We start from the raw sequence: 112,093 nt of genomic DNA, 5'->3' as shown, positions 1-112,093 counted from the left end.
TTGGGCTGTTGGCTTGTCTCACCACCGGCCGGATCTGGGGCCGGCTGGTAAAGATATCGTCCAGTGATTCGGCCAGCCCGCTGGCCAGGCCGGTATCCGCCTGCGCCAGGCTGTCGGCCAGCCGCTGGTCCCAGTCATCCCCATCTTTGCGCAGGGCGGCCACGCTGGGCAATGGGAAGGCCTCGCTGCGGTAGAGATCGAGCAACGTGTAATGGGAGGGATCGCGTGCCAACATCCACTCGCCCTCGCCGTTGAGCTGGATGGCCCGGGCCCGGCGCAGGGGCCGAAGCACCTGCAGCACCCCCATCTCCCCGGCCGCCGGCTCCAACCGCGAGAGCGCCCGCGTGCTCAAACCCCGCCCCTCGCGCTGCGCCCGCCACAGGTGGCCCAGCACCCGCACCGCCAACCGGAAGGCGTCGCGCCCGGTGCCGGCCGCCCGGTGACGGGCCACCGAGTAGCTGGCCAGGGCCTGGGTGAACTCAGCACCCACCAGCACCACGACCCAACTGAGATAGAGCCAGATCAGAAAGATCGGCAGCGCCGCCAGGGCGCCGTAGATGGCCTCGTAGGTGGGGATATTGGCGACATACCAGCCAAACCCGCCCTTGGCCGCCTCAAACAGGGCGGCGGCGAGCAGGCCACCGAGCAGGGCATGGCGCAGGGGGACCCGGAAATTGGGCACCGCGGCGTAGAGAAAGGTGAAGGCCACCGTCTCAGCGACGAAGGGCATGCCCGCCAGTAGCAAACCCTGCAAGCCGCTGAGCGCCTCCAGCTCGCCGAAACGGGTCACGGAGATGACGTAGGAGCTGATGCCGAGGCTGGCCCCCATGAGAATCGGCGCCAGGGTGAGCACCGTCCAGTAGACCATAAAGCCGTGCAGCGGCCGGCGTCGCTGTTGCACCCGCCAGATATCATTCATTGCCCGGTCGATGGCGGCCATCATCAGCAGGGCCGAGACCATCAACGCCAGCAGCCCCACCACCGTGAGCCCGGCCGCCCGTCCGACGAAATCCTCCAGGTGCTGCTGCACCACCGCGGTGGAGGCGGGCACCAGGTTCTCGAACAACAGATCGAGCATCTGCTCGGTGAGCCCGGAGAAGACCGGAAAGGCGGCGAAGATGGACAGGCCGATGGTGAGCAGCGGCACCAGGGCCAGCAGCGTGGTGTAGGAGAGGGTGGCCGCGTTCTGCAGGCAGGCATCCCGGCGGAAGCGTTCGGCCACATAAAGCGGGAAGTCCACCGCCACGCGCAACCAGTCGACACCCTGAAGCTGTTCGCCAATGGCAGCACAGCGCTGCCTGATTGCCCCGACCGGGTTTGCCAAGATGCACTCCTCGGCGGTTGCGGGCCTGTAAGCCGCCCCGGCATACGCTACAATCGGCCGGGTTTGACACCCCGCTTGCCGGTGCAGCCCCCAGGGTGGCCGGCAGCCCTACGCGGATGATCGCGATGCTGGATATTCTAGTTCTTTACTATAGCCGAAACGGGGCCACCGCCGATATGGCCGAACAGGTGGCCCTGGGCATCGAGGAGAGCGGTGCACAGACCCGCGCCCGGGTGCGCACGGTGCCGCCGGTCTCCACCGTCTGCGAGGCAACGGCCGATGAGGTGCCGGCGAGCGGCCCGCCCTACGCCACCCTGGACGACCTCAGCGAGTGCGCCGGGCTGGTGCTGGGCAGCCCCACCCGCTTCGGCAACATGGCCGCACCGCTCAAGTACTTCCTGGACGGCACCAGCGGCCTGTGGCTGAGCGGTGCGCTCAGCGACAAGCCGGCCGCGGTGTTCACCTCCACCGGGAGCCTGCACGGCGGCCAGGAGAGCACCCTGCTAAGCATGATGCTGCCACTGCTGCACCACGGCATGTACCTGGTGGGCCTGCCCTACTCCGAGCCGGCCCTGGTCCACACCCGCAGCGGCGGGACCCCGTACGGCGCCAGCCATGTGGCCGGAGAGGCCGGCCGGGCCCCGCTGACCGAAGAGGAGCGGGTGCTCTGCCAGGCGCTGGGCCGACGGGTGGCGAGGGCGGCGGCCCGGCTGGGAGGGCTGGCATGCTGAGCCACCCGCGCACCCTGCACCGGCTGGCGGTGGCCAGTTACCTGGGCCTGATGGCCCTGCTGCTGGCCTGGTTGACCTGGCTGTCACCGCCCCCGCGGGAGCTCATCTCACTGGCCCTGGTGGTGCTCATCGGGCCGCTGCTATTGCCCCTGCGCGGCCTGCTCCACGCCCGCCGCTACACCATGGCCTGGAGCACCATGCTGATCCTGGTCTATTTCGTCCACGGTGCGGCCAGTGCCGCCACACCCGGGCTCAACCGCTGGCTGGGTCTGCTGGAGGTAGTCCTGGTGACGGTCTATTTCGTCACGGCGATCGTGTACATCCGTGCCACCGGCAGCAAGGCCCACGGGCGCCGCAAGCGCGGGGCCGGGGAAACGCCCGCCCCAACCAAGGACCGGGACAACTGATCAGCCCTCGTCGCCGCCCAGCACCTGCCGCACGAAGGGGATGGTGAGCCGCCGCTGGGCCGCCAGTGAGGCGCCGTCGAGCCGGTCGAGCAGCTGAAACAGGCCGCCCAGGTCCCGGGCGTAGCGACTGAGCAGGAAACGGCCGGTGTCATCGGGCAATTCCAGCCCCCGGGCCGCGGCCCGGGCCTGGAGCCCCTGCAACTTGCCGACATCGTCCAGGGGCTCCAGGCGCAGGGTCAGTCCCCACTGCAGCCGCGAGGCCAAATCCGGCAGCACCAGGGAGAGATCGACGGGGCGGCGGTCCGCGCTGAGGATCATATGCCCGCCGCTGGCCCGGGTGCGGTTGAACAGGTAGAAGAAGTGCTCCTCCCAGTCCGCCTCGCCGGCCAGCACCTGCAAGTCATCCAGTGCCAACAGGTCCATGCTCTCCATACCGGCGAGCACGGAGCCGGGCGGCATCCCCTGGAACTCGTTTAACGGCAGGTAGGCGGCCTTGAACCCCCGCTCACCGGCCTCGCGGCAGGCCGCCTGCAGCAGGTGGCTCTTGCCCACCGGCCCCTGACCGTAGAGGAACAGCAGCCGATCGCCGAACCCCATGGCGGCACGCCGGACCGCGTCCAGGGCCTGCTGGTTGGCGCCGGCGACGAAGGAGTCCAGGCTGGCGATATCCGTCCAGCGGATATCCAGGGCCAACTGCTGCACCGGCGGGGCGGATGTGTTGTCGGAGTCTGCTACCATGTCGCGCCTGCTGGGGAGAGGCCCGCATTGCACCCCCTGGCCGCTGGGGTGTCAAGGGCCGCCCCACGCCCGTGCGCGGCAGCGTGGGGGCCGGGACTCGGCGGGGCGGAGCGCCACCGCGGCGTCACTGGACCCAGCGGTACCGCGGCGGCGTGCCATTCTCGCCATCACCCGCCCGCTGCTCCAGGCTCAACCGCCGGGACTGCTCCAACGCGCCCAACGCCCGTTCGGCGGGCACGGCCAGGTCGAGCTCCAGGGCCAGATCGCCGCCGCGGGCCCCCTGCAGGCGCGCCTCGCGCACCTCGGGCAGCCCCTCCAGGTACTCCAGCACCGCGGCATAGGCCCCCAGGCTGTCGATGGCCACCTGTATGCCGAGGGTCGCCTCGGCGTCGCCGCCCAGGGAAACGCCGCGCTGGCGGGCCAGGGTGCGCACGGCATCCTGCATCGCCTGCGCCACCAGGGCCTCCCGGCTCTCCGCCCGCGCCCGATCCTCCGCCAGGGTGCGGCCATCGAGCAGCACCCAACGCCCCTCCCAGTCGTCATCGCCGCGCTGGCGCAGCCCCAGGGCCAGGGCGGGATGGCGCCCATAGCGCTCACTGGCCTCGGCAATGCGGTCGGTGAATCCGGCCCAGACATGGCTGTAGCTGAGCCCGCGGCGATCCTCCAGGTCCAGCAGCGGCAACAGCGGCGTCAGGCCTGCCCCCGTCGCCTCTGCGCGGACGACCTCCGCCAGCGCCCCGTCACTGCCCTCGCCGACCAGCTCACGCGATGCGCCCACCTCCTCGCCGGCCCAGACGATCAGCCGTGCGCCCTCCCCCAGCCAGACCGCACCGGTGTAATCGGACAGGGCACCGCGCAGGGCCTCCGGGTCGAAGCGCGCCTGCAACCGCAGGTCGTCACCGGCCTCGCCACGGTAGGCGTAACCGGCCAGCAGCCGCTCGGGGGCGTCCAGCAACTCCGCCAGACCGCGGGCCTGGGCCGGCTCGTCGGCGCCGGTTATCCGCTGCAGGAGCCGGTCCAGCGCTACCGCCAGGGCCGTGGCCCGGTCGTCCTCATCGCGGGTCTCCACCGCCACTTCCACGGTGTAAAAGGGATTGGCACCGGCCGGCATGGCCCACGCCAACACCGCCAGGAGCATCATCAGGGGCAGAACTCGCATCGCTCACACTCTCCAGACCACCGGCCAAAGGGACATCGCCGGTAACATCAGCCGGCCGGGCTATATTTCGGACCACCGGATCGCTACCATATCGGGTTCATTTGACTATCGAGCCCCGGGGGAGTTGCAAGTGGGTCCGGATCAGGAAGGCCTCACCTACAAGGCGGCCGGCGTCGACATCGACGCTGGCAACGAACTGGTCGATCGCATCCGCGACGACGTCAAGCGTACCATGCGGCCCGGGGTGCTGGGCGGCCTGGGCGGTTTCGGCGGGCTGTTCGAGGTGCCGGTGGACCGCTACCGCCGCCCGGTGCTGGTCTCCGGCACCGACGGCGTGGGCACCAAACTGAAGCTGGCCATCGAGACCGGCCGGCACGACGGCATCGGCATCGACCTGGTGGCCATGTGCGCCAACGATGTGCTGGTCACCGGCGCCGAACCGCTCTACTTCCTCGATTACTACGCCACCGGCCGGCTGGACGTGGAGGTGGCCGCGGCGGTGATCCGCGGCATCGCCGAGGGCTGCCACCAGGCCGGCGCGGCGCTGATCGGCGGCGAGACGGCGGAGATGCCCGGCATGTATGCCGAGGGCCACTACGACCTGGCCGGCTTCTGCGTCGGGGTGGTGGAAAAGGACGAGATCATCGACGGCAGCCGCGTCGGCGCCGGTGACGCGCTGATCGCCCTGGCCGCCTCCGGGCCCCACTCCAACGGCTACTCGCTGATCCGCAAGGTGCTGGAGCGCGCCCCGGAAGGCGCCGCCACCGAGGTGGACGGCCAGCCGGTGGCGGACCTGCTGATGGCCCCGACCCGGATCTACGCCAAGCCGGTGCTGGACCTGATCCGCAATCTGCCGGTGCATGCCATGGCCCACATCACCGGGGGTGGCCTGCCGGAGAACCTGCCCCGGGTGCTGCCCGAGGGCCTGGGCGCCAAGCTGCAACCCTGGAGCTGGCCGCCCGTCTTCCGCTGGCTGCAGCAGACCGGTCAGATCGCCGAGGCGGAGATGCTGCGCACCTTCAACTGCGGCGTGGGCATGGTGCTGGTGGTGCCGGCCGAGCAGGCGGACGCCGCACTGCAACGCCTCCGCCAGACCGGCGAGACGGCCTGGCGGCTCGGCGAGATCGGCACGCACGAGGCCGGGGCGCCGCGGGTCCAGGTGGTGGCGGCATGAGCGAGGCACCGCGACAGCCGCTGCCGGTGGTGGTGCTGATCTCCGGCAGCGGCAGCAACCTGCAGGCCTTCATCGATGGCCAGGCCCGTGGTGAGCTGCCCATCGACATCCGGGCGGTGATCAGCAACAGGGCCGACGCCTACGGCCTGGAACGGGCCCGCGCGGCGGGCATCCCCGGCGAGGTGCTCTCCCACCGCGGATTCGACGACCGGGCCAGTTACGATCGGGCACTGGCCGAGGTGATCGACCGCCATGAACCGGGGCTGGTGATCCTGGCCGGGTTCATGCGCATCCTGTCCGACGCCTTCGTCACCCACTACCTGGGGCGGCTGATCAACATCCACCCTTCCCTGCTCCCCGACTTCCGCGGCCTGCACACCCATGAACGCGCGCTGGAATCCGCGGTCCAAGTGCATGGCTGCAGCGTCCACTTCGTCATACCGGAGTTGGATGCCGGGCCGCTGATCGTGCAGGCGGAGGTCCCGGTGTGGCCCGACGACACCCCGGAGACACTGGCCCGCCGGGTCCAGATCCAGGAGCATCGCATCTACCCGCTGGCGGTGCGCTGGCTGGCCGAGGGCCGGGTCTGCATGCGGGAGGGCCGCACCTGGATGGACGGCCGGCCGCTGGAGCAAACCCCGCGAATCACCGCGGACACCCGGGTGGAAACCCTGTAGGGCGGGGGCATCCCCGACCCAAGGAGGCTTAGACGACATGCGCCGAGTGTTGCTGGCAATCGGGTTGGGACTGGCCCTGTCACCCTGGCACGCCGGGCTGGCGGGCGAACAGGCCGCCACCGGCGAGCTGCCGCCCTTCGCGGCGCAGTACCGGGTGCATATGGGCGCCTTCACGGTGGGCGAGGGCTGGTTCCGCTTTGAGCGCCCCGAGGCCGACCGCTACCGTTTCGAGGTCGCCACGCGTCCGCGCGGCATCATCCGCATGGCCTACCGCGACGAGACCAAGGAGGTCAGCGAAGGCACCATCAATGGTGATCAGTTTCGCCCGGAGCGCTACCACTACCAGCGCAGCGGCCGGCGCAACGAGCAGGAGACCCTGCTGTTCGACTGGGCCGCCGGCAAGGCCCGGGACAAGGCCGGTGACTGGGAGGTGGACCTGTCCGATGGCGTGAAGGACCGGGTGGTGACCACCATGGCGCTGATGCAGGACCTGGCGCGCGGCCGGACCGGCGATAGGACCTACCGGGTGGCCGACGACGGCGATATCGATGAATACCAGTTCCGCCTCACCGGCGAGGAGACCGTCGAGACCCCCGTAGGGACCTACGAGACCATCCGTTACGTGCGCGTTCGTGAGGGCAGCAGCCGGGAGACCCGGGTCTGGTCGGCACCGGAGCTGCACTACCTGCCGGTGCGGGTGGAGCATGTGGAGTCCGACGGCACCACCTTCCGGATGACGCTGGACCGCCTGGAAGGGATGGAGCCGATGTAACGGGGCCCCGCCGCCGGGCCATTGCCGGCGGCGGGGCCGACCGGCATCAGGCGGCCGGATCAATCCCCGGGGCCAGACCCGCGGCCTCGATACCCGCGATGGCGGCCTTCTCATCCTCCGGCGAGGCATCACCGCTCACCCCCACCGCACCGATGATCTGCGCCTGGTCGTCCAGCACCAGCACACCCCCCGGGACCGGCACCGCCTGGCCCCCGGAGGCGGTGGCCACCGCCGCCAGAAAGGCGTCCCGCCCCTGGTTGCGCGCCCCCACCGTGCCGCTGCCGATGCCAATGCCCAGCGCCGCGCCGGCCTTGCCCCGCGCCACCTCAAAGCGCACGTTGCCGGAGCCATCCTCTCGCTCCGCCGCCACCACGTGCCCACCGGCATCCAGCACCACCACCGTCAGCGGCTGCAGGGCCAGTTCCCGGCCCTTGGCCAGTGCCCCGGCGATGATCTTACGGGCCTGCTCCAGCGGCAGGCTGACCTTCAAGCGATAAACGTCTGCAGGCATGTTGTCCTCCTCCACCTTGTCTTGGGATCGGTCCTGACCGGGCTACCGGGTCAGGTGGCAATCTGGTCATATGGTCAAACCAGCTGCAAGGATAACAGGCTACGGTGTCTGCGATCATCAACCGGCCCGGTGATCATTCCGTGGACCGCTGCAGCAGCCATTCGGCCAGCACCCGGTAAGGCCCGGGCCGCCCCCGGTCACCCGATTCCACCAGCACGAAACGGTCCACCGACCACTCCGGCAGGCTGACCGATCGGGGACGCGGCGGGCGGGCGTCACGGCGCAGGGTGACGTGCGGGCGAAAGCCCCGGCGCTCCGCCGGCACGCCGCAAGCGACCAGTGCCCGATTCAGCTGCCCGGCCAGTTCCGGCAGCGCAGGGGGCAGGTCCTGCTCATCCGGCGCCACATGGGCCACCCGGGCCCGGGCAAAGCCGCCGAGGGTCTGCAGCCGCAACGTAAAGGCCGGTGCACGCACCCCAGCGGCGGCCCGCTGCAGGCAAGCCACCTGCTCCGCGGTCACCAGGCCGGCAAAGGCCAGGGTGAGGTGCAGGTGGCCGCGGGGCACCGGGCGCCCGCCGCGCAGGCTGCGGGCCAGGCGGGCCAGGCCATCGCGCAAGGCCTCGTCCGGCCACAGCGCAAAAAAGACCCGGTGCCGGGTCGTGGCGGGTGTCTCTTCATCCATGACGCCTCCCTGTCCGCGGCAGCGGGAACCCCGAGCGGCCGCGGGCACTCTGGTACAGTATCGACGGCGGCCACCGGTGCCACCTGCAACCCCTCAACCGGATTCTAGCGTGATGATGTCAGTCAATCTGGGGCCACTGGCCCTGCCCCTGGACCGCCTTCCGCTGCTCGTCGCCCTGCTGGCGGCCCTGCTGCTGAGCTGGCTCATCGGCCGGCGCCAGGGCGGTAACGCCGATGGTCCGCTGCTGGTCACCGGCCTGATCGCGCTCATCGCCGGGCGCCTGGGCTTCGTGCTCCAGTACCGGAACGACTACCTGGCCGCCCCGCTCAGCTTCATCAACATCGCTGACGGTGGTTTTTCGCCGGTGGCGGCCGTCGTCGCCATCGCCGGCGTCGGCGGGTTCTACGCCCTGCGCCGCCCCCTCCAGCGCCCGGCGCTGATCGGAGCGCTGGTCGGTGGCCTGCTCACCTGGGGCGCGGGGATGGCCGCGGTGCAGCAGCTCAGTCCCGAGCCGCCCGCCCTGCCGGAGGCCCATCTGCAGACCCTGGACGGCCAGCCGCAGCCGCTCGCCGACTATCGGGACGGCCCCCTGGTCATCAACCTATGGGCCAGTTGGTGCCCGCCCTGCCGGCGCGAGATGCCCGTGCTCAGCGCGGTGCAGCAGGCACGGGACGATGTCACCATCCTGCTGGTCAACCAAGGGGAGACAGCCGACACCATCCGCACCTTTCTCGATGAACTGGACAGCCCCCTGGACCACGTCCTGCTGGACCCCCGCTCGGGGCTCTCAGCCCATTACGGCTCGGGAGCCCTGCCCACCACCCTGTTCATCGACGCCGAGGGCCGGGTGATCGACAGCCACCTGGGCGAGCTGAGCCGGGCACGGCTGTCCCGGGGCATCGACGCCATCACCGGCGACTGACCCAGCCTGACAGCGCGGGCCCGACCCACTACCCTTAGACGGAAACCTTTTCAGGTTGAACCTGCGGTGGATCCCGGTACTGTTGAGCGACCACCGGCAATCAACCGCACACATTTAGGAGACAGACCATGATGCGTTTCGCTCTGCCCGCCGCGATCCTGATCGCCCTGCCCGCCCTGGCCTGGGCTGACCGCCCCAACGTGGAACCGGGGCTTTGGGAACACACCAGCACCACCACCATGGAGGGTGAGTACGCCATGCCCGACCACATCGAGACCACGCAGGAGTGCATCACAGAGGAGGACCTGGACGAGGGCATCCAACTGCACGATGCGGAGGGCTGTGAGGTCATCGACCAGTCCATCAGCAGCGACGAGGTCACCTACCGGCTGCAGTGCGCCGACCCGCAAGGCGGCACCATGGAGATGGACATGCACATGCGCATGATGGGCGACCGCATGGAGGGCGAGATGACCGGGGACTTCGAGACCCCCATGGGCGAGATGAAGATGCGCATGGAGATCGTGGGGGAGCGGATCGGCGACTGCTGAGCGCGATCATGCCGTCGCCGCCCTGGCGCCCACCACCCACACAGATCGCGAAGGGAGCGCCTTTGGCGTCACCATTCGGCCCCTTTGCTAACACATAACGCATGAAGTGATAATAGCGGGTGCGGCTATTATCACGAGCGAGCATAGCAATGCAGCGTGGTCCGGCTGGAACCTTCGTGGAACGGCACATTGGTGGCGAACGGGTTCGCACCTTCGCGCCCTACCCCCTGCCCCCGGATCCCGGCCCACAGATAACCGGGGACCGGGCGAGACTCCATGAACAGGCGTTGTTGGCCTGCGGTCGGCTGGATGCGATCACCATGCTGCTGCCGGAACCCGACCTTTTCCTGTACGCCTATGTCCGCCGAGAGGCATTGGTTTCCAGCCAAATCGAGGGCACACAGTCCTCGTTCTCGGACCTGCTGCTGTTCGAGTTGGAGGAGGCTGCGGGGGTGCCCTTCCACGATGTCGTAGAGGTTTCCAACTACGTTGCCGCTCTGGACCACGGCTTGGCCCGAATCGGGGAGGGATTTCCGCTCTCCAATCGACTCCTTCGCGAGATGCACGCACACCTCCTCTCACGCGGGCGGGGTGCCGAAAGGCAGCCTGGGGCGTTTCGACGCAGTCAGAACTGGATCGGAGGCACTCGCCCGGGGAACGCCCACTTCGTGCCTCCTGCCTGGGAAGAGGTCGAGGACCACATGGCGGGGTTGGAACGCTTCATTCACGACCGTGAGTTGCCCTTCTCCGCCCTGGTAAAGGCGGCACTGGCGCATGTGCAGTTTGAAACCATCCACCCCTTTCTGGATGGCAACGGCCGCATCGGCCGCTTGCTCATTGCGCTCATCCTGCACCAGGAGGGGGTGCTGCATCAGCCGTTGCTGTACTTGAGCCTCTACTTCAAACAGCATCGGGCCGAATACTACCGTCTGCTTGACCAGACCCGAAACGTGGGCGACTGGGAGGCCTGGCTGGATTTCTTTCTGGATGGGGTGCTGGTGACGGCAACCGGTGCGGTCGATACCGCCCACCGGCTGCTGGCCCTGTTTGCGGAAGATCAGCAGCGCATCGAAGCACTTGGGCGGGCGGCCGCTAACACGCTCCGCATTTATCAGGCCCTGCGCACCCGTCCCCTGGCCAATATCAATGACCTGGCCAGTCGCGCCGGAGTCAGCTTCCCAACCGCGTCCCGAGCCGTGGCTGCACTCGAAAGGCTTGGGATACTGCGCGAAATCACGGGGCGGAGCAGGGATCGCATCTACGCCTATGACCGGTACATCACCATACTCAATGAGGGCGCCGAACCCCTTTAACCATGGGACCCGGCTACGCGTGCCGAAGCCACTCTGTTCAATCGTGGGGGAGCGGCTCGGCGACGGCTGAGCGCGAGTTCAGCGGGAACGGATTCGCCGCAGGAACGCCTCCGGCCCCAGGTGGAGGCGGTTGTCCTCGTTGTCGAGCATCCCCTCGTCCAGCAGGGCCTGCAGCGGGGCCTGAAGCCGCTGGCGGGCATGGATCGTGAGCCGGGTGAAGCCGATCCGGTGCAGCCCGTTGTTCAGCGCGTCGTCCACCGCGATGCCCTCCGCCGCCAGCACGGCGTGCAAAAGGCAGAGCATCAACTCGCCATCATGAACGTGGTCGAGCTGACGGGTCTTCCCGGGGGCCGTGCGCCAGTCCCGGTATGGCGGCAACACGAACTGCCCGGGGCGGGCGATGAACGCGTGGCAGAGCGCCAGCTCGCCCGCCGTCTCCAGACGGGCCAGGCGGCCCTCAATGCGACCACGGATACGCGAGCCCAGCCGCGCCACACCGGCCCCGGTGAGCAGCCGATCCGCCAACACCAGAACGTGCACCGGCCCCTCGACCCACACAACCTGGCGTATGGCCCGATCCAACGCCTCATCCCCAATATCGTGGAAACTGTCGGTCCCGCCCAAACCCAGACCGGCCGGATCCACCGCCTGATAGGGGATCAGCCGGAATGTCGGTGTCCAGCGCTGCGGGGTGGCAGGCCGCTCGGGGCACAGCGCGGTCCCGGTGGCGTCGTCATCCGCTGCCAGGATCAGCGCCTTGTGGAGCGCCACCGCAGCGGCGAAGCCCTCCGACAGATCATCACTCATCGCTCACCCTCCAGCACCAGGTCCACCCCCAGCGCCTCGGCCAGCAGGTCGATCATCTCCTCCTGCAGGATCGTGCGGGGCCCCGCGGCCAGGCAGGCATCATCCAGCGCGAGCAGGGCCTCCGCCCTGGCGGACTGCGGCGCCCTCGCCCGGAAGGCCAGCGCCAGTTGATGAAGCAGGCCGAGAATCCGCCTGGGGCTGCGATCCGCCTCACGCTCGCCCAACCAGCGGACGAGCTGTTGCCCCGCCACGGCGGCATCGGTGGCCAGGGCCCGTCCGGCACCGCGGTCGGCCCCTTGCAACCCGACGGCATCCGCGTCAAAGACCGTCCGCCCGCGCCCCAGCGTCGTCACCACGAAGAGCAGCCCCGCGAACAGATCCCGCTGCGGCTCCTGATCCAACGCCACCCCCTGGGCACGTACAATCTGCTCCCCGACCCCGGCGACCTCGCCGGCGGACAGCCCCAACCGCTCGCGCTCACCGCGCACCCGTTCGCGCCAGGCCACGAGGGCCTGAACCCCGCCCAGGATGCCACCGAGCAAGGCGGCGACGGCCTTGAAAAGACCGCCGACCAGGGCCACCAACCCGGCGAACAGCAGATACACGCCCTGCAGGTGCGCGGCCTTGTGCCCACGGACATGCACCCCCCCGAGCTTGAACGAGGAGCGCCCGGGCCGCACCCAGTTAAAGGCCCCCACCGGGGTCTTGGTGGAGACGGATACGCCGCTCTTGGAGAGATTGATCCTGGCCGCGTCCGACCCGTAACGGCCGCGCAGGATAAAGCGGCCGTTCTGCAGGGCCACCTGGGTGTTCTTGGCCAGTCGGGTGGAGACCCGCACGCCCCGCCGGGTATTGCCGGTGAGATTGACCCCGGCGACCCGGGTGTGGGCCCGAAGCGATATCCCCCCGGTCCGGCTGGCGCGCAGGTACCTGCCGGTGTGCTCGATCCGCTTCTGGCGGCCGGTGCGGTCCTTTTCACCGATTTTCAGGAAGCCCATCGGTACCCCGGGAAGCCCGTAGCCGCGAACCGTCGGAAGCATCCAGAAGCGGATTGCGGCACGTTTTAGATCGCTCTTGGCACACGATCTGCCTCGGCCACTTCATTTCAGACCTCGCTCAGGCTCTTGATGATCTGGCTACCGAGCTGCCGTGTGTTCAGCGGATTGCCGTTGCTGTTCAGCAGGCTAAGGTGCAGCCTCCTGGCCAACCCCCGAAGGGTTGGTTTTGCCGGCACCAAAAGCGCCCCCGCCTGCTCGACCTCAATGCTCCCATTCTCCAACTCCCGGACTGTGTAGCTGTAGGGTCCCGGATGATTCCATCGCGCCAAGGAGTCATCATTACTGGCTGGCGCGAGAGGTGCTGGGTACGATCATCCGGGACCCTACAGTTACTCTTTGCGCAACGCGCATCACACCCCCTCCACCTCGATCCCATGCACCGCCAACCACTGCTTTCGCTGCTCGTAGTCCGGCATGGCCCGTTCCAGCCTGCGCCAGAAGGCGGGGGTGTGGTGGGGCTCGTGCAGGTGGATGAGCTCGTGGACGGCCACGTACTCGGCGATGGGCCGGGGCAGCAGGATGGTCTTCCAGTGGAAGTAGACCCACTCCCCCTTGCCGCATGAGCCCCAGCGGTAGCCCAGGTCCTGCACTTTGACACCAGCGGGCGACACCTCAAGTCGCCTCGCGTGGGCATTGACCTGGCGGGTGAGCCAGTCGGTGGCCCGCCGGGTGTACCAGCGGATGAAGTGCTGGCGGGCGTCCGGCAGGGCGTCTTCGCGCAGGCGGAAGCGGCCGGCGTCCAGCTTGAGGGGCGCGGTCTGTTCCGATGCCGGCACTTTCTTCAGCCGGTAGCTCCGGCCCAGGTACAGGAAGCCCTCGCCGTCCACGTATTCCTTTTTCGGCAGCGGGCGGTGGCGTTCCGCCTTCTCCGCCAGCTTTTTGTAGATCCAGTAGCGCTTCTCAGTCACGAACTCGCGCATGAGCTGCGGGTCGGTGCCGGTCGGGGCGGCAATGACCAGCTCGCCCTGGCGGTCCACGGTGATCTCCAGGGTCTTCCGTCGGCGGCTCTCCCGCACCCGGAAGGTCAGCTCATCCACCTGGAGCTGGCTCATGCGTCCACCAGCCGGTCGTGGTTGGCCCGGGCCAGGTCGAAGAGCCGCTCCACCAGGGCCTCCACCTCCTCGACCGACACCAGATCCATCTCCATCAGGCGCTGGAAGAGGTGGCCCCGCAACCGCTCCTGGTCGGGGATGTGGGAGGGTTTCCAGAAATCGGGCACGACGATCTCGTCCTGGATGATGCCCACCAGTTCCTCGGTGGCCTTCAATAGCCGCGCCTGCTCGTCCGCCTCGGCCGGGCCGGATGCCGCGCCGGTGGTCTCCACCAACTCCCGCCAGAAGGGGACGGCGTGGGTGGGGAGGTCGGCCAGGTCCTCGCCCGCTACGGCGGCGCCTTCCTGCAGTTGGTCGATCAGCCCCTCCAGGGCCTCCACCTGGTCCTTCCACTGGCCGTCCAGTTGCTGCAGCAGTTCCTCCAGCCGCTCGCTGAGCCGACCGTACTTCACCGGGTCTTCGTCCATGTGTTTGCGGACGTGGGAGCGGATGGCGTGCTCCATTTCGGAGGCCTTGGCCCGGTCCCCCACCTGGCGGCCCAGGTGCTTTTCGAAGTCGGCGTCGGTGAGCTGCACCGGGGGGATGCGCGGGTCGATGCCCAGGGAGATGACGTACTCGTCGATGAGTTTGCGCACCTTGTTGCCCACGTCGCGCCCCAGGGAGGGGGTGTCCTTGTAGCGGTTGCGGGCCAGGGCGTGGATGTAGGCCAGTTGCTTGGCGTCGTTGACGAACTCCAGCGCCTCCGGCCGGGGCAGCACGTCATCCAGGCTGCGGCTGAACTCCTTGAGTTTGACGGTGAACTCGGCCCGCACCCGCTCGTCCGCCAGCGCCTGCACCGCCTCCTCCACGTCCTCCAGGCTGTCCACGCCCCGCTGGCGCAGCACGTCCACCGTGCGCAGGTGGCGGTCGCGCAGCAGGGGGATTTCGTCGGAGAGGCTTTGCAGGGCGCCGTCGATGTCCTCCTCGCTGTAGGCCGCCAGGGCGTCCTTGAGGTGGTTGGCCACCCCGAAGTAGTCCACCACCCGGCCGTGGGTCTTGCCGTGGCCGGTGCGGTTGACCCGGGCGACGGCCTGGAGCAGTTCCGCCTCGCGGATGGAGCGATCCAGGTACATCACCCCCTCGATGGGGGCGTCGAAGCCGGTGAGCAGCATGGATTTGACGATCAGGAAGGCAAGAGGATCGGCCTTGTCCGGGTCGTCGTGGGTCAGCGGCTTTTTGAACCGCTGGATGTGGCTCTCCACCGCCGCCCGGTCGCTCCACCGGGCCCAGGCGGAGTCGTCGTTGTTGCCGCCGCTGATGACCACGGCGAATTCCAGCCGGCGGAGGGTGTCCCGGTAGCGCCAGGCCTGGATGGCCGCCTGCACCCGCGCGGGCCGTTGCAACAGCCCGGAGTCGTCCAATTGCTTGTCCTCCACGGGGAGCGCCACGGCCTCCTGGAGCAGCGCCTCCCGGGCCTCGTTCAGGGCCTCCTGGTAGCGCACGGCGGCCCGGCGGCTGTAGGCCACCAACTGCGCCTTGTAGCCGTTGGGAAGGATGTGGGTGACGTAGTGGCGCAGGATGTCGGCGGCCTTCTCGCGGATGAGCTGCGGGGCCTCGAAGATCTGCCCCTTGGTGGCGTACTTCTTCTTGATGGCCTCCAGCTCGTCCTTGGTGTGGTCCCGGAAGAGGTCCTCGAACAGGCCGTCCAGGCTGGCGCCGTCCTTGATGGCCCCCTTGGCGGTGCGCCCTTCGTAGAGGATGGGCACGGTGGCGCCGTCCTGCTCCGCCTCCTTGATGGTGTAGCGGTCGATGTAGTCGCCGAAGATATCGTGGGTGCGCTTCTTGTCGCCCATGATGATGGGCGTGCCGGTGAAGCCGATGCGGGCAGCGTTGGGCAGGGCCCGCATCAGGTTGGCGTGCAGGTCCCCCGCCTGGGTCCGGTGGGCCTCGTCCACCAGGACCAGGATGTCCTCGCTGGTGTTCAGCACCTCGAAGGGCTCGCTGCGTTTGGGACGGGCGGGGACGGTGTAGCGGCCGGGGGTGTCGGCGGCCTGCCGGCCATCGGCCGCCCTGCCCTCCTCCCGAGTGGCGTCGGGGTCCTCGTCGGCGGTGTCCGGGTCGCGGTACTTCTGGATGGTGCCGAAGACCAGCCCCGGCCCCTCCCGCGCCAGCAGCCGTTTCAGGCGGGTGGTGTCAGGGGCGGTCTCCACCGTCTCGCCGGTGAGTTCGGCGGTGTCGGAGAGCTGGGCCTGCAGGTCCTTGCGGTCGGTGATGACCACCACTTTGAACCGGCGCAGGTCGGGGTCGGTGCGCAGTTTGCGCACCAGAAAGACCATGGACAGGCTCTTACCGCTGCCCTGGGTGTGCCAGATGATCCCGCCCCGGCGGTCGATCTCGCCATCCTGCGCACGTGTCTTACCGCTCTTCAGCCGGTGGATGGCGCGGGTGACGCCGCGATACTGCTGGTAGCGGCAGACCACCTTGATGGTCTGGCCGCCGGCGTTCATGAACAGGGTGTAGTGGCGGGCGATATCCAGCAGGGTGTCGGGGGCCAACAGGCCGGCCACCAGCCGCTGCTGGGCGGAGAGCGTCGCCACCCCCAGCGCCTCGGCCACCTCCGACTCCCGCCGGGGCACCACCGTCTTCCAGCTCAGGTAGTGGGCGAAGGCCGCGCCCACGGTGCCCGCCCGCGCCTCGTCGAAGTTGCTGGCCACCAGCACCTGGTTGGTAGCGAACAGGGCCGGGGCGCCCTCGTGCTCTTCCACCTCGAAGTCCTGAAAGCGCTGGTCGTGGTAGCGGCGGAGCTGGTCCACCGCGTCGCTGAGGCCCTCGGGGGCGGTGCGGCTCTTGCACTCGATGACCACCAGGGGGATGCCGTTCACGAACAGCACCAGGTCGGGGATGACGTGCCCCTTGCCGGTGTCGTGGCCAGGCGGGCACTTCACCTTGAACTGGTTGACCACGGTGAAGGTGTTGTTGGCCGGGCGGTCCCAGTCGATGAAGCGGATGGTCTGGCCCCGGCCCCCGTCCCAGTCGGGCAGCCCCTCCACGGTCAGCCCCCCGACCAGCCGTTCGGTGGCCTGGCGGTTGGCCTCCATGACCTTGCTGGCGGGCAGGCGGGTGATGGCGGAGACGGCCTGGTCGAGCCGGCGGGCGTCCAGCCAGGGATGGCCGTCGCGCAGGTTGATGGCCTGCAGGCGTTCCCGGAGCAGTGGTTCCATGACCACCTGGGCGAAGCTCTCCCGGTGGGTGGCGGCGGGGTCCTCCGGCGAGCCGGTCACGTGCGTCCACCCCAGGCCGACCAGTTGGTCGATCAGGGGCTTTTCAACGTCCGTGTACTCCGGGCCGGCCATAAAGCGCTCCGGGTGGGTGAGCCTGCTAGCAGGATACCAACTTCGTGGAGAAGGTCACGTCTAGCCCCGAAATCGGGCTGGTAGACACCACTCAGGCGGGCTCAGTCGCCACGCGGCACGTCACGTGGCGATGACCTGAAGATCCGGAGTCCGGCTGGTCAAACGCGCCAACGCCAACTCAATGAGCTGATCCGAAAACAGCCGTAGCTTGCGCTGACCGGCAATGTCGTCTGGCCAGCGCCGCAGCCCTTCTTTAACGTCCGCTATTGTGGGCGCGACACCCTCCTGCCAGATAAGCCAATCCAGGGTGGCCAGCACCTCGAGACCGAGGGGGGACTGAAAGCCATCGATAAGGTCGTCGACCTCCTGCAGCACTCCAAGATAGGGGCGGACCTCCGCGCTGCGCAGGTAAATGCCCAGCTTGTCGCGCCGCGCCTCATCGAACCAGACCACTTCTTCAGGGCCCGCGTCGTTGATGCGTTTGTCACTGCGCAGATAGCTGCCATCAAGCCCATTGAGCAGGTGGCGCAACCGATCCGAATACGGCCCATAGCGAAGAGCCTTGAATTGCAGATCCAGTGGGTTCTCCAGGCCGTGGTCGATGATGCGCCGCTCGATTAGCCAGGCCAGCTTCTGCACCTCCAGCAAGGAGCACTCCATCCCCAGCACCCAATACCGACGCACCAACTCGGCAATCAAGGCACGGGCCGGTGTCAGCTTCTCCACCCCGGAGCGCTTGGCCACATTTTGGTATTGACGGGTCGGCTCGAAGACCACCACCCGCACGTCCTGCAGGTCGCGCAGCGCCGACTCGATCCGGGGCCGCACCTGTGCCCATGGCAGCCCACCATTGCCGCACCCCAGCGGCGGAAGCGCGATGGACCGAATCCCATTCACGCGGATCACCCGTTCGAGGTCCCGCAGGCCGGAGTCGATCCACTCCATCCGCGTCTTACCGCGCCAATGCTGCTTAGTGGGGAAATTGATGATCCAACGCGGCCCGAGCAGTGCACTCCGTTCGTGCACGAACATACGACCCGGCACCACCTCCCGGTTCTTGCACGCCGCCTGGTAGGCACGAAAGTTCTCGGGGAAGGCCTCTTTGAACATCAGGGCGACCCCCTTGCCCATCACACCCACGGTGTTGACGGTATTGACCAACGCCTCCACATCGGCGTCCAGAAGGTTGCCTCGGGTGTACTCAATCATGAGAAGAACCAGTTGGGCCGCGTGACCACCTTTAACTGAAGACCGACAGCCAACGCCTGACTCTCGATGTCGGCCCGTACCCGATCAGTATACGCACCGATACCCAGCAGTGCAGAGACAGGCAAGTGGTGGTGAATCAGCGCCTCTGCCTGATAGCGCTCCGTCTTCTCCGGCGCTGAGCAACAGTAAAGGCCGTGCTCCAGAACCCATGGGAGGTTATCCCGGTGCATGATGCGAAAGATCAGGGCCTTCTCGGGATTGAGACCATGCGACCAGTCATTGGCCATGATTACACCTGCAACCTACCGCTGCCCGCCGATTCCGGCGCGTCGCCGAGCGGACGGGTACGCCGGAATCAGCAGGCTCTGGAGGTGGTCGTCGTCCCGGACCCAGCCGCGCTGGAAGTCGGGGAGCTGGATCTTGCCGGTGGTGATGTCCTTGAGCAGTTCCGGCAGGGAGCGTTTGGTGCTGTCGAAGGTGGTCATGGCGGGTCCTTGTGCGGTGCTGTCCTGATTTGGTGAAGGTGTCGGTTATGCTGGCGTCGTGGCCTGGGCCTTGTCGAGAAGGGGGGTGACGCGGACGCGGCCGGTTAGCAGGTCGTCCATGACCCCTGCTTTTTGCGTTCTCACTTTGGCAATCTTGATCTTCTCTTCGTCAATCTGCTGATTGATTGCCTCAAGGCTATTTGAGATAGCCTTCTGCTCAGCCGTTGGTGGCTTGCAGAACCACATCATTCTCAATGATGCTTGCGTTATTTTCGGCTGGGCCGAACCATTTACCCAGCGCGAATAATCCTTTTGCTCAAGCACCTCAACCAAGAACCGGGTGTCGCAGTCATCTTTTGGAGAGTATATGTGCGCATGATTATTCACCCAGAACCTTCCAGTAACAGGGAATGCCAACGGCAAGTTCCTAGATACAACGTTCTCACCATCCTCCCCAAGAAGAACATAGCTTCCTTCAAATAGATATCCCTCAACCCAATCAATTATCCCGGAGGCTCCATAGTATGGATATGTGCCATGTTTGCGCTCCGACTTTTTGAGCGGAATTCGCTGTCCATCATGATTTTCCGCCATTTCATAAAGCCTGACTGCGTTCCACTCCCTCGGAATCAACCCCAGCGGCGATTCCTTGTAGAGCTCCGGTGCCTGCTCGGGGCTGGGGCGTAGCTGGCCGTTGTCGTCGATGCCGCGGGTCAGCAGGTCGTGGAGCAGGCCTTCCTTGACCTTCTCCAGCTTGGCAATAAGCGCCTCGGTTTTCTGGATCTGGGTGTCGAGGGTGTCGAGGATTCGGGCAATCAGCCTCCTTTCCGGCTCTGAGGGCAGCTCAATCCTTAAGGACAAGAGCACCCCGGGGCTAAACCGTTTGTGGCTATTGGTCGAACCAATAGCCATGCGATCAAGGTGGCCTGCAAACCTCTTGTTCGAAAAAAGATGGCCCCAGAACCTGAGGTGCTCTTTGGCTTTTGGTTCAAGACAAACGAATTCTGTTGAGGCGCAATGACGCTCGTCTTTTCCCACCGATTCAAGCACAGATACCCGAGGTTTCCTTGGGTTCAACTTTGAAACCAGCACGCAAGGCTTGGTGATATTGACTTTATTGCTTTCGATCGAAGAGCCTTTTTCCACCGTAGGTCCCCCTGTGGCGTCCCAAGCGGGCAGGCTATGGTGATAGAACTCGGTATTGGGGGCCGCATTCGGGATCACCGCACTAGTGTTGATGGTGAATATATTCCCGAGACTGACATCTGGCCAACTGAGATCAGACATACCCCAAGCCCTCCAAATACCCCCGCAACTCCCTCGCGGCGGCATCCCGCTCCGCCTCGATGTCCGCCAGCGTCACCCGGTACTTGTCCCACCAGGTCTCGAAGGCGGCCACCACCGTCTGGCGCTGTTGCCGGATATACCGCGTCAGGATGGCCCGCAGTTGGTCGTGCAGGATGCCGCCCACCAACTCGGCGGCGGCGGTCTCGTCCAGGGCGTCCACGGCCTCGTTCAGGTGCTGCTCGAAGCTGGCCACCTTGGCCTTGCGCTGTTTGTTCACCGCCGTGCGCTCTTTCTTCCACGCCTTGATCTGCTCCGGTGTGGGGGCGTCGTCGTCCTCGTCGCCCTCCCCCGCTTCGGCGTCGCCCTCCTCCTCGGCCCTGGGCTTGGCCTCGGCGGCCTTGATGCGGGCGTCCAGCTCGGCCTTGCGGGCGGCCAGCTCTTCCAGTTCGGCCACGTAGTCTTCCAGCAGGTGGTGGACCAGCGGGTGGTCCAGGGGGTTGGCCTTGCTCTGGTCGTCCTCCAGCAGGCTGATGATGCTGGTGCGCCAAGCGTCCGCCACGCCCAGGCAGCCCCGGGCCTGCAGGGTGCGGAACTCGTTTTTGTTGTCGAACCAGAACCCGGCGATGATCCCGCGCACGGCGAAGCGGTCGAGCATGCCCATCGGTTCCAGAGCGGCGGCGAAGCTGCCCAGCAGCTCGTCCCGCAACCGGGTCAGGCGGCCGCCGTTGCCGGAGAGGCCGGTGATGCTGCCGCCGTGTTCGGCCCACCAGGCCTCGAAGGCGGTCAGCACCCGCGCCTCCTTCTCCTGCACGCCGGCATCCCCCTCGATGGCGGGCTTGAGGTCGCGCTTGTCGGTCAGGGCCGGGGGGAAGTCCACGTAGTCCGGGTCGTCGGACCGGGACTGGAACAGGCCCATGGGGTCGAGGCCGTGGGCGTCGAACAGGGGCCGTTTGGCGTGGATCTCCTTCACCGGCACGCCGCCCTTTAGGTGGGCGCGCACGTCCTGGGGCTCGGGGGGCGGGGTGTTGTCGGCGTAGCGGCGGATGTTGAGGTTGTAGTCGTTCTCGCGCAGGGTCTCCAGGGGCACCACTTCGGCGAAGCCGGGCACGGCCTCGAAGGCCTCGTAGGTGCTGGCGATCTTCTCGATGTGTTCCGGCAGCAGGTGGTTCTGGGCGCGGCCCTCGTGGTACTCCCGGTCGGCGTTGATGAACAGGACCTTCCCCTGGCGCTCGGCCGGCTTGGCGCCCTTGGCCCGAAGCACCAGGATGCTGGCGGGGATGCCGGTGCCGTAGAAGAGGTTGGGGGCCAGGCCGATGACCGCCTCCACCAGGTCGTCCTCCAGCAGCCCGGCGCGGATGCGCTTTTCGTCCCCGCCCCGGAAGAGCACGCCGTGGGGCATGACGGTGGCCAGGCGGCCGTTGGCGTTGAGGCAGGCCACCATGTGCTGCAGGAACATCAGGTCGGCCTTTTTCGCCCCCTCCGGCACGCTGCCGTAGCGGAAGCGCTCGGGGAAGTGCTGGCTGGGGGTGTAACCGATGGAGAAGGGCGGATTGGTGAGGATGCGGTCGAACCGCTTCAGCTCGCCGCCTTCCACATGTTGGGGATCGGTCAGGGTGTCTTCGTTGCGCAGGTCGGCGGAGCTGATGCCGTGCAGCAACATGTTCATCTTGGCTATGGCCCAGACGGAGCCGGAGGCCTCCTGGCCGAAGAGGTTGAGCAGGCGCGGATCGCCCCCATGCTCTTCCAGGTACTCCTTGGCCATGATGAGCATGCCGCCGGAACCCATGCAGGGGTCATAGACGCGGTGGCCTTCCTGCGGGTCCATCAGGCGGACCATCATGCGCACCACCGGGCGCGGGGTGTAGAACTCGCCCCCCTTCTTGCCGGCGGAGTCGGCGAAGTCGCGGATGAGGTATTCGTAGGCGGCGCCCAGCAGGTCGGGGAACTCGAAGTCCTCGTTGCGCAGGCGGTACTCACTGAAGTGGGCGATGAGGTCGCGCAGCTTCCGGTCCGGCAGGGTGGTGGAGCCCACCTTGCGGGTGAAGTCGATGTGCTCCAGCACCCCGGCCAGGCCGTGGTTGTGCTCTTCCAGGCCGGCCAGGGCCTTGTTGAGGGCGCTGCCCACGCCCTGGTGGGCCTCGTTGAGCAGGTGGTCCCAGCGGGATTGGGGCGGGACGAAGAAGTCCGCCTTGTACCAGTGGGGCATCTCGATGAGTTGGGCGATCTCGGCCTCGCTCTTGCCGCTGGCCTGGAGACTCCCGCGCACCTCCTCCCGGCGCTGGTCGAAGACGTCGGAGCAGCGCTTGAGGAAGAGCATGCCGAAGATGTATTCCTTGAACTCCGAGGCGTCCATGCGGCCCCGGAGGATGTCGGCGGCCTTGAAGAGATGGCGTTCGAGTTGGTTGAGGGTGAGGATCATGGGGTGTTGGTGTCCTTCGAGGGTCTACTCCATTTCAGGGCATCATATCCGTGCAGGGCGCTGAGGGTCACGCGCCGGGCGTGCCGACCGAGGTCAGCAAAGCCGTTATCAGCACGATCAGAATGGCTATGACCGCCTCGATCCGGATGCTGCGCCGGAGTCGCAGCGGCGCAGCAGGCGCTGCATTCTCGAACGCGGGCACCAGCCAGAGCTTGTTCATGGCGGCAAATAACAGCAACAAACCGACCGCAGACACCTTTCCGAGCAGGACCTGGCCATACGCTGTGGTGAGCAAGGGCTGTAGACCCCCCAGCAATTGCCAGGCCAGGGCAACACCCGCGACCACGAGCACCCCAACGGCGAAGGTCGCCAGTTGTCCAAAACGTCTCAGGATGGCCGCCGCTTCCCACCGGTCCTGGCCATAAGAGACTTGGTGCAGGGGCGGTAATGCGGCCAGCCAGAACGCCACACACAGAAGGTGCAGCATCAGAAGCCCCATCAGGAGGGTGCGAGGCTCACGGACGGTGTGGCCCACTTGCACGAACGCCGACAGCACCAACGCGCAGCCGGCGGTGGCCGCGACCACCCGCAGTGGCATCGGCAATGGAACGCGCAGCAGTCCGAACTGGAGCACCACCAACCCCCCGGCCATCAGCAGGAGTTGGATACCGAAGGCGCCATCGAGCAACATCATGAGCAGCATCGGATCGGTCGCCGCAGACAGCGTGCCGCCACCGAGGAAGCCCGCCTGGAGTGGCCATTTCAATAGGAGCAGGACTAACGCGGCGGCGGCGGCCAATGCCCCCATCCGCCGCGCGCTCTGGTGCGCCCGGTCCGGCCCGCCTCGGAATACGAAACGGAATAACACCGACCCGACGGCCAACAAGGCCCCCAGGTAGATGCCCGCATCCACCAGGATCAGCAGCACCGACCAGGCATCTTGGTCCGCCAGTGCTGATACCCAGGCCATTGCTTAGTCCTCTACGCTGAAGCTGAATCCACCGGACATCATGTGGCCGTCCCGGGCCAGACCACGCCAGCGAACCTGATAGGTCCCTGGCGCCAGTTCATCCGCCGGGGCCACGCGGTAGTCCTCGGTCGGCTCGTTGCCGGGCACATCCACCAGTCGCACGCGCCCCTGCGGGCCGGTCACGTCGAACTGCGTAATGCGCATTGCGCCGTCAAAATAGATGCCAATCTCCTCCGGACTGCCTTGCACGGTAGTCCCTTCCTCAGGGAGGGTGCCCAACTCGCCCTCATGGGCCATGAGCGGGGCGCTCAACCCCATCATCACGGCCACAAGTCCGGCCAGGCCAAGTTTGAGGTATGCCTTCATGGTCAAGTCTCCTTGGAAATTAGTGCGTTTAATGAAATTGGGGCAGTGGTTCTGAATACCACCGCACCGGCCGCCCCTTCCGGATCAATGGTCGTGGTGGTCGCCGTGCCCGTGGTTACCGTGGTGTCCGTGCCCGTCACGCCGGGGCGTTGGCAGGTCCTCGGCCCCCGCCCCGGCGAGCTTGCCCCGGCGCACCGGGTTGCCAAAGTCGGGGTCGTCGCTCACCCGCCACGCCACTTCGCCATCCGGATGCCAGTACCAGCCCGGGTCGGAGAAATCACCGGGCGCCAAATCATCCCGGACCTTGACCAGGGTGAACATCCCCCCCATGCCGATCGTGCCGAAAGGCCCCTCGCCCATGGCCATCGCGAGCGTATTGTCCGGCCCGCGCATGTGGCCGCCATCGGTATGGGCCTGGTGATCGGCCATGCCGTGCTGGCCCATCGCCATGTATTCGGGCAACAGGGTGCGGATCTCCTCTTCGATACCGGACTGGTCCACCCCGAGCGGGTTGGCGATGCCATGCCCCATGGGGTTCATGGTGTGGTGGGTCATGTGGCAATGAAACGCCCAGTCGCCCGGTGGAGCGATAAATTCGATATCCCGGACCTGCCCCACCCCGACGATCTCGGTGGTCTCCTTCCGCCATTGAGACCGGGGCCAACGCCCGCCATCCGAGCCGGTCACTTCGAACGACACGCCGTGCACGTGCATGGGGTGATTCCACATGGATAGATTGCCCATCCGGATACGCACCCTTTCGCCGGTCTTGGCCACCAAGGAGTCAATCGCGGGAAATACCTTCGAGTTCATCGACCAAAGGTCGAAATCGACCATGATGGAGGGATCAGGCCGCCGGGTCCCCGGATGCAGCGCCCAGTTGTGCAGCAGGATGGCGTAGTCGCGATCCACCGGCTCTATCTCGCCGTCCTTGGGGTGGATGATGAACATCCCCATCATGCCCATCGCCATCTGCACCATTTCATCGGCATGGGGGTGGTACATATGCGTCCCATGCTGATTGAGCTCGAACTCATAGACAAAGGTCTCCCCGGGGTGAATCGGCGGCTGAGTGACGCCCTTCACACCATCCATTCCCGAGGGCAAATGAATGCCGTGCCAGTGGACGGAGGTGTATTCCGGGAGGCGATTCGTCACATAGATTCGCACCCGATCCCCCTCCACAGCCTCGATGGTCGGACCTGGGGTGGTGCCGTTGTAACCCCAGCATTTGGCAACGGATCCGGGGGCGAATTCGTGCTCGATCTCTTCCGCAACCAGGTGGAATTCCTTGACGCCGTCCTTGATCTCGTACGGCAATGTCCAGCCATTGGGGGTATGGACAGGCATATAGCCCTGGTCGGTGCGTTGTCCGGGCGTCCGGTCCCCCTCGTTGTGGTGGACGTGACCGGATTCGGCCATTACGCGGGTCAGGGTGGCAGCCGGCAGGACAGCGCTGGCGGCAAGCAGGAAATTGCGACGCTTCATCAATGATGCCCTCCGTGCCCAGAATGTTCGGTGTGGTCACCGTGCTCGTGATCGTGGGGCTCGCCATGGTCCTCGTGGTCGTGTCCATGGTCATGGTGGTGATGCATCTGCCCAGGCTCGCGTTCCAACTGCCCGATATCGAAATAGCCTTCGCGGCCGACGGGACCACCGGGTAGCGGTCCAGCCACGGCGTAAGCCAAATCTGCCCGGGCACGCCAATAGTCCCCGAGCTCCGCCACCGTGCGGCGCCAGTCGCGAAGCTCCTCCTGCTTGTGCTCCAGCAGGTCGAACACGTCGTCGAACATGTAGTTCACCCGCTCCTGGATGCCGGCCATGGCGATCTCTCGTGCCGGGAGCAACTCTTCGCGCATCATCCTGAACCGTTCCCGGTGGTGGAGCAGCCGATAGTGCTGTTCGTGCACGTCAGCGATAATGGCGTCCGTCAGTCGATCCCTACGCGCTTCACCCTCCCGCAGGCGCGCCTCAGCCCGGTGTACGCCGCTCTGGTTCCGATTGAATAGGGGGAGGGTGAAGGTAATCCCGCCACCCCATAGGCGGGTTCCGTCTGTCTCCCGCTCGAACTCGATACCAGGCTCAATGTCGCCCAGCCAGCGGTAGCGACGGACCAGGGCGACCCCCTCAGTCATACCGTCCAAGGCCTTATCCAGAGCCGCCAGATCAAGCCGCCCGTCCAATGCCTGGTCGACAAGGGCCCCGGGGGCATCCGGGTCGGCAAGCGGCAAGGGCAGCGTCGCCGGCACGGACCAGTCCTCGATTTCGCCGGGGATCCCCATCAGGTGTGCCAGGTACAGCCGAGTTGCACGCTCCTGACGGCGTGCCTCCTCCAACTGCAATCTGGACTCGGTCGCACGAATACGCAGGTGAGCCTTGTCCAGGTCGGTGATGTTGCCGGCCTCATGGAAGCGCTGACCCAGTCGCAATCCCAAATCGGCCGCCCGGGTTTCCAGCGCTTGCACCTGTGCTTGCTGCCGCGCGGCGACGGCCTCATACCAGGCACGCTCGGTATCACTGGCCAGGGCGACCATGCCCTCGGTCAACTGCAGTCGGGTGGATTCCCAGTGCGACTCCGCGATGTCGATCCTGGCGCTACGCAGCAACCAGCCGGAAATCCCCCAGGCCAGGCCAATCCCGTATTCATTGCCACCGCCGCCCTCCGGGCGCAGCACGGAGAGCGACAGTGATGGGTTGGCAAACTGCGAGGCCTCAATGACGTCGGCGGCCTCCAGGTCCAGCCTGGCGTACGCCGCCTGCATACGGGGATTGCGCAAGAGCGCCTGGTGAATCGCCGATTCGAGTTCCAACTCTCCCCGCGGTTTCGGTAGCTCTTCCTCTGAAAGGGTCACCCCATAGGCCATGAGGTCCCCTTCCAAACGCTCTCTGTCCAAGTCGGGCACAGTCGTGGCGCATCCGGCCAAGAACAGGACCGACAAAACGGGAAGTGCAATTCGCTTTACCCGCATACCCAAATCCCTTGATCCAATAGGGTGGTCGTGCGTGTCCGAGGGGCGTCTGACCGCGGTGCGACGGCAAAGCCGCACCCCTTGGCAGGCGGCAACGGGACACGAGGATGAATCGCCGGCAACCCGGCGCTTTGAGGATCAGGAGCGAATTGGGGGACGGAAGGGGGTCGTGCGTCCGAGGCTGGCAACGGACGGGGCAGCCAGGACGGACGGCGTGGCCAGTGACACCTCAGTGACAACCGGTAGCGTGACAGCACCCTGGCAATACATACAGGTGGCGCAATTCGCTACACACCCCACATCCACGCAGTCCGCGTGGTGTTCATGGGCAGTGTGTTGCACGGGGTGACCCTGCCCCCCGCCCTCGGACAGAGAGGCATCGGCAGGACACGTCTCATGGCGATCGTGGTGATGCTGGCCGCATTCGGAGTGAGCGGCCGTTTGGCTTGCCGGCTCGGAGACGGACGACAAACTGGCATTGCCGGCAGCAACGGCGGGCATGCCGATCACTGCAAGCACTATCAACCAGCACATTACCCCTCTAAGCAAGGGTCTCACGGTAGCGGGCGTCTCCAAGGGGTAGAGTTCTTTAGACTTGTTGTCAGTATATATCCAACTGGGTGGCGGATGGCAAACGCGTGCGTTGAGCCTTCAAACGGAGGTCCGGCCCGACAGTATCGCCGGGCGGGGGACAGTGACCGTGTTCTTGTCCGAGTTCACTACGCTGCTGTCCGCCCCCGACACCAAAGCCAGTCACGCCGGCGTACCGAGCGCGGTGGCATGAAACCCCGTCGGGATTCCCCGTCAGTCCGTGCCGAAAAGACGTCGATCCCACCAGACCGGATGCGGGATCGAGGTTTCGATTTTGCCGAACTCGCGGTGCTCCGGGTTGATGAGCACGTTATGCTCGACCCGTGCAACGAACGACGGTACGAAGAGCACCACGGAACGTTGCTCCGCGACCCACCTGACCCCATACTCTCGCGCGGCTACGCAGTCTGGCGCCGCCCAATCGGGGAGGTGATCCTTGGTCACCATCTCGTAACTCAGCCCCCGGGGAAGCGTGATCTGGATGAAGTGCTGGTCTGGGGGCATAAGGCCGTCGGCGTGAGCAAGCTTCTCCAGCATCGCTGTCGAGTAGTGCTCACCCGCATATATCACGGGGGTTTCCGCGTCATTCCAGCGACCAGGATGGCGGGTCGATCCGGTGGCATCAAAGATCGGGAACTCCCCCGTGGGATCCCCGATTCGATAGGCCGTCAGCGTCCGGTCGAGACGCTGTGCCATTACGCCGCTGACCCGTACTTCAACCGGCCGAGAATCTCCACCACGGCGTCAGCGCCGTACTCGGTCTCGGTGGCCACCTCCAGCGGGACTCGCCCCTGGAGCATCTGGTGCGGCCGGCTCAGAAAAGCTCGGGCCAGGTCCTCATCCTTGTAAACGTCTTTTGCCATCGACCATACCCGCGCAATCCGCGCCAGGCGCTCGCTCTCCGTCCGACTCAGCGGCTCCCGCTTCTTGCGGCGCCGGCCCAGGGTCTGCTTCGTAATGATCAGCGTGGAGAACTCCCTGTAGCGCGGTGCGACGATCTTGTGGACGCGCTCGATCGAGCGAAGTGGCAGCCCGCTGGCGATCCTCGCGCTGAACATCAGCATTGTATAACCGCCGTGGACCTCTTCGAGGCCGAGCACATTGGCCATCTTGTGGATCTCGTTACCATGGATCATCTCGTTTGCCCTGCACAGGTGCCATGTGATACTCATTCTAGCACCAAGTGGTACGGCACGCCTTTAGGCTCAGCGAACACTCGTCTATGCGGCGGCCAGACGCCCCAGCGCTGGAGGTTGGCGGCCTGGTCTTCGGTGAGGGCAGTGCTGGCAACGTCCGGCGCCTGGTAGGTGACAACGTTCGTGGCCTGTCCCCTGCTTCGATTTGAGCAAGGAGGGAAGGTCAACTGTAACTACCCTGTCACCAGGGTGGTAGGTCGGTTAGGGCAGGATGACTAAGCCCTTGAATTGAATGGTGCCGACGGAGGGAGTCGAACCCCCGACCTACTGATTACGAATCAGTTGCTCTACCTACTGAGCTACGTCGGCACTGTCCGGAAGGAGCCGGGATTGTACCCGAGTGCCCCGGCGAACACCAGGGCTCCCCGGGTCAGCGGGCGGCGGCCTGGGCGGGCTCCGCCGGCTCGGCGGCTTCGGCGGTCTCCGCCCGGGGCTGCTCGCTGTCGTCGGGGTCGCCGTTACGGTAATGCACCAGCTTCCAGTAGCCTCCCAGGTTGGTCGGTCGCACCGCCAACTGCGGGAAGTCCGGCGTGTCCGGCAGTACGTCCAGGTCCATGTCGGGCCGGAACCCAAGCAGCCGGGAGAGGGGGCGCAGGCCGCGCTCCAGACCGCGCAGTAGAGGGTTGCGCGAGGCGAAATGGTTAATCACCAGGATATCCCCGCCGGGCCGGCAGACACGGCGCATCTCGGCGATGAGGCGGTCCGGGTTGGGGACCACCGACGCCACGTACATGGCCACCACGCAGTCGAAGCTGTCGTCCTCGAACTTGAGGTCTTCGGCGTCCATCTCAAGGAGGTCTTCCACTTGGCCGAGCTCCTCCTCGGCCACCCGCTGGCGGGCAATATCCAGCATGTCGGTGCTGATATCGATGCCGACTACGCGCGCATCCTGCCGGTAGTAGGGCAGCGACAGCCCGGTGCCCACCCCCACCTCCAGAATGCGCTGCTCCGGGCTGGGGTTGGCGATCTCTACGGCTAGCTTGCGCCCGGGGTTGAAAATGGGCCCGAAGAAGCGGTCGTAATGGCGTGCATAGCGCTTGTAGGCGCTTTTTATAGAAGATACGTCCATGATTCTATTGCTCGTCGCTGGGTGCGAACCTTGTGCGGCCCCTTGACCCCAAGTTGTAACCGTTCGTGGGACCGCCCGCAAGTGAAGCGCCACCGGCCGTGCCGGCGGCGGTGTGCCGTCAGGCGGTTTCCCGCAGGGCCTCTATGAAGGTGTCGACTGCGGTGTCGACCTGCTGGCGGCTGACGATCAGCGGCGGCAGCCAGCGGACCACCTGCCCGCCGAAGGCCCCGCAGCGGATCATCAATACCTTGCGCTTCTCCATGGCCTTAAGGATACGCGCGGCCCGGTCACCGTCGGGGCGCCCTTCGGCGTCCACCATCTCAGTGCCGATCATCAACCCCATGCCGCGCACGTCGGCCACCTCGGGAAACTCCGCCTGGACCTCCTTCAGCCGCTGCTTGAGGTAAGCGCCCTGCTCGGCGGCATTGTGCACCAAGCCCTCTTCCTCAATGACATCGAGGGTGGCCAGCGCCGCGGCACAGGCGACGGCGTTACCGCCGTAGGTGCCGCCCTGGGAGCCCGCCCAGCCCCGCTCCATCAGCTCGGAGGGGGCACCGACGCCGGACAGGGGCATGCCGCTGGCCAGGCCCTTGGCGGTCACCACCACATCGGGCTGCACCTCGAAGTGGCTGTGGGCCCAGAAGCGGCCGGTGCGGCCATAGCCGGCCTGCACCTCGTCGAGGATCATGAGCATGTCGTGCTGGTCACAGCGCTCGCGCAGGCCCTGCATGAAGCGGGTGTTGGCGGGCACGTAGCCCGATTCGCCCTGCACCGGCTCGATGAACACGCCAGCCGTCTCCGCCGGGGTGCTGTAGGTGGCGAAAATGTAGTCCAGTTCCCGCAGGCAGAAGTCGGTGGCGGCCTCCTCGTCCCAGCCATAGCGGTAGGTGTTGGGGAAGGGGGCTACCACCACGCCGCCCATCATGGGCTGAAGGCCGGCCCGCAGGCCGACACTGGAGGTGGTCATGGACAGCGAGCCCATGGTGCGGCCATGGAACCCACCGTGGAAGACGATGATATTGGGCCGGCCAGTGGCGTGCCGCGCCAGGCGCAGCGCCGCCTCGCAGGCCTCGGTGCCGGCGTTGGAGAAGAACAGCGCATCAATGGGACCGGGCATGTAGGCGCCCAGCCGCTCGGCCAGTTCCATAATGCCGGGGTGGCGCACGATGGCGTACTGGCCGTGCAGGAGCTTGTCCGCCTGGGCCTTGATCGCCGCCACCACCTTGGGGTGCGCGTGGCCGGTGGCGGTGACGCCGATGCCGGAAGTGAAATCGAGATAGCGGGTGCCGTCACGATCAAACAGATAGGCCCCCTCGCCCCGTTCGGCGACCACCCCACTGGACTGCTTGAGCAGGGGGGACAGCATGCCCTGCCGGTCGGTGGTTTCCTGGGCTGCGCTCATGGTCGCCTCCTTTCTGGATTGCTCGGTTGGCCTCTCTGGCAGTCTACACCCCGCTTTGTCAGGGCGCCAAACCGCCCTAGGCACTGAGATTTTTGCCCGCTACAGGGTGATGGACTCGCCCTCCTCGGGCGTGCGCACACTGACGTTATAGCGCCGGTGGAGCTCATCGGCCAGGGTATCCATGGCCCCGCTTTCCCCGTGCACCAGGGCGATGGGCGGATGATCACGAAACCCCTCGTACCAAGCCATCAGCTCACGCTGGTCGGCGTGGGCGGACAACCCGCCCACGGTGTGGATCTGTGCGCCCACGCGCACCGTCTCGCCCCAGAGCGTCAGGGTGCTGGCGCCATCCACCAGCGCCCGTCCGGGGGTGCCGGCGGCCTGGAAGCCGACAATTATGACGTGACAGGACGAGCGCCAGAGGTTGTGTTTGAAGTGGTGGCGGATGCGGCCGCCATTGCACATGCCGCTGCCGGCGATGACCAGGGCGCCGGATTGGATCCGGTTGATGGCCATGGAGTCCTCGGTGGTCCGGCTGAGGGTGAGGTTGGGCAGGTCGAAGGGGTTCTTTCGCTCCGGAAGCTGCTCCCGGGCCTCCTGGTCGTAGAGGTTGCGATGCTTGGCGTAGACCTCGGTGGCCTCGATGGCCATGGGACTATCCAGAAAGATCTGCCAGTCATCCAGCCCCCAGTCGTCGTAGTTGCGCCCCAGCACGTACAGCAGCTCCTGGGTGCGGCCGACGGCAAAGGCCGGCACCAGGATGTTGCCCCGCTCGGCGCGGGCGTTGGCGATGATCTCGCCGAGCTCGTTCCAGGTCTCGTCCCAGGAGCGGTGCAGGCGATCGCCATAGGTGCTCTCGAGGATGACCAGATCGGCGTCCTCGATACGCGCCGGGTTGCAGAGGATGGGGGCATCGGAGTGGCCCAGGTCGCCACTGAACGCCACCTTTCGGCGCTTGCCGCCCTGCTCCAGCCAGAGCTCGGCCACGGCGGAGCCGAGGATGTGGCCGGCCTCCTGCAGGCGGAGCCGGACGCCGTCGGCCACGTCGATCACCTGATCGTAGTCCACCGCCCGGAAGCTGCGGATGGAGGCCTCGGCCTGCTCGACCGTGTAGGTGGGTTTGACGTCGGGGGGCAGGTGCTGGCGCTGGCGCTTGCGGTTTTCGATCTCCGCGTCCTTCTCGGCCAGAAAGCCGGCGTCCTTGAGCATAATGCGGCAGAGGTCGCGGGTCGCGCGCTGGGTGTAGATGCGCCCCTGGAAGCCGGCCTCAACCAGTTGCGGGATGCGTCCGGAGTGGTCCAGGTGGGCGTGGGTGAGGACCATGGCGTCGAGACGGGTGGGATCGAAGGGGAAGGGCTCGCGGTTGCGCTCCTCCTGTTTGCGGCCGCCCTGGATCAGCCCGCAGTCCACCAGCACCCGGCTCTTGCCGCAATGGATCAGAAAGCAGGAGCCGGTGACCTGACGGGCGGCGCCGAAGAATTCAATCTGCATGGGTTCGCTCCTTGCGTACCGCGTTCACTGCTGATCCAGACGGTCCAGGATGGCCGCCCCCACTGCCTCGGTGCCCCGCGCCTCGCCGCTACCGGTCTGCAGGTCGGCGGCTACCGCCAGGCGCAGGCGTTCACCGGCGCGGGCCGCGGCCGGGTCCTCCTCGCCCATCCAGTCCAGCATCATCGCTGCGGTCAGCAGCATGGCCTCAGGCCCGGCCAGTCCTTGCCCGGCGATGTCCGGGGCGCTGCCGTGGGTGGGCTCGAACAGGGGTGGCACACGGCGATCCTGCGGGTTGATGTTACAGGAGGGGGCAACCCCCATACCGCCGCAGAGCACCGCGGCCAGGTCAGTGAGGATGTCGCCATGGAGATTGCTGGCCACCACCACGTCGAACACCCAGGGACGGGTCACGAACTTCATGCAGGCGGCGTCCACCAGTTCATGGTGGGTGGCGATCTCGGGGTAGTCGGGCGCCACCTCGGCGAAGATCTCCGTCCACATCTCGCCCCAGTAGGCCTGGGCGTTTCGCTTGGTGATCAGGCAGACCTGGGCGTTGGCCTCGCCACCGCCGGTCCGCGGAAAAGGGCGCGGTGGGCGCTCGCCGGTCTGGCGCAGGTGGGCCCGCTGTAGGGCGCGCTCGAAGGCGTGGCGGATGATCCGCTCGGTGGCCAGGCGGGTGAACACCTCCACCTGAGTGGCCACCTCGCGCGCCGTGCCCGGCGCCAGGCGCCCGCCCTGGGCCACATACTCGCCCTCGCTGTTCTCGCGGATCACCAGCATGTCCAGTTCCTCGGCGCGGGGGTCGGCCAGGTACTGAGGCGTACCGGGCAGCCGGACCGCCGGCCGCTCGCAGGCCCACAGGTCGAACCCCTTGCGCAATTGCAGCAGCGGCGCCAGCGACACACCATCTGAGAGCAGGTAGCGATCAGGATCATTGGTCGGCCCGGGGTCGCCCAGGGCGCCGAGCAGGATGGCGTCGTGAGCGGCCAACTGCTCGCGCCAGTCCCCGGGCATCATCTCGCCGTGCCGACGGTGCCAGTCGTGGGACGGCCAGTCGTAGTGCTGGAGCTCCAGCGCCAGCCCCTCGCGTCCGGCCACCGCCCGCAGCGCGGCGACCGTGGGCGCCATCACCTCCGGCCCGATGCCATCGCCGGGACACACTGCCACCCGCCAGGTCCTGCCTTTCGCCATGTTCCGCTCCTCCGCCGTACTGGGCCCCGGGCCCCGAAAGCCGCCTGTGGTAACCTGCCCTCACCCTATCCTAGTCGGAGCGGATTGACGATGCTGCGAACCCGGCACGCTGGGCTGTGGGTCCTGCTCCTAGTCCTGCTGGCCGCTTGCGGCCGACCGGAGACCCTGCCGCCCCTACCGGAGGACGGCGTCATCCTGGCCTTCGGCGATAGCCTGACCTACGGGACCGGCGCGCCGGGCGGGGAGAGCTACCCGGAGCAGTTGCAGGCGCTCACCGGGCGGACCGTAATCCGTGCCGGGGTCCCTGGCGAGCGCTCGGCCGAGGGCCGACAGCGCCTGCCCGGTGCCCTCAACGAGCACCAGCCGGACCTGCTGATCCTGATGCACGGCGGCAACGACATCCTGCGCCGGGAGAGTATGGACCGCCTGCGCGCCAACATGGCGGCGATGATCGAGGAGGCGCAGCGCCGGGAGGTCCCGGTGCTGCTGGTGGGGGTGCCCGAGCCGGCGCTACCGCCGCGACCACCGGCCCTTTACCGGGATCTGGCCGAGACGTATGGCCTGGCCTATGAGGGTCGGGTGATCGGCCGTATCCTCCGCGACTCCGGGCTACGAGCCGACGGTGTCCACCCCAACGCCGAGGGGTACCGAAAGATGGCACGCGCCTTTGAAGAAGCACTGCGGGAGGCCGGCGCGCTGTAACCGGGCTGCTTGGGGGCGGCCAAAAAAACGCCGCCGCCCCCAATCGGGTGCGACGGCGTCCGTTAAGCGCCTGCCGGCGGCGCGCCGGCCCGGTTGGGCGGCGCTGCCGGCAAGGGGGTCGATCAGGGCAGCAGGTGTTCCACCGCGTCCCGCTCCTCGACCAGCTCCTTCTCGGTGGCCTGCATCTTCTCACGGCTGAACTCATCGATCTCCAGGTCCTGGACGATCTCGTAGTCGCCGTTCCGGCAGACGCAGGGATAGGAGTAGATGATCCCCTTCTCAATGCCGTAGCTGCCATCGGACGGCACCGCCATGCTAGTCCACTCGCCCTCGGGGGTGCCCAGCACCCAGTCGCGGATGTGGTCGATGGCGGAGCTGGCGGCGGAGGCCGCGCTGGAGGCACCGCGCGCCTTGATGATGGCCGCGCCACGCTGCTGCACGGTGGGGATGAAGTCGTTCTCGTACCAGTCCCGCTCGACCAGGCCCGGCGCCGCCTCACCCTTGACCTTGGTCTTGCTGATGTCCGGGTACTGGGTGGCGGAGTGGTTGCCCCAGATGATCATGTTCTTGATCTCGGTGTTGTGGGCACCGGTCTTGTTAGCCAGCTGCGCCACCGCGCGGTTATGGTCCAGGCGGGTCATGGCGGTGAAGTTGCGCGGATCCAGGTCGGGGGCGTTGCGCTGGGCAATCAGCGAATTGGTGTTGGCGGGGTTACCCACCACCAGCACCTTCACATCCCGGCTGGCCGCATCGTTCAGCGCCTTGCCCTGGGCAGAGAAGATCGCGGCGTTGGCCTCCAGCAGGTCCTTACGCTCCATACCCGGGCCGCGCGGGCGGGCGCCGACCAGCAGGGCGATGTCGGCGTCCTTGAAGGCCTCTTCCGCCTTGTCGGACGTGGTGATCCCGGAAACCAGCGGGAACGCGCAGTCCTCCAGCTCCATCACCACCCCCTTCAGGGCCTCCAGGGCCGGGGTGATTTCCAGCAGCTGCAGGATCACCGGCTGATCCTTGCCCAGCATGTCCCCGGAAGCGATACGGAACAGCAAACTGTAACCAATCTGACCGGCGGCACCGGTCACCGCGACGCGCACAGGTGCTTTCATCGGGCGATCTCCTCTCGAACTCTTGGATGGACTGGCCCTTCGCCTCAAGGGTGCTAAAGGCCGGGTCTACTTATCGGAGCACGGATTGTAGCAGATGGCGGCGCGCCTCACGGAGAATTGGCGCCATTCGGCGCCGTTTCGCGCTGCATTGCCCTGGCGGCCCCGGGGCGTCCAGCCGGCGTCAGTCCTTCTTCCCGGCGCCGGCCCCAGGCCGGTGCAGGCTCTCCAGGATCAGCCGCTGCAGCGTCTCCGCCCCCTGCAAGCTCCCGGCGAACCACTTCTGCATGAAGGCCTGGGGGTCGCGACTCTCCTCGAGCTGTTGCAACAGATGGGAGACCATGGCCTCGTGCACCGGGTTGAGGTCCGGCAGCCCCAGAAAGGCGCGCAGCTCCTCCGGTTTCCCGTCCACATCGATCTGGATCTTCATGACGACTCCTCCCCGCCCGGTTGCCCCGCGGCGTGAGCTTCGAATACCTTAACCGGCGCGCCGAGCTCGACGCCCGGCCACTCGTCGGCCCGGCCCTGATTGACGGCCAGCTCCACTAGGCCGCTGGAATTGCGGTACCAGAAGGCCTCCCCGGGCGCGACGCAACCGAAGGTGCGCGCGAATCGGAAGGCCCGATACCCTGCCTCGACCACCGCCGTGTTGGCCAACCCGTCCCCGTCCAGACCAGTGACCGCGTTGCCGTACCGGTCAATATAGAGAATAGCTGGAACCGGCTCGACCGCGTCCCAGCCTACCAGCTCACCGGGGGGCAGCGCCTGGCCCGACACCCGGCCCTCTTTCAGGACTTGCAGCGCGGCCGGCGCAAACAGATCACGCCCGTGAAAGCTCGGGGCCGCATCCGCCGGAGTCGCCAACTGCCAGACGGCCACGTCCCGGCAGCGGTGCAGCGCCGGGACCAACAGGCCGTTGTCCGGGCCGAGCCACCAACGACCGTCCGCCTGGGCGGCGAGTGCCCGTCGCTCGCCCCCCACCCCTGGGTCCACCACCGCCAGGGTAATGCTTCCGCCGGGCAGCCCCCGGCCGTAGGCGGCGAGCAACCGGCCGGCCGCGTCGGGCCGGAAGACCGGAGCGTCGTGCATCAGGTCGACCACCGGCGTCTGCGGGGCGCCGGCATACAGGACCGCCTTCATCTGCCCGACGTAGGGCCCCTCATAACCGAAGTCCGTGAAAAGGATGAACACCACGCCTCCTGAAAACCGCTCACGCACAAAAAAGCCGGGCGCCAGGCCCGGCTTTTTTGGAAAGCGCCCCGCAAAGCCCTCAATTGGTCTCTGCGGCTTCCTCTTCGTCCTCGTCCTCGACCTCTTCCACCGGGAGCGGCCGATCCACCAGTTCAACGAAGGCCATGGGCGCGTTGTCGCCCGGGCGGAAGCCGCATTTGAGGATGCGCAGATAGCCGCCAGGACGCTCCTGATAGCGCGGCCCCAGCTCCTCGAACAGCTTGCCCACCACCTCCTTGTCGCGCAGGCGGTCGAAGGCCTTGCGGCGGCTGGCCACGCTGTCGCTCTTGGCCATGGTGATCAGCGGCTCGGCGACGCGCCGCAGCTCCTTGGCTTTGGGCAGCGTGGTCTTGATGGCCTCGTGCTTGAACAGCGAGGCCGCCATGTTGCGATACATGGCCTTGCGGTGCGCGCTGTTGCGCCCCAACTGACGTCCGGATTTACGGTGACGCATTTTCCTGATCCCTTCCTGTTCGGTTTCCGACCGGGCCTCAGCCCACGACGCGATCTTCGCCCAGACCGGCCGGCGGCCAGTTTTCCAGCCTCATACCAAGGGACAGGCCGTGGGAGGCCAGTGTCTCCTTGATTTCGGTCAGGGACTTCTTGCCCAGATTCGGCGTCTTCAACAGCTCGACCTCAGTGCGCTGCACCAGGTCACCCACGTAGTGGATGCTCTCGGCCTTGAGGCAGTTGGCGGACCGGACGGTCAGCTCCAGCTCATCGATCGGACGCAGCAGGATCGGATCCACGTCGGGCTCCTGCTCCTCCTGCTCGGCCTCGAACTCGCCGCCTTCCAGGTCCACGAACACCGAGAGCTGATCGCGCAGCAGGCCGGCGGCGAAACGCACCGCCTCCTCCGGCTCCAGCACACCGTTGGTCTCCACATCGAGGACCAGCTTGTCCAGGTTGGTCCGCTGCTCAACGCGGGCGCTCTCCACCGTGTAGGCCACCCGCTTCACCGGGCTGTAGCTGGCGTCGAGCTGCAGGCGCCCGATGACCCGGTCCTCGTCCCCATCACGCTGGGTCGCGGCCTCGTAGCCCCGCCCGCGGGCGACCATCAGCTTGGCGTTGAAGGCCACCGCCTTGGTGAGCGTGCAAATGAGGAGCTCCGGGTTCTTGACCTCGACATCGTGGGCGGTCTGGATATCGCCCGCGGTGACCGGCCCAGGCCCCTGCACCGACACCGTGAGCTCGGCCTCGTCCCGATCGTGCATCCGCACGGCCAGGCTCTTGAGGTTCAGCAGGATGTCGACAACATCTTCCTGAACCCCCTCCATGCTGCTGTACTCGTGCTCGACACCCTCGATCTCTGCCTGGACAACGGCGCTGCCCGGCATGGAGGACAGCAACACGCGGCGCAGGGCGTTGCCCAGCGTGTGGCCGAAGCCCCGCTCGAGGGGCTCCAGCACAATCTTCGCGCGTCGCTCACCCTGTTCCTGGATGTCGACGGTGCGCGGCTTGAGGAAATCCCTGAAGGTCCCCTGCATCGGTGAAACCTCTCTACGACTGGACGCGCGGGCGACCACTCGCCCGCGACGGCATTACTTGGAGTACAGCTCGACGATGAGCGACTCGTTGATCTCGGCGCTAAGGTCCGCACGGTCCGGACGGGCCTTGTAGGTGCCCTCAAACTTCTTGGGGTCCACCTCGACCCAGGCGGGCCAGCCGTTCTGCTGCGCCATCTCCAGCGCGGCCTGCACGCGAAGCTGCTTCTGGGCCTTCTCTTTCAAGCCCACCAGATCGCCCGGGCTGACCTGCATGGACGGCACGTTGACCACTCGGCCGTTGACCTGCACGCCGCGATGGCTCACCAGCTGGCGCGCCTCAGCACGGGTGGTGGCAAACCCCATGCGGTACACCACGTTGTCCAGCCGGCTCTCCAGCAGTTGCAGCAGCACCGTGCCGGTGGCCCCCTTCTGCCGGGCCGCTTCCTTGTAGTAGTTGCGGAACTGCCGCTCAAGCACGCCGTACATCCGGCGCACCTTCTGCTTCTCGCGAAGCTGCAGCCCGTAGTCGGACATCCGGGTGCGCCGCTGGAGCTTGGGCCCCGGGGGCTGATCGAGCTTGCACTTGCTGTCCAGCGGCCGGACGCCGCTCTTCAGGAAGAGGTCAGTGCCCTCCCGGCGGGCCAGCTTACACGTGGGACCGATGTACCTTGCCATGACTTAACTCCTGGATCAGACGCGGCGCTTCTTGGGCGGCCGGCAGCCGTTGTGCGGAATGGGGCTGACGTCGGAAATATTGGTGATCCGGTAGCCCACGGCGTTCAATGCGCGCACCGCCGACTCACGACCCGGCCCCGGGCCCTTGACGCGAACCTCCAGGTTTTTCAGGCCGTAATCCAGGGCAGCCCGGCCGGCACGCTCGGAAGCCACCTGGGCCGCAAAGGGCGTGCTCTTACGGGAGCCACGAAAGCCACTGCCGCCGGCGCTGGCCCAGGCCAGGCCATTGCCCTGGCGGTCCGTGATGGTGATAATCGTGTTGTTGAAGGTCGCGTTGATGTGCGCGATGCCGTCAACCACCGTACGCTTGGCACGCTTAGTGCGTGACCGGGTCGCTGCTTTCGCCATTTGCTAAATCCTGATCTTGAAGATTCACTCGAACCCTTATTCGGCCCTGCCCCGCCGGGCGGGCAGGCGGGTTACTTGCCTGCCGGACCGCGACGCGGGCCCTTACGGGTACGGGCATTGGTCTGCGTGCGCTGACCGCGTACCGGCAGACCGCGACGGTGACGGATGCCGCGGTAGCAGCCCAGATCCATCAGCCGTTTGATGTCCATGGCCACGGCACGACGCAGGTCACCCTCGACCTCGTACTTGCCCAGCGCGGTACGGATCGCCTCGAGCTCCTGCTCGGTGAGTTCCTTGACCTTGCGGTCCCGCGGCACGCCTGCCTCATCGCAGATGGCCTTGGCCCGGGTACGGCCGACGCCGTAAATAGAGGTCAGCGCCACCCAGGCGTGCTTGTGGACGGGAATGTTGACACCTGCAATACGGGCCATGAAGCCTCTCTCCCAGTCTCAGTGCGCGGAAAACCCGCGATTGTATCCAAACCTAGTGCCCTGCTGCAACTCCGGCCGCTCAGCCCTGACGCTGCTTATGCCGGCCGTCGGAGCAGATCACCCGCACCACACCGTTGCGGCGAACGATCTTGCAGTTACGGCAGATCTTTTTGACCGACGCACGTACTTTCATGATTCGTCTCCAAAACCAAAGCCTGTCACCCGCCTGCCCGAACCCGGGTGGGCGCGAAGGATATCAGAAAATCCCGCTGAGCGCGCCCCCGCGAGCGCGGGGGCCGCCAGGTCTCACCGCAGGAGACCCCCGCCGGCCGGACCCTGTCCCTTGAGGTTCGCCTTCTTCATCAACGGCTCGTACTGGTGCGACACCAGGTGGGCCTGCAATTGCGCCATGAAGTCCATGATGACGATGACGATAATCAGCAGGGACGTCCCGCCGAAGTAGAAAGGCACGTTCCAGTACAGGATCAGGAACTCCGGCAGCAGACAGACGGCGGTGATGTAGATGGCCCCCCAAAAGGTGAGCCTGCTCATCACACTGTCGATGTACTTTGCGGTCTGCTCGCCCGGCCGAATCCCCGGGATAAACGCACCGGAGCGCTTCAGGTTGTCCGCCGTATCGCGGGCGTTGAACACCAGCGCCGTATAGAAGAAGCAGAAGAAGATGATGGCGACCGCGTAGAACGCCACATACAACGGCTGCCCCGGGCTCAGCGTGGCCGCCAGCGGCCCCAGCCATTCGATCCCGGTGCCCTCGCCGAACCACTGCCCCAGCGTCGACGGGAACAGGATAATGCTGGAGGCGAAGATCGGCGGAATCACCCCGGCCATGTTCAGCTTCAGCGGGAGGTGGCTGCTCTGGGCCTGGTACATCTTCCGGCCCTGCTGCCGCCGCGCGTAGTTCACCGTGATCCGGCGCTGACCCCGCTCCACGAACACCACGAAGCTGACCACCGCGACACCCAGCACCGCCAGCGCCAAGATGACCCCGGCGCCGATCTCACCGGTGCGGTTGAGCTCCAGCGTGCCGCCGATCGCGCTCGGCAGCCCGGCGACGATGCCGGCGAAGATGATGATTGAGATACCGTTGCCGATACCCCGCTCGGTCACCTGTTCACCGAGCCACATCAGGAACATGGTCCCGGTGGCCAACGTCACCGTGCTGATGAACACAAAGGCCGGCCCGGGCGTTGCCGCCACACCCTGGCTCTGCAACGCGACACTGATACCGATCCCCTGGAAGATCGCCAACCCGAGCGCCCCGTAACGGGTGTACTGGGTGATCTTCCGGCGGCCCGCCTCACCTTCCTTCTTGAGCCGCTCCAGGGTGGGAATCACCGCCGTGAGCAGCTGCATGATGATGGCGGAGGAGATGTACGGCATGATGCCCAGGGCGAAGATGGAGAGTCGCTCCAACGCGCCACCGGCGAACATGTTGAACATCTCCAGGATCGTGCCCCGCTGCTGCTCCACCATGACGGCGAGCGCTTCGGGGTCGATCCCGGGGATCGTGATGTGGGTGCCGATGCGGTAGACAATCAGCGCCATCAGCACGAAGACCAGACGCTGGCGCACCTCGGTCAGCTTGCCGAGTCCGCCCAGCCCTGCCGCATTGCTCCCGCCGGTGGCCACTTACGCCTCTACCTTTCCGCCAGCCGCCTCGATGGCCTCGCGGGCACCCTTGGTGACCGCCAGCCCCTGCACCGTCACCGCGCGCTCCACTTTGCCCGAGGCAATCACCTTGGCCGTGCGCACGCCGCGATTGATGATGCCGGCCTGCTTCAGCGTCAGCAGGTCCACGGTATCACCCTCGACCTTGTTCAGCTCGGACAAGCGCACCTCGGCCCGGGTCAACGCCTTGCGGGAGCGGAAGCCCACTTTCGGCACCCGGCGCTGCAAGGGCATTTGACCGCCCTCGAAGCCGACCTTGGTGAAGCCCCCGGAGCGGCTGTGCTGGCCCTTGTGGCCACGGCCGGCGGTCTTGCCATTGCCGGTACCCGCACCGCGGCCGACGCGGTTCGCGTCGGGACGGCTGCCGGCGGCCGGACGGAGGGAATTCAAACGCATGTCAGCACTCCTCGACTTCCAGGAGGTAGGCCACCTTGTTGATCATGCCCCGGTTCTCCGGGGTATCGGCCACCACCACGCTGTGATTGATGCGGCGCAGACCCAGACCGGCCACACAGGCCTTGTGGCTGGCAATCCGGCCGACGGTGCTGCGCTTCTGGGTCACCTTGAGCTGCTTTTGAGTCGTCATGGCTAGCCTACGATGTCCTCAACCTTCTTGCCCCGGCGGGCCGCAACGGCATCCGGGGAGTCCACGTCCGTCAGCCCCTTGATGGTGGCGCGCACCACGTTGATGGGGTTGCGGGAACCGATCGCCTTGGCCAGCACGTCCTGGACACCCACCACCTCAAAAACCGCGCGCATAGCCCCGCCGGCGATGATGCCGGTACCGGCCGACGCTGGCTGCATGTAGACCTTGGACGAGCCGTGGTTGGCCGTGACCGCGTACTGCAGCGTGCCCCCATCGAGGTGAACCCGCTTCATGTTGGCCCGCGCCTTTTCCATCGCCTTCTGGATGGCGGCCGGCACCTCACGCGCCTTGCCGTAGCCGAAGCCCACCTGGCCGTCACCATCACCTACCACGGCCAGCGCGGTGAAACCGAACTGCCGGCCGCCCTTGACGACTTTGGCGACCCGGTTGATCGCGACCAGCTTCTCGCGAAGGCCGTCATTCTGTGCGTCAGTATTCGCCATGAATCCTGCCCCTGATTAGAATTGCAGGCCGGCCTCGCGGGCGGCATCTGCCAGCGTCTTCACCCGGCCATGATACTTGAAGCCGGAGCGATCGAAGGCCACGCGCTCAACACCTGCGGCCTTGGCACGCTCGGCGATGAGCCGGCCCACCTCGGCAGCGGCCGAGCAGTTGCCGGTGCCCTCGGCCCGGCTGCGCAGATCCTTCTCCACCGTCGAAGCGGCGACCAGGGTGCGGCCGCCGTCCGGGGCGATGATCTGCGCATACATGTGCCGCGGCGTGCGGTGCACGCTCAACCGATGCACCTTGAGCTCGGCGATCTTGGCGCGGGCCCGGCGCGCACGCCGCAAACGGGTTGCTTTCTTATCCATACGCCTGAACCTGCCTACTTCTTCTTGGCTTCCTTGAGGACCACGCGCTCATCCGCGTACCGCACGCCTTTGCCCTTGTAGGGCTCCGGCGGCCGGAACGCCCGGATCTGCGCGGCGACCTCGCCCACCTGTTGCTTGTCAGCGCCCTTGACGACGATTTCCGTCTGGCTGGGCGCCTCGATGGTGATCCCCTCGGGAACCGGGTAATCCACCGGATGGCTGAAGCCCAGGGTCAGGTTCAGGTTCTTGCCCTGGACCTGCGCCCGGTAGCCAACGCCACGCAGCTCGAGCTTGCGCTCGAAGCCCTGGCTCACCCCGGTGACCATGTTGTTCAGAAGGGCCCGGGTGGTCCCAGCCAGGGCAACCGCGCGCCGGTCATCCAGTTGCGCCTGAACCCGCAGCTCGCCGTCTGCCTGCTCAACGGCCACCCAATCGTGAACCGTCCAGGCCAGCTCGCCCTTCGGGCCCTTTACCTTGACGTCCTGCCCATCAAGCTTGACCTCCACTCCGGACGGCACCTTGACGGGTCGTTTCGCTACTCTCGACATTGTTCAACCTGCCTTAGAAGACGTAGCAGAGCACCTCACCACCGTGACCCGCCTCCCTGGCGGCACGGTCGGTCATCACGCCCTTGGAAGTGGAGACAATGGCCACGCCCAGCCCGTTACGCACGCGGGGCAGAGAACCCTTGTCCTTGAACAGCCGCAGCCCCGGGCTGGAGGCCCGCTCCAGCTCGCGGATCACCGGCTCGCCCTGGTAGTAGCGCAAGCTGATCTTCAGCTCCGGCTTCTTCTCATCGCCGCCGACCTCAAAGGACTCGATGTAGCCCTCTTCCTTCAGCACGTTGGCGATGGCCTGCTTGATCTTCGACGACGGCATGCTGACTTCGGCCTTCTCCGCCCGTTGGGCGTTGCGAACGCGGGTCAGCATGTCAGCAATGGGATCGGTCATGCTCATGGTTATACCTGCCTGTATGGGTAGCGCGAGCGGGCTTACCAGCTGGACTTGACCAGACCGGGAATCTCGCCGTTCATGGCCGCCTCGCGGAGCTTGTTCCGCCCCAGCCCGAACTTGCGGTAATAGCCCCTCGGCCGACCGGTCACACGGCAGCGGTTCCTGCCCCGGACAGGGCTCGAGTCCCGCGGCAGCTTCTGCAACTTCAGCTGCGCCTCGAACCGCTCCTGCTGGGTGGCGTCAACGCTGTTGATAATCGCCTTCAGCGCCTCGCGCTTCGCGGCAAAGCGGCGGACCGTCTTCTGCCGCTTGCGCTCGCGCTCAACCATTGAAACCTTTGCCATCGCCGGAACCTATCTCGTCTGTTTACTTGCGGAACGGGAAGTTGAAGCCTTCGAGCAGGGCCTGGCCCTCCTCGTCGGTCTTCGCCGTCGTGGTGATGGTGATATCCATCCCGCGCACGGCGTCCACTTTTTCGTAGTCGATCTCCGGGAAGATCAGCTGTTCCCGGACACCGAGGTTGTAGTTGCCCCGGCCGTCAAACGACCGCGGATTGAAGCCGCGGAAGTCGCGGATGCGCGGCGCGGCCACGTTGATGAACCGGTCCAGGAACTCATACATCCGCTCCCGGCGCAGCGTCACCTTGCAGCCGATGGGCCAGCCGTCGCGGATCTTGAACCCGGCCACCGACTTGCGGGCGTAAGTCAGAATCGGCTTCTGACCGGCGATCTCCGCCATCTCCGCCTGCGCGCTCTCCAGGACCTTCTTGTCCCGTACCGCCTCGCCCAGGCCCATGTTCAGGGTGACCTTGCTGAGCCGCGGAATCTCCATCACGTTGTCATAGCCGAACCGGTCCCGCAGGGCCTGCTTGACCTCGGCTTGATACTGTTCTTGCAGCCTGACCATCACCGCACCTTAACCGTCGACCAGTTCGTTGTTGGACTTGAAGTAACGGGCCTTGCTCCCGTCCTCCAGCACCCGGATGCCTACACGATCACCCTTCTCCGTGGCTGGGTTGTAGAGCGCCACGTTGGACTGATGGATCGGCTTTTCCTGCTCGATGATGCCGCCGGCCTCGCCCTGCTGCGGGTTACCCTTTCGGTGGCGCTTCACCACGTTGACGTTCTCGACCAGGAGCTTCTCCTGGTCGGGATACACCCGAATGACACGCCCGCGACGGCCTTTGTCCTTGCCGGCGATGATGACGACGTCGTCGCCTTGCCTGATCTTGCGCATGACTACCTCTTCAAAGCACCTCGGGCGCCAGGGAGATGATGCGCATGAACTTCTCGCTGCGCAGCTCCCGGGTCACGGGCCCGAATACGCGGGTTCCAATGGGCTGAAGCTGGTTATTCAGCAGCACGGCGGCATTGCCGTCGAATCGGATGACGGAGCCGTCCGGACGGCGTACACCGCGGCGGGTCCGAACGACGACGGCGTTGTACACCTCGCCCTTCTTGACCCGCCCACGCGGGATCGCATCCTTGACGCTCACCTTGATAATGTCGCCGATGCCGGCATAACGGCGCCGGGAGCCCCCGAGCACCTTAATACACTGGACCTGGCGCGCGCCGGAATTGTCGGCTACACCCAGGGTGGTCTGCATCTGAATCATGGCGATATCCCGCTGTCTGTGTCCGCACTGCGACCGCTTGGGGTCGAGCCTTGCGCGCGCTTACTGAGCGGCGCGCTCGAGTACCTTGACCAACCGCCAGGCCTTGCTCTTGGAGATCGGCCGGCACTGCTCGATGGTGACCACATCCCCGACCTGGCACTCATTGCCTTCGTCGTGGGCTTGCATCTTGGAAGAGCGCCGGATGTACTTCCCATAAAGCGGATGACGAACCCGCCGCTCCACCAGCACCGTGATGGTCTTGTCGGCCTTGTTGCTGACTACCCGGCCCTGGACGTTCCGGGTCACCTTCTCATTCTCAGTCATCACGCCTTACCTGCCGTCTTCTCGTTGAGCACCGTCTTGACCCGGGCGATGTCGCGACGAACCTTCCGGAGTTGATCCGGCCGCGCCAGTTGCCCGGTCGCCTGTTGGATGCGCAGGTTAAAACGCTCCTTGAGGCGCTCACCGAGCTCGGCCTGCAGAGCGGTTACGTCTTTCTCTCTGAGTTCGCTCGCTTTCATCACAGCACCGTCCGCTGCACAAAGGTGGTCCTGACCGGCAGCTTGGCCGCCGCGCGGCGGAACGCCTCGCGCGCCAGCTCCTCGGAAACGCCCTCGATCTCATAGAGCACGCGGCCCGGCTGCACCGGAAAGGCCCAGTGGTCCACGTTGCCCTTACCCTTACCCTGCCGCACTTCCAGCGGCTTGGCGGTGATCGGCTTGTCCGGGAAGACCCGGATCCAGACCTTGCCACCACGCTTGACGTGGCGGTTGATGGCCCGCCGGCCGGCCTCGATCTGGCGCGCGGTAATCGGACCGCGCGTCACGGCCTTGAGCCCGTACTCACCGAAGGAGACGGCGTTGCCGCGCGAGGCCAGGCCGTAGTTGCGGCCCTTCTGCTGTTTCCGAAACTTCGTTCTCTTCGGCTGTAGCATGACTTCAACCCTTGCCCTGACGGGCGCCTTCGCCACCAGCCGCCGGCTGGGCGTCGCTGTCGATGATCTCGCCCTTGAAGACCCAGACCTTGACGCCGATCACGCCATAGGTGGTGTGGGCCTCGGCGACCCCGTAGTCGATGTTGGCGCGCAGGGTATGCAGCGGCACGCGCCCCTCGCGGTACCACTCGCTGCGCGCGATCTCGGCGCCGTTGAGACGACCGGAGACGTGCACCTTGATGCCCTGGGCGCCGAGCCGCATGGCGTTGCCCACGGCCCGCTTCATGGCGCGGCGGAACATGATGCGCCGCTCCAGCTGCTGGGCCACACTCTCGGCGACCAGCTTGGCGTCGAGCTCCGGCTTGCGGATCTCTTCAATGTTGATGTGCACCGGTACACCCATCAGCCGGGCCACTTCGCCCCGCAGCCGATCGATATCCTCGCCCTTTTTCCCAATGACAATGCCGGGACGGGCGGTGTGGATGGTCACCAGCGCGTTCTTTGCGGGCCGCTCGATGCGGATCCGGCTCACCGATGCGTGCGCGAGCTTCTTACGAATGAAGTTGCGCACCTGCAGATCGGTGTTGAGGTACTCACCGAAGTTACTGCTGCCGGCGTACCACATGGACCGCCAGTCTTCGGTGACACCGAGACGAAAACCCGTAGGATGTACTTTGTGCCCCATTACGGCCCCTCTTTACTGCTGCTCTGCCACCGTGACGGTGATGTGGCTGGTCCGCTTCAGGATGCGGTTGGCCCGCCCCTTGGCTCGCGGGCGAATCCGCTTGAGCATCGGCCCCTCATCGACGAAGATGCGCGCGACGCGCAGGGCGTCGATGTCGGCCCCATCGTTGTGCTCAGCGTTGGCAACCGCCGAATCGAGCACCTTGCGCACGATCGCAGCAGCCTTTTTCGGGCTGAATTCGAGAATCTCGAGCGCCTTCTCGACCGGCAGCCCGCGCACCTGGTCTGCGACCAACCGCGCCTTCTGCGGCGACAGGCGCGAGAACTTGAGTTTGGCGGAAGTTTCCATGCCTTACCCCTACTTGGTTTTCTTGCCCGCCGCGTGACCGCGGTAGGTGCGGGTCGCAGCGAACTCACCGAGCTTGTGGCCGACCATGTTCTCATTGATCAGGACCGGCACATGCTGACGACCGTTGTGGATGGCGATAGTCAGGCCCACCATCTGCGGCAGGACCATGGACCGCCGCGACCAGGTCTTGATCGGCCGCTTGCTGTTGCTCTCGCGCGCCTTCTCCACCTTGCTGAGCAGGTGGCCATCAACGAACGGACCCTTTTTGACTGAACGTGGCACGGTAGACGACCCTCGTTAATCCTTAGCGTTTCCGACGGCGCACAATGAACTTGTCGGTGCGCTTGTTGCTGCGGGTCTTGTGACCCTTAGTGGGCACACCCCACGGCGAAACCGGGTGGCGGCCGCCGGAGGTCCGGCCCTCACCGCCACCATGGGGGTGGTCGACCGGGTTCATGGCAACACCACGAACGGTGGGACGAATACCCTTGTGCCGCTTGGCGCCGGCCTTGCCGAGCGAGCGCAGCGCGTGCTCGGAGTTGCCGACCTCGCCGACGGTGGCCTTGCACTCGGCCAGCACCTGGCGCATCTCACCCGAACGCAGCCGCACGGTGGCGTAGCGCCCTTCCCGCGCAACCAACTGGGCGTTGGCACCGGCGGAGCGCGCCAACTGGGCACCCTTGCCCGGGCGCAGCTCCACGCAGTGCACCTGCGTGCCCACCGGGATATTGCGCAGCGGCAGCGCATTGCCCGGTTTGATTGGCGCATCGACCCCGGAAACGATCTCCGTACCGGCCGAGACGCCACGGGGCGCGATAATATACCTTCTCTCGCCGTCCCGATAAAGTACCAATGCAATATTGGCGCTGCGGTTGGGATCGTACTCCAGCCGCTCCACCTGCCCGGGGACCCCGTCCTTGTCGCGACGGAAGTCGATCACCCGGTAGCGCTGCTTGTGACCGCCGCCGCGGTGCCGCGTGGTGATCCGCCCGGTGTTGTTGCGACCGCCCTTGCGAGTCTTCTTCTCGACCAGCGGCTCATAAGGCGCCCCGGCGTGGAGCTCCTTATTGCGCACCGTCACGACGAAGCGGCGCCCCGGAGAAGTCGGTTTTGCCTTAACCAGTGCCATTGTTCTGCCCGTTCCAGTCTGGGGCAGCCTTGCCGCTGCCCGTGAACGTTACTCGGCGCCGCCGAGGAAATCGATCTCGTTACCCTCTTCCAGGGTGACGTAGGCCTTCTTCCAGTCGGGCCGCTTGCCCTCCAGCCGGCCGAAACGCTTGCGCTTACCCTTCATCTTGACGGTGCGCACGTCCCGGACCTTGACGTCGAACAGCTGCTCGACGGCCTGGCGGATCTCCGCCTTGCGGGCATCCACGGCGACCTTGAAGACCACCTCGTTGCGCTCCTCGGCTGCCAGGGTGCTCTTTTCAGAGATGTGCGGCGCGCGCACGACCTCGTACAAACGCTCGATTCTCATGACAGCCACTCCTCGACCTGACGCAGGGCCTGCACGGTAATGACCACCTGCTCGGCACCCACCAGGGCCACCGGGTCGAGCCCGGGGACGTCGCGGACATCCACGCCCGGCAGGTTACGGGCCGCCAGGTACAGGTTCTGATCCACCTCGTCGGCGACGATCAGCGGCCGCTCAACGCCCAACTGCTCCAGTTGGGCAGCGAGCTTGGCGGTCTTGGGCTCATCGACGCCGATGCTCTCGACCACCACCAGGCGCTCCTGACGGGCCAACTCGGAGAAGATGGAGCGGAGGGCACCGCGGTACATCTTCTTGTTGACCTTTTGGCCGTGGTCCTGCGGCCGGGCCGCGAAAGCGCGGCCACCGCCGACCCAGATCGGGCTGCGGATAGTGCCGGCGCGGGCCCGGCCAGTGCCTTTCTGCCGCCAGGGCTTGGCGCCGCCACCGCGCACTTCGGCGCGGGTCTTCTGGGCGCGGGTCCCGGCGCGGGCGCCGGCGAGATAGGCCACGACCACCTGATGGATCAGCGCCTCGCGGAACCGGTCGCCGAAGGCGGCGTCCGCCACCTGCACCGAGCCGTCGGTCTGACCCTGCGCGTTCCTGAGCTGAAGTTCCATCAGCTATCCCCCTTCTTTCGCTGGTTGCGCGCGGGGCGCACGATGACATCACTGCCCACCGCGCCGGGCACCGAGCCGCGCACCAGGAGGAGATGGCGCTCGGCATCCACGCGCACCACCTCGAGATTCTTGACGGTGCTGCGCTTGTTACCCATCTGGCCGGCCATCTTCTTGCCCTTGAACACCCGGCCGGGGGTCTGGTTCTGACCGATGGAGCCCGGGGCCCGGTGCGCCAGGGAGTTGCCGTGGGTCGCGTCCTGGGTGCGGAAGTTGTGCCGCTTGACGGTGCCGGCGAAGCCCTTGCCCTTGCTGGTGCCGGTGATGTCCACCACCTGACCGGCCTCGAAGGTCTCCACGGTCAGCTCTTTGCCGGCCTCAAGCTCAATGGCCTGACCGTCGCTGACGCGGAACTCCCAGACACCGCGACCGGCATCGACGCCGGCGGCGGCGAAATGCCCTGCCATGGGCTTGCTGACCCGGTTGGGACGGCGGCTGCCGGCGGTCACCTGCACGCCGCTGTAGCCATCGCGCTCCGGGGTGCGCACCTGCGTGACCCGGTTGGGCGAGGCCTCAATAACCGTAACCGGCACCGACGCCCCGTCCTCAGTGAAGACGCGCGTCATGCCGGCTTTGCGGCCGACTATTCCGATAGACATGGTTGACTCCTATCAACAAAGCGTACCCCCCGCCGGCGGGTGCGGCGGGGCGGCATAGGCTTTGACGGACGGGTTCAGTACAGCTTGATCTGAACGTCTACGCCAGCGGCGAGATCCAGCTTCATAAGGGCATCGACCGTCTTATCAGTGGGGTCGATGATATCCATGAGGCGCTTGTGGGTACGGATCTCATACTGGTCCCGCGCGTCCTTGTTGACGTGCGGCGAGATGAGGATCGTAAACTTTTCCTTCTTCACTGGCAATGGGATCGGGCCCTTGACATGCGCCCCGGTCCGCTTCGCCGTCTCTACGATCTCCCGCGCAGACTGATCGATCAAACGGTGATCGAACGCCTTCAGTCGAATTCGGATTCTCTGATTCGCCATGATGTTACTCGATGATCTTGGAGACGACGCCGGCACCCACGGTGCGGCCGCCCTCGCGGACCGCGAAACGCAGCCCATCTTCCATGGCGATGGGCGCAATCAGCGACACCGTCATCTTGACGTTGTCACCCGGCATCACCATCTCCACACCCTCGGGCAGCTCGCAGGAACCGGTCACGTCCGTGGTACGGAAGTAAAACTGCGGACGGTAACCGTTAAAGAACGGGGTGTGTCGACCCCCCTCGTCCTTGCTCAGCACGTACACCTCACACTCAAACTTCGTGTGCGGCGTGATGCTGCCCGGCTTGCACAGCACCTGACCACGCTCCACCTCATCTCGCTTGGTGCCACGCAGCAGCGCACCGATGTTATCACCGGCCTCACCCTGGTCCAGCATCTTGCGGAACATCTCAACACCCGTGCAGGTCGTCTTCTGGGTCTCCTTCAGACCCACAATCTCAACCTCCTCACCGGTCTTGATCACACCACGCTCCACACGACCCGTCACCACCGTGCCCCGACCCGAAATCGAGAACACGTCCTCAATCGGCATCAGGAACGGCTGATCCACCGGACGCTCCGGCGTCGGAATGTACTCATCCATCGCCTCCGCCAGCTTGATGATCGACGGCTTGCCAATCTCCGAGTCATCACCCTCCAGCGCCTTCAGCGCCGAACCCGTGATCACCGGCGTGTCATCACCCGGGAAATCGTAATCACTCAGAAGCTCCCGGACCTCCATCTCCACCAGCTCCAGAAGCTCCTCGTCGTCCACCATGTCCGCCTTGTTCAGGTAAACCACGATGTACGGCACACCCACCTGACGCGCCAGCAAAATGTGCTCCCGCGTCTGCGGCATCGGACCGTCCGCAGCAGACACCACCAAAATGGCACCGTCCATCTGCGCCGCACCCGTGATCATGTTCTTCACATAATCCGCGTGACCCGGGCAGTCCACGTGCGCATAGTGACGCTCACTCGTCTCATACTCCACGTGCGCCGTCGCAATCGTGATACCACGCGCCTTCTCCTCCGGCGCGTTGTCAATCTGATCAAAGGCCCGGGCGTCACCCCCAAACGCTTCCGCCAGCACCACCGTCATCGCCGCCGTCAGCGTCGTCTTACCATGGTCAACGTGACCAATGGTCCCTACGTTTACGTGTGGCTTCTTACGCTCAAACTTGCTCTTGGACACGACACACCTCGTTGCTTTTTCTGCCCGGGCGACCTGTGCGCCCGCCCGCTATCTCAGTCCGATCAGCCTCAGGAGGCCTTCTTGATGATCTCGTCGGCGATGCTCGCCGGGGCCTCCTGGTACTCGTCGAAGAACATGACGTAGGAGGCGCGGCCCTGGGTGGCCGAACGGAGGTCGGTGGCGTAACCGAACATCTCCTTCAGCGGGACCTGGGCCCGGATGATCTTGCCGGAAGGGCCGTCCTCCATGCCCTGAACGGTGCCACGGCGTCGGTTGAGATCGCCCATGACATCGCCCATGTACTCCTCCGGCGTGACCACCTCGACCCGCATGATGGGCTCCAGGAGCACCGGGTCGGCCTTCATGAACCCTTCCTTCATCGCCATGGAGCCGGCGATCTTGAAGGCGGCCTCGGAGGAGTCGACGTCGTGATAAGAGCCGTCGTACAGCTCGACCTTCACGTCGATCGCAGGGAAGCCGGCAAGGATACCATTTTCCAGCGCCTCGTAGGCACCTTTATCCACCGAGGGAATGTATTCCTTCGGAACCACACCACCGACGATGGAGTTGACGAACTCGTAACCGGCGTTGCGCTCCTGCGGTGAGATCCGCAGGTGGACGTGGCCGTACTGGCCGCGACCGCCCGACTGGCGCACGAACTTGCCTTCCTGCTCCACCGTCTTGCGAATGGTCTCCCGGTAGGCCACCTGCGGCGCGCCTACATTGGCCTCGACCTTGAACTCCCGCTTCAGGCGGTCGACGATGATGTCCAGGTGCAGCTCGCCCATGCCGGAGATAATGGTCTGGCCGGACTCCTCGTCGGTGCGGACCTGGAAGGAGGGGTCCTCCTGGGCCAGCTTGCCCAGGGCCATGCCCATCTTTTCCTGGTCGCCCTTGGTCTTCGGCTCCACCGCGACCGAGATCACCGGATCGGGGAACTCCATCCGCTCCAGGGTGATCTTGTTATTGATGTCGCAAAGGGTGTCACCGGTGGTGACGTCCTTCAGGCCGACGGCGGCGGCGATATCGCCGGCACGCACCTCTTTGATCTCCTCACGGGAGTTGGCGTGCATCTGCACGATACGGCCCAGACGCTCCTTCTTGCCCTTCACCGGGTTGAAGACGGTGTCGCCGGTCTGCACCACGCCGGAGTAGACCCGGAAGAAGGTTAGCGTGCCCACATAGGGGTCGGTGGCGATCTTAAAGGCCAGTGCCGCGAAGGGCTGATCGTCGCCCGGCTTCCGGGTGGCGACGGTGCCATCGGCATCGTCCAGCTCGCCCTCGATGGCGGGGACATCCACCGGCGACGGGAGGTATTCGATCACGCCATCGAGCAGCGCCTGCACGCCTTTGTTCTTGAAGGCGCTGCCGCAGAAGGCCGGGACGATCTCGTTGGCCAGGGTTCGCGCCCGCAGGCCCCGGTTGATCTCCTCGACGGTCAACTCACCCCCTTCGAGGTACTTGTCCATGAGCTCTTCGTCGGCCTCGGCGGCGGCCTCCACCAGGAACTCACGGGCCTCGGCAGCCTCATCGGCCAGCTCGGCCGGGACATCGGTCTGCTCGTAGGTGACCCCCATGTCCTCTTCGTTCCAGTAGATCGCCTTCATCCGGACCAGGTCGACAACGCCCTTGAACTCGTCCTCGGCCCCGATGGGAAGCTGCAGTGGCACCGGGGTGGCCTTCAGCCGGGTGCGGATCTGCTCGACCACGCGCCCGAAATTGGCGCCGGCGCGGTCCATCTTGTTGACGAAGGCCATACGCGGCACTTCGTACTTGGTCGCCTGGCGCCAAACGGTCTCGGACTGCGGCTCGACACCACCCACCGCGCAGAACACGGCAATGGCCCCGTCCAGCACACGCAGGGAGCGCTCCACCTCAATGGTGAAGTCCACGTGACCGGGGGTGTCGATGATGTTGATGCGATGCTGGGGGTATTGCTGGTCCATACCCTGCCAGAACGCGGTCGTCGCAGCGGAGGTGATGGTGATCCCACGCTCCTGCTCCTGCGACATCCAGTCCATCACCGCGGCCCCTTCGTGGGTCTCCCCAATCTTGTGGGAGATACCGGTGTAGAACAGGATGCGCTCGGTCGCGGTCGTCTTGCCGGCATCGATGTGGGCCATGATGCCGATGTTGCGATACCGTTCGATGGGTGTCTTGCGTGCCACAGCTAATACCCCGATTGGCGTTGCTTACCAGCGATAATGGGAGAAGGCCTTGTTGGCCTCCGCCATGCGGTGCGTGTCCTCGCGCTTCTTGACGGCCGCGCCACGACTCTCGGAGGCATCCAGCATCTCGCCGGCCAGCCGCAGAGCCATGGTGGTCTCGCCGCGCTTGCGGGCCGCATCGAGCAACCAGCGCATGGCGAGCGTGGTCCGACGCTCGGGACGCACCTCAACCGGCACCTGATAGGTGGCACCGCCGACCCGACGGGATTTCACCTCGACCTTCGGCTGCACATTCTCCAGCGCGGTCTCAAGCACCTCCATCGGCGTCTCGTGACCCTTGCTCTCGATGCGCTCCAGCGCGCCGTACATGATCTTCTCGGCGACGGAGCGCTTGCCGTCGCGCATGACCATGTTGACGAACTTGGTCAACAACTCGCTTCCATACTTCGGATCCGCAAGAACCTTACGCTTGGGAACCTCTCTTCTTCTCGGCATGGTCTTTACCTAACCCTTGAGAAAACCGGACTGCCGACCGCGTGGCCGATCAGGACTTCGGCCGCTTGGCGCCGTACTTGGAACGGCCCTGGCGGCGCTTGTCGACCCCGGCGGTATCCGCCGCACCACGCACCACGTGGTAGCGCACACCCGGCAAGTCCTTGACACGACCACCCCGAATCAGAACAACGGAGTGTTCCTGGAGGTTGTGCCCCTCACCACCGATGTAGGAGCTCACCTCATAGTTATTGGTAAGCCGCACGCGCGCGACCTTACGCAGCGCCGAGTTCGGCTTCTTCGGCGTGGTCGTGTAGACCCGGGTGCAGACGCCGCGCTTCTGAGGCGATGCCTCCAGCGCTGGGACGTTGCTCTTGGCCACACGGCGCTTACGCCCTTTACGGACCAGCTGATTGATCGTCGCCATAGGAAACGCTCACTTCCTGATTAGAATAAACGACAGGCCGGGGGCGGCCCGGCCTGTCGAAGGACGGCAATTCTAGGCTGACACTTGGTGCGTGTCAACAGCTTGCGGGCCACCAGGCCCGCAAGCTGCAAGCCTTTACCCTTCCTCCGACGGGTCGGAGCCCCCAGCCCCGGTCTCAGAGGTGGCCGGTTGTTCGCCACCACCCAGACCGATGGCCGATTCCGCCGCCGCGATGGGGTCGGCCTGTGCCCGCCGACGCTCCTCGTGGTAGGCGAAGCCGGTCCCCGCCGGGATCAGGCGACCGACGATGACATTCTCCTTGAGCCCGCGCAGATCGTCCCGGGCCCCGCGGGTGGCGGCCTCGGTCAGCACCCGGGTCGTCTCCTGGAACGAGGCTGCGGAGATGAACGACTCGGTAGCCAGCGAGGCCTTGGTGATGCCCAGCAGCAACGGCTCGAAGGTGGCCGGCGTCTTGTCGGCCGCCTCCAGGGCATCATTGGCCTCAAGGACGCGGGCCCGGTCGACCTGCTCGCCGCGCAGGAAGTGGCTTTCGCCCGGGTCCTTGACGCCGACCTTGCGCAGCATCTGCCGGCAGATGACCTCGATGTGCTTGTCGTTGATCTTCACGCCCTGCAGACGGTAGACGTCCTGGATCTCCTTGACCACGTAAGCGGCCAGCGCAGTCACCCCCAGCAGGCGGAGGATGTCGTGCGGGTTCGGCTCGCCGTCGGCGATCACCTCACCCTTCTCCACGTGCTCACCCTCGAAGACCGTGACGGTCCGCCACTTGGGAATCAGCTCCTCGTAGGTCTCACCGTCCGCCTTGGTGATCACCAGGCGCTGCTTGCCCTTGGTGTCCTTGCCGAAGCCCACGGTACCGGAGACCTCGGCCAGGATGGCCGGCTCCTTCGGCTTGCGGGCCTCGAACAGGTCGGCCACGCGAGGCAGACCACCGGTGATATCGCGGGTCTTGGAGGACTCCTGCGGGATACGCGCCAGGGCGTCGCCCACCCGGACCTCGGCCCCATCCTCGAGACTGATGATCGCCTCGGCGGGCAGGAAGTAGTGGGCCGGGATGTCGGTGCCGGCGATGTTGAGGTCGTTGCCGTCCTCGTCCACCAGCTTGATCATGGGCCGCAAGTCCTTGTACGCGACCCGCTCCTCCACCTGCTTGCCGCTGGCGTCGGTCACCATACGCCGGTGCTCGCCGTTGCCACGGCTCTTGGGATCGGTGACCACCAGACTGGAGAGGCCGGTGACCTCGTCCACCTCGCGGGCCACGGTGACGCCCTCCACGAAGTCGTAGAAGCGCACCCGACCCTCCACCTCGGTGATGATCGGGTGGGTGTGGGGATCCCAGTTGGCCACGATCTGGCCGGACTCCACCGCATCGCCATCGGCCACCGAGAGCACGGCGCCGTAGGGGATCTTGTAGCGCTCACGCTCACGGCCGTGATCGTCCATGACGGTCACCTCGCCGGAACGGGAGACGGCCACGTAGTTGCCGGAGTGGTGCTTGACCACCTTAACGTTGTGCAGCCGCACCGAGCCCGAGTTGCGGACCTGCACGTTGTTGATCGACGCGGCCCGCGACGCGGCCCCACCGATGTGGAAGGTCCGCATGGTCAGCTGGGTGCCCGGCTCACCGATGGACTGGGCGGCGATCACACCCACCGCCTCACCGACGTTGACGCCGTGCCCGCGCGCCAGGTCGCGACCGTAGCACTGGGCGCAAACGCCGTGGCGAGTCTGGCAGGTGATCGGCGAGCGGACCCGGATCTCGTCCACACCCTGCTGCTCCAGGTGCTCGACCCACTCCTCATCGAGCAGGGTGCCGGCCGCCGCGACCACTTCGTCAGTGCCCGGCTTGTAGACATCCTCCGCCACCACGCGCCCGAGGACGCGATCGGCCAGGGTCTCCACCACATCACCACCCTCGATGATGGGCGTCATATGCAGGCCTTCGGTGGTGCCGCAATCCTCCTCGGTGACCACCAGGTCCTGGGAGACGTCCACCAGGCGTCGGGTCAGATACCCGGAGTTGGCCGTCTTCAGCGCCGTGTCGGCCAGGCCCTTACGGGCACCGTGGGTGGAGATGAAGTACTGGAGCACGTTCAGCCCCTCACGGAAGTTCGCCGTGATGGGGGTCTCGATGATGGAGCCGTCCGGCTTCGCCATCAGGCCGCGCATACCCGCCAGCTGCCGGATCTGCGCCGCCGAGCCACGCGCGCCGGAATCGGCCATCATAAAGATGGAGTTGAAGGACTTCTGCTCCTTCTGCTCGCCATCCACCTCGACGAGGTCCTTGCCCATCTTCTCCATCATGGCCTTGGCCACGGCCTCGTTGGTGTGGGACCAGATGTCCACCACCTTGTTGTAGCGCTCGCCGTTGGTGACCAGGCCCGAGGCGTACTGCTCCTCGATGTCCTTCACCTCTTCCTCGGCATCGGCCAGGATCTTCTCCTTCTCCGCCGGCACTTCCATGTCGTTGACACCGATGGAGACCCCGGCGCCGGTGGACATGGAGAAGCCCATATACATGAGCTGGTCGGCAAAGACCACCGTGCCCTTCAGGCCCACCCGGCGGTAGCAGGCATTGACCAGGCCGGAAATGGCCTTCTTGGTCATGTCCCGATCCACCAGCTCGAAGGGCAGCCCGTCGGGAACGATCTCGTAGAGCAGCGCCCGGCCGGCCACGGTCTCGACCCGGTGCACCCGCTCATTCATGCCGCCGTTCTCGTCGAACACGGCCTCGCGGATCCGCACCTGAACGCGGGCGCCCAGGTCCAGCACCCCGTTCTGGTGGGCCCGGTGCACCTCCTGCACGTCGGTGAAGACCATGCCCCGGCCCTTGGCGTCCAGCCGTTCACGGGTCATGTAATAGAGGCCCAGCACCACGTCCTGCGAGGGGACGATGATGGGCTCACCACTGGCCGGCGACAGGATGTTGTTGGTGGACATCATCAGGGCGCGGGCTTCCAGCTGCGCCTCCAGCGACAGTGGCACGTGCACGGCCATCTGGTCGCCGTCAAAGTCGGCGTTGAAGGCGGTGCAGACCAGCGGGTGGAGCTGGATGGCCTTGCCCTCGATGAGCACCGGCTCGAACGCCTGAATACCCAGGCGGTGCAACGTGGGCGCACGGTTGAGCATGACCGGGTGCTCGCGGATCACCTCCGAGAGGATGTCCCAGACCTCGCCGGTCTCGCGCTCGACCATCTTCTTGGCCGCCTTGATGGTGGTGGCCAGGCCGCGCAGTTGCAGCTTGGAGAAGATGAACGGCTTGAACAGCTCCAGCGCCATGCGCTTGGGCAGGCCGCACTGGTGCAGGCGCAGGGTCGGACCGACCACGATGACCGAACGGCCGGAGTAATCGACGCGCTTGCCCAGCAGGTTCTGCCGGAACCGGCCCTGCTTGCCCTTGATCATGTCGGCCAGGGACTTCAGCGGGCGCTTGTTGGTACCGGTAATGGCCCGGCCGCGCCGGCCGTTGTCCAGCAGTGCGTCCACGGACTCCTGCAGCATGCGCTTTTCGTTGCGCACGATGATGTCGGGGGCCGACAGCTCCAGCAGCCGCTTCAGCCGGTTGTTCCGGTTAATGACCCGGCGATACAGGTCGTTCAGATCGGAAGTGGCGAACCGGCCGCCGTCCAGCGGCACCAGCGGACGCAGGTCCGGTGGCAGCACCGGCAGCACGTCCATGATCATCCACTCCGGCTTGTTGCCGGACTCGAGGAAGGCCTCGATCAGTTTCAGCCGCTTGGACAGGCGCTTGATCTTGGACTCGGAGTTGGTGCCCTCGATCTCCTCGCGCAGGGTCCGGGCCTCGCCGGTCATGTCCAGGCTCTTGAGCAGGTCGAGGACCGCCTCGGCGCCCATCTTGGCCTCGAACTCATCGCCGTGCTGCTCGATGGCGTCCAGGTAGGCCTCGTCGGAGAGCAGTTGGCCGCGCTCCAACGGGGTCATACCCGGCTCGATGACCACGAACGCCTCGAAGTAAAGGATGCGCTCGATGTCCCGCAGGGTCATATCCAGCAGCAGCCCGATGCGCGAGGGCAGGCTCTTCAGGAACCAGATGTGGGCGACCGGGCTGGCCAGGTCAATATGACCCATGCGCTCCCGGCGCACCTTGGCGATGGTGACCTCCACCCCGCACTTCTCGCACACCACGCCCCGGTGCTTGAGCCGCTTGTACTTGCCGCAAAGGCACTCGTAGTCCTTCACCGGGCCGAAGATCTTGGCGCAGAACAGGCCGTCGCGCTCCGGCTTGAAGGTGCGGTAGTTGATGGTCTCGGGCTTTTTCACCTCGCCGTAGGACCAGGACCGGATCATCTCCGGCGACGCCAGTCCGATACGGATGGCGTCGAAGTCCTCGAGCTGTGCGCCCGGTTGCTTGAACAGATTCAGCAAGTCTTTCATATCCGCTGCCTGTACAGATCAGTGGTGTCAGTGAGTCCCCGTCAGACGGGCGCTCAGTCCTGTTCCAGCTCGATGTTGATGCCCAGCGAGCGGATCTCCTTGACCAGCACGTTGAAGGACTCGGGCATGCCGGCCTCCATGCGATGGTCGCCGTCCACGATGTTCTTGTACATCTTGGTTCGGCCTGCCACGTCGTCGGACTTCACCGTCAGCATCTCCTGCAGGGTGTAGGCCGCGCCGTAGGCCTCCAGTGCCCAGACCTCCATCTCGCCGAAGCGCTGACCGCCGAACTGCGCCTTACCGCCCAGCGGCTGCTGGGTGACCAGGGAGTACGGCCCGGTGGAGCGGGCGTGAACCTTATCATCCACCAGGTGGTTGAGCTTCAGCATGTACATGTAGCCGATGGTGACCGGGCGGTCGAACGCCTCGCCGGTACGACCGTCGTACAGGGTGGCCTGGCCGGACTCGGGCAGCCCCGCGAGCTCGAGCATGTTTTTGATCTCCGGCTCCTGGGCCCCGTCGAAGACCGGCGTCGCCATGGGCACACCCTCCCGCAGATTGAAGGCGAGGCCCTTGATCTCCTCGTCGTCGAGGCTGTCCAGGTCCACCTTCTGGCCGCTGGCGTTGTACACCTGGTCGAGGAACGCACGCAGCTCCTGCATCTTGGTGTGCTGCTCGAGCATCTCGCCGATGCGTTTGCCGAGCCCGCGCGCCGCCCAGCCCAGGTGGGTCTCCAGCACCTGCCCGACGTTCATGCGCGAGGGCACACCCAGCGGCGAGAGGACCACGTCCACCGGCTCGCCATCCTCGGTGAAGGGCATGTCCTCTTCCGGCACGATCATGGAGATGACGCCCTTGTTACCGTGGCGGCCAGCCATCTTGTCACCGGGCTGCAGGCGCCGGCGCACGGCCAGGTAGACCTTGACCATCTTGACCACGCCCGGGGCGAGGTCGTCACCGGCGGTGATCTTGCCCTTCTTCTCCTCGAAGTGGCGCTCCAGCGAGTCACGCTGCGCCTCCAGTTGGGCCCGTACGGCCTCCAACTGGCGGTTGGCCTCCTCGTCACGCATGCGGATCTCGAACCAGCGCTTGCGGTCGAGGTTCGCCAGGTAGTCGGCGGTTACCTCGGCGCCCCGGGCCAACCCGGAGGGGCCGCCCTCAGCCACCTGGCCCACCAGCGCGCGCTCCAGGCGGGAGAAGGCATCGTCCTCGAAGATACGCTCCTGGTCGCGCAGGTCCTTGCGGATGGCCGCCAGCTCTGCCTGCTCGATGGCCAGCGCCCGGCTGTCCTTCTCCACCCCGTCCCGGGTGAAGACCTGGACGTCGATCACCTTGCCGTCCATGCCGGTGGGGACCCGCAGGGAGGTGTCCTTCACGTCCGAGGCCTTCTCGCCGAAGATCGCGCGCAGCAGCTTCTCCTCGGGCGTCAGCTGGGTCTCGCCCTTGGGCGTGACCTTGCCCACCAGGATGTCGCCGGCCTTCACCTCGGCCCCGATGTGCACGATGCCGGCCTCGTCCAGCCGGTTCAGCGCCGACTCGGAGACGTTGGGGATGTCGGCGGTGATCTCCTCGGTACCGAGCTTGGTGTCGCGCGCGACACAGGTGAGCTCCTCGATGTGGATGGTGGTGTAGCGGTCCTCCTTCACCACCCGCTCGGAGATCAGGATCGAATCCTCGAAGTTGTAACCGTTCCACGGCATGAAGGCCACCAGCATGTTCTGGCCCAGCGCCAGCTCGCCCATGTCGGTGGACGGGCCGTCGGCGAGCGCATCGCCCCGGGCCACCACGTCGCCCGGGCGCACCAGCGGCTTCTGGTTCATGCAGGTGTTCTGGTTGGAGCGCAGGTATTTGACCAGGTTGTAGATGTCCACCCCCGGCTCGCCCGCCTCGGTCTCGTCGTCGTTGACCCGGACCACGATACGACCGGCGTCCACCTGCTCGACCACGCCGCCCCGCTCCGCGGTGACGATGACGCCGGAGTCGCGCGCCACGGCCCGCTCCATACCGGTGCCCACCAGCGGCTTGTCGGCGCGCAGGGTCGGCACCGCCTGGCGCTGCATGTTGGAGCCCATCAACGCACGGTTGGCGTCGTCGTGCTCCAGGAAGGGCACCAGCGAGGCGGCCACCGAGACGATCTGCTTCGGCGAGACGTCCATGTACTGGACCTTGTCCGGGGTCGCCATGCCGAACTCATTGCCGTGGCGGATGGAGATCAGCTCGTCCATCAGCCGGCCGTCCTCACCCACGCGGGCGTTGGCCTGGGCGATGACGTAGCGCGCCTCCTCGATGGCGGAGAGGTAATCCACCTTGTCGGTGACCACGCCATTCTCCACCCGGCGGTACGGCGTCTCCAGGAAGCCATAGCGGTTGGTCCGGGCGTAAGTCGCCAGCGAGTTGATCAGCCCGATGTTGGGGCCTTCCGGGGTTTCGATGGGGCAGACCCGGCCGTAGTGGGTGGGGTGCACGTCGCGCACCTCGAACCCGGCCCGCTCCCGGGTCAGACCGCCCGGGCCCAGCGCCGAGACCCGGCGCTTGTGGGTCACCTCGGAGAGCGGGTTGTTCTGGTCCATGAACTGCGAGAGCTGGGAGGAGCCGAAGAACTCCTTGATCGCCGCCGCCACCGGCTTGGCGTTGATCAACTCCTGCGGCATCAACCCCTCGCTCTCGGCCAGCGACAGCCGCTCGCGCACGGCGCGCTCCACACGGACCAGGCCCACGCGGAAGACGTTCTCCGCCATCTCGCCGACACAGCGCACGCGGCGGTTGCCCAGGTGGTCGATGTCGTCCACCTGGCCGTCGCCGTTGCGGATGTTGATCAGTTCCCGCAGCACCGCGAGGATGTCGTCATTGTCCAGCACCCCGGGGCCGGTGACCTCGTCCCGCCCGACGCGCAGGTTGAACTTCATGCGCCCGACCGGCGACAGGTCGTAGCGGTCCGGGCTGAAGAACAGGTTCTGGAACAGGTTCTCGGCCGCCTCCTTGGTGGGCGGCTCACCCGGGCGCATCATGCGGTAGATCTCGACCAGCGCCTCCAGCTGGGTGCGCGTCGGATCGATGGCCAGGGTCTGGGACATGTAAGGCCCGCGGTCCAGGTCGTTGACAAACAGGGTATCGAGCTGTTTGACACCGGCATCCTGGATGGCCTGCACCAGCTCGGCAGTGAGCTCCGTGTTGGCTTCACAGATGATCTCGCCGGTCCCGGTGTCGACCACGTCGTGGGCGACGATCTTGCCCTCCAAGTACTCGGCCGGGACCTCCAGCGTGTCCACCCCGGCCTTGCCCAGTTCGCGGATGTGGCGCGCGGTCACTCGGCGCCCGGCCTCCACCAGCACCTGGCCGTTGGCCTTGATGTCGAAGGCCGCGGTCTCACCGCGCAGGCGCTCCGGCACCAGGTCGAGCACCACCGAGCCGTCGTCGCGGAAGTGGAAGGCGTTCTTGTCGAAGAACAGGTCCAGGATCTGCTGGGTGTCAAAGCCCAGCGCGCGCAGCAGGATGGTCGCCGGCAGCTTGCGGCGACGGTCGATGCGCACGTAGATGTTGTCCTTGGGATCGAACTCGAAGTCCAGCCAGGAACCGCGGTAGGGGATTACCCGGGCGGAAAACAGCAGCTTGCCCGACGAGTGGGTCTTGCCCTTGTCGTGGTCGAAGAACACACCCGGGGAGCGGTGAAGCTGGGAGACGATCACCCGCTCGGTGCCATTGATCACAAAGGTGCCGTTGCGGGTCATGAGCGGCAGTTCGCCCATGTACACTTCTTGTTCCTTGATGTCCTTTACGGACTGACCGTCCTTGTCGTAGATGACCAGGCGTACCAGCATACGCAGCGGCGCCGCGTAGGTCAGACCGCGCGACTGGCACTCCTTGACATCAAAGCCAGGGTCACCGATGCGATAGCTGACGTACTCCAGGGCAGCCGTCCCGGAGTGGCTGGTGATGGGGAACACGGAGCGGAAGGCACCGTGCAGCCCGACGTCCTCGCGGCTCTCCGCGGCCCTCTCCTCCTGAAGGAACTGACGATAGGAGTCGATTTGCGTCGCCAGCAGGTAAGGCACTTCGAGGATGTTCGGCAGCTTGCCGAAGTCCTTGCGGATGCGCTTCTTTTCGGTGAACGAGTAGGCCATCGAGGTTCCTCAGCATTTGGCTCTAGGGTTGACTGGCGACACCCGCCGTAGACCGTCGGCACGGGTGGTCTTGGACCACACAACCCTGATAACGTTTCAATGCCCTGACCGGCCGCAGGATTTGCGGCCCACTACACTGTTGACGGGGCAGGCACCCGAAAACAGGAAAAGGCCGGTGGCGGAATCCGCCACCAGCCATCCACGCCTGAGGCGTTGGACGTCGTCCAGGACAAGCGTTACTTGACCTCGACGCTGGCGCCCGCCTCTTCCAGCTTGGCCTTGATCTCCTCGGCCTCTTCCTTGGAGGCGCCTTCCTTGATCGGGGAGGGAGCACCCTCCACGACTTCCTTGGCCTCCTTCAGGCCCAGGCCGGTGATGCCGCGCACCGCCTTGATGACGGCAACCTTGTTGGAGCCGAAGCTCGACAGCACCACGTCGAACTCGGTCTGCTCCTCGGCGGCCTCGGCCTCGCCACCGGCGGCGGCCGGGGCAGCGGCCACGGCGGCAGCGGCGGTCACGCCAAACTTCTCTTCCATTTCCTCGATCAGTTCCACGACCTCCATCACGGTCATGTTGGAAATTGTCTCGAGGATCTCTTCTTTGGAAACGGCCATCGTGTTGTCTCCTGTGACGCGTTCTAGTCGACAGGACCCCGCAGGGCCCAAATTGCGTGATTAACAGAAAAAGACCTGGCTTCAGGCAGCCTGTTTGGCGTCCTTCACCGCCGCCACCGTCCGGACCAGCTTGCCCGGGACCTCGTTGAGGGTGGTGGCCAGCTTCTGGACCGGCGCCTTCATGGTGGCCAGCAGCATCGCCAATGCCTCCTCGCGAGTCGGCAGGCTGGCCAGCCGCTCCAGCTCGGAAGCCGGATACACCTGACCGCCCACCGCGACCAGGCGCGTCTGCAGCGCCTCGTGCTCCTTGGAATAGGCCTTGATGACGCGCGCGGCGGCACCCGGGTCCTCCAGGGAGAAGGCCAGCAGCAGCGGGCCGGTAAGCTCGGACTGCATGCACTCAAACTCGGTGCCCTCAACCGCCCGCTTGGCGAGACGGTTTTTGACCACCCGCAGGTAGACCCCGTTTTCACGGGCCTGCTGGCGCAGCGCGTCCATCTGGCCGGCCGTCAAACCACGGTACTCGGCCCCAACGGCCGAATGGGCCTCCTTGGCCACCGCAGCGACTTCCTGAACCATTGCCTTTTTCTGTTCCAGACTCAGTCCCATCTGAAAAAACCTCCTGGAACACTCGTTGTCAGAGCCGCCGCGGGTTGCGGCGGCCCACTTGGCCCTTGCCCGGGGGCAGGGCCTGCACCCGGCCGGAGCCGGCGTGCCAACGGTGGTCTCATGCAGGGATATCCTGTCTGAGCTGCACCGTCTGCGCAGGCGGTCGTACCTTTAAGCGCTTACGCGCACCGTGCGGTCTAAGACGGCTGCCGCGTCTGTTGTCGACAGCCTCCAGACATCGTGACCGCCCCACCCGAGGGGCGGCCGGGTAATACATTGCCGGTCAGGTCTCCAGCGAGGCCAGGTCCACCGCCAGGCCGGGGCCCATGGTGGTGGAGACGGCCACTTTCTTCAGGTAGACACCCTTGGAGTTGGCCGGCTTCAGCTTCTGCAGGTCGGTGATCAGCGCCTGCAGGTTCTGTTGCAGCGCCTCGACCTCGAAGTCCACCTTGCCGATAGCACAGTGGATGATGCCGCCCTTGTCGGTGCGGTAGCGCACCTGCCCGGCCTTGGCGTTCTTCACCGCGCCGGCCACATCGGGGGTAACCGTGCCCACCTTGGGGTTCGGCATCAGCCCGCGCGGGCCCAGGATCGGACCCAACCGGCCGACCACACCCATGGCGTCCGGCGCGGCCACGACCACGTCGAAGTCCAGGTTGCCGCCCTTGACCTGCTCGGCCAAATCGTCCATTCCGACGATGTCGGCGCCGGCCTCTTTCGCCGCCTCGGCGGCGTCGCCCTGGGCAAATACGGCCACGCGCACGGTCTTGCCGGTGCCGTTGGGCAGCACGGTGGAGCCGCGCACGATCTGATCGGACTTACGGGGGTCGACGCCCAGGTTGACCGCCACTTCCACCGACTCGGTGAACTTGGCGCCGGGGAGCTCCCGCAGCAGGCCCAGGGCCTCGGCCACCGGGTATTGCTGGGCGGGGTCGATCTTCTCTCGAATCGCCTTCTGGCGCTTGGTCAGACGTGCCATATCACAGACCCTCCACGTCCAGGCCCATGCTGCGGGCCGTGCCGGCGATGGAGCGCACAGCGGCGTCCAGGTCGGCGGCGTTCAGATCGGGCTCCTTGGTCTTCGCGATCTCTTCCAACTGCTCGCGGGTGACCGTGCCCACCTTTTTGGTGTTGGGCTCGCCACTGCCCTTCTGGATGCCGGCGGCCTTACGTAGCAGCACGGCGGCCGGCGGGGTCTTGGTGATAAAGGTGAAGCTACGATCGTTGTAGACCGTGATCACCACAGGCACGGGCAGACCGGCCTCCATCTCCTGGGTCTGGGCGTTGAACGCCTTGCAGAACTCCATGATGTTGACGCCGTGCTGACCCAGCGCGGGGCCCACAGGCGGGCTGGGGTTGGCCTTGCCAGCGCCCACCTGCAGCTTGATGTAGGCAGAAACTTTCTTCGCCATGGATAGACTCCTTGCGGGGTGCTAACGCCTCTCGGCTCCCCCTGTGACGATGGATATCGGCTCGCGATCGGGGCTCGCGATCAGCCCTTTTCCACTTGGTCGAACTCGAGTTCGACCGGGGTGGAACGCCCAAAGATCAGAACCGCGACGCGCAGGCGGCTCTTCTCATAGTTGACCTCTTCGACCACGCCGTTGAAGTCGGCAAACGGGCCGTCGGTGACGCGCACCATCTCGCCCACTTCGAACAGCACCTTCGGACGCGGCTTCTCGGCCCCCTCCTTGACGCGGTCGAGGATCTGCTCGGCCTCGCGATCGGAGATCGGCGCCGGGCGGTCACTGCGACCGCCGATAAAGCCCATCACACGGGGCACTTCCTTGACCAGGTGCCAAGTCTCGTCGTCCAACTCCATCTGCACCAGGACATAGCCCGGGAAGAACTTACGCTCACTGCGCCGCTTCTGGCCCTCGCGCATCTCCACCACTTCCTCGGTGGGCACAAGGATCTCCCCGAACTTATCCTCCATGCCGGCCCGCTTGATGCGCTCTTCAAGCGAGCGCTTGACCTGCTTCTCGAAACCGGAATAGGCGTGGATAACGTACCAGCGCTTCGCCATCGATTAGACTCCCAGGCCGATGATGCGCCCGATGCCCCAACCCGCCAGCAGATCCACCAGCCAGAGGAACAGGGCCACGAGCACCACCATGACAAAGACGATAAGGGTGGTCTGCAGGGTTTCCTGGCGATTCGGCCAGACCACCTTGCGCAGCTCCTGGCGCGAGGCGCGGGCAAACTGCCACACCGCCTGCCCGGCAGCGGTGGTCATCATCACACCGCCAGCGGCCGCCACCACGGCCAGCAGCCCCAGCACGCGGAACAGCAGGGGCTCGTCGCCATAATAATGGAAGCCGGCAATGGCCCCGAGGACCAGGGCGATTGCGACGACGATCTTGGCCTTATCTAGACCGGAACTCTGGCTCTCTACGCTGGATTTCATTCGGGGACCGGTTGGACGAACACGTGAAAGCCCAGCGCACCCTCAGGCGCGCTGGGTATTCGGGCAGATGGCAGGCCAGGAGGGACTCGAACCCCCAACCTGCGGTTTTGGAGACCGCTGCTCTGCCAATTGAGCTACTGGCCTGTAACAAAGGCCGGGGCCTCCGCGGACACCCCGGCGGATACTGCTTTACTCGATGATCTTGGAGACGACGCCGGCACCCACGGTGCGGCCGCCCTCGCGGACCGCGAAACGCAGCCCATCTTCCATGGCGATGGGCGCAATCAGCGACACCGTCATCTTGACGTTGTCACCCGGCATCACCATCTCCACACCCTCGGGCAGCTCGCAGGAACCGGTCACGTCCGTGGTACGGAAGTAAAACTGCGGACGGTAACCGTTAAAGAACGGGGTGTGTCGACCCCCCTCGTCCTTGCTCAGCACGTACACCTCACACTCAAACTTCGTGTGCGGCGTGATGCTGCCCGGCTTGCACAGCACCTGACCACGCTCCACCTCATCCCGCTTGGTGCCACGCAGCAGCGCACCGATGTTATCACCGGCCTCACCCTGGTCCAGCATCTTGCGGAACATCTCAACACCCGTGCAGGTCGTCTTCTGGGTCTCCTTCAGACCCACAATCTCAACCTCCTCACCGGTCTTGATCACACCACGCTCCACACGACCCGTCACCACCGTGCCCCGACCCGAAATCGAGAACACGTCCTCAATCGGCATCAGGAACGGCTGATCCACCGGACGCTCCGGCGTCGGGATGTACTCATCCATCGCCTCCGCCAGCTTGATGATCGACGGCTTGCCAATCTCCGAGTCATCACCCTCCAGCGCCTTCAGCGCCGAACCCGTGATCACCGGCGTGTCATCACCCGGGAAATCGTAATCACTCAGAAGCTCCCGGACCTCCATCTCCACCAGCTCCAGAAGCTCCTCGTCGTCCACCATGTCCGCCTTGTTCAGGTAAACCACGATGTACGGCACACCCACCTGACGCGCCAGCAAAATGTGCTCCCGCGTCTGCGGCATCGGACCGTCCGCAGCAGACACCACCAAAATGGCACCGTCCATCTGCGCCGCACCCGTGATCATGTTCTTCACATAATCCGCGTGACCCGGGCAGTCCACGTGCGCATAGTGACGCTCACTCGTCTCATACTCCACGTGCGCCGTCGCAATCGTGATACCACGCGCCTTCTCCTCCGGCGCGTTGTCAATCTGATCAAAGGCCCGGGCGTCACCCCCAAACGCTTCCGCCAGCACCACCGTCATCGCCGCCGTCAGCGTCGTCTTACCATGGTCAACGTGACCAATGGTCCCTACGTTTACGTGTGGCTTCTTACGCTCAAACTTGCTCTTGGACATCGAGCGATCTCCCCGTCTATCCTTTTCAGAGTGACTTCGGGCCTTGGGACACGGGCATGACGCATCGCCCGCGGAACGAAACAATGGAGCCCATGACCGGATTTGAACCGGTGACCTCACCCTTACCAAGGGTGTGCTCTACCAACTGAGCTACATGGGCCCGAACTCGGCTGCGCATGACTGGAGCGGGTGATGGGAATCGAACCCACGTCATCAGCTTGGAAGGCTGAGGTTCTACCATTGAACTACACCCGCAGATGACCTGGTAACGCCCCGTGCCAAGCGCAAATTGTTTGGTGGAGGGGGGAGGATTCGAACCTCCGAAGGCTGTGCCAGCAGATTTACAGTCTGCCCCCTTTGGCCGCTCGGGAACCCCTCCGAAAATCTGTAAGAGGCGGTATTCTCCAGATCGGACGATGCCTTGTCAACCACCCGGAGCGCTCCGGGCGCGGTTTGGCGCGGCGCGCGACCGGAGGCGCTGAGCCGTCGGCCGCTGACAAGCTGGCACCGCCACGAGCAAGCGCTCACCCTAGTGGGCACCAGGGCGCGGGTCAAGAGGGGCCGGCCAATGGCAAGCCCCGGCGAAGACCACATCGAGGACGACGAGGAGAACGCATGAAACGGCAAACGGAGACCGGCGACAACGAAGACCCAGGGGCCCGCCTCGCGCTGCAATGGCAGCGCATCACCCTGGCCGCCAACCGATTGGGCGCCGGGATTCTGCGCCGGCAGATCAAAGGCGACCACTTTCTCTTCCCGGACCCCCAACAGATCGCCCAGGCATACTGGCGGTGGGGCCTGGCGCTGGTACAGGACCCCGCCCGGCTGCTCGCCACCCAGCAACGCTGGACCGAGGAGGCGCTCGAGGCCTGGCAACAGCTCATGACCCCGCCCGGGGAGGCGGAGGCGCCGAAAACCGCCGACCGGCGGTTTCAACACCCGGAGTGGCGCAATAACGCCGCGCTGGATTTTATGCACCGGGGCTACCTGGTAGCGGCAAAGCAACTGTTGAACGCCGTCGACGAAGTGGAAGGGCTGGACCCGCACACCCGGCAGATGGTGCGCTTTTATACCCGCCAGTACGCCGACGCCCTGTCGCCCAGTAACTTCGCCGCGACCAATCCGGCCGTGGTGGAGCGGGCCCTGGAAACCGGCGGCGAAAGCCTGCTCCGTGGGCTGGCCAATCTGCTCGAGGACCTGGCGGAGGGCGACGGCCAGCTGCGTCTGCGCCATGTGGACCCGGAGGCCTTTGAGATTGGCCGTGACCTGGCCACGACGCCGGGCCGCGTGGTCCACGAGAACCGATTGATGCAGCTGATCCAGTACAGCCCGACCACCGAGACGGTACACCAGCGCCCGCTACTGATCGTGCCGCCCTGGATCAACAAGTTCTATATCCTCGACCTGAACGAGAAGAAATCCTTCATCCGTTGGGCGGTGGCGCAGGGGCATACGGTGTTCATCATCTCCTGGATCAATCCGGGGCCCGAGCTGGCCGACATCCGCTTCGACGACTACCTGACCGAAGGGCCGCTTGCCGCCATGGATGTCATCCGCGAGCTGACCGGCGAGGAGCAGCTCAACACCCTCGGCTACTGTATCGGGGGCACCCTCCTGGCCTGCACGCTGGCTTGGCTGGCGGCCGCCGGGGAACAGGATCGGGTCAGCAGCGCCACCTTCTTCACCACCCTGCTCGACTTCTCCGACGTGGGCGAGCTGTCGGTCTTCATCGACGAGGAGCAGATCCAGCTGCTGGAGGCGCAGATGGCGCGCAAGGGCCATCTGCAGGGGGCTCACCTGGGGCAGGCCTTCAATCTGCTGCAGGCCAACGACCTGATCTGGAGCTATGTCATCAACAACTACCTGATGGGGCGCGACCCCCTGCCCTTCGACCTGCTCTACTGGAATGGCGACAACACCTGCATGCCGGCACGCATGCAGTCCTGGTACCTGCGTCACCTCTACTTGGAGAATCGCCTGCGCGAGCCGGACGCGCTTAGCTTGGCGGGCCAGCCGCTGGACTTGGGCCGGATCAAGGTGCCGGCCTACTTCCTGTCCACGGCCGGCGACCACATCGCCCCCTGGCGGGGCACCTACCACGGGGCTCGACTCCTTGGGGGGCGGGTCCGCTTTGTGCTGGGGGGCTCGGGGCATGTGGCCGGGGTGATCAACCCGGAGCACTCCGGGAAGTACGGTTACCGTCATTACGGCCGCCTGCCGGCGGACCCGGAACGGTGGCTGCAGTCGGCCCGGGAATATGCGGGCTCCTGGTGGCCGGACTGGCGGCACTGGGTGGCCGGTCATGCCGGGGAACAGGTGCCGGCACGCACCCCGCCGGAGGGCATCGAGCCCGCCCCCGGCCGCTATGTCCGGGTCCGGGCGCCGAAGGGGGCGAGCTGAGCCCGCGTAACCGGAAAGCTAGCGCGCCCTGCGCAGGAGAGGGGAATGGAGCTGGCGACAGGAGTCGAACCTGCGACCGGCTGATTACAAATCAGCTGCTCTACCGACTGAGCTACGCCAGCATCACGCGCTATGGTAGTCACTCCGCCCCGGCAGGGCAATCCACGGCGCTCCGGGGCCACGGCAGCAGGGCGACCTCCGCCGCGGTGGCGTAGACCCGGACCAGACCGGCGGAGGGCGGACGGCGGGGCACCACCTCGGTGGCCACGCCCCGGGCGGCCAGTTGCCGTTGGCTCCGGCGCAACGGCGCCTCCTCGCCGGCGCGTGCCAGACGCACGCCGCCGCCCGCTGCGGTCACCACCAAGGACCATTCGGAGGGGTCTCCGAGCCCGTCGACGCCGCTGCCCATGCGGGCACGGCGCCGCTGCGCCTCCTGCACCGTGTCGACCGGCAGGCGCAACTCATACCAGACCGGACCGGACCCGGGCCGCGCGCCCCCCACCGCCCGCAGCCCCAGCTCCCGGAGCCGGTCCGCCATCGCCTCGGCGGCCCCGGGGCTGGGCATGGGCAGGCGATAGTGGCAGGTGGCCGCTGCCGGCGGTTCGCTGAATAACGCCAATGGCGGAGCCTCGTCCGTGACACCGTCGGATTGCGAAAGGCTGGGGCCGGGGTCGCCCGCCGTCGGGCGCCCGTCGAAAAGAATGGCCCCCGCGAGGCCCAGGTTGGCCACCATCAACACCGCCACGAGGCCCGTGCGAAGGGTCATCCCGACTCCCGGGCGAGTTGCGCCAGGCCCTCCAGGACCAGGTCCGGTGCCCAAACCGCACCCTGCGGCAGGAGCGGTTGCAAACGCCCGGCGTCCCCGCCCGTGAGCCAGCGCCGGGGCCGCACCGCCTCGGCCGGCAGCATCTCGGAGGCCAGATGCCGGAGGGCGCCAGCCAGGCCGTGCACCACGCCGCCGCGGATGGCATCCGGCGTCGACCGGGCCGGCAGCGGGACCGCCTCGCCGGCCAGACTCGGCAGCCCGGCGGTGCCGCTGCCGAGGGCGTCGGCCAGCAGCCGCAATCCGGGAAATATGGCACCGCCCCGGTAATCCCCCCTGGGCCCCACCACATCCACGGTCGCGGCGGTCCCCACGTCGATGACCAGATGCCAGGCCTCCGGGGCGCGCAGATGGGCTGCCACCACCGCGGCCCAGCGATCGACTCCCAACTGGCGGTAGTCGCGGTAGCCATTCTGTACCCCGCAGGCCGCAGCAGTGGTGGTGATCCGAGTGAGCGGACACCCCCAGCGGCGGCGACTGATGGCCTCCAGCGCCTCTACGGTGGCCGTCTGATGGACGCTCCCGACCACCACCCGCTCCGGCCTGGCCATCGCGGCCAGCGCCATGTCCAGTTCACCCGGCCAGTCGCCGCTCCAGCTCACCGCGCCAGTAGCGTGGACGCGATGGCCGTCCCAGAGACCGAACTTCAACCGGCTGTTGCCCGCGTCAAGAATCAGCCAGTGCGGCACCGATATGCACCTCCCCCGCATGCAAGACACGCTGCCCGCCCGAGGCCAGCGTCAGGACCAAGGCCCCGTCCTCGCTGATCCCCGCGCCCCAGCCCCGTAAGGTCGCCCCCGCCTGGACCACGGACAGCGGCCGGTCGCGCAGGGCATCCCAGCGTGCCCAGCCCTCACGGTAGTCGTCGAGCCCGGTGACCCCGAACCGCTGGCAGCCCCGGATCACCGCGCTGAGCAGGAGCGCGGCCAATCGATTGCGCGCGACGCCCTCCAGGCCCGCCTCGGCCAGGCTGGCCACCGGCCGGTCCGCCTCAGCGCCGCCGGCACCGCGACCGTGGTTGACCCCGACCCCCACCACCACCCGGCACGGGCCCAGCACCTGGCCCTCGAGCTCAATCAGGATCCCGGCGAGCTTCCGCCCCTCCTTACACAGCAGGTCGTTGGGCCACTTCAACTGCAGGCCCCGGGCGCCGAGCCCACTCAGCGTCTCGGCCAATTCGACACCGACCGCGAGGCTCAGCCCGGGCACCGGTGCGGGCAGGGCCTGGTAATGCCAGGCCAGCGAGAACTGAACCTGCTCGCCAAAGGCCGACCACCAGCGCCGCCCCTGGCGGCCCCGGCCGGCGGTCTGGACCTCGGCAAATGCGGCGCGCGGCGTGCCTGCCTGGGACCCCAGCACACACAGGTTGGTGGACGGGGTCGACAGCCAGACGTCCACCGAGGGCAGCGGCGCCACACCCGCGCGCCGCAGCTCGGCGACAATCCGCTGCCGATCCAGCACCTCGACCGGCCCGGGCAACCGGTAGCCCTTCCCAGCGACCGCCTCGACAGGCACTCCGAGGCCCCGGAGTGTCGCCACCGCCTTCCAGACCGCTGCCCGGGAGATGCCCAGCTCGCGGCCCAGCGCCTCACCGGACCAGCAGTCGCCGGCCGACAGCCGTTCCAGGACCGCCTGCGCGGAGCCCCTCGCGGCGAGCCTGCCCTCGCTCCCGCTCATGGCAACTGTGGCACGGCCAGGAAGGCCGACAGGGCGCCCGTCATCCAGGCGTGGTCCTTCGCCCCCGCGCTCTCGCGCGCACTGTGCATGGACCAGATGGCGTTGCCCACATCAATCACCGGTAGCCCGAGCCGAGCCGCGGTGACCGGACCGATCGTACTCCCGCACGGCAGATCGGTCCGGTGCACATAGGTCTGCCAGGGCACCCCCGCCCCGCGGCAAAGCTCGGCGAACCAGGCCCCGCCGGTGGACTCACTGGTGTAGCGCTGGTTGGCGTTCACCTTGATCACCGGTCCGTGGTTGACGTGCGCCTTGTGCTCGTCCTCGTAGAAATGGGGAAAGTTCGGGTGCCAGGCATGGGCCATATCCACGCTGACCAGCCGACTGCGCGCCTTGGCCTGGTGCAATTCTTCACCGGCACCGCCCAGGCGCTCCAACACATTGGGCAGCAACGTGCCGGCCGCTCCCCGATAGGTGGTGCTGCCGATCTCCTCGTGGTCAAAGAGCGCACACACCGCCGTCGCCGTCGGCTGCTCGACGGCCAACAGGGCCTTGATCGCGGCATGGCAGGAGGCGAGATTATCGATTCGGGGGGCGGCCAGGAACTCCCGGTCCGCGCCGAAGAAGGCCCCCGGCTGGGTATCGCTCACCGCCAGATCCCAGCCCAGCAGGTCGTCCAGCTCGACGCCAGCGCGCGTGGCCAGCAGCTGCCGGAACGCCTCCGGTGAGGGCTCATCGTCGTCCGGCAGGCTGAAGATCAGCGGCAGCTCCTTCTGACGGTCGAATTTCAGGCCCTGCTCGTTCACCTCCCGATTCAGGTGGATCGCTGGCGTGGGCAGACGCGCCAGGGCCTCGGGAAAGTCCACAAGCACCGAGTCGATACCGACCTCGCCCCGCACCGCCACACGCCCGGCCAGGGTCAGGTCCCGGTCGGCGAAGGTCGCGAGGATCGGGCCGCCATACACCTCCACCCCAAGGCGCAGAAAGGGTCCGGCGCGGTGAGCGCCCCCCGGCTTGACCCGCAGCCCAGGGGAATCGGTATGCGCCGCCAACACCCGAAAGCCGGCCGCCTCCGGCGCCCGGCTGCCGACCCGGAAGGCCACCAGGCTCGCCTCCTCGCGGATCACATAGGCCGCATCCCCGGGATTCAGATGCCAGGGCTCATCCTCGCGCAGCTCGACAAAGCCCGCCGCCTGCAGCATTTCCGCCATATTGGCGACCGCATGCCATGGGCTCGGGCTGTCGTCGATGAAGTCCAGTAGTTCCTGCGCCTGCTGCATATCCTGTACTTCGCTCATTGCTTACCCCCGGTCTCCGGCAGGCCCCTAGATTACCACCGGTCGCCAACGCGCCAAGCGGTCCCCGGACGAAGAGCGGAAACGGTACGGAATCGTCGCATAAAAAAAGCCCCTGTCCGATGTATGGACAGGGGCTTTGGTGTAGGAGCCTGGCGATGACCTACTTTCGCACGACAGCGAGGCCGCACTATCATTGGCGCTGAGCAGTTTCACTACCGAGTTCGGGATGGGATCGGGTGGTTCCCGCTCGCTATGTTCGCCAGGCGAAGCGGTGCATGAGGCCTTCTTGGTGGGCCGCACGCGTATGTCTGGATTGGCCGTCAGGGCCGATTTGAGGCATGTCGGTCGTTGATGGTTGGCCTGGCGCTCACCCCAAACCATTTGGGGTTATATGGCCAAGCCTCACGGGCAATTAGTACCGGTTAGCTTCACGCATTGCTGCGCTTCCACACCCGGCCTATCAACGTGGTCGTCTTCCACGGCCCTTCAGGGGGATCGAGTCCCCAGGGAGGTCTCATCTTGGGAGGGGCTTCCCGCTTAGATGCTTTCAGCGGTTATCCCGTCCGCACATAGCTACCCGGCAGTGCCACTGGCGTGACAACCGGAACACCAGAGGTGCGTCCACTCCGGTCCTCTCGTACTAGGAGCAGCTTCCCTCAAACCTCCGACGCCCACGGCAGATAGGGACCGAACTGTCTCACGACGTTCTAAACCCAGCTCGCGTACCACTTTAAACGGCGAACAGCCGTACCCTTGGGACCTGCTACAGCCCCAGGATGTGATGAGCCGACATCGAGGTGCCAAACTCCTCCGTCGATGTGGACTCTTGGGAGGAATCAGCCTGTTATCCCCGGAGTACCTTTTATCCGTTGAGCGATGGCCCTTCCATACAGAACCACCGGATCACTAAGGCCGGCTTTCGCCCCTGCTCGACGTGTCAGTCTCGCAGTCAGGCACCCTTATGCCTTTATACTCTACGCGCGATTTCCGACCGCGCTGAGGGTACCTTCGCACTCCTCCGTTACTCTTTGGGAGGAGACCGCCCCAGTCAAACTACCCACCACACACTGTCCCTGACCCGGATCACGGGCCGAGGTTAGAACCTCAAGCATGCCAGGGTGGTATCTCAAGGTCGGCTCCACCAGAACTGGCGTCCCGGTTTCAAAGCCTCCCACCTATCCTGCACAAGCAGGCTCAAAGTCCAGTGCGAAGTTGTAGTAAAGGTTCACGGGGTCTTTCCGTCTAGCCGCGGGTACGCTGCATCTTCACAGCGATTTCAATTTCACTGAGTCTCGGGTGGAGACAGTGTGGCCATCGTTACGCCATTCGTGCAGGTCGGAACTTACCCGACAAGGAATTTCGCTACCTTAGGACCGTTATAGTTACGGCCGCCGTTTACCGGGGCTTCGATCAAGAGCTTCGTCCGAAGACTAACCCCATCACTTAACCTTCCGGCACCGGGCAGGCGTCACACCCTATACGTCCGCTTACGCGTTTGCAGAGTGCTGTGTTTTTAGTAAACAGTCGCAGCCACCTGGTCACTGCAACCCCCGTCAGCTCCAGCCGCAAGGGCCTTCACCTACCAGGGGCGTACCTTCTCCCGAAGTTACGGTACCATTTTGCCTAGTTCCTTCACCCGAGTTCTCTCAAGCGCCTTGGGATTCTCACCCTGCCCACCTGTGTCGGTTTGCGGTACGGTCAACGGCTACCTGAAGCTTAGAGGCTTTTCCTGGGAGCCTGGCATCAATCACTTCGCGCCCTTGGGCACTCGGCATCACGCCTCGGCATTGAACGACCGGATTTGCCTGGCCGCTCTGCCTACACGCTTGCACCGGGACAACCAACGCCCGGATGACCTAGCCTTCTCCGTCCCCCCATCGCAGTAACAGTTGGTACGGGAATATTAACCCGTTTCCCATCGACTACACCTTTCGGTCTCGCCTTAGGGGCCGACTCACCCTGCGCCGATTAACGTTGCGCAGGAAACCTTGGGCTTTCGGCGTGAGGGTTTTTCACCCTCATTATCGTTACTCATGTCAGCATTCGCACTTCCGATACCTCCAGCGGCTCTCGCGAGTCCGCCTTCGTCGGCGTACGGAACGCTCCCCTACCATGCATACAAGTATGCATCCGCAGCTTCGGTACGTGACTTAGCCCCGTTGAATCTTCCGCGCGGGCCGACTAGACCAGTGAGCTATTACGCTTTCTTTAAAGGATGGCTGCTTCTAAGCCAACCTCCTGGCTGTCTCTGCCTTCCCACATCGTTTCCCACTTAGCCACGATTTCGGGACCTTAGCTGGCGGTCTGGGTTGTTTCCCTCTCCACAACGAACGTTATCACCCGCTGTGTGTCTCCCGTGATTGCACTTCCCGGTATTCGGAGTTTGCATCGGTTTGGTAAAGCTCGGAAGCCCCCCTAGCCGAAACAGTGCTCTACCCCCGGGAGTGAGACACGAGGCGCTACCTAAATAGCTTTCGGGGAGAACCAGCTATCTCCGGGCTTGTTTAGCCTTTCACTCCTACCCACAGCTCATCCCCTAACTTTTCAACGTTAGTGGGTTCGGGCCTCCAGCGAGTATTACCTCGCCTTCACCCTGGCCATGGGTAGCTCGCCCGGTTTCGGGTCTACTTCCAGAGACTATGGCGCCGGTTAAGACTCGGTTTCCCTACGGCTTCCCTACACGGTTAACCTTGCCACTGAAAGTAAGTCGCTGACCCATTATACAAAAGGTACGCAGTCACCCTTGCGGGCTCCCACTGCTTGTACGCACACGGTTTCAGGTTCTATTTCACTCCCCTCTCCGGGGTTCTTTTCACCTTTCCCTCACGGTACTGGTTCGCTATCGGTCGGTAGGGAGTATTTAGCCTTGGAGGATGGTCCCCCCATATTCAACCAGGATAACACGTGTCCCGGCCTACTCGATTTCACACTCGGCGCCCTTTCGCGTACAGGGCTATAACCTTCTATGGCCGACCTTCCCAGATCGCTCCGCTAGAACACCGAATGCTTAAGGGCTAATCCCCTTTCGCTCGCCGCTACTCAGGGAATCTCGGTTGATTTCTTTTCCTCCGGGTACTTAGATGTTTCAGTTCCCCGGGTTCGCCTCGTACACCTATGAATTCAGTGCACGATAATCACCCAAAAGGTGATTGGGTTGCCCCATTCGGAAATCCCCGGATCAAAGCTTGTTTGCCAGCTCCCCGAGGCTTATCGCAGGCTACCACGTCCTTCATCGCCTCCTACCGCCTAGGCATCCACCGTGTGCGCTTAACCGCTTGACCATATAACCCCAACCAGTCTGAGGGCTACATGGGCGCTGGCTCCACGAACAACTGACATGCCTCACACAGCATCCTAGACGACGATGCTGTGCTTTCTCGTTTGACGGTCAATCCAGATTGTTAAAGATCAGTCTCTTCGCCCACTTAAGGCTCAGAGGCCAGCACCCGATCCAAATCAGATGCTGGCCTGTGAACCCCTTAAACGCGACCACGCCCGCTCAGTAATGGTGGAGCCAGTCGGGATCGAACCGACGACCCCCTGCTTGCAAAGCAGGTGCTCTCCCAGCTGAGCTATGGCCCCTGACTTGTCTTTTTACCGCCTGGCCGCGTTGCGCCTTCTCCGGCTTTCGGTCACGTACCTATGTACGCTCCCTCAACCCCGCTCAACACGCCTTGCCAGCCGGCAAAAATCCTGCGCCAGCTACCTTGCCGACCCTATCGGCCCAGCTCACGATCGCCGTGCCCCTAATAATGGTGGGTCTGGGTGGATTTGAACCACCGGCCTCACCCTTATCAGGGGTGCGCTCTGACCAACTGAGCTACAGACCCGCTTGGTCTCGAGACTTAACCCTGGATCAGATGACTTGTGTTGGATGCTCGCACCGCAAGAACTGCAGCGCTCTCTTTAAAGGAGGTGATCCAGCCGCAGGTTCCCCTACGGCTACCTTGTTACGACTTCACCCCAGTCATCGACCACACCGTGGCAGGCGCCCTCCCGAAGGTTAGACTACCTGCTTCTGGTGCAGCCAACTCCCATGGTGTGACGGGCGGTGTGTACAAGGCCCGGGAACGTATTCACCGCAGCATTGCTGATCTGCGATTACTAGCGATTCCGACTTCACGGAGTCGAGTTGCAGACTCCGATCCGGACTACGACCGGCTTTCTGGGATTAGCTCCACCTCGCGGCTTGGCAACCCTCTGTACCGGCCATTGTAGCACGTGTGTAGCCCTGCCCATAAGGGCCATGATGACTTGACGTCATCCCCACCTTCCTCCGGTTTGTCACCGGCAGTCTCCCTAGAGTTCCCGACCGAATCGCTGGCAACTAGGGACAAGGGTTGCGCTCGTTGCGGGACTTAACCCAACATCTCACGACACGAGCTGACGACAGCCATGCAGCACCTGTCACTCGGTTCCCGAAGGCACCCAGCCATCTCTGGCTGGTTCCGAGGATGTCAAGGGCAGGTAAGGTTCTTCGCGTTGCATCGAATTAAACCACATGCTCCACCGCTTGTGCGGGCCCCCGTCAATTCCTTTGAGTTTTAACCTTGCGGCCGTACTCCCCAGGCGGAGAACTTAATGCGTTAGCTGCGCCACTAAGTCCATAAATGAACCCAACGGCTAGTTCTCATCGTTTACGGCGTGGACTACCAGGGTATCTAATCCTGTTTGCTACCCACGCTTTCGCACCTCAGCGTCAGTCTTGGTCCAGGCAGTCGCCTTCGCCACTGGTGTTCCTCCGGATATCTACGCATTTCACCGCTACACCCGGAATTCCACTGCCCTCTACCAGACTCTAGCCCGACAGTATCGGATGCAATTCCCAGGTTGAGCCCGGGGCTTTCACACCCGACTTACCGAACCGCCTACGCGCGCTTTACGCCCAGTAATTCCGATTAACGCTCGCACCCTCCGTATTACCGCGGCTGCTGGCACGGAGTTAGCCGGTGCTTCTTCTGCAGGTAACGTCAAGACCCACGGCTATTAACCGTAAGCTTTTCCTCCCTGCTGAAAGTGCTTTACAACCCGCAGGCCTTCTTCACACACGCGGCATTGCTGGATCAGGCTTTCGCCCATTGTCCAATATTCCCCACTGCTGCCTCCCGTAGGAGTCTGGGCCGTGTCTCAGTCCCAGTGTGGCTGATCATCCTCTCAAACCAGCTACCGATCGTCGCCTTGGTAGGCCTTTACCCCACCAACTAGCTAATCGGACGCGGGCTCATCCCTCGGCGTGACCTTGAATCAGAGGGCCACTTTGCCCCGTAGGGCGTATGCGGTATTAATCCGAGTTTCCCCGGGCTATCCCCCACCGAAGGGCAGATTCCCACGCGTTACTCACCCGTCCGCCGCTCGTCAGCACCCCGAAGGGCCTGTTACCGCTCGACTTGCATGTGTTAGGCATGCCGCCAGCGTTCAATCTGAGCCAGGATCAAACTCTTCAGTTCAATCTCTTAAGCCAACACCCGAAGGCATCAGCTAATTCCAGCTCGACACGCAAGCATCTCTCTTGACGGAAGATACTTGTGCCGATAAGTCTCTGCACCACAGAGCCTCACAGCGCAAGCACCCACACAAATCATCTGATCCAGCTTGTTAAAGAGCGCAAGGCCTTCGCCTCGCAAGGGCTGCATATCTTACCGCAACATGACAGCCTGTCAACCCTCCCTGGCACCCCTCAGGGCCCGCCCCGTAGGGCCTCGCAGCCTCCCTAGCCGCCGTTCAAGAGCGCGCATTCTACACCGACGCACCCCCTTGTCAATCCCTCTCGTGGCACCCCCGGAGAACAACCCCAGAGACCGGCAAAATCACCGCCTCGCCGTGACGAGAGGCGGCATTATAGGCCGCTCAGGAACGCTGTCAACTGCTTTTCACGCCACGGTCACACGGGCGAAACGGCGCTTGCCCACCTGATAGACATGGGTCTCGCCGGCGGGCACCACAAGTCGTTGATCCTCCACACGCTCGCCATCGATGCGCACCGCGCCCTGCTTGAGCATGCGCCGGGCGTCCGAGGTGCTGGCCACCAGGCCGGCCCCCTTGAGCAACCGATCGAGGGCCAGGCCGCCATCGTCGGCGGGCAGGGTGTGTTCCGGCATCTCCTCCGGCATGGCGCCTTTCCGGAACCGGGCGATGAACACCTCTCTCGCGCGCGCCGCCGCGCGCGCGTCGTGAAATCGGGTGACGATCTCCTCGGCCAGTTCAAACTTGACGTCCCGGGGATTGCGCCCTTCGGCGACGTCACGGCGGAGCCGCTCGATCTCGCTCTCCGGTCGGAAGCTGAGCAACAGGAAGTAGCGCCACATGAGGTCATCGGAGATGGACATCAGCTTTCCGAACATCTCCTCAGCCGGTTCTTTGATCCCCACGTAGTTGCCCAGCGACTTGGACATCTTCTGCACGCCGTCCAGCCCCTCCAGCAAGGGCATGGTCAGCACCGTCTGCGGAGACTGGCCGTAGGCCTTCTGTAGCTCCCGCCCCACCAGCAGGTTGAACTTCTGATCGGTGCCGCCCAGCTCGACGTCCGCCTTCAGGGCGACCGAGTCGTACCCCTGGACCAGCGGGTAGAGGAACTCGTGGATGGCGATGGGCTGGCGGGCGGCATAACGCTTATGAAAGTCGTCGCGCTCCAGCATGCGCGCGACGGTATGGTGGGAGGCCAGCCGGATCATGTCCGCAGCGGAGAAATCGTTCATCCAGTCGGAGTTAAACACCACCTGGGTGCGCTCCGGATCCAGCACCTGGAAGATTTGTTCCTCGTAGGTGCGGGCGTTGTCGCGCACCTCCTCGCGAGTAAGTGGGGGGCGGGTGGCGCTTTTGCCGCTGGGGTCCCCAATCATCCCGGTGAAATCACCGATCAGGAAGTAGACCTCATGCCCCAGATCCTGGAACTGACGCAGCTTATTGATCAGCACCGTATGGCCCAGGTGAAGGTCCGGCGCGGTGGGATCGAAGCCGGCCTTGACGCGCAGCGGACGATCATACTGGAGCTTGTCCCGCAGCTCGTTCTCCAGCAGGATCTCCTCGGCACCGCGGCGCAACAGTGCCATGGCATCATTTGCCTCGGTCATGATCTCTTTCCCTCCGCATCAGCTGGTTATTCGTGCGGCGATTTACCGCAGCCGGACTGGAAACACCGGCGATGAGGCGTGGATTCTAGCGAATTGGCCGGAAAGAGGCACTATCATGTCTCGACCGTGATTAAAGAATGCACGCTAATACGTTGACTGCGGGCTCAGAACGTGGCTATCGTTGCGGCAATCCCAAGAACCAACTCCCTGGGGGGCCGGTGTGTCCAACACCCGCATTTACGATCTCGATTTCAAGAAACGCCCGCGTTCCCGCTTCCCCGCGGGCATCCGTCTACCCTTCAAGCTCCGCTGGCTGGCTATCAGTGCCATCGGTGTGGCAGTGGGCGCGCTCGCCCTGACCGGCCTCGGCCCCGAAGGCGATGGTGCGGAGCCCTCGCTTACCGCGGAACTGCCGCAGTACCGGGCAGCGCCGTCGGTGGACGTGCTTCAACTGGCGGGCATCGAATGGCCGCAGGGCGGTTTCCTGCACGCCAGCTACGAACCGGGTCGTGACGAGGGCGGTGACGGCGATCTGGGCTCACGGGGCACCGGGTGGCTGGACGAACAGGACTGGCTGGATAACGGCACCCTGGCGGAGCCGGGGCGCGACGACGGCCCGACGGACCCGCTTGCCCACCTGGATGGGCTGGATTGGGAATCCCTCAAGGTCCGCAGTGGTGACAGCCTGGCGCGGCTGTTCAACTGGGCGGGCTTTTCGGCCCGCGAGGTGCACGACCTGATGCAGGCCGGAGAGGAAGCCGAGCGGCTGACGCGCGTGCATCCGGGCGACATCATCGAAGTGGTCCGGGATGGCGACGACCGACTGGCGCATCTGCGCTACGAGTTCAGCCGCGGGCAGACACTCTATATCGAGCGCACCGAGGAGGGGTTCCAGGCCCAGACCTTCCAGGAGGCCGAGGAGCGGCAGGTGGCTCGCGCCTCGGTCACGGTGGACTCCTCGCTCTATATTGCCGGCCGGCGTGCCGGGCTCAGCAACCGGCTGATCATGCAGCTTGCTTCCGTGTTCGGCCAGCAGCTCGACCTGGGGCGCGATCTGCGTGCCGGCGACGAGTTCCACCTGGTCTACGAGGAGATCTACCAGAACGGGGAGAAGGTGCGTGACGGCCACATTCTCGCCGCGGAGCTGGTGCATCGGGGTGAGCGGTTGCAGGCGGTGCGCTATGCCCCGCCCGGCGCCGACCCCGACTACTACACCCCGGAGGGGGAGAGCCTGCGCCGGGCCTTCAACCGCCACCCCATCGACTACGACCGGATCACCTCGCACTTCGATCTCAACCGCAAGCACCCGGTGCTGGGGGTACGCCGCCCCCACTACGGCACGGACTACGCCGCCCCGGTGGGCACACCCATCCGGTCCACGGGATCCGGGCGAGTGGTGCATCGCGGCTGGAAGGGGGGCTACGGCCGCACCGTGATCATCCAGCACGGCAGCGAATACACCACCCTGTACGCCCACATGTCCGGTTACGCCAGCGGCCTGTCCCAGGGCGATCGGGTCCGGCGGGGTCAGGTGGTGGGTTACCTGGGTGGCTCTGGCATGGTCACCGGGCCGCACCTGCACTTCGAGTTCCACGTCAACGGGAACCCGCGGGATCCGCTCAAAGTTGCCCTGCCCAAGGCCGACCCGATCCCGCAGGAGCACATGGCGGACTTCCGGGCCACCACTCATCCGATGCTCGCCCAGCTGGAACGCGATCAGCGCGAGTCGGCGACTCAGGTGGCGCAGCAGAGCGGAGAGTGAACGCCGGAGCGGCATCGGCCCCGCGCGACGGGCTCTACCTGGGGCTGATCTCCGGCACCAGCATCGATGCGGTGGACGCCGCCCTGGTGGAGATCCGGGGCGGGCAGCCGCGGTTGTGTCGGGCCCTGGGTCACCCCATCCCCGGGCCATTGGCTTCCGCATTGCACCGGGTGGATGCCCAAACCCCCCTCGACACCCTGCTCGATCTGGACCAGCAGGTGGCCCGGCTGCACGCGGAGGCCGCCCGCCGGTTGCTGTCCGAGGCCAAAACCGGTGCCGCGGAGGTCATCGCCATCGGCAGTCACGGGCAAACGGTTTATCACCGCCCCCACGGCCCCTACCCCACCACCGTCCAATTGGGGGACCCCTCCCGGCTCGCGGCGGAGACCGGGATCACCACGGTCGCCGACTTCCGCCGCCGGGACATGGCCCTGGGTGGCCAGGGCGCGCCCCTGGTTCCGGCCTTTCACGCCGCTTGCCTGCGGCAAGCCGGGGAGGATCGCGCGGTGCTCAACCTGGGGGGTATCGCCAACCTCACGCTCCTGCCAGGCACCGACACGGCACCGGTCACCGGGTTCGACACCGGCCCCGCCAACACCCTGCTCGACGCCTGGTTCCGGCAGCACCGGGACGGGACCTACGACCGGGATGGGGCCTGGGCCGCGGGGGGCGCGCTGCACACCGGGCTGCTCCGGCGGCTGCTGAACGATGACTACCTGAAACGGCCACCGCCGAAAAGCACCGGCCCGGAATACTTCAGCCCCGACTGGCTGCACCGACAACTGGATGCGTTACCGGGCGCCCCACCGGCTCCGCAGGACGTGCAACGAACCCTGCTGGCCTTTACCGCCCAGAGCGCGGTTGCAGCGCTGGCCGAGGCCCTGCCCGGTGTGCGCCAGCTGTATATCTGTGGCGGCGGCATCCACAACACCGCCTTGTGGCGGGCGCTGGCGGCGGCGCTGGCGTCCCGGTGCCCCGGCTGCCAGCTGACCCCCACCACGGAGGCCGGACTCGACCCGGACTGGCTGGAGGCGATGGCCTTCGCCTGGCTGGCCTACCGAACCCTCGCCGGCCTGCCCGGCAACCTGCCCGAGGTCACCGGGGCGCGCCAGGCCGCGCCGCTGGGTGGGATCTTCCCCGCGGGCTGAGCGCCCCTGCGGGCTCCGGAAAGGCGGGACAACAAAGGCCGCGCATCCGGGGGGACACGCGGCCTGGGCGGGGGTCGAACGGGTACGCGGGCGCTAGATGGAGAAGGATGAGCCGCAGCCGCAGGTGGTCGTGGCATTGGGGTTGCGGATGACGAACTGCTCGCCCTCGATCCCCTCCACGAAGTCGATTTCGGCGCCCATCAGATACTGGCTGCTCATCGGATCAACCAGGAAGGTCACACCGTCCTTTTCGACAACGCTGTCCCCTTCCTCAATGCGCTCATCGAAGGTGAACCCGTACTGGAAGCCGGAACAGCCCCCACCGCTGACGAACACCCTCAGCTTGAGGTCGTCCGACTCCTCCTGGGCGATCAGCTGCGCCACCCGGGCGGCGGCGCTGTCGGTGACCACCAGCGCCTGGAAGTCCTCGGTGGGATCGTAACTCTGTGCGGTTTCGCTCATCTCACAAGCCTCCGGGCCTGTTCACAACATCGTTAGCGCTATTGTCTGCGCCCCTGGCCCCACGGTCAACTACCCATAAGAGAGGTAGGGCATCCCGAATGGGAGGGGTCAGGGCAGCACCGCGGGCGCATCCAGTCCGGCCGTTTCCGGCAACCCGAACATGAGGTTCATGTTCTGCACCGCCTGGCCGGCCGCCCCCTTGGTCAGGTTATCGATCACCGACAGGACGATGACCTGATCGCTCTCCGGCGCCCGCCGCACGGCCAGCCGGCAGAGGTTGGTGCCGCGCACCGTGCGCGTCTCCGGATGGGCACCGGCCGGCAGCACGTCGACAAAGGGCTCGTCGGCATAACGCTGCTCGAACAATACCTGCAGATCACCGGCATCCCCGCGGAGGGTGGCGTAGAGGCTGGCGTGCATCCCGCGGGTCATGGGCACCAGGTGGGGCACGAAGGTCAGCTCCACCGCACCGCCCGCCACCTGCGCCAGGGACTGGCGGATCTCCGGCAGGTGGCGGTGGCCATCGGCGCCGTAGGCCTTGAAGCTCTCATTGACCTCACACAGCAAGGTAGCGACATTCGCCGCCCGTCCGGCCCCGGAGGCCCCGGAGACACAGCTCGCCACCAGGCCGCGGGTCTCGACCAGCCCCGCCTCCAGCAACGGCAGCCAGCCCAGGCCGACAGCGGTAGGGTAGCAGCCGGGGTTGGCCACCAGCCGGGCACCGCGTATGGCCTCCCGGTTCAACTCCGGCAGGCCATACGCGGCCTCGGCGACCAGTTCGGGGCAGGCGTGGGTCATGCCGTACCAGCGCGACCAGGTCTCCACGTCCTTGAGGCGAAAATCCGCCCCCAGGTCCACCACCCGGGTGTCCCGGGCCAGTAGGTCCGGAACCATCTGCATCGCCGTGCCGTTGGGGGTGGCGAAGAAAACCAGATCGCAGGCGGCGAGCCGGTCCACGTCCGGTTCCGAGAAGGCAAGCTCCACCTCACCGCGCAGGGAGGGAAAGAGCTCGTCCACCCGGGTGCCGGCATTGCCACGGGAGGTGATCACGCGCAGCCGGGCCTCGGGATGGCGCGCCAGAAGGCGCAGCAACTCCACACCCGTATACCCGGTCCCTCCGACGATGCCGACCTCGATCATGGTGCTGCCTCCGCAAATAGGTAAACTCCCTATTCTATGAGCTGTGACCCGACAACAAAAGCGAAGCCGGCGGCATGAGCAGCCTCCAGCATCTGCTGGACCAGCTGCGCCTGCGTCTGTCCGCCCACGATGCCCTGGGGTTGATGGCCCTGTTGGCGGTCCTCTGCGGGCTGGCCACCGGGGGGGTCATCCTGGGCTTTCGCTGGGTGGTGGAGAGCAGCCAGACCGGCCTGCTGGGGGGCCCCGAGCAATTCTGGGCGTTGCCGGCGCACTGGCGAGTGCTGCTGCCGGTGATCGGTGGGGCCCTGATCGGGCTGATGCTGCAGTGGCTGCGCCCCGAGCACCGGGGCACCGGGGTGGTCCACGTGATGGAGCGCCTCGGTTATCACCAGGGCTACATGAGCTGGCGCAACGCCGCGGCCCAGTTCGTAGGGGCCAGCACCGCGTTGATCAGCGGCCACTCCGTGGGCCGCGAGGGGCCGGCCATCCACCTCGGCGCCGCCAGCGGCAGTCTGCTCGGGCAGCGGCTGGGCCTGCCCAACAACAGCCTGCGCACGCTGGTCGCCTGCGGGGTGGCCGGCGCCATCGGCGCCACCTTCAACACGCCGCTGGCGGGGGTGATCTTCGCCATGGAGGTGGTGATGCTCGAATACACCCTCAGCGGCTTTCTTCCGGTCATGCTCTCGGCGGTGACCGCCACCGTGGTCACCCAACTGGTTTATGGCAACACCCCGGCCTTCTCCGTCCCGGCGGTGCACCTGGAAAGCCTCGGCGAGCTCGGCTGGCTACTGGTCTGTGGCCTGCTCATCGGCACCCTGGCGGCCGCCTTCATCCAAAGCCTGATGTTCTTCAGCAACAGCCTGACCCGCTGGCCGCTGGCCGCGCGCACCACCCTGGCCGGCCTGGCCGTGGGCCTGATCGGGTTGGCCCTGCCCGAGGTCATGGGTGTCGGCTACGAGACCGTGAACCTCATCCTGCTCGGCGAGGTGGCCACGATCACCCTGGTGGCGCTGGTGGCGGCCAAGCTCTTGGCCAGCACCCTGGCCGTGGGCCTGGGTATCCCCGGCGGCCTAATCGGTCCCACTGTCGTCATCGGTGCGGCCGCGGGCGGACTGCTGGGCCAAGCCGCGCAGGCGCTGTTCCCCGAGATGGCGTCAGAACCCAGCCTCTACGTCATGCTCGGGCTGGGTGCGATGATGGGGGCCACGCTGCGCGCCCCCCTGGCGGCGCTGACTGCCATGCTGGAGCTCACCGCCAACCCCAATATCATCCTGCCCGGCATGCTCACCATCGCCACCGCCGTACTCTGTTCCGGCGAGCTGTTCGGCAAGGACTCAGTCTACCTGCACCAGCTCCGACGCCGGGGCCTCGACTTCCGCAGCGATCCACTGCTTCAGAAGCTCAGCCGGCTCGGCATCGTCCGCATCATGGACCGGCGCCTGACCACCCTTCCCCGCCAGGTCTCCCGCACCGCGCTGGAGGCGGCCCTGGACCAGCAGCCCCGCTGGATTCTGCTGCTCGGCGAGACCCCGGACAAGGCGCCACTGGCCCTGGTGCCGGTGGCTGATGTCCTCCACCACCTGCAGACGGACCCGCAATCGGAGGTGGACCTGCTGGCCATTCCGGCCAAACGGCTGGAGCCGGCCAGCATCGAGTACCGGGCCAGCCTGCGGGAGGCCCTGGCCCTGTTCCAGGAGCGGGAGGCGGAGGCCCTGTGCGTGGTCAAGACCGTGGCCCCCGGTATCCAACACCACCTCGGCGTGGTTACCCGGCAGGAGCTGGAGTATCAGTATTTGCACTAGGCCCGATTTCCCGAAGGGCCGGGCACCGGTAAACTAGGGGCCGTTCATCCAACCGGCGGAGTCTCCGATGAGCAACACCCGAAAGATGCTGGCTGTCGCGGCCGGCGCAGTGGCCCTGGTCGCGGTGGCGTTGCTGGTCATCGCCCCCTGGGAGGGCAAATCGCGCCCGGACGTCACCTTCAACACCCTGGAGGGCGAGACCGTGGCGCTGGAGACGCTGCGCGGGCAGCCGGTGCTGGTGACCTTCTGGGCCACCGACTGCCCCACCTGTATCGACGAGATCCCCCATCTGCAGGCCCTCCACGATGACATGGCGGAGCGGGGGGTGAAAGTGATCGGCGTAGCCATGCATTACGACGACCCGGAGCTGATCAAGGCCCTGGTGGAGGCCCGGGAGATGAGCTACCTCATCGCCCATGATCAGGACCGCAGCGTCTCCCAAGGCTTCGGCGAGGTCCGCGTCACCCCCACCTCCTATCTGATCGACCCTGACGGCCGGGTGGTCTGGCAACGCCTGGGGCTGCTCGACATGGAGCGGGTTCGTGGCCAGATCGAGCGCATGCTGGAGCGGGGTTGATCATGTACCTGTGGGTGAAGGCCTTTCACATCATCGCCGTGGTCACCTGGTTCGCCGCCCTGTTCTACCTGCCCCGGCTCTACGTCTACCACGCCATGGCCGAGGACCGCACCGGGATTGAGCGCTTCAAGGTGATGGAGCGCAAGCTCTACCGGGGCATCATGACCCCCAGCGCCATCGTGGCGGTGGGGCTGGGGATCTGGCTGCTGATCCTGATCCCGGGCTGGCTGTCCCAGGGCTGGATGCACGCCAAGCTGGTATTGGTGGCCCTGCTCATCGGCTACCACGTCTACTGCGGCCACCTGTTGAAACAGTTTCGCGACGACCGCAACACTCGCAGCCACCGCTGGTACCGCGTCTTCAACGAATTACCGGTCCTAGTGCTGATCGCGGTGGTGGTTCTGGCGGTGGTAAAACCCTTCTGACCGCCCTCAGGGCAGCACCCAGCGCACACGAAAAAGGCCGGCCCCCATGGGACCGGCCTTTTTCGTCTCTGCAACGACCGGGGCACCGGCGTCTGGTGCCGGCGCGGCGGCGACTCACATCAGCGATTGCTGGTAATTCTGCTCGCCCACCCGATCCATCAGGTCGAGCTGGGTCTCCAGCCAGTCGATGTGGCCTTCCTCGTCCGCCAGGATCGTCTTGAACAGATCCCGGGTGACGTAGTCCTGCACCTGATCACAATAGCCCGCGGCCTCTTGGTAGAGCTTGCGGCCCTCGTGCTCACCCTCCAGGTCCGCCTGCAGGATCTCGCGGACGTTCTCACCGATGCGCAGCCGGCCATAGTCCTGCAGGTTGGGCATACCGCCGAGGAAGAGGATGCGCTGGATGAACTCATCCGCGTGCTTCATCTCGTCGATGGACTCTTCGTACTCCTTTTCCTCGAGCTTGGTCAGGCCCCAGTCACCCGCGATGCGCGAGTGCAGGAAGTACTGGTTGATCGCAGTCAGTTCGAGCTTGAGGGCCTGGTTGAGGTATTCGATGACTTTCTTGTCGCCCTGCATGGTGCGCTCCTTATCGGTGTGCTAATGGATAGGGTTATCCAAAATTCTAGCAGCCTGGGGCGCACTGGCGAACACCGTGCGCCCTGGACGCAACGGCTCGGGCGCGTATCAGGCGACTCTGCGGGCCAGTGCCGCCACGCTGGGATCGGCCATGTACTCATTGAGCAGCGCCTTGGCCGCCGGGGCGCATTTGCAACAGGCGCTGCAAACGCCCAGCCGCTCCTTGAGATCGCGCATACAGTAACAGCCCTCATCCAGTGCCTGGCGCACGTCGCGGTCGGTAATCGCTTTGCAGAGACATACGTACATGGCCACCTCCTGTCTGGATCCAAAATTAGACCCAAATGAGAGCTATTGTCAACTGCAAAACGATCCCGTTCGTACGCCCTCACTTCCCGGCGCGGATCAGGCCACCCAGCCCCTGCTCGTCCAGGGCCCGTTTCAGCATCGCCCGCACGTCATCGGGTGATTCCATATCCAGCGCCAGGGTAAGCAGCTCCGTGGCCCTCTCCCGGCTGATACTGCGCACCACCCACTTGATGCGCAGCAGGCTGGCCACGCTCATGCTCAGGCTGCTGACGCCCAGAGCGAGGAGCAGGATGGCACCGGCCGGATCACCCGCCATACCGCCACAGACACTGACCGGACAGCGATACTGCCGGCCTGAGTCCACCACCTGGGCAATGGCGTTGAGGACCGCCGGGTGCAGCTCGTCGTAAAGCGCCGCCACCCGGGCATTGTTGCGATCCACCGCCAGCAGGTACTGGGTGAGGTCATTGGTGCCCACGGACAGGAAGGCCACCCGCTGGGCCAGCTTGTCGGCCATGGCAACGGCGGCAGGCACCTCCACCATGACGCCCACCGGGGGCATCTCCACCTCCATGCCCTCCTCGCGCAGCTCCTCCACCGCGCGGGCGAGCAGCGCCTTGGCCTCATCCACCTCGTGCAGACGGCTGATCATGGGGAACATGACCCGCAGATTGCCGTTGCCGATGTTGGCCCGCACCATCGCCCGAAGCTGGGTGAGGAAGATCTCCGGGTGGTCGAGGGTGAGCCGGATGCCCCGCCAGCCCAGGAAGGGGTTCTCCTCATGGACCGGGAAATAGGGCAGGGACTTGTCACCGCCGATATCCAGCGTCCGCAACACCACCGGGCGTGGGCGGAAATACTCCAACACCCGGCGATAGAGCATGGCCTGCTCCTCTTCACCGGGGAAGCGGTCGCGCACGATGAAGGGGAACTCGGTGCGGTGCAGGCCGATGCCGTCACAACCGCTGGCCAGCGACAGGTTAATGTCCGAGATCAGCCCGGTATTGGCCAGCAGCTTGATGCGATACCCGTCCGGCGTCTCCGCCGGCTCATCCTTGAGGCTTTCCAGGCTATCGGCAAACTCCGCCTCGTCCCGGGCCAGACGCTCGTACTCCTCGCGCACCGCATCGCTGGGCTGGACGTAGAAACGCCCGGAATAGCCGTCGACGATCACCGGCTTGCCATCCAAACGCCCGGTACTCAGGTCGGAGGCCCCCATAATCGCCGGCACACTCAGCGCCCGGGCCAGGATCGCCACATGGGAGTTGCGGGTGCCGGAGGCGGAGACCACCCCCGCGAGGTGATCCTGCGGCACCTCGGCCAACTGGGTCGCGCTCACCTCCTTGCCCACCAGGATCACCCGCTCGGGCAAGGGCCGGCTCCGGCGGGTGTCCTCCCGCAGGCGCGCCAGGATGCGGCTGCCCAGGTCGCGGATGTCGCTGGCGCGTTCCCGCAGGTAGGGGTCCTCCATGTCCTGAAAGACCTGCACATGGCCGCCGATAATCTCGCGCAGGGCACCGGGCGCCCAGTTACCCGCCTCGATGGCCCGGAGCGTTTCCCCGACCAGACTGTCGTCGTCGAGCATGCGCAAGTAGACATCGAACAGCATGTGCTCGTCGGAGGACAGGGTGCCCTCCAACTCTTTGGAAAGGCGCCCCAGCTCCTCACGGACCGCCCGCACCGCGACCATGAACTGGCGCTTTTCCTCCTCGATGTCCTCCGGGTCGCGGTCCGGCACCGACTCCAGGTCCACCTGGGCCGAGTGCACCACCGCGGTCCCCATGGCGACGCCCGGTGCAGCGGGCAGGCCCTGGAGCATGCGCCCCTGCGCCACGTCCCCGTCACGCAACCCGTCCAGGCCACCGCTGGCCTCGGCGTGGGCGATGGCGCCGGCCAGCTGGGCACCCAGCGTCACCAGAAAGGCAACGTCATCCTCGTCGAAACGGCGCTCCGCCATCTGCTGCACCACCAGTACGCCCAGCAGCTTGCGGTAGTGGACGATGGGCACGCCGAGAAAGGAGTGAAACAGCTCCTCCCCGGTCTCGGGGAAATAGCGGAAGCGGGGGTGGTCGTAAGCGTTGTCCAGATTGATCGGCTCGCCGCGCTCGGCCACCATGCCCACCAGCCCTTCGGAGAGGCGCAGCCGTACCCGGCCAACCGCATCGGGATTGAGGCCACGGGTGTCCATCAACACCAGGCGCTCGGTCTCCGGGTCCATCAGGTAGACCGAGCAGACGTCCACCTTCATGGCGTCAGCGACCCGCTTGACGATGATGCTCAGAGCCTGGCGCAGCCCGGGTGCGGCGTTGACCTCGCGTGAAATGCGGTGCAGAACCTCGAGCATGCCGATGACTCCCGATCTCAGGCGCGCCGGCAGCCGCGCGGAGGGGCGGAGCGCCGGGGCCGGCCGACCGGGGGTTGCCGGGGCAGGCCGTCCGGAAAGAGCAGCGGGCCGAGCTCCTGCAGGGCCCGGGTATAGACCCGCCGCTTGAAGAACACCACCTCTTGCACCGGATGCCAGAAGTCCACCCAGCGCCAGTGGTCGAATTCCGGGCGTTCGGAGCGGTCAAGCTGCACCTGCTCCTCCTCACCCACCAGCCGCAGGAGGAACCAGACCTGTTTCTGCCCGATGCAGACGGGGCGGCTTCGGCTGCGGATCAGGCGGCGTGGCAGGCGGTAGCGCAGCCAGCCCCGGGTGCAGCCCATCACCTCCACATCCGCCGGCGCCAGCCCCACCTCCTCCTCGAGCTCGCGGAAGAGGGCCTCCTCGGGGGTCTCCTGGGCCTTGATCCCCCCCTGGGGAAACTGCCAGGCATTCTGACCGATACGCCGGGCCCAGAAGACCTGGCCGGCCGCATTCGCCAGAATTATCCCGACATTGGGCCTGAAACCATCCGAATCAACCACTTACAAAACCTCGAGCCAGTCGTTGCCCTAACTTATTCTTTCATAGTCGAGCCGTTCCAAACAAACGCGATGGGCGCCTCCCCGCTTCCCGCCCAGCATACCGCCCTTGGCTGTTAACATTAGTTGGTTTTCATGGGACTCGGAAAGCACAACATGAAGCTGGCAATCTTTGATCTGGACAACACCCTGCTCGCCGGGGACAGTGATTACCTGTGGGGCGAGTTTCTGGTCGCCAGGGGCCTGGTGGATGAGCAAGCCTACCGCGAGGCCAACGAGCGATTCTACCGCGATTACCAGGAAGGCCGCCTCGATATCGACGCCTTCCTGCGGTTCACGCTCGCCCCGCTGGCGCAGAACCCACCGGAGAGGCTCTGGGCCTGGCGGCGTGAGTTCCTGGAGACCTACATCCGGCCCATCGTGCTCCCGGCCGGTGAGCGCTTGCTCGCCGAGCATCGCAAACAGGGGCATCAGCTCATGATCATCACCGCTACCAACCGCTTCGTCACCGGCCCCATCGCTGAATTGCTGGGCGTGGAGGCATTGCTGGCCACCGAACCGGAATGGCGGGACGGGCGCTACACCGGCCGCCACGTGGGCACACCCACCTTCCAGGCCGGCAAGGTCAAGGCACTGGACGAATGGCTCGCCCGGCAACCCGCGCCCCCGGAGTACCGCTGGTTCTACAGCGACTCGCACAACGACCTGCCCCTGCTGGAGCGAGTGGAGCATCCGGTCGCCGTGGACCCGGACCCGGCCCTACGCGAGACCGCCCTCGACCGCGGCTGGCCGGTGATCTCGCTGCGGGAACACGCGGCCACCGTGGACTGAGGCCATGCTCAACGGCTTTGCCCTGTTGCTGGTCTTCCAGTTGGTCGGGGAGTTCCTCTCCCGGGTCCTCCATCTGCCCATCCCCGGCCCGGTGATCGGCATGATGCTGCTGTTCGCCGCCCTGGTCATCCGCGGCGGGGTCCCCAAGGGCCTGCGTCTGGCGGGGGAGGGGCTGCTGGCCTACCTGGCGCTGCTCTTCGTGCCGGCGGGGGTGGGGCTGATGGCGCACCTGCGCCTGATCGGCCAGGACGGATTGGCCATCCTGGTGGCGCTGCTAGTCAGCACCGTGCTCACCCTCGCGGTCACCGGCTGGCTGCTGCAGGTGCTGCAGCGGAGGCGTCGCCATGACGGATGAACTGGGCGCCTTCTGGGTCTTTCTGTCCGACAGCCCGCTGCTGGGGCTCACCGCCACCCTGCTCGCCTTCCTGGCCGCCACCTGGCTCTGGGAGCGCGCCGGCCGCCATCCCTTGGCCCACCCCGTACTGCCGGCCATTGTGCTGCTAATGGGCTTCCTGTGGGTCACCGGCATCGAGTACCAGACCTACTTCGACGGTGCCCAGTACATCCACTTCCTGCTCGGCCCGGCCACCGTGGCGCTGGCCATCCCGCTCTACGACCACCTGGAGCGCATCCGCAAGCTGCTGATACCGCTGCTGGTCGCCGGCACCGCGGGCGCCGCCACCGCTGCGCTCAGCGCCGTCGGCGTGGCCCTGGCCCTGGGCGCCAGCCGCGAGACCCTGCTCTCGCTGGCCCCCAAGTCGGTCACCTCGCCCATAGCCATGGGCATCGCCGAAAGGATCGGCGGCCTGCCCTCGCTCACCGCCGGTCTGGTCCTGATCACCGGCACCATGGGCTGCATCACCGCGCCGTTGGTCTTCCGGGTGCTGCGCCTGCGCGACGAGAGCGTCCGCGGCTTTGCCCTGGGTGTGGCCGCCCACGGCTTCGGCACCGCCCAGGCCTTCGGCATCAGCGCCCTGGCCGGCGCCTTCGCCGGTCTGGGGCTCGGCCTTGCCGGTATACTGACCGCTCTGATACTACCGCTGCTGCCCGCCCTGCTGCCGGGCTGACCCGACTGGAGCCGCCAAGCGTATGAGCCCACGCCCCGAGATCACCCTCATCGCCGCCCTGGCCGATAACGGCGTCATCGGCCGCGACAACGACCTGCCCTGGCGCATCCCCGCCGACCTGAAGCGCTTCAAGGCCCGCACCCAGGGCCGCCCCCTCATCATGGGCCGGCGCAACTACGAGTCCATCGGCCGCCCCCTGCCGGGCCGCCACAACATCGTGCTCACCCGTCGCCGGGACTGGCAGGCCGAGGGCTGCACCGTGGTCCACGACCCCGAGGCCGCGTTGGCGGCCGCGGGCGACGTGGAAGAGGTGATGGTGATTGGCGGCGAGGAGATCTACCGCCTCTTCCTACCCCGGGCCGACCGCCTGGAACTCACCCGGGTCCACACCGAAGTGCCCGGCGACACCTTCTTCCCCGACATCGACCCCGCGGACTGGCAGGTCGTCGCCGAGCAGCAGCCCCCCAGCGAAGAAACCAACGACTGGCCCCTCACCTACCAGACCCTGGAGCGCCGCCGCTGAGCCCGGGCGGCCCCACACCACCACTGCGGGAAGGCCCCCCACCGTCACTCACTACGAGTGAGCGAACCCGTCCCCACCCATCAATGCGAGGAGCGAACCCATCCCCCCGTCACTGCGAGGAGCGAAGCGACGCGGCAGTCTACCGCCCTGGATCGCCACGGGCCTGCGGCCCTCGCGATGACGGGGGTAGCGCCCCCACCGTCACTGCGAGGAGGCGAAGCCGACGTGGCAGTCTACCGCCCTGGATCGCCACGGGCCTTCGGCCCTCGCGATGACGGGGGGTGGCACCCCCACCGTCACTGCGAGGAGCGCAGCGACGTGGCAGTCCATACCCCGCATGGATCGCCACGGGCCTTCGGCCCTCGCGATGACGGGGAAAGCCTTCGGCCCTCGCGATGACGGGGAAAGCCTTCGGCCCTCGCGATGACGGCCAATCCAGCGCTTGCCTAACGCCCCTGCGCCATCTCCTCCAGGATCCGCTCGAACTGATCCCGCATCCCCGCATCGTGCAGCACAAACCGGATATGCCGCACATGCTCCAGCGACGGGATCGCCTTCAGCACCGTATCCACCGCCACCCGGATTGCCGGCTCCAACGGATACCCGAACGCCCCGGTGGAGATCGCCGGAAACGCCACCGAGCGGAGCTCCGACTCCTCCGCCCGCTGCAGCGAATTGCGGTAACAGGCCGCCAGCAGCTCCTCCGCCGGCTCGTCCACCCCATACACCGGACCCAGGGTATGGATCACAAACGGGTTCGGCAGCTCATGCCCGGAGGTGATGACCGCCTGCCCCGGATTGATCGGCGCCAGCGGCGCACACTCCTCCGCCAGCCCCGGACCGGCGGCCCGGTGCAACGCACCGGCCACCCCGCCGCCGGGCATCAACTGCGCGTTCGCCGCATTCACCACCGCGTCCATACCCACCTGGGTTGCGATATCCCCCTGCTGACACTCCACCTCGACATGGTCGATACGCATGACCGAAACCTCCCTCAATACACGACGCCCGAACACTGGGTTATGCTGGTCCCATGACTCACATTGAAGAAGCAGACATCCCCCGACTCAAGCAACGACTGCTGGAGCGCCGGGCCGAACTGCTGGACAACGCGGCCCAGCGCGAGCAATCCGCTGCTACGGTGGAACTCGACCAGACCCGCACCGGGCGGCTGTCCCGCATGGACGCCCTCCAGGGCCAGGCCATGGCCAAGGCCAGCCAGGCCCGCGCCGAGCAGGAGCTGAGGCGCATCGACGCCGCCCTGCAACGCATCGAGCGCGGCGAGTACGGGGACTGCCCCCAGTGTGGCGAGCCCATCGCCCCCGCCCGCCTGGAGGCCGATCCCGCCGTGGTGCTCTGCCTGGACTGTGCCACCCGCCGTCAGAACCGCTGACCGCCGGGCACCGCCGGCCATCACGGTTTGCAGAACAACGCCACATTCCGCCCCGGCCGCTGCAGTGCGTAACCGTAACGCCGGGCGATCCAGGTAAGCACCGCCTCCGAATAGAACGCCACATGGGTCGGATCCCGCCGGTAACGCCAGCCGGCAAAGCGGGCATCGTCCGTGAGCAGTTCCGTCATCACCCCCAGCCAGCCCCCGGGCCGGAGCAGGCCGTGGAGCCGATCGAACTCCACCGCCGGGTGGTGGAAGTGTTCCACCACCTCGGTGCAGGTGATGAAATCCCATTGCCGTTCCAACGGCGCCGTATCCGGCACATAGAAGGGATCGTAAACCGCGGTGGGAAAACCCGCCTCACGCAGCATCATGGCCAACGCCGGGCCTGGCCCGCAGCCGTAGTCCAGCCCCTCGGCCCCCGCCGGGAGCCGTGCGACCAGCGGCTCGGCCAACCGGCCGAGGAACCGCCGGTAACCGGGGTCGAGCGGGTCGTTCTCATGGGTCTCGTACTGCGCCCGCTCGGCCGCGGCATCCGGGTGCCCGTCCGGGTGCAGGAAGGTCAGCCCGCAGGCCGGACAGCGCCAGTATTCGCCCTCGCGCAGGCTGGCGAAATGCGCTGGACCGGGCGCGTGGCACAGGAGACAGCGGGGTGTGCAAACGGGTGAAGGGGCCATATCCGCAAACGTCCAGGGTGAAATCCGGTTCCGCATCAGGCTACTCCAGCGGGCAACCGGGCGTCGCCCTTGGTAGAATACGCGGCCACCCCCGACCCACCCGGGAGCGCACATGGGCAACCGCCTGAGCAAGATCTACACCCGCACCGGCGACCAGGGCACGACGTCGCTGGCCGACGGCCGCCGGCTCTCCAAGGCCGACCTGCGGCTGGAGTGCATCGGCACCCTGGACGAGCTCAACAGCGCCCTGGGCATCGTCCTGGCACAGGACATCCCTGAACCCGTACGCGAGGCCCTGACACCGGTCCAGCACCGGCTGTTCGACATGGGCGCCGAACTCAGCCTGCCCGGCTACCAATCGGTGGATACCGCCCGGGTGGAGGCACTGGAAGCCCTACTGGACAACCTGAACGCCGAGCTGCCGCCGCTCAAGGAGTTCATCCTCCCCGGCGGCAACCCGGCCGCCAGCCACTGCCACCTGGCCCGCGCCATCTGCCGCCGGGCCGAGCGGTTGGTCGTGGCCCTGAACGCCAGCGACGGCCCGGTGAGCGGCCCCCTGCTCAGCTACCTGAACCGCCTCTCCGACCTGCTGTTCGTCGCCGCCCGCCGCATCGCCCGCCAGGGCGGCGGCGAGGAGGTCTACTGGCTTCACGAGCGCCAGCGGCCGGAAGACGCGCCGTAAGACGTCTGGCGGCCGGAGATGCCGCCACGCGGCCTGCGGGTGCGGGCTGAAGACCCCCTCCCCGTCATCGCGAGGGCCGAAGGCCCGTGGCGATCCAGAGCGGTAGACTGCCGCGTCGCTGCGCTCCTCGCAGTGACGGTGGGGGTGCCACCCCCGTCATCGCAAGGGCTGCAGGCCCGGGGCGATCCAGGCGCCGCATGGACTGCCGCGTCGCTTCGCTCCTCGCAGTGACGGGTGGGGGTGCCACCCCCGTCATCGCGAGGAGCGCAGCGACGCGGCGATCCACAGGCCCTGGACTGCCACTCCAGCTTTGCTGGCAGTGACGGCTTTCCCACTGGTCGATGGCGGTAAGGGGTTCCCCTCAGCCCCGCAAAACCCAATAATGGACGGCTAACCGCGAAATCCCGAACGCAGAGGTCAACCATGCCGCAGTATCGCTCCAAGACGTCCACCGCCGGTCGCAACATGGCGGGCGCCCGCGCCCTCTGGCGGGCCACCGGCATGAAGGATGGCGACTTCGACAAGCCCATCATCGCCGTCGCCAACTCCTTCACCCAGTTCGTCCCCGGCCACGTCCACCTGAAGGACCTGGGGCAGCTGGTGATCGAAGAGATCGAAAAGGCCGGCGGCGTGGGCAAGGAGTTCGACACCATCGCCGTGGACGACGGCATCGCCATGGGCCACGACGGCATGCTCTACAGCCTGCCCAGCCGGGACATCATTGCCGACTCGGTGGAGTACATGGTCAATGCCCACTGCGCCGACGCGCTGGTGTGCATCTCCAACTGCGACAAGATCACCCCCGGCATGCTGATGGCCGCCATGCGGCTGAACATCCCCGTGGTGTTCGTCTCCGGCGGGCCCATGGAGGCGGGCAAGACGAAGCTGGCCAGCGGCGAGGAGATCGCCACCGACCTGGTGGATGCCATGGTGGCCGCGGCCAACCCGGAGGTCTCCGACGAGGACGTGGCCATCTACGAGCGCTCCGCCTGCCCCACCTGCGGCTCCTGCTCCGGCATGTTCACCGCCAACTCCATGAACTGCCTCACCGAGGCCCTGGGCCTGAGCCTGCCGGGCAACGGCTCGCTGCTGGCCACCCACACCGACCGCGAGCGCCTGTTCCGCGATGCCGGGCGCACGGTGGTGGAACTGGCCCGGCGCTACTACGAGCAGGACGACGAGCGCTGCCTGCCGCGCAACATCGCCAGCCGGTCCGCCTTCCGCAACGCCATGAGCCTGGACATCGCCATGGGCGGGTCCACCAACACGGTGCTGCACCTGCTGGCCGCCGCCCAGGAGGGCGAGGTCAAGTTCGACATGGTCGACATCGACAAGCTCTCCCGGAAGGTGCCCAACCTCTGCAAGGTCGCCCCCGCCACCCCGCTCTTTCACATGGAGGACGTGCACCGGGCCGGCGGCATCATGGGCATCCTCGGCGAGCTGGACCGGGCCAACCTGCTGGACACCACCGTGCCCACGGTCCACAGCGACACCCTGGCCGAGGCCCTGGAACGCTGGGACGTCAAACGCACCGACGACCCGGCGGTGCACGACTTCTTCAAGGCCGGTCCGGCCGGCGTCCCCAGCCAGACCGCCTTCAGCCAGTCCACCCGCTTCGAAGAACTGGACCTGGACCGGGAGTGCGGCTGCATCCGTACCCTGGAGCACGCCTACAGCAAGGACGGCGGGCTGGCGGTGCTCTACGGCAACCTGGCCGAGCGGGGCTGCATCGTGAAGACCGCCGGGGTGGATGAGTCCATCCTCACCTTCGAAGGGCCGGCGGTGATCTTCGAGAGCCAGGACGCCGCCGTGGAGGGGATTCTCGGCGGCCAGGTGAAGAAGGGCAATGTGGTCATCATCCGCTACGAGGGGCCGCGGGGCGGGCCGGGCATGCAGGAGATGCTCTACCCCACCAGCTACCTCAAGTCCCGCGGCCTGGGCAAGGACTGCGCGCTGATCACCGACGGCCGCTTCTCCGGCGGCACCTCGGGGCTGTCCATCGGCCACGTCTCCCCGGAGGCGGCCGAGGGCGGCAACATCGCCCTGATCGAGCCGGGCGACCGGATCTGCATCGACATCCCCAAGCGCAGCATCCGCATCGATATCAGCGACGAGGAATTGGCCCGCCGCCGCGAGGCCATGGCGGCCAAGGGCCGCGATGCCTGGAAGCCCGCCGCCCCCCGCCAGCGCAAGGTCAGCACGGCCCTGAAAGCCTACGCCAAGCTGACCACCAGCGCGGACAAGGGCGCGGTGCGAAACCTGGACCTGCTGGACTGACCGGGGGAGGGGTGGTGTTGCTGCCGGGGCGGGGCGGTTAATGCCGTCAGGCCGACTTTTGCGCACCGAGCAACGCAGCAAAAGAGCGGAAAAAAGGCGCGCCTGTCCGAGCGAAGCGAGTTCGCGCCGCCGCTCTTTTGCGAGTAGCGCAGGGGACCCCGAAGGGGTGCGCAATCCGGAGGCCTGACGGCATTAACCGCCCCGCCCCGGCAGCAACACCACCCCTCGGCCCGGCAAGCGACCCGGCGGCAAAACCCGACTACCCTAGAGGCAGGCCCTGGCAATCATTCGCTTGTCACCGCCCAACCCGGGAGCGGCCCATGTGCAGAAGCAGCACCCTCATCCTGATCGGCCTCGGGTTCACCGCCCTGACCGCCCCCACGCTGGCACCGGCCACCGACGTTGAGAACAGCCAGCACCACCGCTTCGAGATCGAACGCCTGGGCCAGGGCTTCAGCCACCCCTGGGGGCTCGCCTTCCTGCCCGACGGCGACCTGCTGGTCACCGAGCGCCCGGGACGGCTGCAGCGCGTCGACGCCGGGACCGGTGAGCGCCGGCGTATCGAGGGCACCCCGGACGTCGCCGCCACCGGCCAGGGCGGTATGCTCGACATCGCCCTGCACCCGGACTTCGACACCAACCGCTACGTCTACCTCACCTACTCCGCCTACGGCCGCGGCGGCATGACCACCCACCTGGGCCGCGGTGTGCTGGATGGCGACACCCTGCGTGACTTCGAGCTGCTGTACGCGGCCACCCCCTACTCCGGCGGCGGCCGCCACTTCGGCTCGCGGATCGTCTTTGACGACGACGGCTATCTCTTTATGACCATGGGCGACCGCGGCCGGCGCGAGCGCGCACAGCAGTTGGACAACCACCACGGCAAACTGCTGCGGCTGCACGACGACGGCGGCATCCCCGCGGACAACCCCTTCGTGGATGACGAGGGCGCCGAGCCCGCCATCTACAGCTACGGCCACCGCAACGCCCAGGGCATGACCCTGCACCCGGAGACCCGGGTGCTCTGGCTGCACGAACACGGCCCGCGCGGCGGTGACGAGATCAACCTGCCGCGCCCGGGCCTCAACTTCGGCTGGCCGGAGGCCACCTTCGGTACCGAGTACCACGGCCCGGAGATCGCCCCCGACCCGCCGGTGGCAGGCATGGAACCCCCCATCCACCACTGGACGCCCTCCATCGCCCCCTCCGGCATGGCCTTCTACTACGCCGACGCCTTCCCGGAGTGGCAGGGTGATCTGTTCGTCGGGGCCCTGGCCCACCGCCACCTGGAACGGTTGCGCCTGGACGGCACCGACGTGGTGGAGCAGGAGCGCCTGCTGCAAGGACTCGGCTGGCGCATCCGCGACGTGCGGGTCGGTCCCAAGGGCCATCTCTACGTCCTCCCGGACCGCAGTAGCACGCCCCTCTTGCGGCTCCGCCCCGCCGACTGACGCCGATTGGTATAATCCGACGCCTTTCGCAACCACCGCAAGGGCGTCACGTGGAACTCAGCCTGCTTCAGCTCCTGCTCGCCTCCCTCCTGGTGGCCTTCGGCTGCTTTATCCAGGGGGCGCTGGGCTTCGGCCTGGCCCTGGCCGTGGCGCCGTTGCTGTTCCTCATCCACCCCGACCTGGTGCCGGGCCCGGTGCTGTTCCTGGCCATGGTCATCTCGGTGATCATCCTCTGGCGCAACCGCGCCGGGCTGGCCATCGGCGAGATGGGCAGCGCCCTGCTGGGGCGCGTCCCGGGCATGCTCCTGGCCCTGTGGGTGCTAAGTTTCGCCACCTCCACCCTGTTGTCGCTGATCCTGGGTGGCGCGGTGCTGCTGGGCGTCGCCGCGAGCCTCGCCCGCTGGCACATCACCCCGACCCGCAACACGCTGATCACCGCCGGATTGCTGTCCGGCTTCATGGGCACCAGCACCTCCATCGGCGGCCCGCCGATGGCGCTGGTCTACCAGAACGCCCGGGGTGACCAGGTGCGCGCCAATCTCGGCGGGTTCTTTTTGGTCGGCACCGTCATGTCGCTGGCCGGTCTGACCCTGCTGGGCCATTACGGCCACCACGAACTGCTCCTTTCACTGGCCCTGACACCCGCCGCCCTGGCCGGGCTGGCCCTCTCCCGCCACGCCATCGGCTGGGTGGATGCCGGACGCCTGCGCCCGGCCCTGCTCGCCCTCTGCACCCTATCCGGGGTGGCGGTGATCATTGATGGGCTGCTCGCCCTGTGACCCCCGGACACTGTATCCCCATACAGCTTTCGCGCGATGTTTATGCACACAGCGGGTACAGTGGCGATCAAGGCGCCACAAGTGCTTGATTGTTCGCCCCCGAAACGGACACAAACGGGTAACCCATTGTTTTTCAATGACCAAATCTGACTTGATCAATGTTGCATCAATTTGAAGCCCGCCTTGTCTCTCATGGCTTTGCGGCCGGTGTCCCCGATTCCTCCACAATGTTATCCACAGGTTCTGTGGATACATCCCCATCACAAGGCTTGTCCAATGGGTGTATAACCTGATCAACTGAAATACCCGGCCTATCCGGTCCAAAAGGAGGCGCGATGAAGGTGACAGTGGTGGGCGGCGGCGTGATCGGCATCACGACCGCGTGGTACCTGGCGGAGGCCGGCCACGCGGTCACGGTCGTCGACCGCGCGCCGGCAATGGCCGACGAGACCAGTCACGCCAACGGCGGCCTGCTGCACGCCAGTCACGCCGAACCCTGGAACGGGCCCGGGGTGTTCTGGGACCTGATCCGTTGGATCGGCCGCGAGAACTCCCCACTGCTGGTGCGGCCACGGGCGGTGCCGGGGTTGATCCGCTGGGGTCTGGGCTTTCTGCGCTACAGCCGCCGCCGGCACCATGAGCACAGCCTGGCGGTGAACGCCCGGCTGGCGGTCCACAGCCTGGAGCGGCTGCGCGCCCTGCGTGCCGAGACCGGCCTGCGCTATGACGACCGCCAGGAAGGCATCCTCAAGGTCTTCAACGACCGCACCGCCTTTGAGAGCGCGGTGCAGGCCTCCACCCTGATGGCGGAGGCGGGGGTGCGCTACCAGGTGCTGGACCCGGACCAAACGGTGGCACTGGACCCGGCCTACGGCGATGCCCGGGCACAGTTGGCGGGCGCCATCTACTACCCGGAGGATGAGAGCGGCGACGCCTGCCTGTTCACCCGGCGGCTGGCGGCGCTGGCGGCCGAGCGCCACGGGGTCAGCCTGCTCAACGACACCGCGGTGGAGGACTGGCGGCTGGAGGCCGGCCGCATCGTCGCCGCCCGCACCAACCGGGGCGAGATCGAGGCGGATGCCTGGGTCCTGGCGGCGGGCAGCTACACCCCGTTGCTGACCCGACCGCTGGGCCTGCGGGTGCCAATCTATCCGGTCAAGGGCTATTCGGTCACCCTGCATACCCCGGACTGGGAGGGTGCACCGCGCATCCCCATGATCGACGACGAACGCAAGGTGGTCATGGCCCGGCTCGGCGACCGGATACGCATGGCCGGCACCGCCGAGTTCGCCGGTTACGATTTGTCACTGCGCCCGGCGCGCTGTGACAATGTCCTCAACAACGTACTGGCGACGTTCCCCGGTTTGCGGGATCATATCGCCCCCGAGACACGGGAGGACTGGTGCGGGCTGCGCCCCATGAGCATGGACGGGCCGCCGATCATCGGCGCGACGCCGGTGCCCAACCTGTACCTCAACAGCGGCACCGGCCACCTGGGTTGGACGTTCGCCTGCGGGGTGTCGCACCTGCTGGCGCAGCAGCTATCAGGTGAGCCCCCTGCGCTGGACATGGCCCCGCTGGCCCTCAGCCGCTTTAACTGATTGACCATCAACCGAATCGACCGGCCCGCCGTCGCTGAACGACCGGCGGCGGGCCCCGACCTGACACTAAGGAGACGACATGCAGATTCAGATCAACCCCGGCGACGGTGTTCACCACTCGGACGCCCTGGAGCAGCACATCAAGGAGAGCCTGGGCACGCTGGAGAAGCGCTTCGGGGATCGCCTGACCCGCCTGGAGATCCACATGAGCGACACGAACGGGCCCAAGGGCGGCGTCAACAAGGAGGTGCGCATCGAGGCCCGCCCCAATGGGCTCGATCCGGTGATGGCCAGCGCCACCGAGGAGGACGTCTACGACGCCGCCCGTTCGGCCATCAGCAAGCTGGAGAAGGTGCTCGCCACCCGCTTCGGCAAGCTGGACGATCGCCGCTGAACGCGACCCCTCCCCCGGGGGCCTGCCCCGGGCCCGCGCGGCCCGGGTGCGCAGCCCGGGCGCCGGCTCATTCGCCGGCGACGGTCATCGCATCCACCAGCAGCGAGCCGGTGTGGATGTTGCCGCGCCGGTCCACGTCGCAACCCACCGCGGTGAGTCCGGCGTACATCTCCCGCAGATTGCCGGCCACGGTGATCTCCTGCACCGGGTGGGCGATCTCGCCATCCTCGACCCAGAAGCCGGTAGCCCCCCGCGAGTAGTCGCCGGTGACCGGGTTAACCCCCTGCCCCATCATCTCCGTGACCAGTAGCCCGGTCCCCATGCGCTTGAGCAGGGCGGCCTGGTCGTCGGGGCCTGGTTCCACCACCAGGTTGTGCACGCCGCCGGCGTTGCCGGTGGTCTGCATGCCCAGGCGGCGGGCGGAGTAGCTGTCCAGCACGTAGCCCTGCAGCACGCCGTCGCGCACCAATGTCCGCTCGCGGGTGGCCACGCCCTCATGGTCGAAGGGCACGCTGCCCAGGCCACGCGGGCGGTGGGGCTCTTCCCGCATCTGCACGAAGTCCGGGAAGACCGGCTGGCCCAACTGGTCGAGCAGGAAGGAGGCCTTGCGGTAGAGGGCGCCGCCGCGAATGGCGCCGATAAAGTGGCCGATGAGTCCCCGGGCCATGGGCGGGGCGAACAGGACCGGCACCCGCCGGGTGCCCAGTTGGCGGGCGCCCATTCGCGCCAGGGTGCGCCGGGCCGCCTCGCGACCGACGTCCTCGGCCCGTTCCAGGGCCTCGGGGACGCGGTCGACGGTGTACCAGTAGTCCCGCTGCATGTGGTCGCCCTCGCCGGCGACCATGACGCAGTTCATGCTGTGGCGGGTGCCGGCGTAGTGGCCGAGGAAGCCGTGGCTGTTGCCGTAGACCCGGAGGGTGTGGTGGGTGGCCACGCCCGCGCCCTCGGAGTTGGTGATGCCTTTTTCCGCCAGCCCGGCGGCTTCGCAGCGGCGGGCGAGGTCGATGGCCTCTTCCGGGTTCAGGGCCCAGGGGTGTTCCAGGTCCAGCTCGGGGACCTGGCGGGGCATGAGTTCGGGGTCGGCGAGGCCGTGGGCGGGGTCCTCGGAGGTGTAGCGGGCGATGTCGCAGGCGGCCTGGACGGTCTCGCGGATGGATTCGGGGCGGAAGTCGGCGGTGTTGGCGCTGCCCTTGCGCTGGCCGAAGTAGACGGTGACGCTGAGGCCGCGGTCCCGGTGGTGTTCCAAGGTGTCGACTTCGCCCTTGCGGACGTTGACGGAGAGGCCGAGATCGAAGGCGAGGCCGGCCTCGGCGCCGGTGGCGCCCAGGGTGCGGGCGGTGTCCAGGGCCTGTTGGATGAGGGCCTCCATGTCGGCGCTGGCGGGGAGGCCTGAGGTACGACTGCTGTGCGTGACGGTATTGGTCATTCCGCTGTCCTTTGGCTTCGCTGATTGCGGGGGCTGCGGTCGGGGTGGTGCGATGATCGGGCCGGGCTCCACTTGCGCACCCCTTCGGGGTCCCCTGCGCTACTCGTAAAAAGGCGGCGGCGCGAACTCGCTTCGCTCGGACAGGCGCGCCTTTTCTCCGCCTTTTTACTGCGTTGCTCGGTGCGCAAAGTCGCCCGGCCCGATCATCGCACCACCTCGACCGCAACCCCCGCCGGCATTTTCCAGGTTCGCTGCCCTCGCCGGTCGTGGGCGTGGGTCAGCCGCGGGTGCCGCCCACGGTGAGGGCGTCGACCTTGAGGGTCGGCTGGCCCACGCCGACCGGGACGCTCTGGCCCTCCTTGCCGCAGACGCCGATGCCGCCGTCGAGTTTCAGGTCGTTGCCGACCATGCTGACGCGGGTGAGGACGTCGGGGCCGTTGCCGATTAGGGTGGCGCCCTTGACCGGGGTGGTGATCCGGCCCTTCTCGATGAGGTAGGCCTCGCTAGCGGAGAAGACGAACTTGCCGGAGGTGATGTCCACCTGGCCGCCGCCGAAGTTGACGGCGTAGAGGCCGTGGTCCACCGAGCGGATAATCTCCTCCGGGTCGTGGGGGCCGGGGAGCATGTAGGTGTTGGTCATCCGCGGCATGGGCAGGTGGGCGAAGGATTCTCGCCGGCAGTTGCCGGTGGAGGCTGTGCCCATCAGGCGGGCGTTGAGCTTGTCCTGCATGAAGCCCTTGAGTACGCCCTTTTCGATCAGGGTAGTGCAGCGGGTGGGGGTGCCCTCGTCGTCGACGTTGAGCGAACCGCGGCGGTTGGCCAGGGTGCCGTCGTCGACCACGGTGCACAGCGGTGAGGCGACACGTTCGCCCATGCGTCCGGCGAAGGCGGAGGTGCCCTTGCGGTTGAAGTCGCCCTCCAGGCCGTGGCCCACGGCCTCGTGGAGCAGCACGCCGGGCCAGCCGGGGCCGAGCACGACAGGCATGGAGCCGGCCGGGGCCTCCTCGGCCTCCAGGTTGACCAGGGCCTGGCGGACGGCCTCGCGGGCATAGCCCAGGGCGCGGTCCTGGTCGAGGAAGAAGCTGTAGCTCACCCGGCCGCCGCCCCCGCACATGCCGTTCTCGCGCCGGTCGCCCTCGCGGACCAGGACGCTGACGTTGAAACGCACCAGCGGGCGAACGTCGGCGGCCAGGGTGCCGTCGGCGCAGGCGACGAGCATGGTCTCGTGGACGCCACCGAGGGTGGCGATGACCTGCTCGACCCGCGGGTCCTGGGCCCGGGCCTCGGCGTCCACGGCCTTGAGCAGGGCCACCTTGTCGTCGGCGCTCAGCCCGTCCAGGGGGTTGTCGGTGGGATAGAGGGCGTGGCCCTCGCCACGGTGCCAGGCCTGCAGCCGGCCGCTCTGGCCGCTGCGGGCGATGGCACGGGCGCTGCCCGAGGCCTCCATCAGCGCCGGCAGGACGATCTCGTCCGAGTAGGCGAACCCGCTCTGCTCGCCACTGATCGCCCGCACGCCCACGCCCTGGTCGATGCCGCGGGTGCCTTCACGGACCCGGCCGTCCTCCATCACCCAGCCCTCGCTGCGGGCGCTCTGGAAATAGATGTCGGCGGCATCGACGCCCGGGCCCATCAGCCGGGCAAAGGCCTGCTCCAGGTGCTGCTCCTCCAACCCGGCCGGCGCCAGTATCCGTTGCCGGGCGATGTCCAGTCGGTCGACTACTGCGCTCATGGCTCAGCTCCGGGGGGCAAGGCCCCGCTGTCGGTGTCGCGATTCAGAATTTACGGTGTGTCAGCGCCGGAAAGCGGCGGCGGATCTCGGCCTGGCGGTGCAGGTCGAGATCGGCGACCACCACACCGGCCCCCTTGGCGCGGCTGGCCAGCACGCTGCCCCAGGGGTCGACGATGAGGCTGTCGCCGTAGGTTTCCCGCCCGCTGGCATGGCGCCCGCCCTGATCGGGGGCCACCGTAAAGCAGAGGTTCTCGATGGCCCGGGCGGTGACCAGCGTGCGCCAGTGGGCGGCACCGGTGACGGCGGTGAACGCGGAGGGGAGGACCAGGATCTCCATCCCCTGCCGCGCCATCTCCCGGAACTGTTCCGGGAATCGGACATCGTAACAGACCGCCAGGCCGATGCGGCCCAGCTCGGTCTCCACCACCACCGCGCGAGAGCCGGGCTCCAGGGTGTCGGACTCGCGGTAGGCCTCGGTCGGGCTGACGCCGACGTCGAAAAGGTGCACCTTGTCGTATCGGCCCAGGCGACGGCCATCGGGACCGTAGAGCAGGCAGGCGGCCCGCACCTTGCCGGGGTTCTCGCTGCGCAGGGGGAGGGTACCGGCCACCAGGTGGATGCGGTGGCGGCTGGCGAGCTTGGCCAGCAGGTCCTGGATGGGCCCCTCACCGTCGCTCTCGGCCACGTCCAGTTTATCGGCCTCCCGGCGCCCCATGAGGGCAAAGTTCTCCGGCAGGCCCACCAGCTCCGCGCCCTGCTCGGCCGCCTGGCCGATCAGCCGCTCGACCTCGGCGAGATTGCCGGCCAGATTCGGGCCCGAGGCCATCTGCACCGCAGCCGCGCGCACCCGCTTGTCGTCCCTAATCGCCATCTTCCCGCTCTCCAATCTGCCGGTTCAATCTGCCCAGGCCGGCGGTACACCGGCGTCGGGCCGGTCCGCGCCCCTGCGCTCCACTTTGGGGTCATCCCATGGCCCCGTCACCCGATAACTGTACCGGGTTGCACGCTCCACCTCATCTCCCGCCACCCGATCGGCCAGCCACCCGGCAGCCGCACCCACCGGGCCGCCGACGATGAAGCCCACCAGCGGCATGGTGGCCCCCAGGCGGGGCGTCACCTGGACGGTCTGGTCGTAGTCGCGGTCGCGCAGGCCAATGCGGCCCTCGATGGCCAGCTTGGCGGCCGGGCCGTCGATGTCGAACCGCTGGATGTGCGCCTGACCGTCGACCAGTTCCAGGTCGGCGCGCAGGCTGTCGAAGGCAAAGCCGCGGCCGAAGATATCGGAGAAATCCAGCGCCAGGCGACGCGGCAGGGTGGTGACACTGAGCAGCCCGAACAGGCGCCCGGCGCCCGGGCTGAGGTCGGGGATCTGCCCGTCGTCGATGCGCAGCGAGACCGCCCCCTCCATCTCGGCCAGGGTAAAGCGGTGGGGCAGGTTGTCCCAGGCCACGTCGTTGTCGATCTCGGTGCGGCCGCGGCTGACGGAGGGCAGGTAGCCCAGGGTGGCCAGGATGTCCCCGGCACGCTCGCCCTGCAGGCGGCTTTTCAGCTCGGTGCGGTGGCCCCCGTCGCGATAATGCCAGGCCATGTCGCCCTGCAGGGCGAAACTGGGCGTGTCCAGCCGGATCGACTCAAACCGGGCGCTGTCCCCCTCCGGCGTCACCCGCAGGTCCAGGCGCCCGAGATCGCGGCGATCGATGACCAGTTGCCCGATGGACAGGTCCATGTGGGGCAGCCGGCCGGGGCGCAAGGGCTCCGGTCCGTCCGCAGGCTCTGCGGCCCGCTCCTCCCGGTCCCCGGTGAGCAGGTCCAGGTCCAAGTCCACGCGTTCGAGATCCGCACGCATCGGCGTCGCGGCGTCCGGGGCCAACGGCCAAAACACCCCACCGCGTATCGGCCCATCCAACTGCAGCCGCCAGTCGGGGTGCGCGTCGGCGGCCAGGACCAGTCGCTGCCCGCTCAGCGCCAGCGCCCCCAGGTCGAGACGCTCAAAGTGCAGATCCAGCCCCAGCGGCGGCAGGTCCTCGGGCCATTCGGGCCGCTCCTGCCCGGTCGCTGCGGTGTGCTGCTCGAGCCAGTCCAGCCAGGGGTCCACGGCCACTGGAGGCACCCGGCCGCGGACCAGCCAGCTCCGCTCGGCGGGCAGCGAGGCCGGCTCGGTACCGAGCCGGACGGCCATTCGCGGCACCGCGCCACGCTCCGGGTCCAGTGCCAGCACACCGTTGAGGGTGTCGTGGTAACGCCAGCGCACCGGGCCCAGCCCGTCCTCATCGATCCGCGCCTCCAGGGTCAGGTCGCGGGGCTCGCCGGCGGGTTTGCCCAGCGGCTCGGGCAGATCCACGGCCAGCTCCTCCAGGGCGCTGCTCAGGCGCAGGCGCACGTCGTCCGGCCCCTGGTCGGGCCGGAAGTTGGGCAACTGCAGTTCGGCCTGCCAGGCGGGTTCACCGTGGAGCCAGCCCTCGGGCAGGCCGACCTGCGGAAAGAGCGCGCCCGGTGCCCCCCGGGTACGCCCGCGCAGCCGGATCCGCTGCTCGTCGGTCTCGGCCTCCACCCGCAGCGGGTGGCCGAGATAGCGCGCCTGCAAGTCGCTGATGCGCAATCCGCGCTCATCGAAATGCACCTCACCGACCACGTTGTTGAAGGCCAGATCCCAGCGCGGCAGGCGGTAGTTGGCCCCCTCGCCCAGTTGCAACCGCCCGTCCAGACGCACCCGGTTCGGATCGAAGTTGCGCAGCGGTATGGCCAGTGCCAGGGTCAGGTCGTGGTCGCCGTCCAGTGCCATGGGCACCACGTCGTTGAGCAGGCGGGCGGTCAAGGGCATCTGGCGCAGATAGTCCAGGTAGGCCTCACCGCTGCCGTGGACCTCGCCCTGGACCGCGAGCACCGGCTCGAAGAGGTCGGCGAGGGTCACCTCCACCCGCTGCACGCTCGTGCCCGCGAGCCGGCCCCCATGGCCGCGGATGTGCATGGACCGCCCCCGGAAATCCAGCTCGGCCTCGGCCCCGGTCAGGCGTGGCCAGTCCGGCTGATAGGCCAGTTCCCCGTCGATGACCCGGCCGCCGGCCTGGAACGCCACCTCGCCCTGGCGAAAGCGCTCGCCCGAGAGCGGCCCATCCCAATGGACCCGGGCCTCGGTGACCTCACCGCCAATCACCGCCGCCGCCACCCACTCCCGGGCGGCCGGCGGCAGGTGGCGGAGCGGCAGGTAGCGGGCGGTGCGGCTGGCGTCACCGTCCCAGGCCTCGGCCCGCAGGCGCATCCACGGCGGCTCGCCGGGTCGGCCGGCGAGACTAAGGGCGCCCTCGGCACGGGCATCCGGGTTTTCCAGCGCGATATCGTCCACGTCCAGCCGGTAGTGGCCCTCGCCCTCCAGCCACCAGCGCAGGTCGGCACGGGCCTCGGTCACCGGGATGGTCTCGGGGAACAGGTGGGGGAAGTCCAGCGCCGCGCCATGGGCGCTGACGGCCCCCTGACCGCCCTCCTCGGTGGTGCGGAAATGGCCATCCAGCGGTCCGATGCCCGGTACCGGGCCGACCGGCGCCATCCCCACGCCGTGGAAACGGGCGGCCGAGTCCAGGCGCTGGAGGTCGCCCTCCGGGCCCAGTCGCAGACGCAGGTGGGCATCCCGCAGCTCGCCATAGGGGGCCGCGCTGTGCAGCCGTTGCATCCAGTCCCGGTCCATGCCCGGGCTCAGTTCGGCGAGTCGGACCAGATCGTCCAGGTGCGCCCGGTCGAACACCGCCCCCAGTGCCAGCACGCCCTCTGCCGTCCGCCGATGGCTGAAGGCCGCATCCTGGGCCGCCCAGTCCTGGTCCGGGCGCGCCATGACCAGGTCGTTGACATCGACACGCCAGCCGGCGGGTGTCCCCGACCAACGGGCCTGTCCGGCCAGCCGGTGAGCGAGCAGCTGAACCTCGGCATCGGCCTCGCGCCGCCATTCCAGATCCAGCAACTGGAAATCGCCGGTAACCGAGCCCGCGCCACCGGTCCACTCCCCCCACAGGGTCAGGTCGGCGTCGCCATAGAGCCGGTAGGCGGTCTCCGGGCTCGGCAGCAGCCCCGGAAGGGCGTCCAGGACCAGGCGCCGGCCCTCCAGGTGAAACCGACCACCGGGCAGCGTCCCGCGGCCGCTCAGGTCCAGCTCCAGCCGACCCTGAAGCCCCCCGCCCAGGGCCTCCGGCGGCTCCAGCGTCACCGCCGCGCGCAGCCTGCGGGCATCGCGCTCCAGCCGCGCCACCCCGGGCAGGCGCCAGAGCCGGCCATCGGCGCCGTGCCAAAGCACCTCGGCGTCCTCCAGGCGCATGCCCGCGGGCAGTAAAGACCAGTCGAAGTCGGCAAGCCGCTCCAGATCGAA

111 protein-coding genes, 8 tRNA genes and 3 rRNA genes (2 of these 122 running past the window's edge) are annotated in these 112,093 nt (G+C 66.4%); 26 read left to right on the top strand and 96 right to left on the bottom strand.

Translation table 11 applies throughout. From position 1 onward, the window contains the following. Positions 1-1,324, bottom strand: the 5' portion of a protein-coding gene (locus tag MLG_RS02665) for a virulence factor BrkB family protein (RefSeq protein ID WP_011628270.1). Its footprint begins 14 nt before the window's first position; 1,324 of the gene's 1,338 nt are visible here — the first part of the coding sequence; the start codon lies at positions 1,322-1,324; the stop codon falls past the left edge of the window. A gap of 125 nt (positions 1,325-1,449) precedes the next feature. Here MLG_RS02665 and wrbA point away from each other — a divergent pair, with 125 nt between their 5' ends. Both wrbA and MLG_RS14640 read left to right on the top strand, forming a co-directional pair. Further along, on the top strand, positions 1,450-2,055 hold the full coding sequence (gene wrbA, locus MLG_RS02660; protein WP_041717878.1) for an NAD(P)H:quinone oxidoreductase: 606 nt from the start codon (positions 1,450-1,452) through the stop codon (positions 2,053-2,055). After that, entirely contained in the window at positions 2,049-2,462 is a 414-nt protein-coding gene (locus MLG_RS14640; RefSeq protein ID WP_011628268.1) for a DUF2069 domain-containing protein, read from the top strand. The genes wrbA and MLG_RS14640 overlap by 7 nt, the downstream gene beginning before the upstream one ends. On the opposite strand, the gene hda is transcribed toward MLG_RS14640, so the two are convergent. Both hda and MLG_RS02645 read right to left on the bottom strand, forming a co-directional pair. Further along, positions 2,463-3,200 carry a DnaA regulatory inactivator Hda gene (gene hda / locus MLG_RS02650; protein ID WP_011628267.1) on the bottom strand — a complete coding sequence of 246 codons (738 nt, stop codon included), beginning with the start codon at positions 3,198-3,200 and terminating at the stop codon, positions 2,463-2,465. A gap of 124 nt (positions 3,201-3,324) precedes the next feature. Continuing rightward, on the bottom strand, positions 3,325-4,359 hold the full coding sequence (locus MLG_RS02645) for a DUF2066 domain-containing protein (RefSeq protein WP_011628266.1): 1,035 nt from the start codon (positions 4,357-4,359) through the stop codon (positions 3,325-3,327). A 130-nt stretch (positions 4,360-4,489) separates the two neighbouring features. On the opposite strand from MLG_RS02645, the gene purM reads away from it, so the two are divergent. From purM to MLG_RS02630, 3 genes are read left to right on the top strand one after another with little or no spacing between them, the layout of a single operon-like run. Next, positions 4,490-5,533, top strand: a complete 1,044-nt coding sequence (purM, locus tag MLG_RS02640; protein ID WP_011628265.1) for a phosphoribosylformylglycinamidine cyclo-ligase — start codon at positions 4,490-4,492, stop codon at positions 5,531-5,533. Further along, positions 5,530-6,210, top strand: a complete 681-nt coding sequence (gene purN / locus MLG_RS02635; RefSeq protein WP_011628264.1) for a phosphoribosylglycinamide formyltransferase — start codon at positions 5,530-5,532, stop codon at positions 6,208-6,210. The genes purM and purN overlap by 4 nt, the downstream gene beginning before the upstream one ends. Before the next feature lie 37 nt (positions 6,211-6,247). Continuing rightward, complete coding sequence (locus tag MLG_RS02630; RefSeq protein ID WP_011628263.1) at positions 6,248-6,982, top strand: DUF3108 domain-containing protein; 735 nt, start codon at positions 6,248-6,250, stop codon at positions 6,980-6,982. A 46-nt stretch (positions 6,983-7,028) separates the two neighbouring features. On the opposite strand, the gene MLG_RS02625 is transcribed toward MLG_RS02630, so the two are convergent. Further along, positions 7,029-7,493: a GlcG/HbpS family heme-binding protein gene (locus tag MLG_RS02625; RefSeq protein WP_011628262.1), complete on the bottom strand. Its 465-nt coding sequence runs from the start codon at positions 7,491-7,493 to the stop codon at positions 7,029-7,031. Between the two features lie 133 nt (positions 7,494-7,626). Continuing rightward, positions 7,627-8,175, bottom strand: coding sequence for an RNA 2',3'-cyclic phosphodiesterase (thpR, locus tag MLG_RS02620; protein ID WP_011628261.1), 549 nt, complete (start codon positions 8,173-8,175; stop codon positions 7,627-7,629). Positions 8,176-8,287: 112 nt separating this feature from the next. Here thpR and MLG_RS02615 point away from each other — a divergent pair, with 112 nt between their 5' ends. The 3 genes from MLG_RS02615 to MLG_RS02605 all read left to right on the top strand — a co-directional run bounded on the left by MLG_RS02615 (position 8,288) and on the right by MLG_RS02605 (position 10,961). Then, positions 8,288-9,097: a TlpA disulfide reductase family protein gene (locus tag MLG_RS02615; RefSeq protein WP_041717877.1), complete on the top strand. Its 810-nt coding sequence runs from the start codon at positions 8,288-8,290 to the stop codon at positions 9,095-9,097. A gap of 128 nt (positions 9,098-9,225) precedes the next feature. Beyond that, the gene (locus tag MLG_RS02610; RefSeq protein ID WP_011628259.1) at positions 9,226-9,648 is read left to right on the top strand and encodes a DUF3617 domain-containing protein; all 423 of its coding nucleotides are present in this window, start codon (positions 9,226-9,228) and stop codon (positions 9,646-9,648) included. A 149-nt stretch (positions 9,649-9,797) separates the two neighbouring features. Beyond that, the gene (locus MLG_RS02605; RefSeq protein WP_011628258.1) at positions 9,798-10,961 is read left to right on the top strand and encodes a Fic family protein; all 1,164 of its coding nucleotides are present in this window, start codon (positions 9,798-9,800) and stop codon (positions 10,959-10,961) included. 78 nt (positions 10,962-11,039) lie between these two features. On the opposite strand, the gene MLG_RS02600 is transcribed toward MLG_RS02605, so the two are convergent. The 20 genes from MLG_RS02600 to MLG_RS02505 form a co-directional block, all read right to left on the bottom strand. Then, entirely contained in the window at positions 11,040-11,768 is a 729-nt protein-coding gene (locus tag MLG_RS02600; protein ID WP_011628257.1) for a DUF3320 domain-containing protein, read from the bottom strand. Further along, a complete protein-coding gene (locus MLG_RS02595; protein WP_011628256.1) occupies positions 11,765-12,766 on the bottom strand; it encodes a hypothetical protein in 1,002 nt (333 codons plus the stop codon). The genes MLG_RS02600 and MLG_RS02595 overlap by 4 nt, the downstream gene beginning before the upstream one ends. Before the next feature lie 410 nt (positions 12,767-13,176). After that, positions 13,177-13,878: a M48 family metallopeptidase gene (locus MLG_RS02590; RefSeq protein WP_011628254.1), complete on the bottom strand. Its 702-nt coding sequence runs from the start codon at positions 13,876-13,878 to the stop codon at positions 13,177-13,179. Further along, entirely contained in the window at positions 13,875-17,210 is a 3,336-nt protein-coding gene (locus MLG_RS15810) for a type I restriction endonuclease subunit R (protein ID WP_011628253.1), read from the bottom strand. Before MLG_RS15810 ends, MLG_RS02590 begins: the two co-directional genes overlap by 4 nt. 120 nt (positions 17,211-17,330) lie before the next feature. Next, on the bottom strand, positions 17,331-18,419 hold the full coding sequence (gene darG, locus MLG_RS02580) for a type II toxin-antitoxin system antitoxin DNA ADP-ribosyl glycohydrolase DarG (RefSeq protein ID WP_011628252.1): 1,089 nt from the start codon (positions 18,417-18,419) through the stop codon (positions 17,331-17,333). Beyond that, positions 18,416-18,706: a DarT ssDNA thymidine ADP-ribosyltransferase family protein gene (locus MLG_RS02575; protein WP_011628251.1), complete on the bottom strand. Its 291-nt coding sequence runs from the start codon at positions 18,704-18,706 to the stop codon at positions 18,416-18,418. The genes darG and MLG_RS02575 overlap by 4 nt, the downstream gene beginning before the upstream one ends. A gap of 15 nt (positions 18,707-18,721) precedes the next feature. Further along, complete coding sequence (locus MLG_RS02570) at positions 18,722-18,904, bottom strand: hypothetical protein (protein ID WP_011628250.1); 183 nt, start codon at positions 18,902-18,904, stop codon at positions 18,722-18,724. A 45-nt stretch (positions 18,905-18,949) separates the two neighbouring features. Continuing rightward, positions 18,950-20,191, bottom strand: coding sequence for a restriction endonuclease subunit S (locus MLG_RS02565; RefSeq protein WP_011628249.1), 1,242 nt, complete (start codon positions 20,189-20,191; stop codon positions 18,950-18,952). Next, positions 20,184-22,610 carry a type I restriction-modification system subunit M gene (locus MLG_RS02560; protein WP_011628248.1) on the bottom strand — a complete coding sequence of 809 codons (2,427 nt, stop codon included), beginning with the start codon at positions 22,608-22,610 and terminating at the stop codon, positions 20,184-20,186. The genes MLG_RS02565 and MLG_RS02560 overlap by 8 nt, the downstream gene beginning before the upstream one ends. Positions 22,611-22,677: 67 nt before the next feature. Then, positions 22,678-23,580 carry a copper resistance D family protein gene (locus tag MLG_RS02555; protein ID WP_011628247.1) on the bottom strand — a complete coding sequence of 301 codons (903 nt, stop codon included), beginning with the start codon at positions 23,578-23,580 and terminating at the stop codon, positions 22,678-22,680. A gap of 3 nt (positions 23,581-23,583) precedes the next feature. Next, positions 23,584-23,946 (bottom strand): copper resistance CopC family protein, encoded by a 363-nt coding sequence (locus MLG_RS02550; protein WP_011628246.1) that lies wholly within the window; start codon positions 23,944-23,946, stop codon positions 23,584-23,586. 84 nt (positions 23,947-24,030) lie between these two features. Continuing rightward, the gene (locus MLG_RS02545) at positions 24,031-25,434 is read right to left on the bottom strand and encodes a multicopper oxidase family protein (protein WP_011628245.1); all 1,404 of its coding nucleotides are present in this window, start codon (positions 25,432-25,434) and stop codon (positions 24,031-24,033) included. After that, the gene (locus MLG_RS02540) at positions 25,434-26,900 is read right to left on the bottom strand and encodes a TolC family protein (protein ID WP_041718207.1); all 1,467 of its coding nucleotides are present in this window, start codon (positions 26,898-26,900) and stop codon (positions 25,434-25,436) included. The genes MLG_RS02545 and MLG_RS02540 overlap by 1 nt, the downstream gene beginning before the upstream one ends. A gap of 819 nt (positions 26,901-27,719) precedes the next feature. Further along, on the bottom strand, positions 27,720-28,202 hold the full coding sequence (locus MLG_RS02535) for an RES family NAD+ phosphorylase (RefSeq protein ID WP_011628243.1): 483 nt from the start codon (positions 28,200-28,202) through the stop codon (positions 27,720-27,722). Further along, entirely contained in the window at positions 28,202-28,678 is a 477-nt protein-coding gene (locus tag MLG_RS02530; protein ID WP_083761814.1) for an antitoxin Xre/MbcA/ParS toxin-binding domain-containing protein, read from the bottom strand. The genes MLG_RS02535 and MLG_RS02530 overlap by 1 nt, the downstream gene beginning before the upstream one ends. A 257-nt stretch (positions 28,679-28,935) precedes the next feature. Then, positions 28,936-29,011: transfer RNA gene (locus MLG_RS02525), tRNA-Thr, on the bottom strand. 61 nt (positions 29,012-29,072) lie between these two features. After that, a complete protein-coding gene (locus tag MLG_RS02520; RefSeq protein ID WP_011628241.1) occupies positions 29,073-29,771 on the bottom strand; it encodes a class I SAM-dependent methyltransferase in 699 nt (232 codons plus the stop codon). A 118-nt stretch (positions 29,772-29,889) separates the two neighbouring features. Beyond that, positions 29,890-31,173 carry an aspartate aminotransferase family protein gene (locus MLG_RS02515; RefSeq protein ID WP_011628240.1) on the bottom strand — a complete coding sequence of 428 codons (1,284 nt, stop codon included), beginning with the start codon at positions 31,171-31,173 and terminating at the stop codon, positions 29,890-29,892. Between the two features lie 99 nt (positions 31,174-31,272). Then, positions 31,273-32,664 carry an MBL fold metallo-hydrolase RNA specificity domain-containing protein gene (locus MLG_RS02510; protein ID WP_011628239.1) on the bottom strand — a complete coding sequence of 464 codons (1,392 nt, stop codon included), beginning with the start codon at positions 32,662-32,664 and terminating at the stop codon, positions 31,273-31,275. A gap of 24 nt (positions 32,665-32,688) precedes the next feature. Further along, entirely contained in the window at positions 32,689-33,855 is a 1,167-nt protein-coding gene (locus MLG_RS02505) for an isocitrate/isopropylmalate dehydrogenase family protein (protein WP_011628238.1), read from the bottom strand. A 90-nt stretch (positions 33,856-33,945) separates the two neighbouring features. On the opposite strand from MLG_RS02505, the gene MLG_RS02500 reads away from it, so the two are divergent. Continuing rightward, on the top strand, positions 33,946-34,557 hold the full coding sequence (locus MLG_RS02500; protein WP_011628237.1) for an arylesterase: 612 nt from the start codon (positions 33,946-33,948) through the stop codon (positions 34,555-34,557). A gap of 122 nt (positions 34,558-34,679) precedes the next feature. On the opposite strand, the gene MLG_RS02495 is transcribed toward MLG_RS02500, so the two are convergent. The 48 genes from MLG_RS02495 to MLG_RS02260 all read right to left on the bottom strand — a co-directional run bounded on the left by MLG_RS02495 (position 34,680) and on the right by MLG_RS02260 (position 68,912). Continuing rightward, positions 34,680-35,660, bottom strand: a complete 981-nt coding sequence (locus MLG_RS02495; protein ID WP_011628236.1) for a malate dehydrogenase — start codon at positions 35,658-35,660, stop codon at positions 34,680-34,682. A gap of 181 nt (positions 35,661-35,841) precedes the next feature. After that, positions 35,842-36,087 carry a DUF6489 family protein gene (locus tag MLG_RS02490; protein ID WP_011628235.1) on the bottom strand — a complete coding sequence of 82 codons (246 nt, stop codon included), beginning with the start codon at positions 36,085-36,087 and terminating at the stop codon, positions 35,842-35,844. Next, positions 36,084-36,848, bottom strand: a complete 765-nt coding sequence (locus MLG_RS02485) for an SAM hydrolase/SAM-dependent halogenase family protein (protein WP_011628234.1) — start codon at positions 36,846-36,848, stop codon at positions 36,084-36,086. The genes MLG_RS02490 and MLG_RS02485 overlap by 4 nt, the downstream gene beginning before the upstream one ends. Before the next feature lie 79 nt (positions 36,849-36,927). Then, the gene (gene rplQ, locus MLG_RS02480; RefSeq protein WP_011628233.1) at positions 36,928-37,341 is read right to left on the bottom strand and encodes a 50S ribosomal protein L17; all 414 of its coding nucleotides are present in this window, start codon (positions 37,339-37,341) and stop codon (positions 36,928-36,930) included. 37 nt (positions 37,342-37,378) lie between these two features. After that, positions 37,379-38,374: a DNA-directed RNA polymerase subunit alpha gene (locus MLG_RS02475; RefSeq protein WP_011628232.1), complete on the bottom strand. Its 996-nt coding sequence runs from the start codon at positions 38,372-38,374 to the stop codon at positions 37,379-37,381. A gap of 54 nt (positions 38,375-38,428) precedes the next feature. Further along, positions 38,429-39,049: a 30S ribosomal protein S4 gene (gene rpsD / locus MLG_RS02470; RefSeq protein ID WP_011628231.1), complete on the bottom strand. Its 621-nt coding sequence runs from the start codon at positions 39,047-39,049 to the stop codon at positions 38,429-38,431. 15 nt (positions 39,050-39,064) lie between these two features. After that, positions 39,065-39,457 (bottom strand): 30S ribosomal protein S11, encoded by a 393-nt coding sequence (gene rpsK, locus MLG_RS02465; protein WP_011628230.1) that lies wholly within the window; start codon positions 39,455-39,457, stop codon positions 39,065-39,067. A 71-nt stretch (positions 39,458-39,528) separates the two neighbouring features. Next, the gene (gene rpsM / locus MLG_RS02460) at positions 39,529-39,888 is read right to left on the bottom strand and encodes a 30S ribosomal protein S13 (RefSeq protein WP_011628229.1); all 360 of its coding nucleotides are present in this window, start codon (positions 39,886-39,888) and stop codon (positions 39,529-39,531) included. Between the two features lie 79 nt (positions 39,889-39,967). Next, the gene (rpmJ, locus tag MLG_RS02455; protein WP_011628228.1) at positions 39,968-40,081 is read right to left on the bottom strand and encodes a 50S ribosomal protein L36; all 114 of its coding nucleotides are present in this window, start codon (positions 40,079-40,081) and stop codon (positions 39,968-39,970) included. Positions 40,082-40,194: 113 nt separating this feature from the next. Continuing rightward, the gene (secY, locus tag MLG_RS02450; protein WP_011628227.1) at positions 40,195-41,538 is read right to left on the bottom strand and encodes a preprotein translocase subunit SecY; all 1,344 of its coding nucleotides are present in this window, start codon (positions 41,536-41,538) and stop codon (positions 40,195-40,197) included. Then, positions 41,539-41,973: a 50S ribosomal protein L15 gene (gene rplO / locus MLG_RS02445; protein ID WP_011628226.1), complete on the bottom strand. Its 435-nt coding sequence runs from the start codon at positions 41,971-41,973 to the stop codon at positions 41,539-41,541. It abuts the gene before it with no gap. 1 nt (position 41,974) lies between these two features. After that, positions 41,975-42,163: a 50S ribosomal protein L30 gene (rpmD, locus tag MLG_RS02440; RefSeq protein WP_011628225.1), complete on the bottom strand. Its 189-nt coding sequence runs from the start codon at positions 42,161-42,163 to the stop codon at positions 41,975-41,977. Between the two features lie 2 nt (positions 42,164-42,165). Continuing rightward, positions 42,166-42,666, bottom strand: a complete 501-nt coding sequence (gene rpsE, locus MLG_RS02435; protein WP_011628224.1) for a 30S ribosomal protein S5 — start codon at positions 42,664-42,666, stop codon at positions 42,166-42,168. Positions 42,667-42,681: 15 nt separating this feature from the next. Continuing rightward, a complete protein-coding gene (gene rplR / locus MLG_RS02430) occupies positions 42,682-43,035 on the bottom strand; it encodes a 50S ribosomal protein L18 (RefSeq protein WP_011628223.1) in 354 nt (117 codons plus the stop codon). A 14-nt stretch (positions 43,036-43,049) separates the two neighbouring features. Continuing rightward, positions 43,050-43,583 carry a 50S ribosomal protein L6 gene (rplF, locus tag MLG_RS02425; RefSeq protein WP_011628222.1) on the bottom strand — a complete coding sequence of 178 codons (534 nt, stop codon included), beginning with the start codon at positions 43,581-43,583 and terminating at the stop codon, positions 43,050-43,052. Positions 43,584-43,596: 13 nt separating this feature from the next. After that, positions 43,597-43,992 carry a 30S ribosomal protein S8 gene (gene rpsH, locus MLG_RS02420; RefSeq protein ID WP_011628221.1) on the bottom strand — a complete coding sequence of 132 codons (396 nt, stop codon included), beginning with the start codon at positions 43,990-43,992 and terminating at the stop codon, positions 43,597-43,599. 35 nt (positions 43,993-44,027) lie between these two features. Further along, positions 44,028-44,333: a 30S ribosomal protein S14 gene (rpsN, locus tag MLG_RS02415; RefSeq protein ID WP_011628220.1), complete on the bottom strand. Its 306-nt coding sequence runs from the start codon at positions 44,331-44,333 to the stop codon at positions 44,028-44,030. A gap of 22 nt (positions 44,334-44,355) precedes the next feature. Beyond that, positions 44,356-44,895 (bottom strand): 50S ribosomal protein L5, encoded by a 540-nt coding sequence (gene rplE, locus MLG_RS02410; RefSeq protein ID WP_011628219.1) that lies wholly within the window; start codon positions 44,893-44,895, stop codon positions 44,356-44,358. Between the two features lie 9 nt (positions 44,896-44,904). Beyond that, complete coding sequence (gene rplX / locus MLG_RS02405; protein WP_011628218.1) at positions 44,905-45,225, bottom strand: 50S ribosomal protein L24; 321 nt, start codon at positions 45,223-45,225, stop codon at positions 44,905-44,907. A 10-nt stretch (positions 45,226-45,235) separates the two neighbouring features. Then, positions 45,236-45,604 carry a 50S ribosomal protein L14 gene (gene rplN / locus MLG_RS02400; protein WP_011628217.1) on the bottom strand — a complete coding sequence of 123 codons (369 nt, stop codon included), beginning with the start codon at positions 45,602-45,604 and terminating at the stop codon, positions 45,236-45,238. A 60-nt stretch (positions 45,605-45,664) separates the two neighbouring features. Further along, positions 45,665-45,928: a 30S ribosomal protein S17 gene (gene rpsQ, locus MLG_RS02395; protein ID WP_011628216.1), complete on the bottom strand. Its 264-nt coding sequence runs from the start codon at positions 45,926-45,928 to the stop codon at positions 45,665-45,667. After that, positions 45,928-46,125, bottom strand: a complete 198-nt coding sequence (gene rpmC, locus MLG_RS02390) for a 50S ribosomal protein L29 (RefSeq protein ID WP_011628215.1) — start codon at positions 46,123-46,125, stop codon at positions 45,928-45,930. Before rpmC ends, rpsQ begins: the two co-directional genes overlap by 1 nt. Next, positions 46,125-46,538: a 50S ribosomal protein L16 gene (gene rplP / locus MLG_RS02385; protein ID WP_011628214.1), complete on the bottom strand. Its 414-nt coding sequence runs from the start codon at positions 46,536-46,538 to the stop codon at positions 46,125-46,127. The genes rpmC and rplP overlap by 1 nt, the downstream gene beginning before the upstream one ends. Positions 46,539-46,542: 4 nt before the next feature. Continuing rightward, positions 46,543-47,223 (bottom strand): 30S ribosomal protein S3, encoded by a 681-nt coding sequence (gene rpsC, locus MLG_RS02380; protein ID WP_011628213.1) that lies wholly within the window; start codon positions 47,221-47,223, stop codon positions 46,543-46,545. Positions 47,224-47,235: 12 nt separating this feature from the next. Next, complete coding sequence (gene rplV / locus MLG_RS02375) at positions 47,236-47,571, bottom strand: 50S ribosomal protein L22 (RefSeq protein ID WP_011628212.1); 336 nt, start codon at positions 47,569-47,571, stop codon at positions 47,236-47,238. Positions 47,572-47,580: 9 nt separating this feature from the next. Further along, positions 47,581-47,853 carry a 30S ribosomal protein S19 gene (rpsS, locus tag MLG_RS02370; RefSeq protein WP_011628211.1) on the bottom strand — a complete coding sequence of 91 codons (273 nt, stop codon included), beginning with the start codon at positions 47,851-47,853 and terminating at the stop codon, positions 47,581-47,583. Positions 47,854-47,875: 22 nt separating this feature from the next. Beyond that, the gene (gene rplB, locus MLG_RS02365; RefSeq protein ID WP_011628210.1) at positions 47,876-48,700 is read right to left on the bottom strand and encodes a 50S ribosomal protein L2; all 825 of its coding nucleotides are present in this window, start codon (positions 48,698-48,700) and stop codon (positions 47,876-47,878) included. A 48-nt stretch (positions 48,701-48,748) separates the two neighbouring features. Next, positions 48,749-49,048 carry a 50S ribosomal protein L23 gene (rplW, locus tag MLG_RS02360; protein WP_011628209.1) on the bottom strand — a complete coding sequence of 100 codons (300 nt, stop codon included), beginning with the start codon at positions 49,046-49,048 and terminating at the stop codon, positions 48,749-48,751. After that, the gene (gene rplD, locus MLG_RS02355) at positions 49,045-49,662 is read right to left on the bottom strand and encodes a 50S ribosomal protein L4 (protein ID WP_011628208.1); all 618 of its coding nucleotides are present in this window, start codon (positions 49,660-49,662) and stop codon (positions 49,045-49,047) included. Before rplD ends, rplW begins: the two co-directional genes overlap by 4 nt. Next, positions 49,662-50,318 carry a 50S ribosomal protein L3 gene (gene rplC / locus MLG_RS02350; protein ID WP_011628207.1) on the bottom strand — a complete coding sequence of 219 codons (657 nt, stop codon included), beginning with the start codon at positions 50,316-50,318 and terminating at the stop codon, positions 49,662-49,664. The genes rplD and rplC overlap by 1 nt, the downstream gene beginning before the upstream one ends. Before the next feature lie 74 nt (positions 50,319-50,392). Continuing rightward, the gene (gene rpsJ / locus MLG_RS02345; RefSeq protein WP_011628206.1) at positions 50,393-50,704 is read right to left on the bottom strand and encodes a 30S ribosomal protein S10; all 312 of its coding nucleotides are present in this window, start codon (positions 50,702-50,704) and stop codon (positions 50,393-50,395) included. A 4-nt stretch (positions 50,705-50,708) separates the two neighbouring features. Continuing rightward, positions 50,709-51,899 carry an elongation factor Tu gene (gene tuf / locus MLG_RS02340; RefSeq protein ID WP_011628194.1) on the bottom strand — a complete coding sequence of 397 codons (1,191 nt, stop codon included), beginning with the start codon at positions 51,897-51,899 and terminating at the stop codon, positions 50,709-50,711. A gap of 68 nt (positions 51,900-51,967) precedes the next feature. Then, complete coding sequence (gene fusA / locus MLG_RS02335) at positions 51,968-54,067, bottom strand: elongation factor G (protein ID WP_011628205.1); 2,100 nt, start codon at positions 54,065-54,067, stop codon at positions 51,968-51,970. A gap of 24 nt (positions 54,068-54,091) precedes the next feature. Continuing rightward, complete coding sequence (rpsG, locus tag MLG_RS02330; protein ID WP_011628204.1) at positions 54,092-54,562, bottom strand: 30S ribosomal protein S7; 471 nt, start codon at positions 54,560-54,562, stop codon at positions 54,092-54,094. Between the two features lie 49 nt (positions 54,563-54,611). Continuing rightward, positions 54,612-54,986, bottom strand: a complete 375-nt coding sequence (gene rpsL, locus MLG_RS02325; RefSeq protein ID WP_011628203.1) for a 30S ribosomal protein S12 — start codon at positions 54,984-54,986, stop codon at positions 54,612-54,614. 135 nt (positions 54,987-55,121) lie between these two features. Continuing rightward, the gene (rpoC, locus tag MLG_RS02320) at positions 55,122-59,402 is read right to left on the bottom strand and encodes a DNA-directed RNA polymerase subunit beta' (protein ID WP_011628202.1); all 4,281 of its coding nucleotides are present in this window, start codon (positions 59,400-59,402) and stop codon (positions 55,122-55,124) included. 53 nt (positions 59,403-59,455) lie between these two features. Beyond that, positions 59,456-63,523, bottom strand: a complete 4,068-nt coding sequence (rpoB, locus tag MLG_RS02315) for a DNA-directed RNA polymerase subunit beta (RefSeq protein ID WP_011628201.1) — start codon at positions 63,521-63,523, stop codon at positions 59,456-59,458. Positions 63,524-63,759: 236 nt separating this feature from the next. After that, positions 63,760-64,137 (bottom strand): 50S ribosomal protein L7/L12, encoded by a 378-nt coding sequence (rplL, locus tag MLG_RS02310; RefSeq protein ID WP_011628200.1) that lies wholly within the window; start codon positions 64,135-64,137, stop codon positions 63,760-63,762. Positions 64,138-64,218: 81 nt separating this feature from the next. Further along, on the bottom strand, positions 64,219-64,746 hold the full coding sequence (gene rplJ / locus MLG_RS02305; protein ID WP_011628199.1) for a 50S ribosomal protein L10: 528 nt from the start codon (positions 64,744-64,746) through the stop codon (positions 64,219-64,221). A 283-nt stretch (positions 64,747-65,029) separates the two neighbouring features. Further along, on the bottom strand, positions 65,030-65,725 hold the full coding sequence (gene rplA / locus MLG_RS02300) for a 50S ribosomal protein L1 (protein WP_011628198.1): 696 nt from the start codon (positions 65,723-65,725) through the stop codon (positions 65,030-65,032). 1 nt (position 65,726) lies between these two features. Next, positions 65,727-66,158 carry a 50S ribosomal protein L11 gene (gene rplK, locus MLG_RS02295; protein WP_011628197.1) on the bottom strand — a complete coding sequence of 144 codons (432 nt, stop codon included), beginning with the start codon at positions 66,156-66,158 and terminating at the stop codon, positions 65,727-65,729. 80 nt (positions 66,159-66,238) lie between these two features. Next, positions 66,239-66,772 carry a transcription termination/antitermination protein NusG gene (gene nusG / locus MLG_RS02290; RefSeq protein ID WP_011628196.1) on the bottom strand — a complete coding sequence of 178 codons (534 nt, stop codon included), beginning with the start codon at positions 66,770-66,772 and terminating at the stop codon, positions 66,239-66,241. Positions 66,773-66,775: 3 nt separating this feature from the next. Then, complete coding sequence (secE, locus tag MLG_RS02285) at positions 66,776-67,153, bottom strand: preprotein translocase subunit SecE (RefSeq protein WP_011628195.1); 378 nt, start codon at positions 67,151-67,153, stop codon at positions 66,776-66,778. Between the two features lie 68 nt (positions 67,154-67,221). After that, positions 67,222-67,297, bottom strand: a tRNA-Trp gene (locus tag MLG_RS02280). Between the two features lie 45 nt (positions 67,298-67,342). Beyond that, positions 67,343-68,533: an elongation factor Tu gene (gene tuf, locus MLG_RS02275; RefSeq protein ID WP_011628194.1), complete on the bottom strand. Its 1,191-nt coding sequence runs from the start codon at positions 68,531-68,533 to the stop codon at positions 67,343-67,345. Between the two features lie 84 nt (positions 68,534-68,617). After that, positions 68,618-68,693, bottom strand: a tRNA-Thr gene (locus MLG_RS02270). Between the two features lie 21 nt (positions 68,694-68,714). Then, positions 68,715-68,788, bottom strand: a tRNA-Gly gene (locus tag MLG_RS02265). 39 nt (positions 68,789-68,827) lie between these two features. Then, positions 68,828-68,912, bottom strand: a tRNA-Tyr gene (locus MLG_RS02260). Between the two features lie 236 nt (positions 68,913-69,148). On the opposite strand from MLG_RS02260, the gene MLG_RS02255 reads away from it, so the two are divergent. Next, entirely contained in the window at positions 69,149-70,933 is a 1,785-nt protein-coding gene (locus MLG_RS02255; protein ID WP_011628193.1) for a PHA/PHB synthase family protein, read from the top strand. 46 nt (positions 70,934-70,979) lie between these two features. Here MLG_RS02255 and MLG_RS02250 read toward each other — a convergent pair. The 11 genes from MLG_RS02250 to tyrS all read right to left on the bottom strand — a co-directional run bounded on the left by MLG_RS02250 (position 70,980) and on the right by tyrS (position 81,801). Beyond that, positions 70,980-71,055, bottom strand: a tRNA-Thr gene (locus tag MLG_RS02250). 17 nt (positions 71,056-71,072) lie between these two features. Further along, positions 71,073-71,699 (bottom strand): hypothetical protein, encoded by a 627-nt coding sequence (locus MLG_RS15345; protein ID WP_011628192.1) that lies wholly within the window; start codon positions 71,697-71,699, stop codon positions 71,073-71,075. Beyond that, on the bottom strand, positions 71,696-72,445 hold the full coding sequence (locus tag MLG_RS14635; protein WP_049753505.1) for a pantothenate kinase: 750 nt from the start codon (positions 72,443-72,445) through the stop codon (positions 71,696-71,698). Before MLG_RS14635 ends, MLG_RS15345 begins: the two co-directional genes overlap by 4 nt. Then, positions 72,423-73,433, bottom strand: coding sequence for a biotin--[acetyl-CoA-carboxylase] ligase (locus tag MLG_RS02235; RefSeq protein WP_011628190.1), 1,011 nt, complete (start codon positions 73,431-73,433; stop codon positions 72,423-72,425). Before MLG_RS02235 ends, MLG_RS14635 begins: the two co-directional genes overlap by 23 nt. Next, positions 73,430-74,731 carry a M18 family aminopeptidase gene (locus MLG_RS02230; RefSeq protein ID WP_011628189.1) on the bottom strand — a complete coding sequence of 434 codons (1,302 nt, stop codon included), beginning with the start codon at positions 74,729-74,731 and terminating at the stop codon, positions 73,430-73,432. The genes MLG_RS02235 and MLG_RS02230 overlap by 4 nt, the downstream gene beginning before the upstream one ends. A gap of 147 nt (positions 74,732-74,878) precedes the next feature. Further along, positions 74,879-74,995, bottom strand: a 5S ribosomal RNA gene (gene rrf / locus MLG_RS02225). A gap of 127 nt (positions 74,996-75,122) precedes the next feature. Beyond that, positions 75,123-78,012, bottom strand: a 23S ribosomal RNA gene (locus MLG_RS02220). Between the two features lie 225 nt (positions 78,013-78,237). After that, positions 78,238-78,313 (bottom strand) — tRNA-Ala (locus MLG_RS02215). A 171-nt stretch (positions 78,314-78,484) separates the two neighbouring features. Further along, positions 78,485-78,561 (bottom strand) — tRNA-Ile (locus tag MLG_RS02210). A 78-nt stretch (positions 78,562-78,639) separates the two neighbouring features. Then, positions 78,640-80,178: ribosomal RNA gene (locus MLG_RS02205) — 16S ribosomal RNA — on the bottom strand. The 16S, 23S and 5S rRNA genes sit together here with 2 tRNA genes alongside, the layout of an rRNA operon. 423 nt (positions 80,179-80,601) lie before the next feature. Next, entirely contained in the window at positions 80,602-81,801 is a 1,200-nt protein-coding gene (gene tyrS / locus MLG_RS02200; protein ID WP_011628188.1) for a tyrosine--tRNA ligase, read from the bottom strand. Between the two features lie 220 nt (positions 81,802-82,021). On the opposite strand from tyrS, the gene MLG_RS02195 reads away from it, so the two are divergent. Beyond that, positions 82,022-83,563: a M23 family metallopeptidase gene (locus MLG_RS02195; RefSeq protein ID WP_011628187.1), complete on the top strand. Its 1,542-nt coding sequence runs from the start codon at positions 82,022-82,024 to the stop codon at positions 83,561-83,563. Further along, positions 83,560-84,711: an anhydro-N-acetylmuramic acid kinase gene (locus MLG_RS02190; RefSeq protein WP_011628186.1), complete on the top strand. Its 1,152-nt coding sequence runs from the start codon at positions 83,560-83,562 to the stop codon at positions 84,709-84,711. The genes MLG_RS02195 and MLG_RS02190 overlap by 4 nt, the downstream gene beginning before the upstream one ends. Positions 84,712-84,804: 93 nt before the next feature. Here MLG_RS02190 and erpA read toward each other — a convergent pair whose 3' ends face one another. After that, positions 84,805-85,173, bottom strand: coding sequence for an iron-sulfur cluster insertion protein ErpA (erpA, locus tag MLG_RS02185; RefSeq protein WP_011628185.1), 369 nt, complete (start codon positions 85,171-85,173; stop codon positions 84,805-84,807). A gap of 108 nt (positions 85,174-85,281) precedes the next feature. Then, positions 85,282-86,313, bottom strand: coding sequence for an N-acetyl-gamma-glutamyl-phosphate reductase (argC, locus tag MLG_RS02180; protein ID WP_011628184.1), 1,032 nt, complete (start codon positions 86,311-86,313; stop codon positions 85,282-85,284). Positions 86,314-86,387: 74 nt separating this feature from the next. Between argC and MLG_RS02175 the strand changes: the two genes are divergently transcribed. The 3 genes from MLG_RS02175 (at position 86,388) to hemJ (ending at position 89,117) form a co-directional block, all read left to right on the top strand. Continuing rightward, the gene (locus tag MLG_RS02175) at positions 86,388-88,115 is read left to right on the top strand and encodes a chloride channel protein (RefSeq protein WP_011628183.1); all 1,728 of its coding nucleotides are present in this window, start codon (positions 86,388-86,390) and stop codon (positions 88,113-88,115) included. 67 nt (positions 88,116-88,182) lie between these two features. Further along, entirely contained in the window at positions 88,183-88,692 is a 510-nt protein-coding gene (locus MLG_RS02170) for a TlpA family protein disulfide reductase (protein ID WP_011628182.1), read from the top strand. 2 nt (positions 88,693-88,694) lie between these two features. After that, the gene (gene hemJ, locus MLG_RS02165) at positions 88,695-89,117 is read left to right on the top strand and encodes a protoporphyrinogen oxidase HemJ (protein WP_011628181.1); all 423 of its coding nucleotides are present in this window, start codon (positions 88,695-88,697) and stop codon (positions 89,115-89,117) included. Positions 89,118-89,231: 114 nt separating this feature from the next. On the opposite strand, the gene bfr is transcribed toward hemJ, so the two are convergent. The 4 genes from bfr to MLG_RS02145 all read right to left on the bottom strand — a co-directional run bounded on the left by bfr (position 89,232) and on the right by MLG_RS02145 (position 92,912). Then, positions 89,232-89,696: a bacterioferritin gene (bfr, locus tag MLG_RS02160; protein ID WP_011628180.1), complete on the bottom strand. Its 465-nt coding sequence runs from the start codon at positions 89,694-89,696 to the stop codon at positions 89,232-89,234. Positions 89,697-89,804: 108 nt separating this feature from the next. Next, the gene (locus MLG_RS02155) at positions 89,805-90,005 is read right to left on the bottom strand and encodes a (2Fe-2S)-binding protein (protein WP_011628179.1); all 201 of its coding nucleotides are present in this window, start codon (positions 90,003-90,005) and stop codon (positions 89,805-89,807) included. A gap of 79 nt (positions 90,006-90,084) precedes the next feature. After that, a complete protein-coding gene (gene ptsP / locus MLG_RS02150) occupies positions 90,085-92,349 on the bottom strand; it encodes a phosphoenolpyruvate--protein phosphotransferase (protein WP_011628178.1) in 2,265 nt (754 codons plus the stop codon). Between the two features lie 17 nt (positions 92,350-92,366). Next, on the bottom strand, positions 92,367-92,912 hold the full coding sequence (locus MLG_RS02145; RefSeq protein WP_011628177.1) for an RNA pyrophosphohydrolase: 546 nt from the start codon (positions 92,910-92,912) through the stop codon (positions 92,367-92,369). 153 nt (positions 92,913-93,065) lie between these two features. Between MLG_RS02145 and MLG_RS02140 the strand changes: the two genes are divergently transcribed. Genes MLG_RS02140 through folA form a run of 4 tightly spaced genes read left to right on the top strand, consistent with a single transcriptional unit; the run spans position 93,066 to position 95,330 of the window. Next, positions 93,066-93,740 (top strand): histidinol-phosphatase, encoded by a 675-nt coding sequence (locus MLG_RS02140; protein WP_041717876.1) that lies wholly within the window; start codon positions 93,066-93,068, stop codon positions 93,738-93,740. A 4-nt stretch (positions 93,741-93,744) separates the two neighbouring features. Next, entirely contained in the window at positions 93,745-94,095 is a 351-nt protein-coding gene (locus tag MLG_RS02135; RefSeq protein WP_011628175.1) for a CidA/LrgA family protein, read from the top strand. Beyond that, positions 94,085-94,807: an LrgB family protein gene (locus MLG_RS02130; protein ID WP_011628174.1), complete on the top strand. Its 723-nt coding sequence runs from the start codon at positions 94,085-94,087 to the stop codon at positions 94,805-94,807. The genes MLG_RS02135 and MLG_RS02130 overlap by 11 nt, the downstream gene beginning before the upstream one ends. A gap of 22 nt (positions 94,808-94,829) precedes the next feature. Continuing rightward, a complete protein-coding gene (gene folA / locus MLG_RS02125; RefSeq protein WP_011628173.1) occupies positions 94,830-95,330 on the top strand; it encodes a type 3 dihydrofolate reductase in 501 nt (166 codons plus the stop codon). A 446-nt stretch (positions 95,331-95,776) separates the two neighbouring features. Here folA and MLG_RS02120 read toward each other — a convergent pair whose 3' ends face one another. Continuing rightward, positions 95,777-96,310, bottom strand: a complete 534-nt coding sequence (locus MLG_RS02120) for a macro domain-containing protein (protein WP_011628172.1) — start codon at positions 96,308-96,310, stop codon at positions 95,777-95,779. A gap of 53 nt (positions 96,311-96,363) precedes the next feature. Between MLG_RS02120 and MLG_RS02115 the strand changes: the two genes are divergently transcribed. Beyond that, the gene (locus MLG_RS02115) at positions 96,364-96,723 is read left to right on the top strand and encodes a TraR/DksA family transcriptional regulator (RefSeq protein WP_011628171.1); all 360 of its coding nucleotides are present in this window, start codon (positions 96,364-96,366) and stop codon (positions 96,721-96,723) included. 20 nt (positions 96,724-96,743) lie between these two features. Here MLG_RS02115 and MLG_RS02110 read toward each other — a convergent pair whose 3' ends face one another. Next, positions 96,744-97,400: a class I SAM-dependent methyltransferase gene (locus MLG_RS02110; protein ID WP_156774621.1), complete on the bottom strand. Its 657-nt coding sequence runs from the start codon at positions 97,398-97,400 to the stop codon at positions 96,744-96,746. A gap of 112 nt (positions 97,401-97,512) precedes the next feature. On the opposite strand from MLG_RS02110, the gene MLG_RS02105 reads away from it, so the two are divergent. From MLG_RS02105 to MLG_RS02080, 6 genes are all read left to right on the top strand, one after another. After that, positions 97,513-98,082 (top strand): cob(I)yrinic acid a,c-diamide adenosyltransferase, encoded by a 570-nt coding sequence (locus MLG_RS02105; protein ID WP_011628169.1) that lies wholly within the window; start codon positions 97,513-97,515, stop codon positions 98,080-98,082. A gap of 423 nt (positions 98,083-98,505) precedes the next feature. Next, complete coding sequence (gene ilvD / locus MLG_RS02100) at positions 98,506-100,359, top strand: dihydroxy-acid dehydratase (protein WP_011628168.1); 1,854 nt, start codon at positions 98,506-98,508, stop codon at positions 100,357-100,359. A gap of 320 nt (positions 100,360-100,679) precedes the next feature. Then, positions 100,680-101,810: a PQQ-dependent sugar dehydrogenase gene (locus MLG_RS02095; RefSeq protein ID WP_011628167.1), complete on the top strand. Its 1,131-nt coding sequence runs from the start codon at positions 100,680-100,682 to the stop codon at positions 101,808-101,810. Positions 101,811-101,860: 50 nt separating this feature from the next. Next, entirely contained in the window at positions 101,861-102,589 is a 729-nt protein-coding gene (locus MLG_RS02090; protein WP_011628166.1) for a sulfite exporter TauE/SafE family protein, read from the top strand. 335 nt (positions 102,590-102,924) lie between these two features. Beyond that, positions 102,925-104,190 carry a D-amino acid dehydrogenase gene (locus tag MLG_RS02085; protein WP_011628165.1) on the top strand — a complete coding sequence of 422 codons (1,266 nt, stop codon included), beginning with the start codon at positions 102,925-102,927 and terminating at the stop codon, positions 104,188-104,190. A 79-nt stretch (positions 104,191-104,269) separates the two neighbouring features. Then, a complete protein-coding gene (locus MLG_RS02080; protein WP_011628164.1) occupies positions 104,270-104,584 on the top strand; it encodes an HPF/RaiA family ribosome-associated protein in 315 nt (104 codons plus the stop codon). 67 nt (positions 104,585-104,651) lie between these two features. Here MLG_RS02080 and pmbA read toward each other — a convergent pair whose 3' ends face one another. From pmbA to MLG_RS02060, 4 genes are all read right to left on the bottom strand, one after another. Further along, positions 104,652-106,010 carry a metalloprotease PmbA gene (gene pmbA, locus MLG_RS02075; protein ID WP_011628163.1) on the bottom strand — a complete coding sequence of 453 codons (1,359 nt, stop codon included), beginning with the start codon at positions 106,008-106,010 and terminating at the stop codon, positions 104,652-104,654. A gap of 277 nt (positions 106,011-106,287) precedes the next feature. Beyond that, entirely contained in the window at positions 106,288-107,739 is a 1,452-nt protein-coding gene (gene tldD, locus MLG_RS02070) for a metalloprotease TldD (protein WP_011628162.1), read from the bottom strand. Between the two features lie 43 nt (positions 107,740-107,782). Then, complete coding sequence (locus tag MLG_RS02065; protein WP_011628161.1) at positions 107,783-108,610, bottom strand: carbon-nitrogen hydrolase family protein; 828 nt, start codon at positions 108,608-108,610, stop codon at positions 107,783-107,785. 24 nt (positions 108,611-108,634) lie between these two features. Beyond that, positions 108,635-112,093, bottom strand: partial view of a YhdP family protein gene (locus tag MLG_RS02060; RefSeq protein ID WP_041717875.1) — the 3' portion only. It continues 432 nt past the right edge of the window; 3,459 of the gene's 3,891 nt are visible here — the last part of the coding sequence; the start codon falls outside the window, past its right edge; its stop codon occupies positions 108,635-108,637.

It is taken from the genome of Alkalilimnicola ehrlichii MLHE-1, from assembly GCF_000014785.1.
Classification (GTDB): domain Bacteria; phylum Pseudomonadota; class Gammaproteobacteria; order Nitrococcales; family Halorhodospiraceae; genus Alkalilimnicola; species Alkalilimnicola ehrlichii.
Note: the sequence above shows the minus strand (reverse complement) of the source record. Positions and strands in the feature narration are given on the sequence as shown.

Coding starts and splice junctions, on each gene's coding strand:
- wrbA (WP_041717878.1), top strand. CDS start 1,450: ATGCTGGATATTCTAGTTCTTTACTATAGCCGAAACGGGGCCACCGCC.
- MLG_RS14640 (WP_011628268.1), top strand. CDS start 2,049: ATGCTGAGCCACCCGCGCACCCTGCACCGGCTGGCGGTGGCCAGTTAC.
- hda (WP_011628267.1), bottom strand. CDS start 3,200: ATGGTAGCAGACTCCGACAACACATCCGCCCCGCCGGTGCAGCAGTTG.
- MLG_RS02645 (WP_011628266.1), bottom strand. CDS start 4,359: ATGCGAGTTCTGCCCCTGATGATGCTCCTGGCGGTGTTGGCGTGGGCC.
- purN (WP_011628264.1), top strand. CDS start 5,530: ATGAGCGAGGCACCGCGACAGCCGCTGCCGGTGGTGGTGCTGATCTCC.
- MLG_RS02630 (WP_011628263.1), top strand. CDS start 6,248: ATGCGCCGAGTGTTGCTGGCAATCGGGTTGGGACTGGCCCTGTCACCC.
- MLG_RS02625 (WP_011628262.1), bottom strand. CDS start 7,493: ATGCCTGCAGACGTTTATCGCTTGAAGGTCAGCCTGCCGCTGGAGCAG.
- thpR (WP_011628261.1), bottom strand. CDS start 8,175: ATGGATGAAGAGACACCCGCCACGACCCGGCACCGGGTCTTTTTTGCG.
- MLG_RS02615 (WP_041717877.1), top strand. CDS start 8,288: ATGATGTCAGTCAATCTGGGGCCACTGGCCCTGCCCCTGGACCGCCTT.
- MLG_RS02610 (WP_011628259.1), top strand. CDS start 9,226: ATGATGCGTTTCGCTCTGCCCGCCGCGATCCTGATCGCCCTGCCCGCC.
- MLG_RS02605 (WP_011628258.1), top strand. CDS start 9,798: ATGCAGCGTGGTCCGGCTGGAACCTTCGTGGAACGGCACATTGGTGGC.
- MLG_RS02600 (WP_011628257.1), bottom strand. CDS start 11,768: ATGAGTGATGATCTGTCGGAGGGCTTCGCCGCTGCGGTGGCGCTCCAC.
- MLG_RS02595 (WP_011628256.1), bottom strand. CDS start 12,766: ATGGGCTTCCTGAAAATCGGTGAAAAGGACCGCACCGGCCGCCAGAAG.
- MLG_RS02590 (WP_011628254.1), bottom strand. CDS start 13,878: ATGAGCCAGCTCCAGGTGGATGAGCTGACCTTCCGGGTGCGGGAGAGC.
- MLG_RS15810 (WP_011628253.1), bottom strand. CDS start 17,210: ATGGCCGGCCCGGAGTACACGGACGTTGAAAAGCCCCTGATCGACCAA.
- darG (WP_011628252.1), bottom strand. CDS start 18,419: ATGATTGAGTACACCCGAGGCAACCTTCTGGACGCCGATGTGGAGGCG.
- MLG_RS02575 (WP_011628251.1), bottom strand. CDS start 18,706: ATGGCCAATGACTGGTCGCATGGTCTCAATCCCGAGAAGGCCCTGATC.
- MLG_RS02570 (WP_011628250.1), bottom strand. CDS start 18,904: ATGACCACCTTCGACAGCACCAAACGCTCCCTGCCGGAACTGCTCAAG.
- MLG_RS02565 (WP_011628249.1), bottom strand. CDS start 20,191: ATGTCTGATCTCAGTTGGCCAGATGTCAGTCTCGGGAATATATTCACC.
- MLG_RS02560 (WP_011628248.1), bottom strand. CDS start 22,610: ATGATCCTCACCCTCAACCAACTCGAACGCCATCTCTTCAAGGCCGCC.
- MLG_RS02555 (WP_011628247.1), bottom strand. CDS start 23,580: ATGGCCTGGGTATCAGCACTGGCGGACCAAGATGCCTGGTCGGTGCTG.
- MLG_RS02550 (WP_011628246.1), bottom strand. CDS start 23,946: ATGAAGGCATACCTCAAACTTGGCCTGGCCGGACTTGTGGCCGTGATG.
- MLG_RS02545 (WP_011628245.1), bottom strand. CDS start 25,434: ATGAAGCGTCGCAATTTCCTGCTTGCCGCCAGCGCTGTCCTGCCGGCT.
- MLG_RS02535 (WP_011628243.1), bottom strand. CDS start 28,202: ATGGCACAGCGTCTCGACCGGACGCTGACGGCCTATCGAATCGGGGAT.
- MLG_RS02530 (WP_083761814.1), bottom strand. CDS start 28,678: ATGAGTATCACATGGCACCTGTGCAGGGCAAACGAGATGATCCATGGT.
- MLG_RS02520 (WP_011628241.1), bottom strand. CDS start 29,771: ATGGACGTATCTTCTATAAAAAGCGCCTACAAGCGCTATGCACGCCAT.
- MLG_RS02515 (WP_011628240.1), bottom strand. CDS start 31,173: ATGAGCGCAGCCCAGGAAACCACCGACCGGCAGGGCATGCTGTCCCCC.
- MLG_RS02510 (WP_011628239.1), bottom strand. CDS start 32,664: ATGCAGATTGAATTCTTCGGCGCCGCCCGTCAGGTCACCGGCTCCTGC.
- MLG_RS02505 (WP_011628238.1), bottom strand. CDS start 33,855: ATGGCGAAAGGCAGGACCTGGCGGGTGGCAGTGTGTCCCGGCGATGGC.
- MLG_RS02500 (WP_011628237.1), top strand. CDS start 33,946: ATGCTGCGAACCCGGCACGCTGGGCTGTGGGTCCTGCTCCTAGTCCTG.
- MLG_RS02495 (WP_011628236.1), bottom strand. CDS start 35,660: ATGAAAGCACCTGTGCGCGTCGCGGTGACCGGTGCCGCCGGTCAGATT.
- MLG_RS02490 (WP_011628235.1), bottom strand. CDS start 36,087: ATGAAGATCCAGATCGATGTGGACGGGAAACCGGAGGAGCTGCGCGCC.
- rplQ (WP_011628233.1), bottom strand. CDS start 37,341: ATGCGTCACCGTAAATCCGGACGTCAGTTGGGGCGCAACAGCGCGCAC.
- MLG_RS02475 (WP_011628232.1), bottom strand. CDS start 38,374: ATGCAGGGGACCTTCAGGGATTTCCTCAAGCCGCGCACCGTCGACATC.
- rpsD (WP_011628231.1), bottom strand. CDS start 39,049: ATGGCAAGGTACATCGGTCCCACGTGTAAGCTGGCCCGCCGGGAGGGC.
- rpsK (WP_011628230.1), bottom strand. CDS start 39,457: ATGGCGAAAGCAGCGACCCGGTCACGCACTAAGCGTGCCAAGCGTACG.
- rpsM (WP_011628229.1), bottom strand. CDS start 39,888: ATGGCCCGTATTGCAGGTGTCAACATTCCCGTCCACAAGCACGCCTGG.
- rpmJ (WP_011628228.1), bottom strand. CDS start 40,081: ATGAAAGTACGTGCGTCGGTCAAAAAGATCTGCCGTAACTGCAAGATC.
- rplO (WP_011628226.1), bottom strand. CDS start 41,973: ATGCGTTTGAATTCCCTCCGTCCGGCCGCCGGCAGCCGTCCCGACGCG.
- rpmD (WP_011628225.1), bottom strand. CDS start 42,163: ATGACGACTCAAAAGCAGCTCAAGGTGACCCAGAAGCGCAGCACCGTC.
- rpsE (WP_011628224.1), bottom strand. CDS start 42,666: ATGGCGAATACTGACGCACAGAATGACGGCCTTCGCGAGAAGCTGGTC.
- rplR (WP_011628223.1), bottom strand. CDS start 43,035: ATGGATAAGAAAGCAACCCGTTTGCGGCGTGCGCGCCGGGCCCGCGCC.
- rplF (WP_011628222.1), bottom strand. CDS start 43,583: ATGTCGAGAGTAGCGAAACGACCCGTCAAGGTGCCGTCCGGAGTGGAG.
- rpsH (WP_011628221.1), bottom strand. CDS start 43,992: ATGAGCATGACCGATCCCATTGCTGACATGCTGACCCGCGTTCGCAAC.
- rpsN (WP_011628220.1), bottom strand. CDS start 44,333: ATGGCAAAGGTTTCAATGGTTGAGCGCGAGCGCAAGCGGCAGAAGACG.
- rplE (WP_011628219.1), bottom strand. CDS start 44,895: ATGGTCAGGCTGCAAGAACAGTATCAAGCCGAGGTCAAGCAGGCCCTG.
- rplX (WP_011628218.1), bottom strand. CDS start 45,225: ATGCGCAAGATCAGGCAAGGCGACGACGTCGTCATCATCGCCGGCAAG.
- rplN (WP_011628217.1), bottom strand. CDS start 45,604: ATGATTCAGATGCAGACCACCCTGGGTGTAGCCGACAATTCCGGCGCG.
- rpsQ (WP_011628216.1), bottom strand. CDS start 45,928: ATGACTGAGAATGAGAAGGTGACCCGGAACGTCCAGGGCCGGGTAGTC.
- rpmC (WP_011628215.1), bottom strand. CDS start 46,125: ATGAAAGCGAGCGAACTCAGAGAGAAAGACGTAACCGCTCTGCAGGCC.
- rplP (WP_011628214.1), bottom strand. CDS start 46,538: ATGCTACAGCCGAAGAGAACGAAGTTTCGGAAACAGCAGAAGGGCCGC.
- rpsC (WP_011628213.1), bottom strand. CDS start 47,223: ATGGGGCACAAAGTACATCCTACGGGTTTTCGTCTCGGTGTCACCGAA.
- rplV (WP_011628212.1), bottom strand. CDS start 47,571: ATGGAAACTTCCGCCAAACTCAAGTTCTCGCGCCTGTCGCCGCAGAAG.
- rplB (WP_011628210.1), bottom strand. CDS start 48,700: ATGGCACTGGTTAAGGCAAAACCGACTTCTCCGGGGCGCCGCTTCGTC.
- rplW (WP_011628209.1), bottom strand. CDS start 49,048: ATGAGAATCGAGCGTTTGTACGAGGTCGTGCGCGCGCCGCACATCTCT.
- rplD (WP_011628208.1), bottom strand. CDS start 49,662: ATGGAACTTCAGCTCAGGAACGCGCAGGGTCAGACCGACGGCTCGGTG.
- rplC (WP_011628207.1), bottom strand. CDS start 50,318: ATGTCTATCGGAATAGTCGGCCGCAAAGCCGGCATGACGCGCGTCTTC.
- rpsJ (WP_011628206.1), bottom strand. CDS start 50,704: ATGGCGAATCAGAGAATCCGAATTCGACTGAAGGCGTTCGATCACCGT.
- rpsG (WP_011628204.1), bottom strand. CDS start 54,562: ATGCCGAGAAGAAGAGAGGTTCCCAAGCGTAAGGTTCTTGCGGATCCG.
- rpsL (WP_011628203.1), bottom strand. CDS start 54,986: ATGGCGACGATCAATCAGCTGGTCCGTAAAGGGCGTAAGCGCCGTGTG.
- rpoC (WP_011628202.1), bottom strand. CDS start 59,402: ATGAAAGACTTGCTGAATCTGTTCAAGCAACCGGGCGCACAGCTCGAG.
- rpoB (WP_011628201.1), bottom strand. CDS start 63,523: ATGGCCTACTCGTTCACCGAAAAGAAGCGCATCCGCAAGGACTTCGGC.
- rplL (WP_011628200.1), bottom strand. CDS start 64,137: ATGGCCGTTTCCAAAGAAGAGATCCTCGAGACAATTTCCAACATGACC.
- rplJ (WP_011628199.1), bottom strand. CDS start 64,746: ATGGGACTGAGTCTGGAACAGAAAAAGGCAATGGTTCAGGAAGTCGCT.
- rplA (WP_011628198.1), bottom strand. CDS start 65,725: ATGGCACGTCTGACCAAGCGCCAGAAGGCGATTCGAGAGAAGATCGAC.
- rplK (WP_011628197.1), bottom strand. CDS start 66,158: ATGGCGAAGAAAGTTTCTGCCTACATCAAGCTGCAGGTGGGCGCTGGC.
- nusG (WP_011628196.1), bottom strand. CDS start 66,772: ATGGCGAAGCGCTGGTACGTTATCCACGCCTATTCCGGTTTCGAGAAG.
- secE (WP_011628195.1), bottom strand. CDS start 67,153: ATGAAATCCAGCGTAGAGAGCCAGAGTTCCGGTCTAGATAAGGCCAAG.
- tuf (WP_011628194.1), bottom strand. CDS start 68,533: ATGTCCAAGAGCAAGTTTGAGCGTAAGAAGCCACACGTAAACGTAGGG.
- MLG_RS02255 (WP_011628193.1), top strand. CDS start 69,149: ATGAAACGGCAAACGGAGACCGGCGACAACGAAGACCCAGGGGCCCGC.
- MLG_RS15345 (WP_011628192.1), bottom strand. CDS start 71,699: ATGACCCTTCGCACGGGCCTCGTGGCGGTGTTGATGGTGGCCAACCTG.
- MLG_RS02235 (WP_011628190.1), bottom strand. CDS start 73,433: ATGAGCGGGAGCGAGGGCAGGCTCGCCGCGAGGGGCTCCGCGCAGGCG.
- MLG_RS02230 (WP_011628189.1), bottom strand. CDS start 74,731: ATGAGCGAAGTACAGGATATGCAGCAGGCGCAGGAACTACTGGACTTC.
- tyrS (WP_011628188.1), bottom strand. CDS start 81,801: ATGACCGAGGCAAATGATGCCATGGCACTGTTGCGCCGCGGTGCCGAG.
- erpA (WP_011628185.1), bottom strand. CDS start 85,173: ATGAGCGAAACCGCACAGAGTTACGATCCCACCGAGGACTTCCAGGCG.
- argC (WP_011628184.1), bottom strand. CDS start 86,313: ATGATCGAGGTCGGCATCGTCGGAGGGACCGGGTATACGGGTGTGGAG.
- MLG_RS02175 (WP_011628183.1), top strand. CDS start 86,388: ATGAGCAGCCTCCAGCATCTGCTGGACCAGCTGCGCCTGCGTCTGTCC.
- MLG_RS02170 (WP_011628182.1), top strand. CDS start 88,183: ATGAGCAACACCCGAAAGATGCTGGCTGTCGCGGCCGGCGCAGTGGCC.
- hemJ (WP_011628181.1), top strand. CDS start 88,695: ATGTACCTGTGGGTGAAGGCCTTTCACATCATCGCCGTGGTCACCTGG.
- bfr (WP_011628180.1), bottom strand. CDS start 89,696: ATGCAGGGCGACAAGAAAGTCATCGAATACCTCAACCAGGCCCTCAAG.
- MLG_RS02155 (WP_011628179.1), bottom strand. CDS start 90,005: ATGTACGTATGTCTCTGCAAAGCGATTACCGACCGCGACGTGCGCCAG.
- ptsP (WP_011628178.1), bottom strand. CDS start 92,349: ATGCTCGAGGTTCTGCACCGCATTTCACGCGAGGTCAACGCCGCACCC.
- MLG_RS02140 (WP_041717876.1), top strand. CDS start 93,066: ATGAAGCTGGCAATCTTTGATCTGGACAACACCCTGCTCGCCGGGGAC.
- MLG_RS02135 (WP_011628175.1), top strand. CDS start 93,745: ATGCTCAACGGCTTTGCCCTGTTGCTGGTCTTCCAGTTGGTCGGGGAG.
- MLG_RS02130 (WP_011628174.1), top strand. CDS start 94,085: ATGACGGATGAACTGGGCGCCTTCTGGGTCTTTCTGTCCGACAGCCCG.
- folA (WP_011628173.1), top strand. CDS start 94,830: ATGAGCCCACGCCCCGAGATCACCCTCATCGCCGCCCTGGCCGATAAC.
- MLG_RS02120 (WP_011628172.1), bottom strand. CDS start 96,310: ATGCGTATCGACCATGTCGAGGTGGAGTGTCAGCAGGGGGATATCGCA.
- MLG_RS02115 (WP_011628171.1), top strand. CDS start 96,364: ATGACTCACATTGAAGAAGCAGACATCCCCCGACTCAAGCAACGACTG.
- MLG_RS02110 (WP_156774621.1), bottom strand. CDS start 97,400: ATGGCCCCTTCACCCGTTTGCACACCCCGCTGTCTCCTGTGCCACGCG.
- MLG_RS02105 (WP_011628169.1), top strand. CDS start 97,513: ATGGGCAACCGCCTGAGCAAGATCTACACCCGCACCGGCGACCAGGGC.
- ilvD (WP_011628168.1), top strand. CDS start 98,506: ATGCCGCAGTATCGCTCCAAGACGTCCACCGCCGGTCGCAACATGGCG.
- MLG_RS02095 (WP_011628167.1), top strand. CDS start 100,680: ATGTGCAGAAGCAGCACCCTCATCCTGATCGGCCTCGGGTTCACCGCC.
- MLG_RS02085 (WP_011628165.1), top strand. CDS start 102,925: ATGAAGGTGACAGTGGTGGGCGGCGGCGTGATCGGCATCACGACCGCG.
- MLG_RS02080 (WP_011628164.1), top strand. CDS start 104,270: ATGCAGATTCAGATCAACCCCGGCGACGGTGTTCACCACTCGGACGCC.
- pmbA (WP_011628163.1), bottom strand. CDS start 106,010: ATGACCAATACCGTCACGCACAGCAGTCGTACCTCAGGCCTCCCCGCC.
- tldD (WP_011628162.1), bottom strand. CDS start 107,739: ATGAGCGCAGTAGTCGACCGACTGGACATCGCCCGGCAACGGATACTG.
- MLG_RS02065 (WP_011628161.1), bottom strand. CDS start 108,610: ATGGCGATTAGGGACGACAAGCGGGTGCGCGCGGCTGCGGTGCAGATG.